Source organism: Pseudomonas palleroniana (assembly GCF_003031675.1).
Lineage (GTDB): Bacteria > Pseudomonadota > Gammaproteobacteria > Pseudomonadales > Pseudomonadaceae > Aquipseudomonas > Aquipseudomonas palleroniana.
In genome coordinates this window covers 113504-228846 of the sequence record NZ_PYWX01000011.1, presented here as the reverse complement: position 1 = coordinate 228846, position 115343 = coordinate 113504, and the positions used below count along the sequence as shown (strand labels likewise).

Genomic DNA, 115343 nt, shown 5'->3' with positions numbered 1-115343 from the left:
GTGCCGTTTGGGGGGAATCGATCCTCGGGGGTAGGCCGCGAGTTTGGCAGTGCATTTATCGAGGATTACACCGAGCTCAAGTCGGTGATGATTCGGTATTGAGCGAACTGAAGGTCAGCAATAGCACCGTTCCCAAACATATCCAGTGACCAAGTGGTGCAGGCTCGAGTAAACCACAAGCTAGCGTTAATGCTCTGAAGGACTCTCTCAGGAGCAACGGATTGCGCCCCACACCCCAAACCCACCGCCTGCGTCACGGTCGCTACTCGGAACATGGGCGTAGCTACCTCATCACCATCGTCGTTCACCAACGCCAGCAGTTTTTTACCGACCTGTTTCTGGGTCGCCTGCTGGTTGCCGAGCTCCGGCAGGTTCATGAACTTGGTTTGGTCGACTCCATGGCCTGGGTCATCATGCCTGACCATATCCATTGGCTGTTTGAGTTGAAACAGCAAACGCTGGCCGACGTCGTTCGTCGTATCAAGTCACGCAGTACGCTGACGATCAACAGGTATCGCCAAAGCAAAGAACGCGTCTGGCAACCAGGCTATTACGATAGGGCTGTGCGTGTAGAGGACGATGTACGCACGATGGCGCGCTATATCGTTGCCAACCCGCTGCGCGCGGGTTTGGTAGAGCGGGTCGGGGACTATTCATTATGGGATGCCGCCTGGCTCTGAAACCGACCCGTAGTGAGCGGGCTTGTCCCGCGCCGGGCTGCGCAGCGGCCCCAAACCCAAGCGCCTCGATCTCTCGGAAACAACGCAGCGGACTTATTGGGGCGGCTGCGCCACCCAGCGCGGGGCGAGCCCGCTCACTACAAGCGTTCGGCGCTCGGGTGATGGGTTGCGTACCCGCTTCTGAAACCGGCCCGTAGTGAGCGGGCTTGTCCCGCGCCGGGCTGCGAAGCGGCCCCAAACCCAAGCGCCTCGGTCTCACTGAAACAACGCAGCGGACTTATTGGGGCGGCTGCGCCACCCAGCGCGGGGCAAGCCCGCTCACTACAAGGGCCCGCTATGCCAGCGCAGGGCCAGTGCCGCCGGGCGACGTATCACCTGTTCCACCGTCACCGTCCATAACCGTTGTGCGCCTTCGAAGCGGGCCACTTCGGGCCCCTCCAGAATCAGCGAGGTGCGCCCGGCCAGATGCAGCACCTCTCCCGACTCGAAGTCGATGAACAACAGGCCCGCCACCGGGTTGACCTGTAGGTTGCCCAGGGTGTTGAAGAACAGGTTGCCGGCAAAGTCAGGGATAGTCAGCACGTTGCCATCGACCCGCACAAAACTGCTGTTACCGCCCCGATGCGAAACGTCCACCGAACGCTGGCCGTCCACTTCGACGTAGCTGGCGACGAAGAAGGTGTCGGCGTTGCGGATCATCATTTGTGCCGCGTCATCCAGGCCGTCAAGACGCTCAACCTGCGTGCCGGGTTTACGTGCAATCGCGTCGACCGGGCGCAACTGGATGTACTTGGGGCAGTTGCCATAGGTGTGCACGACGTCGACCGAGAAGCCATCGTGATCAAGCGCCTCGATTCGGCCGTTCATGCGGTTGCGGCGGCGGGTATTGAGGTCGATACCCAGCAGACCGACCGAGGCGCCGACGTGCAGTGCCGTGCGGGCCGGGTCGCCTGTGGATGGCAGGCTGTCGATCTGCAAGGTCTGCGGGTCCGGCGAGTGGGCAAAGCCGGGGGCGCCTTCCAGCATCGTCGCCCAGGGAATGCCCTGCTCGTCCACCACGCCCAGTACCAGGTACGGCAACAAGGGATAGAAGTCCCGGTGTTGTTCCGGCAGGTGATCGCGAATCACCTTGGGCCCGACCACGGCCATGCGGTCGGCCACGCCAACCGCTGCTTGCAGGTAACGTTCGCCGGCATGCCAGGGGGATGTTTGCGGGAGGGATGGTTCGATGGGGTTCATGCTGAGCACCTCATGCTGGAGAGCCCTATGCTGCGCCCTGACAGCCCGTGTGCGAATAACCACGTCAGGCAATCCACTATTACACTCACTGAAATGCCGGATGCTCACGCAGCTGCGCCACACAGTGCTCGACAAAACTGCGCACGCGCATCGGTGCGTTGCGGCCTTCGCGATACACCACCTGCACGGGCAGTGGCGGCTGTTCGTAACCGGCCAATACCCGACGCAGCTGCCCACTGCGCAAATGCTCGTGCGCCGGGTAACTCAGGCAGCGGATCAGCCCCGCCCCATGCACGGCGGCATTGATCGCGCCCTGCACCGTGGTACAACCCAGGCGGGCACGGGCCTTGAGCTGGTAGCCGTGGAAATCCCAAGCCACCCGGTCGCCTCCGGCTATCAGCCGATGCTGCTTGAGATCGTCCGGGTGCTGGGGTTCGCCGTGGGTTGCAAGGTAGTCGGGGCTGGCGCACAGGATATGCCGCACCTGCCCCACCGACCGTGCGATCAGCGACGAGTTGGGCAAGTGGCCGACAAGGATCGCTACATCCAGACCTTCTTCATGCAGGTTCGGGTAGTAATCGTGATAGCAGGCTTTCAGGCGCACGTCGGGATAACGCTCCATGTAAGCGGCCAATACCGGCGCCATCACGTAGCGACTGAACAGAAACGGCAGAAACACCCGCAGGTTGCCTTGAGCCTCAGTCTGCAAGCCCTTGGCCGAAGCTTCAGCAGCATCCACGGCCGCCAGCAAGCGCACACAATCGGCCAGGTACGCCTGGCCCGCGTCGGTCAAGCGCACACCCTGGGTACTGCGCAGCAGCAACGGCACGCGCAACCGTGCCTCCAGCCGCGCCACCGCACGTACCAGTGTCGGCGCGGAGACACAGGTTGCACGTGCCGCCGCGGCCAGGCTCGTGTGCCCGGCCAACGCGGCAAACAGCTGCATATCGCGATAACGCTCCATCAGCCGCGCCGCGTCATCGCCGGGTTCAGCGCGGCGTCCTGGCCCAGCCGCCGGCTGAGGAAATCCACGAAGGTGCTGACTTTGGCCGGTACGCGGGCACTCTGCTGAAACACTACCTGGATCGGCAGCGGTGCCGGTTCGAAAGCCTCCAGCACAATCTCCAGCTCGCCCGCCGCCACCTGCGCCGCGATTTGATAGGACAACACCTGGGTCGCGCCCCAGCCCAGGCACGCCAGGTTGATCGCCGCGTTATTCGCCGTGACCACCAGGCGCGGTTCGATAGGCACCGTCACCGGCTGGCCCTGGTCGAAAAACGCCCACTCGTGCACCCGTTGGCTGGCGGACGAGGTGACGATCTTGAAGTCACGCAATTGGGCGGGATGCCGAGGCCGCCCGTGTTGATCGAGAAAGGCCGGCGCCGCACAGACCACCCGGCGTACCTCGCCGACTTTGATTGCCTGTTGCCCCGGCTCGTACAGATGACCGATGCGTACGGCCACATCAACACCTTCATCGGCCAGGTTCACCACACGGTCGACCAGCAACGCGTTGAGCGTCACCAGCGGAAAACGATCCAGGTAATCCCCCAGCACCGGCGCCACATACCGCTCGCCGAACAGTACCGGCGCGGTCACCGTCAAATGCCCGCAAGGGCTGGAGTAACTGCCTGCCGCCGCCTCTTCGGCCTCATCCAGTTCGGCCAGGATGCGTCGGCAGTCTTCCAGGTAACGCTGGCCGGCCTCCGTCAAATGCAGGCTGCGTGTGGTACGCGCCAGCAATTGGGTACCGATGCGCGCCTCCATGGCGGCGATGGCCCGGGTCACGCTGGGCGGTGAGGTATTCAGGCGGCGTGCGGCGGCGGCGAAGCCCTCCTCCTCGGCCACCGCCAGGAACACCTGCATCTCATGAAATCGGTCCATCGGCGCCCCTTGTGGACGTTACGGTGTTTGCAGGCCCGCTACCGTGCGAGGCATGCCGACAAAGCCCGGCAACGCCTCGATGCCGGCGAGCCAGGCCCGCACTTTAGGGTAGTCGGCCAGCGACACATTGCCTTCCGGCGCGTGAGCCACGTAGGAGTAAAACGCGATATCGGCGATGGTCGGTTGCTCACCGACAAGAAACCGCGTCTGGCTGAGTTGCTGTTCCACCAGTTTGAGCAAGGCGTGGGAGCGCGCGATGGCATTGGCGGTGTCGATCTCGGCACCAAACACCACGGCCAGGCGCGCCGACGCCGGCCCTACATGCAAGGGGCCGGCCGCGGCCGAGAGCCAGCGTTGTACGCGAGCCTGCCCCACCGGATCGCTCGGCAGCCATTGGCCTTTGCCGTAGGTGGCGGCCAGGTAGACCAGGATGGCGTTGGAGTCCGCCAGCACCATGCCGTTGTCATCAATCGCCGGGACCTGTCCGAAGCTGTTGACCTCAGTCAGAAATTCCGCGGTTTTGTGCGCGCCGTGCTTGAGGTCCACCAGGATGAATTCCATGGGCAGCCCCAGCAGGGACAGCATCAACTCGACCCGATGCGAGTGGCCGGACAACGGGAAACCATACAGTTTGATCGCAGGCTGGGACATTGAGACGCTCCAAAGGTGGGGGTTTCGACGCCGGTCATGTTCCACCGCAGTGCAAATCGTTGGAATCACCAGGATTTACAATCCAGCATTTCACAGCATGAAACAATACCGCGAGGGTGCTCAGCGCTCCTCCAGCCGGTCACGCAGAAACCGGTGGCTGGCGGAAAACAACCGCTGGTAGGTGAGCAGCACTGCACCGACCGTGCCCAGCGCCGATGATGCGGCGATCAGGAACATGATCACGATCTGGTAGCGCACCGCGTCCAGCGGGCTCTCCCCCGCCAACACCTGGCCGGTCATCATGCCCGGCAGGCTGACGATACCGACCACGGTCATCTGGTTCAGCGTGGGGATCATCCCCGCCCGCACGGCCTGGCGGATCGCCTCCTGGGCGGCTTCCCAGCGTGAGCCGCCCAGGGCCAGGATCATCTCGATGGTATTGCGCCCCGAGGTCAGCTCCTGGGTCATGCGCTCAATGCCCAACGACACGCCGGTCAGCGTATTGCCCAGGATCATGCCGAGGATCGGGATCGCATATTGCGGTTCATACCAGGGGTGGATACGGATCACCGCGAACAGGCCCACCGCCGTCACCAGCCACGAACTGCCCCAGACCGACACGATGCTGTCGACCCGCTGCCCGCGATAAGTGCGTCGCCCACGTCCCGCCGCCGAGATGCCGGCGATCAAGGTCATCGCACACATCAACGGCAGTACCACGTACCAGTAGGCAAACTCGAATACCCAGCCCAGCAGGTACCCGATGGCCATCAACTGCACCACCGTGCGCACGGCGGCCCACAGCAACTGGCGCTCCAGGCCCAGGCGCAACAACAGCGACAAGGCGCCGTTGATCAGGATCAGCGAGGCGGCGATGCCCATGTCCAGTGCGGTCAGGTTTTGATAATTCATGGCTGGGCGACTCCGCTCAGAACACCGGCACTCATCTGCAAATGCAGGTCGCTCATGCGCCGGGCCTGCTCCAGGTCGTGGGAGACCCAGAGGTAGGCGCGGGCCTTATCGGCGGCGTACCAGGCATCGATCAGCGCTTCGACATCCCGGGAGGACGTGGGGTCGAGGGCGGCGGTGGGTTCATCCAGCAACAGCACTTCGGGGTTCAATTGCAGGGTGCGGATCAACGACACCACCTGGGCTTCGCCCCCCGACAGATCGCCGGCGTTTTTAGTCAGGAAGTCCGGTTGCTTACCGGCATGCTCCAGCAACGTGATCACGGCTTGCCGATCGAAGCTGCGCTTGCGCAGGGTCTTGAGGCTGAACGGGAAGCGCAGGTTGTCCTCCACAGTCCCCTCGATCAACGCCGGGCGCTGGGACAGGTAGCTGATATGGCTGCGGTAATGGGGAATCTCTGAGTTAGCAATCGGTTGACCGTTCCACAGGATCTGCCCGGAGCTGGGCGCGTCCAGCAGGGCCAGTGCGCGCAGGAATACGCTTTTGCCGGAGCCTGAGGAACCGGTGATCGACACGCGGTCGGCGCGGTTCAAGCTGAAGTCGGTGGGTTGCAGCAAAATCGCCTGGCGACGCTCGTCCTGGCGCGTGAGGGCGCGGGTTTCTATCAGTGCGCTCATGGACAGGGTGTTCCTCTTGATCCGGTTGGCGGACATGGTGCGGCAGCCGCACAAAGTTTTCATGAAAAAATTCAAACTATCGCCCCTCACGTCGTTCACACCTTCACGTGCAACGTTAGGTAGGAGGCGACATGCAATACCGACAACTGGGCCATAGCGGCCTGCTGGTATCTGAAATCATCCTCGGCACCGTGCCGTTCGGCGGTCGCGCCGAGTTTGCAAAATGCGGCGCGGTGGATGTGCCCCAGGCCAGGCGCATGTTCGACATCGCGTTCGAGGCCGGGGTCAACATGGTCGACACCGCTGACCTCTACTCCCACGGCCTGGCCGAGGAAGTGGTGGGCAAAGCCTTGGGTGACAAGCGCAACGATATCCTGCTGGCCACCAAGGGCCGCAGCCCCGTGGACAATAATCCGAACAACTCCGGCGCCTCGCGCTACCATCTGATCCGCGCGTGTGAGGCCAGTTTGAAGCGCCTGGGCACCGATCACATCGACCTCTACCAATTGCACAATTGGGATGGCCTGACGCCCATCGAAGAGACCCTTGAAGCGCTGCGGCTGTTAGTCGGTTCGGGGAAGATCCGCTACTTCGGCACCAGCAACTTCACCGCCTGGCAGATGATGAAAACCCTGGGCAAAGCCGAGCTGCACGGCATGCTCAAGCCCCTCACCCAACAGATCTACTACACCCCGGAATCCCGTGAGGCCGAGTACGAGTTGCTGCCCCTGGCGCTTGACCAGTCCGTCGGCACCCTGGTGTGGGGCCCGATGGGCGAAGGTCTGCTGACCGGCTCGACCCGACGCGGGCAAAACCCGCCAGCCAATACACGCCAAGGCAGCGACTGGCCGGAACCCTATGTGCATGACCGCGAGCGCGCCCTGGATATCATCGAAACCCTCGCGGCCGTCGGCGATGAGCTGGGTGTGTCGGTGGCGCGCACCTGCCTGGCCTGGCTCAAGGACCGCCCCGGCATCACCGCGCTGATCGTCGGCGCCCGCACCGAAGAGCACCTGCGCGACAACCTCGCCGCCACTGAATTGAAACTCACCGAGGCGCAGTCTTCGCGCATCGAAGCCGTCACCCGGCGCCAGCCGTTGTATCCGTACTGGCACCGCTTCACCGCCGGGATCGACCGCTTCGACCCGGCAGAGCAGCCGTTTTTGGCCGAGCACCAAAAGACCATGGATGCCCGCAAGGACAAGTGATGGAGGGGGCGACCCTCCCGCCGAGGGTCGCCTTGCGCAGTCTATTTCCCGTCAGGCGCCCTCTACGCGATCTTCCGCAAAAAGGGTGGCCCCCCTTACCGCTTGGGCGTCAACCCCACCGCACACGCCACCACCGCCGAATCGCCGTGGTCATGGGGGCGCAGTCTTATCGGCGATTGCGGGTTTCGCGTGTCTACCGCTCGCAACGTGGGGCGTTCAACCACGGGAGGGCTGTGGGCGGGGTCGACGATTTCCATGCAGCGGCGCAGCGAGTTGAAGTCGGGCGACTGCGACAGGGACAGGTGCAGGGTCTGGCTGACCGACACCGACACCACCGAGCTCAATGCGCATTGCCCGTCATAGATCAGGGTGTGGCGGATCAGCGGGTTGTCGTGGCAGTACTTGAGCAGGTTGACTTCTCGCGAATGCACCAGCGCGGTGTTGATGATCAACAGGTCGAACGCTACCCCCACCGAACGTGTCAGCCCCTGCAGTTCGTCGAATGAACTGATGGGCGCAATACGGTGATAACCCAACTGGTTAAGCATTTTCTCGATCTTGATCCGTTGCAGCAGGTCGGTATCGGCAATCAGAAGGCGTAGCGCTTTATTAGACATAGGGTAAACCTGACAGTTGGGCATCCACGTCGATCATTCAACGGTGAATACGGTAACGGTCGGCACCCGGCTATGACTTTAAGGCGATTCTGAAACGGCAGACGCAGCGCGAGCGCACTTTTAAGAATCGCCTGAAAGCCCTGCCGCCGCCTTGCCTCTACCATGGTCTGCGTCTGCAAATGCCCCATGGAATTGATTGTGTTGATGCCCCTTTTGCGAATCCTGCTGATCGCCGGTGCGTTGCTGGCCCTGGCGCCACCGGCCCGCGCCGCGCTGAAAATCGAAGGTACACGGCTGATTTACTTCGGCCAGGACAAGGCCGCCGGCATCAACGTGGTCAACCAGGCGTCACAAGACGTGGTGGTGCAAACCTGGATCACCGCCGAAGATGAAACCGCCAACCGCGATGTGCCGTTTGCCGCCACCGAGCCGCTGGTAAAACTGGGGCCAGAGGAGCATCACCGGCTGCGGGTGCTCTACGCAGGCGCCGGACTGCCCAGCGATCGTGAATCGTTGTTCTGGCTCAACCTCATGGAGGTCCCGCTCAAGCCGAAAGAGCCCGGCAGCGTGCAATTTGCGATCCGCCAACGCCTCAAGCTGTTCTACCGGCCGCCCACGCTCGAAGGCGGCTCGACCGAAGCGCTGCAGCAGTTGGTGTGGAGCCGCCACGACGCGCAGAGCATCACCGTGAGTAATCCCAGCGCGTTTCACCTGTCGCTGGTGAACGTGCACACCGATACCCACGCGCTCAGCGACTACCTGCTGCTCAAGCCCCACGAAAGCATCACCCTGACCACGCCGGGCGTTTTGCCCAAAGGCACCACCCTTCACTTCACCGAAATCAACGACATCGGTTTGCAGGCCCGCCATCGCGCGGTGCTCAACTGATCCATCGCGGGGTATTGGCACCTATGTCACTCATCAAACGTGTTCTCCCATTCTTACTGTGGGGCTGCGCCGCGCTGCCCGCCACCAGCCATGCCCTGGCCTGCGTGGAAGATGGCAGCGGCGCGTACGTGGATATCAACCCCCTGGGTACTTCGCTGGCAGTGGCGGCCGACGCGCCGGACGGTACGATCATCTGGGAGTCGGGCCCACGCTCCACCAACGTGCTGTGCAAGGACGACCAGAACCACGGCCGTGAAGAGGTGTATTTCTACGTCAACCCGGCCAATGTCAGCATCGGCCAGGGTATCCGTGTAGGTATTCGCTACAACAATGCGCCAATCACCCAAAGCACCGGCAAGGTCGGTACCGGCTTCTTCTCGGACCGCGGCTGCACCTGGTCCAACTGCACCGGTTGGGACAAGGCACGCTTCACCTTGAACTTCAGTGTGTTCATTGAAAAATATGGCAAGACGCCGCCCAATGGCCAAGCCAGCACCCTGACCCAATACCGTGTCTTTCAACTGGACGGCGTACGCGGGCTTAACAGCAAGCCCAACAGCAACCTCAATTACATCGTCACCGGTATGAACGATATCCGTTTCGTCCCCTGCGCGCCCGAGCTGACTATCACCCCCAGCGTGGTCAACTTCCCCACGCCTTCGCGCACGGCGCAGATCGGCGCGGTGGCCAGCACCGCGAATTTCAACCTGAGCCTGCGCAAAGCCTGCGACACCCCCTACACCGTCAACGCACGTTTCGCCACCACCCCGGGCGGCGGCAGTGTGATCAACGGATTGCTGGTGCCGGCCAACAACAGCTCGGTCGGCATCTCGTTGTCGCGTGCCGAAAGCGATCAGCGTTTGCCGTTCAATGACTGGTTCACCTTGCAGACGCTGATGGGTTCCGGCCAGGCGCGCAATGATTTCCGTGCGGACTTGAGCTGGCGCACCCTGCCGATTCCCGGGGCTTTCGAGGCGGCTGTGGTGGTCGACATGTTCTACAAGTAGCCGGCGACTTTAAGGATCGTCTTATGCCACTGGCAGCGATCTGCCACTACTCTCTGCCGATGCGATTGAAAAGTTATCTGCTCCAGATCAACCCCGTCCTCTCCCGACCCGAAGCAGCCAGAAGGCTGCTTCGTACGTTTGCCACCGTGTTACTGATTGGTATCTTGAGCGGCGTCTATACCTTCCTGTTGTCCACCTTCAACAACGATATCTCCCAACGACGCGGCTACATGAGCAGTGCCATCGCCGAGGCACATACTTTTTTCACCAATCGCGAGGCCCTGCTGGAAAGCCTCAGCCTGTCGGCGGTACGCAAACAGTCACGGATCTATCCGCCGTCCCCGGAAGAAGAACATCTGCAACTGGGCGATATCCCCGGCAACCAATGGAGCATCTGGCTGACCGCACGCATGCGCGACTACCTGAAGGCGCGGCAACTCAACCTGCTCTACGTGAACGCCGGCCCCAGCCCGCAGGTGACCCGCCTCTACAACTCGACCGCACAGGTGCTGCCGACGTCCAAGTGCATGCTCAACCGCCTCAAGGCCCTGCAATATCGTGACCCGAGCACCCTCGGCGAGCTATGGCTCAGTGACAGGACCGAGCACCACTCGCACCTGTACGTGTTCATCCGCCTGGACGAGCGCGATGTCAACTCAGGTTGGCTGGGCCTGGAGATGGAGAGCCGCGAGGTCTCCTCGACGCTCAGCGATCAGAGTGCCGGCGAGTTCATGATGCTCAACTCCCAAGGCATGCTGGTCTTCACCAACAGTGCCGATACGCGGCTGAGCCAACAGCGCCTCAAGCCGGGCGAAGACAGTTTTTTCGGATTTGTCGGCAATGGCTGGCTACCCGACCACTTGGTGATCCGCAAGCATTTGAAATCCTCCGACTGGCAACTGATGTATTCCATTGATCTGCACGCGGTGGTCACCGGTCTGTGGAAACAACTGCTCGGTTCATTGTTGTTCTGCCTGTTCAGCCTCACGCTGATCTGGCTGGTGATGCGCCGGGTTGACCAGCGCTTCATCATCCCGTCGATCCATCGCATCCAGGCCCTGATCGAGAGCGAAGCCTTTGGCCGCGACGTCATCCAGACCGCGCCCGTCGCCTTGTGTGTACTGCGCCGTACCGACGGCCAGGTGGTGCTGGAAAACACCCTGGCCCAGCAGTGGCTCGGCAACGGCCCGGAGCGCGAAGCCCTGCGCGACAGCTGGATCGAGCAAGCCTTTGCCGGCGAGCCTTGCGAACGCAGCGACTACTTTGAAACCGTCGACGGCCGCCACCTGTACTTGAGCAGCGCGCCGACCCGCTACAAGGGCGAAGACGTGCTGTTTTGTGCCTTCAGCGACCTCAGCGCGCGCAAGCAGGTCGAGGCTGCACTGGAAGAGGCCAGGCAATCGGCGGACGCCGCCAACGCCGCGAAAACCCTGTTCCTGGCGACCATGAGTCATGAGATCCGCACGCCCCTGTACGGTGTGCTGGGCACCTTGGAGCTGTTGGCCCGAACCCAACTGGATGCCCAGCAAAAAGACTACCTGCAGGCCATCGAAGGCTCGTCCGCCACGTTGCTGCAACTGATCTGCGACGTGCTTGACGTGTCCAAGATCGAAGCCGGGCAGTTGGCACTGGAGATGAGCGAGTTCTCGCCATTGGACCTGGTGCACGAAATCATCCAGGGCTATGCCGCAGCCGCCCAAGGCAAGGGTTTGCAGTTGTACGCCTGCTTGGACCCCAAGTTGCCCGAACGGTTGATCGGCGATGTGACGCGTATCCGCCAGATCCTCAATAACCTGCTCAATAACGCGGTGAAGTTCACCGATTACGGGCGCGTGGTGCTGCGAGTCAAGGTGCTCGGCCGCGACGGCGAGCGGTCCAGTGTGTTGTGGCAAGTCTCGGACACCGGCAAAGGCATCGCCCAGGAAGACCAGGCGATGATTTTCGAGCCGTTTTACCAGAGCGAAGGCAACACCAATGTGGTGGCCGGCACCGGGTTGGGCCTGCCGATTTGCCAACGCCTGACCGAGTTGATGAACGGCTCGCTGCGCATGGTCAGCGAACTGGGCCTGGGAAGCAGCTTCAGCCTCACGCTGCCGCTGGAAGAAGCGCCTACCCTGCCGATGAGCGCCTTGCTGGCCGACACCGTCTACGTCGCCTCGCCCATTCCGGAACTTGCCCACGCGATCAGCGGCTGGCTGCGTCGCTGGGGCGCACGGGCCCAGCCCGGCCTGCCGAACCTGCCCGACCACAACCTGCTGCTGCAATTGCACCCTGGCAGCGTCGATCCCCTGTTGGCACCCGACTGGCCGGGGCCGGTGATCCATGTCAGCAGTCACGCCAGCACCACCGTAGAAGCTGACAGCGGCGCGTGGCACGTCAACCTCAACCACCTCGGTGCCATCCATCAGGCTGTCAGCCAGGCCCAGGGGCTGTGGGTGGCCCGCAGCGATGAGCCCACACGCCAGAGCGACGTGGACGCCCTCAACCTGCACCTGTTGGTGGCCGAGGACAACATCATCAACCAACTGATATTGCGCGACCAACTCGAAGAACTCGGCTGCACGGTGGAACTGGCGGCCGACGGCCAGGAGGCGCTGCAGTTGTACAGCGCCGGGCATTTCGACGTGGTGCTGAGCGACGTCAACATGCCCCACATCAACGGCTATGAGCTGGCGCGCGAATTGCGGCGCCAGGGCTGCACGCTACCGATTATCGGGGCCACTGCCAACGCCATGCGCGGCGAAGCCGACCTGTGCCTGGCCGCCGGCATGAACCATTGCCTGGTCAAACCCTTTGCGTTGCGGGCGCTGTTGAACGCCCTGGCACCTTATGCACGGACCACCCATGAAGCCCCTTAGTATTTTGATCGTCGAGGACCACCCCCTGCAGCACATCTACCTGCAGCACCTGCTCAGTGAGTTGGGGGATTTCAGCCTCGAAGCCGCCGAAGATGGCAAACAAGCGCTGGAGCGTCTGCGCCAGCGGGATTTTGATCTGGTACTGACCGACCTGCTGATGCCCGGCATGGACGGTGTGCAATTCATCCAGTGCCTGGCCAACCTGCGCTGCAAGCCGGCGCTGGCGATCATGAGCGCGGCTTCGCGGCGCATGCTGATGGCGGCCAGCCTGGTGGCGAAAAACCTCGATGTCGAGGTGATCGGACTGATCTCCAAACCGGTCGCCGTCGACGCCCTGCGCAGCCTGGTGGAGCAACTCAAGACCAAGGTACACCGGCCCTCTCCCGCCCTGACCGAGTACCTGGATATCGACCGCCACACGCTGGTCCAGGCCATGGGCAACGGCCAGCTCCAGGCCTGGTTCCAACCGAAAAAGTCCCTGGCCAACGGCCGTATCGTCGCCGCCGAGGCCCTGGTGCGCTGGATGCACCCTGAGCAAGGCGTGCTATTGCCAGCCGCGTTCCTGCCGGCGATCAAGGCATTCGAGCTGGAGGAACGCCTGTTGTGGGTGGTCCTCAAGCAAGCCATCCATGCCCAGGAGCGTTGGCGCCAGCGCGGTTATGAAATACCCGTGTCGATCAATTTGCCCACCCACCTGCTCAACAGCCATGACCTGGCCGACCGCCTGCTGGAGTTCGTGCTGCACTACAACGGGATCCCGGGAATGATTTGCTTCGAACTGATGGAGTGCTCGGTACCGCAGGACATCAGTAACTTCTATGCCGGAGCGTGCCGCCTGCGTATCAAGGGCTTCGGGCTGTCCCAGGACGATTTCGGCAAAGGCTACAGCTCGTACCTGAACCTAGTATCCACGCCCTTCACCGAACTGAAGATCGACCAGGCCCTGGTGCAAGGCAGCCACGACAACGAAGGCATCGCCCAGGCCTTGGCGAGCATCATCGCACTGGGCCGCAAGCTCGGCCTGACGGTGGTCGCCGAAGGCGTGGAAACACCCCAGCAACTGGCCCTGTTACGCAAGATCGACTGCAATCAGGTGCAAGGTTTCCTGATTTCCCACGCAGTGTCTTCAGACCAATTTCAGCAACTACTGAACAATGATGGCCCCGCGACATCTCACTAGCTGGCGGCCCCGGATCATTTGCGCTTTATTAAAGAGCAAGCGCCCTCCAGTGCCGATCTATCCTGCGCCTGTGGACCCTCCTGATGAAGCACAACAACGCGATCCTCGAAGCCTTTACCCGTAGCTCTGCGCGCCTGAACAAAGGCCTGATGGTACTGATTGGAATCGCGTTGCTGCTGGTCCTCACCAATTACTGGTCACTGCAACGAGGCATCGAAACCCGCTACGGCGCGACGCGCTTTCACTTCACGCGCCTGATGGAGAACCTCGCGGAGCAGCAAACCTACCTCAAGAGCCTGACCCATCCGGGCATCCAGGCCGAACTGCTACGCGCCACCCACGTCCAGGTCAGTCTGAAAAGCCGTATGGTCGACAATCGCCGCACGCTGTACGAAGGCCAGAAGTATTCGTTTTCGGTGCCGTTCAGCGTCAAGTTCGATGAGCAGCAGGTGGGTGTCGCCGCCAGGCCGGCGATTTTTGCCTTGGGCGCGCACCTGACCAGCTACTACAGCGCTTTCTGGTCCTCGTCGCCGTACGAGGCGCCGCAAACCTTTCTGTCCAACCGCCAGGCGAACTACACCATCACCATTCCGTCGGTGGGCTACCAGCGAAGGGAAGGCACCGAGGAAACCGGCAATCTGGTGACGTTGGTCAATGCGGTGCAACAGATCCTCACACAAACGCCGCAACCGCTCGAGCAGGATCGCGTGTATTGGCACACCGGACCCGAGCCCGAACACTTGCTGGCCTATATCGGCCTGCCACTCGAAAGCCAGGGCCAGACGGTAGTCGGCACCTTGCTCGATCTGTCGCAGGTCGACGACGTACAGCGTGCCCTCGATCACTCGGCGTTTGATCGCTTCACGCTGATTGCGCCGGACGGCGAGCGGTTGATCGGGCCTCCGACACCGGCGTCACTCAGTGATGGCGTGCATTTCACCGCCAATGGCTTTCAATTCAAGATCACCCACGCAGGCGACCAGCCGTGGAGCGCGGTCTATGGCCTGAACTACTCGCACTTCTTCCACTCCGCCGTATGGCCGCTGAGTACCCTGGCGCTGCTGCTGGCCAGCCTGATCACCCTGGGTTGGGCCGGCAGCCGTTGGTATCGACGCCAGGTCATCGCGCCAGCGCGCCTGGCCCATGAACGCATTGCCGAAAGCATGGCGTTCAGCCGCGTCATCATCGACACCGCCCCCACCGGGCTGTGCGTGGTGCGACGCAGCGACGGCAAGGTACTGATCGAAAACCAGCGCGCCCAGCAATGGCCAGGCACCGCCCGCCTGGTGGAGGCCATGGCCGGTCAACATGACCCTGCCGAGCATGGCGAGACGCATCTGGAGATCGAAGGCCGGCACCTGCAAATCGGCTTCGTGTCGACCCGCTATCAGGCCGAGGACGTGCGTTTGTACGCGTTCAACGACATCACCCGGCACATTGAAGATGCACAATCATTGGAGGAAGCACGTCACGCCGCCGACACCGCCAACGAAGCCAAGACGCTGTTCCTGGCAACCATGAGCCATGAAATCCGCACGCCGTTGTATGGCGTGCTGGGCACCCTTGAGTTACTCGGCCTGACCGACCTGGACCCGCACCAGCAAACCTACCTGCACACCATCCAGCGCTCGTCAGCCACGCTATTCCAACTGATCAGCGATGTGCTGGATGTCTCGAAGATCGAGTCCGGGCAAATGGCGATAGAAGCCATGGACTTCTGCCCCCTGGACATACTCGAAGACACGCTGCACACCTACACCGCGTTCGCCCAGCGCAAGGGCTTGCAGCTCTACAGCTGCATCGACCCGCAGTTGCCTGACTGCGTAATGGGCGACCCGATGCGCATCCGCCAGATCCTCAACAACCTGGTGAGCAACGCCATCAAGTTCACCGACACCGGCCGTGTGGTCATTCGTGCCAGGGTGATCGGGCGCGACAGCGACAGCGTCGATCTGGAATGGCAAGTCACCGACTCCGGCGTCGGCATCCCCGAGGCACAGCAGGCCAAGCTGTTCGACCTGTTCTACCAGGCACCGGATACGGCCAGCGAAGGTGGCGCCGGCCTGGGGCTGCCGATATGCCGGTGGCTGGCGCAGATGATGGGCGGTGAAATCAGGCTGGTCAGCGAGCCGGGCCTGGGTAGCAGTTTTACGCTGAAAATCCGCCTGCCCTTGTGCAGCGGGGCACTGCCCCACCCGCCAGTGATCGAACCGAGCCCCACGCCGGTGTACGTGCAGGCACCGGTGCGCGAACTGGCACAGTCGATGAGTGACTGGCTCAATCGCCTGGGCATTGCGGCCGACCTGGCGGCGGCCATCCAGGAAAAAGACAGCCGCCACGCGGTGCTGGTCGACCTGCTGCCCAGCGAGCCCCCCTGCCCCTGGACCGGCCCACGTGTACTCTGCCTGCCGGGCGCACACAGCCCGCCACTGCATACGGCGCAAGGCTGGGTAGTCGATTTGCATGATGTGCGCACCCTCGCCGCCACCGTGTCACTGGCGCAGCACGGCAAGTATGAGCAACCCGCAGCGGCACAGCCGCGCAGCGCCGGTCATTTGGGGTTGCGCATCCTGGTCGCCGAGGACAACCCGGTCAACCAGGCGATCATCAAGGAACAGCTAGAGGCGCTGGGTTGCTCGGTGACCCTGGCCGTCAACGGTGAGCAGGCGTTGCAACTGTGGCAACCGCAGGTCTTCGACCTGGTACTGACCGATGTGAATATGCCGTTGATGAACGGTTATGAACTGGCCAGGAAGCTGCGCGAGCATGATCCGCAGTTGCCGATCATCGGCGTGACCGCCAACGCAATGCGCGAAGAAGGCGTGCGCTGCCTGGCGGTGGGCATGAACGCCTGGATCGTCAAACCCTTGAGCCTGCAAACCTTGCGTGCGCAGTTGATCAAGTTTTGCCAGGCCAAGCCGCCGCCGGAGCGCGCCGTCGCGGTTTTCGATGACCGCGTGCAACTGTCGGACACGATGCGCCCCCTGTTCATCAGCACGTTGCGCCAAGACCTGCAGCAGATCGGCGCAGCCCTTGAGCAACGTGATGCGCACAGCCTCGGGCAGCGCCTGCATTCAGTCGCCGGTGCCCTGGGCGCGGTGCAGGCACTGGCGCTGTCCCAGGCCTGCATCGAACTGGAAAGTGCACTCAACAGCAGCAGCCTCAATACCGCACTGGTACTCAACGTGAAGGCGGTCATGCAGCGAATGTCGGCCATCCTGGAGACGCTCCAGCCTGGGCACACTTCACTCACTTGAACTGGCACTACGGACGGCCCCTTATGAAAACATTCAACGTGGTTATCGCGGACGATCACCCGATCGTGCTGCTCGGTGTACGCGAACTGGTGGAGCGTGATACGCGCTTTGCGGTCGTGGGCGAGGCTGTCTGTTCGGCGGGCTTGATCGAGTTGCTGCAACGCCAGGTGGTCGACATCGTGATCACCGACTACAACATGCCGGGCGACTCGCCCTACGGTGACGGGCTGAAACTGGTGGAGTACCTGAAACGGCATTTCCCGCAGGTGCAGGTCCTGATCCTGACGATGATTTCCAATCACCTGATCCTCACCCGCCTGCAGGAACTGGGCGTGGTCGGCATCATCCAGAAAAGCCAATTGCACACCGAGATTCAACTGGCGCTCAAAGCCATTGCGCAACAAGGCGCCTATCACAGCCTGGAGCCGCCGAAGACCTCGGTGATCGAGACGCTGACGGCGATCGACGAACGCGTTTCCACGTTGTCACCCAAAGAGTTCGAAATCTTGCGCTTATTTATTGCCGGCATGAGCGTGAGTGATATTGCACGCTGCCAGAACCGAAGTTCCAAAACCATCAGCGCGCAAAAGATTTCAGCCATGCGCAAACTTGAAGTGAGCAGCGACCAAGACTTGTTGGCTTATTGCCTGGCCCGCAACATTTTCAACTAACAAGCACTTGCAAGCCATTCCTGGATAATGGCTTTGCCCTTTATTTACGGGCCTAAAAGCTGTTCAACCCGCGCAAACTTGCCGCCCCTCGTGCCACTTATAAGAATCGTCTTATTTGCCCGCCTGCCACTGCCCCTTACTCTTTGCGGGCAGTTCAACAACAGCATTTCCCAACTAACACTTACGGACATCATCATGAAGAAGTTTTCCCTGGCTGTTATCGCCTCGGCCATTATCGCCGCTTCCGGCAGTGCATTCGCCGCAGACCCGGTAACCCCCACTCCAACCCTGGGTGGCAGCGGCAAAATCACCTTCACCGGCGTGATCAACAACGATGCATGCTCGGTGGACGGCGCCAACTCCGACCGCACCATTTCGGTCGACATGGGCAACGTTTCGATCAAGGACATGGGCACCGCAGAAAACCCGGCTGCCGGTCGCGTGACCGCCAAAGACTTCAACCTGAACGTCAACTGCAACGCAGGCACCAAGGTCGCGATGATCTTTGACGCCAACAACGGCGGTTCGGGCCTGGTCACCGGCAAGAAAGTCCTGGCGCTGAACGCCGGCTCCGCTTCGGCGAAAAACGTCGGTATCGCCCTGCTCGACAGCAACGGCGCGCTGATCGATCTCAGCTCGCCGTCCACGGCGCGCATTGAAAGCACCATTCACGGCCAAGGTTCCGAAGGCGGCGACGCCACCTTGAGCTTCGCAGCCGCCTACGTGACCACCGCAGCCGCCGGCTCGGCCGTTGCCGGTCGTGGTGATGCAACCCTGCCGTTCATCCTGCAATACGAATAATCGGCGCCCCGGCACCCGACGTGCGAGGCCCTGCGGCCTCGCCATTCCTTCTGATCACACTGGATAAACCTCATGCTGCCTCGTTCGATTGCCGCATGCCTGGGGCTGCTGGGCATGCTTATGGCGACCCAGGCCGGCGCCAGCATTTCACTGAACGCCACCCGCATCGTCTTCGATGGCGACCACAAGGAAGCCAACATCACTGTGCGTAACGGTAACCAGGATGTATTGGTGCAATCCTGGGTCGACATGAATGACGCCGGCGCCAGCCGTGCGCCCTTTGCGGTCACGCCGCCCCTGGCCCGCGTGTTTGCCAAGGAACAGCAACTGCTGCGCGTGCTGTATGAAGGCACCGGCATGCCCACGGACCGCGAGTCGGTGGTGTGGCTCAACGTCCAGGAAATCCCCAAGGCCAGTGAGGCCGAGAACACCTTGCAGTTGGCCATCCGCCAACGCATCAAGATTTTCTACCGGCCTGCCGGGTTGCCCGGCAGTGCCTTGCAAGCCCCGGCACAGCTTGAATGGACATTGGTCCGGCAAGGCGCGCAGACGCTGCTGAGCGTGAAAAACCCGACGCTGTATCACGTGTCGATGGCCGACATCAAAGTGCAGGCGCAACTGGCGAGCGACTCCACCATGATCGCGCCCGGCGAGCACAAGCAATTTGCGCTCGGTGCCCTGCCCACCAGCGGCCCGGTGCAATTGTCGTTCTACAGCATCAATGACTACGGCGCGCAGAATCACTACACCACGCCCCTTTCAAGCGGCGTTTCGGCCCCTGCACACGCCACTGAATCACGACTGGCCCCTTAAGCCTGCTCTCTAACCCCCAGGCGAATGCCGGGTGCGTATTTGCGTGCCTGCCTGTTCGCTGCCGGGGGACGTCAAAGGTCTTCGCATGTCTTCTCTTTCCAGCAACAGGCCCGTGCGTTGCGCACTGAAATTCAAGACACTGTCGTTGGCGATCGCCGCCAGCTTGCCGGCCTGGGTGATGGCCGATGAGGCCACCGAAGCCTTCAATACCACGTTTTTACAAGGTGGGCAGGCGGTCGACCTGCAGCAATTGCTCGCGGCCAACAGTGTGCTTCCGGGCAATTACCGGGTGGACCTGTTCAGCAACGAAGTGCTGGTCGGGCGGCGTGACATCGACTTCCTGCGCAACCCGCAAAACGGCCAGGTCGAAGCGTGCCTGACGCTCGACCTGCTCAAGCAACTGGGAATCGACATGGCTCGCCTGCAGGCTCAAGGCAAAATCGACCCTGAACATCCCGCGCCCTGCTACTCACTGGCGCAGTTGATCGAAGACGCCAGCGTGCGGTACGACAGCAGCCGCCTGCGCCTGATGGCAAGCATTCCACAAATAGCTATGCAACGTGGTCTGCGCGGCTATGTCGACCCGCAGTTATGGGATGACGGCGTGCCGGCCGCGTTCATCAACTACCAACTCAACAGCAGCCGCACGGCCGGCGACTATCAAACCCGCGTCAACCATAACCTGGGCTTGCGCAACGGCATCAACCTGGGTGCCTGGCGCCTGCGCAACGAGTCGAATTTCAGTGGTGGCACCGCGCGCTCGAACACCTTCACCAGCAACCGTACCTACGTGCAGCATGACGTGACGGCGATCAAAGGCCAGTTCAGCGCCGGTGAGATTTTCTCCGATACCGATCTGTTCGACAGCGTGCGCTATCGCGGCGTGAAACTGGCCTCGGATGAAGGCATGCGCGCCGACAGCGAGCGCGGCTATGCGCCGGTGATCCGTGGCGTGGCGCAGACCAACGCGACCGTGGAAATCCGCCAGAACGACTACATCCTCTACACCGCCAACGTCGCGCCGGGCCCGTTCGAGATCAACGACATCTACCCCAGCGGCTCCAACGGTGATTTACAAATCACCGTGATCGAAGCCGACGGCAGCCGCCGCGTGACGATGCAGGCGTTTTCCAGCCTGCCGATCATGGTGCGTGAAGGCCAGGTCAAGTACAGCGTCTCGGCGGGCACGTTCAAGAGCAATGCCGAGGGCCTGGCGACTCCCCGATTTGTCAGCAGCACCGTGGCATATGGCTTGACCAGCAGCCTGAGCGGCATCGTCGGTGTACAAGCCAGCGAGGCGTACAACGCGCTGTCTCTGGGAGCCGGCAAAAACACCGCACTGGGCGCGGTATCGCTGGATGTCACACACTCATCGAGCAAGGCCCGGGGGCAAACCACCCAGGGCAACAGCGTGCGCGCCCTGTATGCCAAGACCTTTGCCGGCACCGACACCAACTTCACCTTGGCAGCCTACCGCTACTCCACCGAGGGCTACCGCAGTTTCACCGACCACGTCGAAGACATCAGCGAAGGCGCGCGTGTACGCACCGGCCACTCCAAGACCCGCACCGACCTGACGATCAACCAAAGCCTCGGGCGTCATCGTGAATACGGCAGCCTCTACGTGAACGCCAGCGATCAGCGTTATTGGAACCGTGGCGGCTCCCAGAGTTTTTCTGCCGGCTATACCAGCAACTGGGGCGATGTGACTTACAACCTCGGCGTCACGCGTACCAAGCAAATCGTCACCTGGGGCGAACCCAGCGATGACACCCAAGTGAACCTGTCCATCTCCTTCCCGCTGGGCAGCCAGCCGCGTGCGCCACGAGCGTTCGTCACCACCAGCAGCAACCGCGGCGACACCACCACCCAAGCCGGTATCAACGGCTACGTCGCCGACACCAGCGACACCTTTTATTCGGTGCAAGCCGGCCACAGCGACACCAGCGGCGATTCGGGCTCGGTGAACATCAACAGCCGGACCTCGGTAGCGGACGTCAGCCTGGGTTACAGCCAGGGCCAGGGCTACAACTCGCAGAACCTCAACCTCGCAGGCTCCGTAGTGGCCCACGCGGGCGGGATCAACCTGGGGCAGACCGTCAGTGAAACCTTCGCGCTGGCCGAAGTGCCCGGTATCAGCGGGGCAAAAATCGGCAGCTACAGCGGCGTCGAAACCGGCTACAACGGCTATGCGGTGATCCCCACGGCCCAACCCTACCGGGTGAACTGGGTGAGCCTGGACACCCGAGACCTGGGTGGCGATGTCGAAATCAGCAATGCCACGCAACAATTGGTGCCGCGCCGTGGCGCCATCGTCGTGGCGCACTACAGCGGCACCACCGGACGGCGGGTACTGTTCGAGTTGTTCGATGCCCAGCACCAACCGCTGGCGTTTGGCGCGTCGCTGGAAGATACCCAAGGCAAGCAACTGGCGATCGCCGATCCGAACGGCAACGCCCTGGCATTGGTGGAGCAGGATCACGGCACCTTGATCATCAAGTGGGGTGAAGAGCAATGCACTGCAAGCTACGCGCTGCCACCGCAGAACAAGGCGCTGAACTATGAGCGCCAGGCGCTGGTGTGCAAGCCCCCGGCCGGTTGAGGGGGCCGAGCATCAATGCGTGCGTGCGCTCCTCTGCACCACGCACATGGGTGTACCTGCCACCGGCTCATTGATGATCTGCACATGCACATCGAACACCTGGTGCATCAACTCGGCACTGATCACCGCTGCTGGCGCGCCATCGGCCACCAACCTGCCGCCGTGCATCACCGCCAGATGATCGGCGTAGCGACAGGCCTGGTTGATGTCGTGCAGCACGGTGATGACGGTCTTGCCTTCGGCAGCCAGTTCGCCCATCAAGTCCAGCAGTTCGACTTGATGGCTGATGTCGAGATAGGTGGTGGGTTCGTCGAGCAGCACCACCGGCGCATTCTGTGCCAGCACCATTGCCAGCCAGGCGCGCTGGCGTTGGCCGCCCGACAAGTCGGCCAAGGCACGCTCGGCCAGGGTGTCCAGCTCCAGGCGCTGCAGGGCCTGGGTCACGTGGGACTGGTCATTGCCGCTCAGGCGCCCCCACAGCGAGTTATGCGGGCTGCGACCATAGGCAACCAACTGGCGCACGCTGACCCCCTCCGGCACGGGCAACACCTGTGGCAGGAACGCGATCTGCCGCGCCAGTTGCCGCGCGGACAAGCTGGCATAGGGCTGCCCCTCCAGGGTCAGTTCGCCCTGGGTTGGCTTGAGGATACGCGCGAAGGCCTTGAGCAAGGTGGACTTGCCGCAGCCGTTAGGACCGATCAACGCCGTGACCTTGCCCACTGGCGGCGCGAACGACAAACCTTGCACGATGCGCGTCGCGCCATAACCGATATCGAGCTGGTGTGCCTTCAGAATACTCATGTCATCAGCCCTTGAAGCGTGCCAGTAACCAAAGAAAATAGGGCGCGCCGATCACCGCCGTGAGCACCCCTGCCGGGATCTCGCTGGGAGCGATCAAGGTGCGTCCGAGGGTATCGGCGAGCACCAGCAGCAACGCGCCGATCAACATCGCCGCCGGCATCAGGTAGTGGTGATGCCCGCCCACCAGGCGCCGCGCCATATGCGGCGCCACCAGCCCAATGAAACCGATCGGCCCGATCACGCCGACGCCCAGGCTGGTGAGCATCACTGCGCAGGCCATCGCCCACCCGCGCGTGCGGTTCAACGCGGTGCCCAGGCTATGCGCCGCCTCATCACCGAGCGCGATCAGGTTCAGTGGCTTGGCCAGGCACAACCCCAGTGGGATCAAAACGAGAAATGGCAGCACCAACCCCACATGATGCCAGTTGCGGCTCCACAGGCTGCCGGTGAGCGCGAGCAATGCGGTGTTGATATCCAGCGGGTGGGACAGGATCAGGAACTCGGTGATGCTGGACAAGGTCACCGCAATCGCCACCCCGGACAGCGCAAAGCGCACCCCGGAAAAACTCACCCCGCTGTTGTACAACGCCAGCAGCAAAGCCCCGGCCGCCCCACCCAGGCACGCCACCAGTGGCAGCCAGCCAATCGGCAATTGCGGCCAGGTGATGATCGCCACGGTAAGCGCCAACCCTGCGCCCTGGGTCACCCCGAGAATCTCCGGCGAGGCCAGCGGGTTGCGTATCACACCCTGCACTATCGCGCCTGCCAGGCCGAAAGCGCAGCCGGCAAGGATCGCGATCAGGCTGCGCGGCAGGCGGTGGTTCCACACTTCAAAATCGACGGCGTCGTGGGCCAACAGGCGCTCCACTACCGTTTCGGGCGTGAGCCACAGGGTGCCGGCGCTGAGGCTGACAAACGTCACCAGCAGCAACAGGCCCGCCAGCAGCCAAAGGCGAAAGCGTGGCCGAGTCATAGGGCGCGCCTGGCGAGAAAGAGAAAGAATGGCGCACCGATCAACGCGGTGACGACCCCGGCCGGGGTTTCCACGGGGAACGCCACGGCGCGGCTGAGCAGGTCGGCGCCGAGCACAATCACTGCGCCCAGGGCGGCACTCAGCGGGATCAGCCAGCGATAGTCGTTACCGAGAAACTGCCGCACGATATTGGGCGCAATCAGGCCGACGAACCCGATGGGGCCGACGGCGCAGACACTGGCACCCACTAACAACAGACTGGCGACGAAGACCTGCAGGCGCAGGCTGGCGATGCCCACGCCCAACGAGCGGGCGGCCTCCTCGCCCAGGTTGATCAAGTTCAAGCGCGGCGCGCACCACAACGCCCACAGACCGCCGACCAGGGTGCAGGGCCAGAGCAGTTGCACCTGCGCGGCGCCCACGTTGGCCAGGGAACCGGCCAGCCAGTTGAGGACACTTTGCGCCTGGGCCTCGACCAGAATCACCGTGAGCCGCGTCAACGCCGCGCATAACGCCGCCACGGCCACTCCGGCCAACACCAGGCGCCCTTGGGACGTGGTGGGCGACCAGGCGCCGCCGAGGCTGAACACCGTGACCCAGGCCAGCGCGCCCCCTACGCACGTCATCAACAAAGCGCCACCGGCAAAGGGCGGCGCCACCAGGCCGGTGGAAAACAACGCCAGGCCCAGCGCCGCCCCGGCGGTTACGCCGAACAGAGACGGCGAGGCCAGGCGGTTGCGCGTGATGCCTTGCATCAATGCCCCCGCCAGGCCCAGGCAGGCACCCACCAACGCCGCGCACACCGCACGCGGCACCCGCAGCTGGGCGACGATATAAGCCATGTTGCCGCCCGAGTGACCTTGGTGCACCAGGCCATTCCACGCATCCGCCGGGGTGATCACAAACGGCGACCAGTTGTACAGCGAAAGCCAGAACAACCCGCCTCCCAACAGCACGATGCCGGCGGCGGCTAAACTGCGCTGCACGGTTATTGGCTCAGTACGGCTTTGCCGCCCTTGAGAATCGCCAGGGCGTCTTCGGCGATTTGCTCGGAGGCCAATACCCCTCGATTGCGCGCCCAACTGTCACCGTCCACTTCGGCCACATGCTGGTTGCGCACCGCGCCAAGCACCTGCCACAGCGGTTGCTTGCTCCAGGCGTCGACGATGCTCGGGCGGCGGTAATGGCCGACCAGCAACCAGCCCGGATCCAGCGCCAGCAGTTGCTCCAGGCTGACAAACTCCGTCGGCGCCGCCTTGGCACGTACCGACGGGACTTTCAGGCCGATGGCTTGCAATACGCTGCCGGCATAGGAGTCCGGGCCGTGCACGGAAAAACTGTCTTCGCGCGCAACGCCGAACAGCACACTGGCACCTGCGGGGATCTGCTGTGCAATCGCCTTCAGGTGCTCACGGTTCTGCGCGATACGCGCCTGCATCTGCGGGCTCTTGCCCAACGCCTTGCCGATCAGTTCGGCGGACTTGAGGCTGCCCTGGTAATCCTCACCGCGCGAGGGCAGCAGCAAGGTCGGTGCGATACTGGAGAGGTCGCTATACAGCGCCTGGTGGCGGTTCAGGTCGGCGACGATCAGGTCAGGCTTGAGCCTGGCGATTTCCTCGATGCTCGGCTGCGAGCGCAAGCCCACGGACGTCCACTGGCCGATCGCCTGGCGCACCTTGGGCAACACGCGGTTGGCGTCGCCATCATCCGCCGCCCCGACAGGCGTGACGTCGACTGCCGCCAGGCTGTCGAGAAAGGAAAACTCCAGTACCACCACGCGCTTGGGCGCATCCGGCAGATGCACGGCGTGCTGGCCGTCATTGAGATCGATGGGAGCGGCGCATAACATGCTTGAAGAGAACGCCAGGAGACAGGCGGCAAGGGTCGCAATGGAGCGCAGTAATCGCATGAAGTACCTCGGCGTTGACACACCCCGCCCAGGCAGGCCGGGGAAAACGGCGGGTACTATTCCACAACGGCGCGGTGCAATCAAAAAACATTCTTATTAACACCACGCCGGCCGACCAGACGGTCAATGGCTTATTGCGGCCATTGCTCAAGCAATATCGACACGAATTTTTCCGCCGCCGGCGACAGCGATGCCCCACGGCGGTAGACCAGACCCAACGAGCGGTTCACCACCGGCTCGATCAACGGGACACTGACCAAGGTGGGATGGTCCTCGGCCGGCATGGCCAGGCTCGGCATCGCCGACACCCCCAACCCAGCCTCCACCAGGCCCAGCGAGGTCGACAGATGCTGGACTTCGTAGAACCACTGCGGCCGCCAGCTCAAGCCAGACAAGGCATGATCGAGCAGCATGCGGTTGCCGCTCAGGCGCCCGACGCCGATCAGACGGTAATCGCTCAATTCAGACCAGGTGACCGCACTGCGCTTGGCCAACTCATGATCACGCCGGCAGGCCAACACAAACGGTTCGCTGACCAGGGGCACGAACTCGATGTCCGGGTGCTGCCCACTCATCATGTTGATACCGAAATCAGCTTCCCCACGCAGGACCGCTTCAAGCCCCTCGTTGGCGCTCAAGTCCAGCAGGCGGATGCGGATTTTGGGGTAGCGTTCGTTGTACAGACGAATCACCGAGGGCAGGAAATAGAAAGCAGCCGTCGGGATGCACGCCAGGGTGACCCGGCCGATCTGGCGTTCGGCGAGTTCACGGATATTGAGAATCGACTCGTCGAAGTCGTCCAGCAGGCGGCGTGCCTTGGGCAGGAAGTCGCGGCCGACGCTGGTGAGGCTGACCTTGCGCGTGGTGCGATCGAGCAACGCGGTGCCCAAGCCCTCTTCGAGCTTTTTGATCCGGCGGCTGAGTGCGGGCTGGGACAGGTGCAGGGCATCGGCAGCTTCGTGAAAACTGCCAAGTTCGGCGATCTTCACGAAAGATCGAATATCGTTAAGCTCATAGTCCACGTTATGCCTCATCCGCTGCAAGGTTCGAAAAGAAAATCCAGCGTAAATTTATCATTCGTAAAACGCAACAATCTAGTCAATTTTTGCATTTGATAGATTTTTTAAAGCTTGAGACTCTTGTTCGCAGAGCATCAATTAACTCGATTGATCAACAAGAGTCAGTATCATGCAAAGAATTCCCTGTGTGCTGATGCGTGGTGGCACCTCCAAAGGCCCGGTATTTCTAGCCTGGGATTTGCCGGCAGCGATTGAGGCCCGTGACGAGCTGCTGCTCAACCTGATGGGTTCCGGCCACGAGCTGGAGATCGATGGCATTGGTGGCGGCAGCCCGCAAACCAGCAAGGTCGCGATTGTCAGCCCCTCACTGCATCCCGATGCGGACGTTGACTACCTGTTCGTTCAAGTGATGGTTTCGCAACGCCGCGTCGACAGCGCGCCCAACTGCGGCAACATGCTGTGCGCCGTCGGCCCTTTCGCCATCGAACAGGGCCTGGTCAAAGGCACGCCGGGGCGCACCCGAGTACGTATTCGCAATGTGAACACCGGGACCCTTATCCATTCGCAGGTGTACACACCGGATGGCAACGTCAGTTACGAGGGCGACACCGCCATCGACGGCGTGCCGGGCACCGCAGCACCGGTGCAACTGACGTTCCTCGATGCGGCCGGCAGCAAGACCGGCAAGCTCTTCCCCACCGGCAACACGCAGGATGTGATCGACGGTATTGCCGTCACCTGCATCGATATGGCGATGCCGATGGTGCTGATCGAGGCTGGCCAACTGGGCAAGCGCGGTGATGAAAGCCCGGCGGAACTGGACGCCGATAAAGACTTCCTGCGGCGGCTTGAGTCATTGCGACTGCAAGCCGGCCAGGCCATGGGCCTGGGCGATGTCAGCCACAAAGTGATTCCCAAGCCGGTACTGGTCTCGCCTGCCAAAGCCGGCGGTACGATCCAGGTTCGCTATTTCATGCCGCACAACTGTCACCGGGCCCTGGCCATTACCGGCTCGATTGGCCTGGCCACCGCCTGCGTGGTAGAAGGCAGCATCGTTGCTCAGATGCTCGGCGGGATCAGTACGCCGCGCCCTCAAGCGGTGCGTATCGAGCACCCCAGCGGCGGGATTGATGTCGTATTGTCCTACACCGGGCTCAACAGTGAGACAATCCAGGCATCCGTCGTTCGTACTGCGCGCAGGCTTTTTTCCGGCTACGTCTACGCCACAGATTCACAGCGCCTCGCCGGATAATTCCGGCGGTCGTTGGCATTTTTTGCATCCGCACAATTCTAAAAAATGGGTGATGCCATGAAAGTTGTTAAATCGCTCTACTTCCAGATTCTCTGCGCCGTGGTACTGGGCATCGTGGTCGGGCATTTCTGGGCCCAGCAAGCCATTGCACTCAAACCGCTGGGTGATGCATTCATCAAGCTGATCAAGATGATGATTGCGCCCGTGGTGTTCTGCACCATCGTCACGGGCATCGCCGGGATGAGCGATAAACGCTCGCTCGGACGCCTGCTCAGCAAGACCCTGCTGTTGTTCCTGGGCTTGACGGTGATCAGCCTGCTGATCGGCCTGGTGGCGGTATTTGTGTTCCAGCCGGGCGCGGGCATGAACATCGATCCCAGCCAGCTGAGCACCAAAGGCTTGACCCAATACACCGAGTCGGCCGCCAAGCTTGGGGTGGTGGAATTTTTCATGCATATCATCCCGGAGACGTTTATCGGCGCCTTCAGCAAGGGTGAAGTGCTACCGGTGCTGTTTATTGCGGTGTTGTCCGGCTTTGCCTTGTCATCACTGGGCGAGCGTGGCAAGCCGGTGCTCGACGTGCTTGAAGCCGCCTCGCAGATGGTGTTCAAGATCTTCGCCTACCTGATGCGTTTCGCTCCGATCGGCGCCTTCGGTGCCTTGGCGTTCACCGTCGGCCAGTACGGCATCACGTCGCTGGGCTCGCTGGCCAAGCTGATCATGACCTTGTACATCGCCTGCGGTTTCTTCGTGTTCGTGGTACTGGGCAGCATTTGCCGCGCCAACGGTTTCAGCCTGTGGAAACTGCTGCGCTACTGCCGCGAAGAGTTCCTGGTGGTACTGGGCACCTCCTCCACCGAGCCGGTCATGCCGCGCATGCTGGAGAAGCTCGAAGCGCTGGGTTGCAAAAAAGGCGTCGTGGGCCTGGTACTGCCCACCGGCTACTCGTTCAACCTGGACGGCACTGCGATCTACTTGTCGCTGGCCGCGATCTTCATTGCCCAGGCCTGCAATATCGACCTGAGCCTGACGCAGATCATCACCATGCTGGCAATCATGCTGCTGTCCTCCAAGGGCGCTGCGGGCGTCACCGGCAGCGGGTTCGTCGCACTGGCCTCGACCCTGACGGTCATTCACGACATCCCATTGGCCGGCCTGGCGTTGCTGATCGGCATCGACCGCTTCATGTCTGAAGCGCGAGCCCTGACCAGCCTGGCCAGCAACGCCGTCGCGACAGTGGTGATGTCGCTGTCGGAAAATGCCTGCGATCGCGAAACGCTGCACCGGATGCTCGACGCCAGACCCTCTGCGGCACCGGTAGAAGCCTGGGAAGACTTGAAAGTCCCCAAACGCGCTTAGTACTCCCCGGGCAACGCCCCTCCTGACTTGACTCCCTCTCCCGCCAGGCGCCTTTGCCCGCCCGGCGGGCCAGGGCTCGTGCGCCTCGGCGTCAGCCATTATTACGATAACAACAAGAGAATCGTCCTATGCTTGCTTTCCTTGGCTTGGCCATGGTGGTCGTATTCACCGTCCTCATCATGACGAAGCGCTTGTCGCCGATCGTCGCGCTCACCGTGGTACCTATCGTCTTCGCGGTGATCGGCGGTTTCGGCGGCACCACCGGCAAGATGATGCTCGATGGCCTGAAAATGGTCGCACCATCTGCCGCCTTGCTACTGTTTGCGATCCTGTTTTTCGGCCTGATGATCGATGCAGGCCTGTTTGACCCGCTGATCCGCAAGATCCTCAAACGGGTCAATGGAGACCCGATGAAGATCGCGGTGGGTACCGCCCTGCTGTCGTTGCTGGTGGCACTCGACGGCGACGGCACCACGACCTACATGATTACCTGCGCGGCCATGCTGCCCCTGTACAAACGCATCGGCATGAATCCGATGATCCTGGCGACCATCTCCATGCTGTCGCTGAGCATCATGAGCGGCATGACACCCTGGGGCGGCCCCGCAACACGGGCGATCGCCGCGCTGGGCCTGGATGCCGGCGAATACTTCGTGCCGCTGCTGCCGACCATGATCGGCGGCGCCCTGTGGGTGGTGTTCACGGCCTTTCTACTCGGGCGAGCCGAGCGCAAGCGCATCGGTAACGTGCAACTGCAAAGCGGCGGCGGCAATTGCTATATCAACGCGATTCTTGAGGACACGCCGCACAAGCGCCCGAAGCTGGCGTACGTCAACCTGGCCTTGGTGATTGCGGTGATGGCGGCCCTGGTGATGGGGCTGATGCACTCTGCGATCCTGTTTCTGATCGGCTTTGTGCTCGCACTGATGATCAACTACCCGCAATTGGACATTCAGAAAGAACGCATCCTGGCGCACTCGGGCAACGCCATGACGGTGGTGCTGCTGGTATTCGCCGCCGGGATTTTTGCCGGGATCTTTTCCGGCACCAAGATGGTCGACGCCCTGGCCCAGACACTGGTCGACTGGATCCCGCCGTCCTGGGGCCACCTGTTCCCACTGGTGGTGGCGATCACCAGCATGCCGCTGACCTTCGTGCTGTCCAATGACGCCTACTATTTTGGCGTGGTGCCGATCCTGGCCAATGCCGCCGCCGCTTATGGCATCGACCCGGTCGAAATCGCACGTGCCTCGATCCTGGGGCAACCCGTGCACCTGATGAGCCCATTGGTGGCCTCGACCCTGCTGCTGGTGGGCATGGTGGATCGCGATATCGGCGACTTCCAGAAAGCCACCGTCAAGTGGGCTGTGCTGACCTCCCTGGTCGTCACCGCGCTGGCCCTGCTGACCGGCGCCATCAGCCTGTTCATCTGATTCCCCAACGCCACTGCTGCCGTCCAACGCGCCTCGCTCAAGGGGCGCGTGCTGCCCTGCCCCCCAATAACAACAATGAGAGAGTTGCCATGAACCCTGTGTATACCCGTCGGGCTCTGTTTTGCGCATTGGGCCTGGTGCCCTTCACCGGTGCCAATGCCGAAGGCTTTATTGATGAAAGCAAACTCAAGCTGCAACTGCGCAATGTGTATTTCAACGAGAACTTTCGTGACGAGCACGGCATGAGCGCACGCGCCGCAAGAACCGCAAAAAGCGAACGCACGGAGTGGGCCCAGGGCTTCCTGCTGGATTATCAGTCCGGGTTTACCGCCGGCACCCTCGGCTTCGGCGTGGATGCCCTGGGGCTGTATGGCGTAAGGCTCGATTCAGGCCGCGGCCGCAGCGGCACCGGGCTGATGCCGGTGCACGATGACGGGCGGGCGGCCGGCGAATTTGCCAGCGCCGGCGCGACCGCAAAAGCCCGGTTCGCCAAAACCACCGTCAAGTACGGCACCTTGCTCCCCAAAACCCCGGTGCTGATCTACAACGATGCACGCTTGCTGCCCCAGACCTACCAGGGCACTCAAGTGAGCAGTAACGACATCGAGAACCTGAGCGTCACCGGCGGGCACCTGGACCGCTTCAAACTACGCGACTCCACCAACAGCGTGCCGATCGTGCCGGATGGCTACAGCGGGGCAAAGTCAGGGGATTTCAACTACGCCGGGGCCGAGTACAAATGGGGTAAAAACATTCGCTTGAGCTATTTCTACGGGGAACTCGAGAACTTCTACCGGCAGAACTTCGCGGGCATCCAGTACGACCTGCCATTGGCCGGTGGCGTGCTGACCAGCGACCTGCGCTACTTCAATAGCGTTGATAGCGGCTCTGCCTACGCCGGCAAAATCGACAATGACATGCTCAGCGGCCAGTTATCCTACGCCATCGCCGGCCATACACTCGGCGGCGGCTACCAGGCCCTACGCGGGGATGCCGGGTTGCCCTACATCAGCGGCGCAACCGTGTACTCGTTCAGCAACGCCGGTATCGGCAAATTCATCGAGGAAGACGAGAAGACCTGGATGCTCAGCTACGGTTACAACTTCGCGGCTGCCGGTGTGCCCGGCCTGACCTTTTCGACACGCTACCTGAGCGGCGACGACGGCAAGTCCGCGACGACGGTCAAGGAGTGGGAGCGTGATACCGAACTGGCCTACGTGGTGCAAGCCGGCACGTTCAAGGGATTGGGGGTGCGCCTGCGCAACTACGTCTATCGCTCTGAATTCTCCCGGGGCCGCGACAGCAACCGCCTCTACCTCACCTATGACATCGCGCTCTGGTAGGTCGATGTTCGCGGCCCTGGTGGGCCGCTTTGCTGCGGCAAATCATGAAAAAGCTCGAGCAATACCTGCTCCAGGATGCCGAAGAAACATCGGATCTGCGCCTGCTTCAACGCTTGGGGCCGGGTGACCAGATAGACCTCCATATCGGGAAGTTCTAGCTCGGGGAACAGCTCGCTCAGGTCTTTGGCCAGGATACGCGGCAGGACAGCCACGCCCATCCCCTGGCGCACCGACTCCAGCTGCACGGCAAACGAGTTCACGCTGATTTGCGCACGGTCCAGGCCCGCCGCCTTTGCGGCACGCATTTGCGGCAACATATCCAGCGGAGGCAGCAAGGCGATATTGACCGCCGTCTCCAGGGTCACCGGTGGCGATCGCTTCAGGTAGCCGGCATCCGCGAAGACGCCGTAGGCAAGCTTGCCGATGGGCCGATAGATCAGCGATGGCTCGCCCAGGTGCACGGTGCGGATCGCGATATCCGCCACGCCACGGACGATCTTGTGAAACTCGGCGGTGACCTGTAACTCCACGGAGCAGCGCGGATGCAGGGCCGTAAAACGCCGTGCGGCCTCCAGCACACCAGCAGAAAACCCTTCACCGGCACTGACCAGGACACTGCCCTGTAGCGCTGTGTGCTCCCCGGACAGGTCCACCGCCGTTTGACGCCGCAAGCCCTCTTCCGCAGCCAGGGCGACTTCCACCAGGGATTGGCCACGCGAAGTCAACCAACACCCTTCAACACCTCGCTCCACCAGTGGCTCACCGAGGGCCGCTTCCAGTTGGGTCAGGCGACGGGACACGGTGGACGCCGCGATACCCAGCAACTGGCCCGCCTGCAGAAAACTGCCACGCCGTGAGACAGCCAACAGCAGACGAAGATCGTCCCAATTTGCCTGCGCCGCCATACCCCTGATCTCCATGGTCTGCAAATATGCAAAGCCATTATGCAGCAGTCGCTGTTTTTCAGGCGTGGCCTCAGCGTTATATCTACCGCCCTTCGAAACGATTGGAATGAAATGTATGACCAAGGGCCTCGACCATGACGCAGAACACGCGGTGATGCGCAACGTATTCGTTACGGGATCAACCGGCTTGCTGGGAAACAACCTGGTGCGGGAACTGGTCGCACGTGGCTACGCCGTCAAAGCGCTTGTCCGCTCAAAAGCCAAAGGTGAGCAGCAGTTCAACGACCTCCCCACGGTGCAACTAGTGGTTGGCGACATGGCCGACATCGACGCGTTCGCCCCCTCGTTGCGCGGCTGCGATACGGTGTTTCATACGGCAGCGTTCTTTCGCGACAACTACAAGGGCGGCAGCCATTGGGAAGCGCTCGAAAAAATCAATGTCGCCGGTACGCGAGACCTGCTTGACCAGGCTTACCGAGCGGGGGTCCGCCGGTTTGTGCATACCTCATCGATTGCCGTGCTCGACGGCGCCCCAGGCTCCGCTATCGATGAGACATGCCTGCGCGCCGAAGCCGATGCGGACGACTACTACCGCAGCAAGATCCTCGCCGACCGTGTGGTTTTGACCTTTCTTGAAACGCATCCCCAGATGTTTGCCTGCATGGTGCTGCCGGGCTGGATGTGGGGCCCGGGTGATATCGGCCCGACGTCCTCGGGACAATTGGTCAAGGATGTCGTCAACGGCAAGTTGCCCGGGCTGATCCCCGGCACCTTCTCCGTGGTCGATGCCCGTGATGTGGCCTGGGCTCTGATTGCCGCGGCGCAAAACGGACGACGGGGCGAGCGCTACCTCGCGGCCGGTCGGAACCTGACCATGCGCCAGTTGGTGCCTGCCCTGGGCCGGATCGCCGAGGTCAAAACCCCTGCCCGGCAACTGCCACTGCCCGTGCTCTACCTGTTGGCGGCGGTGCAGGAAGTGTATGCGCGCCTGACCGGCAAGCCGGTTTTGCTGAGCATGGCGACGGTGCGCCTATTGGTAAGAGAGGAGCACCGCACCGGCTTCAACCCTCGCAAGAGTGAACAAGAGCTGGGCCTGAGGTTTCGAGGGCTGGAGCAGACCCTTTCCGACACCGTGGCCTGGTATCGCAAGCATGGCGGGTTCAACAAAAACCAGGGCGCAACAGACAAGGTCTGATGCGTCACGGCCCTGCACAGAGCCGTGAACAGCGAATGGAATCATGCCGTCCGCGCGGCAATCGCCTCCACTTCTACCAGCGCACCGGGCAACGGCAAGGCCACCACTTGCAACGCGGTGCGCGTTGGTTTGTTGGGCTGCTCCGGCGTGCCGAAAAATTGCGTGTAGCCGCGCTGCAGCCCGGCGAAATCCAACTGCCCGGCGGTTTCCTCGGCGCCCACCAGAAAGACGCGCAGTTGCACGATATCGCCCAGGTCGAGGTCTTGTTGGCGCAAGATCCTGCGGATTTTGTTGAACACCGAGACCGTCTGTATTTCGGTATTGCCGTAGGCGGCCGGGACGTTAGGATCGACCAGGTCCGGTAAGGTACCGCTGACAAACACCAGGCTCGCCGACGCGGGGACGGTGACGGTCTGCGAGATCGGGAAATCGCCGAGACCGGTGCGTTGAATGCTGTCGCTCATGGTGTTGCTCCTTATGAAGCGGCCACTGCCGCCATCTGTCGTTGATGACTCACCCGTTCAGCCAGTTGCCCGACCACATGCCGCGCCGAGTTGGCCGCCGATTCCTGCCAGATACCCACGCCGCTCTGCACCAGGCCGTCACCGGCGAAATACACACGGCCGTGGGGTTGCTCCAGCAAGGCGCTGGCGTCGGCCGGGAAGTGTTCGCGTTGCAGCCAGGGGCCTTCGCTGTAGGGGATCTGCTCCCACGACACCGCCAGCGGGTGGCGCAGGTGCCTGGAGTAACCCGGATGCAGCCACTCCACGGCGTCCCTGGAGGTGGCGTACTGCTGGGCCAACGGCTGTGCGCCAAATACGTCGGCGCCCTCCCCGGTCACGTAACCGGCCACCAACACACCTTCACGGGTGTTGAGGTCGTTGCTCGGATACCACAGCAGGCGTGCCGGGTGTTCGATCCACGAGAGGCCGCCATAGATGCGGTAGTCGGTCTCCCAGAAGCGCGGCGATTGCCACGCCACCTTGGTCGCCTGATCGCTACGCGTGCTGCGCAAGGCGGCCTTGATCGGCGCGCTGAAGTCGGTATCGAGCCTGGCCAGGGGCGGCAGCGGCAAGGTCGAGACCAGATAATCAGCCCGCACCACCTGTTCGCGCCCGCTGCGCGAGTCGTGGTAGGTCACCGCCACACCGTCTTCAAGCTGGCGGATCTGCCGCACCTGGGCGCCCAGCTGCACCTGCCCACTCACGCGCTGGTAGAACGCCTCGGTGATGCGGTCCATGCCGCCCACGGGCTGGAACATGGTGGCCGAGAATTCCGGAAATTCGGTGTGCAACAACGCGCCCCAGAGTTCGGGGTGCAGCAGCCGCTCCAGCGCCAGCGGATTGCGGCTGGCGGGCAGGGCGCCGGGATGGGCCGGTGAGTCCAGGTGGCCTGAGCGAAGCGTGCCTTCGAACGTCAGTTCCTGGGACAAGTCGCCATACACCTGCAAGAACGCCAGCAACCGGGTGCGTTCTTCGCCGCTCAAGACATCATCGAGGGCATCGCGTTGCACCGCCTTGGCCAGCAAACCGGACAGGTGTCCACGCGTGTCGTTGATCGCCTGGCCCACCGTGAACGCCGGCTGTTGCAGGTCCGGCCGCACCTGGGCGCCATGGCTGCTGTTGACCAGCACTTCCAGCGGCACCCCCAGCTCGCTGCAATAGTCGAGTATCGTGCGATGCTGGCTGGGAATCCGCGCCGGCCCCGCATTGAAGTAGTGGCCTTGGTCAAAGGCGGCGGTTTGCGTACGGCCGTCCAGGTAGTCCACGCGGTCGCCGTTACGGATTGTCCATGTGCGCCCGCCGACTCGCTCGCGAGCCTCCAGCACTTGCACGCTGAACCCGGCGCGGCTCAGTTCCAGGGCGCTGACCAGCCCGGCGATACCGGCGCCGAGCACCAGCACGCGGGTGCCCTGCCCCAAGCCTGCGTTGAGTTTCAGGGGTTGCGGCCGGCGGTGCGACGAAGGCCCCAGGCCCAATACCGCCAGGGCATCCTTGACGGCATGCTCACCGCCTATCGCGGCAATCGTCGAGAGTGCTTCACGTCGTGTCAGTCCCATGTCGTTGCTCCTAGTCCGGCAGGCCCGGTGGGTTGATCCGCGACTGGTCGACACGCTCCACATCCAGGCCCCAACGTTGCAGCACCTGTTCGTATTGACCACCGGCAATGGCGCCCTCCAACGCAGTGTGGATCGGCTTGACCAGACCGTTGTCCTTGCGGGTGGTCACGGCGATATCCGCCTGCAGCGGCCAGCCGCCATTCACGGTGCCGACACGCTTGATGCCGCCGGTGATCGCCGCCGAATAGGCATACACCGAATTGGGCCCGAACAACGCATCGCTGCGCCCCGACTGCACCGCCAACTGGGCGGCGGCCTGGTCGTCGAAGTACTGCAACAACGCAGGCTTGATGCCGGCCTTTTCATTGGCTTCGTTCCAGGCCAGCAGGACTTTTTCCTGGTTGGTACCGGAGCCGACAATGATCTTCAGCCCGGCAATGTCCGAGGCCTGCTTGATCTGGCTGATCTGGCTGGTGCTCTTCACATAAAACCCGAGCACATCCTGGCGATATGTAGCGAAGTCAAAACGCTTCTTGCGCGCCTCGGTCACGGTGACGTTGCTGATCACCGCGTCGTATTTGCCCGAGCTGACGCCCAGGGGCCAGTCTTCCCAACTGGTCTGCACCACGTTGAGCTGCAGGCCCAAGCTGTCAGCGACCAGCTGCGCGGTGTCGGCTTCGCTGCCGATGGTGGTCTTGTCATCATTGGCCAGCAGCGCCAGGGGTGGCCCGGCCACGCCGGACACGGCCACCGTGAACTTGCCCGGCTGGGCGAACTTGAAGCCCGGCGGGATCTGCGCGATGGCGGCTTCATTTCGCGGCGCATGAATGCGCACGCGGTCGGGGCTGAGGTCGACCTGTTGCACGGCGTACGCGCTATGCGCGGTGCCGACGGCGAGCGTGAGCAAGACCAGGCGGGCGGTGTGGATGAGCATGGGCAGTCACTCCTTGAACTAAAGCACTTTGCCGAGAAAGGCCACGGTGCGGGGATGTCGGGGTTGGCGGAAGATCTGTTCGGGCGGGCCTTCTTCGATCAGTTGACCGTCGCAGAGAAACACCACGTGGTCGGCCACTTCGCGGGCGAAACCGATCTCGTGGGTGACGATCACCAGGGTCACGCCCAGTTGGGTCAGGCCCTTGATCACGTCGAGTACTTCGCCTACCAACTCCGGGTCGAGCGCCGAAGTCGGCTCATCGAACAGCAGCACCTTGGGGTCCAGCGCCAAGGCTCGCGCAATGGCGACCCGCTGTTGCTGGCCGCCGGAGAGCTGGCGTGGATAGGCATCGGCTTTGTCCGCCAGGCCGACCTTGGCCAGCATCGCGGCCGCCTTGGCCGGCGCCTCCGTCTTGCTCCAGCGCTTGTGGGCCAGAGGCGCTTCGGCGATGTTTTCCCAGGCGGTGAGGTGCGGGAATAGGTTGAAGTTTTGGAACACGAAACCGACGTCGAGACGACGCTTGAGAATCTCGCGTTCCTTGAGCTCAAACAGCAGGTCGCCCTGGCGTCGATAGCCGACGTATTCACCATCGATGGTGATATGCCCGCTGTCGATCTTCTCCAGATGGTTGATGGTGCGCAGCAACGTGGATTTGCCCGAGCCGGAGGGCCCGAGGATCACCGTGACTTTGCCCGGGTCGATGGTCAGGTCGATATCCCGCAAGACCTGCTGGTGGCCAAAGCGCTTGCCCACGCCCTGGATCTGAATGCGCCCGGCGCGTGCCTCAGCCATGGGTTTTCTCCTTGAACCAGCCGCGCACGCGTTGCAGCGGCGTGGGCGGCAATACGCGCGCGGTGCCACGGGCAAAGTGGCGCTCGACGTAGTACTGGGCGCTGGTGAGCACGGTAGTGATGATCAGGTACCACACGGTCGCCACGATCAGCAGCGGGATGACCGCCTGGGTGCGGTTGTAGATGACCTGCACGGTGTAGAACAGCTCGGGCAAGGCCAGCACGTAAACGATGGAAGTACCCTTGACCAGGCCGATGATTTCGTTGAAACCCGACGGCAGGATCGAGCGCAGCGCCTGGGGCAGGATGATGCGAAAGATGCGCCGCGAGGCGGGCAGGCCCAGGGCTGCCGCCGCCTCATGCTGGCCGGCGTCGACACCGATCAGGCCGCCGCGAATGATCTCCGCCGCATAGGCCGCCTGCATCAGGCTCAAGCCCAGCACCGCTACGGTGAATTGGCTGAGCACATCCACCGTCGACCACTCGGCGAACACCACCTCGGTGAACGGCACACCGAGCACGATGTGGTCATACAGATAGGCGAAGTTGTAGAGGATGATCAGCACCAGCAGTGCCGGTATCGAGCGGAAGAACCAGATGTAGCCCCAGGCCAACGCCGCCAGCAGCGGCGACCCCGACAGCCGCGCCAACGCCAGCGCGGTGCCGAGGATGACGCTGAACACAGTACTGAGCAGCGTCAGCAGCAAGGTCTGGCCCAAGCCGCGCAGCACCGACGGCGAGAAGAACCACTGGCCGAACACCCCCCACTCCCAACGCGGGTTGGTGGCCAGGGAATGCACAATGGCGAGTAGCACCAATGCGGCGAATATCGACCCGGCCCAGCGCCAGGGATGCCGGGCGGGCACCACCTGCAGGGCCTTGATCGGCGGGGTGACGCGGGCCTGGCGAACCGGGCCGGCCTGATCAATCAGGTCATAGGATTTGGCGACGATCGGCATGTTCTGTTCCTCGCTCGTGCAGGCGTTAGAAGGCGTAGGTCAAACGGGTGTAGTAGTACCCGCCGGTAAAGCCGTAGGGCGAATAGGTGCCGTAGCTGGCGAGCATGGTGCTGCTCGGCACGCCTTGTTTCTTGGGGTAGAGGTCGAACAGGTTCTTGGCGCCGACGGCGATGTTCAGGGCTTTGGTGAGGTTGTAGCCAAGGTCGAGGTCGGTGATCCAGCGGGCGTTGTAGACTCGGTCGAGGTCACGATTGGCCGAGGAGTTGACCTCCTTGTACGACCCGTAGCGGGTCAACGCCAGGTTGAGGTTGAAACGGTCGATGCTCCAGTCGCCGCCCAGGATCAGCTTGGTATTGGGTTGCACACCGGTGATCAGGTTGCGGGCCTGTCGATCCATCAGATCGTAGGCGGTGCCCAGAATGGTGGTGGATGCCTGGTAATTGAGGATCCGGGTCTGGTTCCAGTTGAACGCCGCCGTCCATTTCAACGCGCCGAATTGGCCGAGGTCCTGGTTGTAGTTACCCACCAGGTCGAGCCCCTTGGTACGGGTGTCGGCACCGTTGATGAAGTACTGGCCGCCGGACGTGGAATTGATGCCGTTGTTCTGCAACACCTGGGTGACTTCGGGGCCGAGCAAGGTGCCGGTGAGGGTGATGCGGTCGCGCAAGTTGATCACGTAGGCATCGGCGGTGAAGTTCAAGCGGTCGGAGGGCGTGAAGGTGAAACCGAGACTGAAGTTGGTCGAGCGCTCGGGCTTGAGGTCCTGCGCACCGAGGGCTTTGGCCGCCGCCGAGCCCACCGGCAATACGCCGTAGTTGATCGATTGGTACACACCATCAACCACGCCGTATGTGGTGGAACGCGCACTGAACAGGCTGTTGGCCAGGGACGGCGCACGAAAACCATTGCTGACCGTGGCCCGCACGGCCAGTTGCGGCGTGAAATCGTAACGGGTGGTCAACTTGCCGCTGCGGGTGGCGCCCACGCCTTCGTTGTAATGCTCATAACGAAAGGCCGTGCCGACGTACCAGTCCGGCAGCGGGTTGAACCCCACATCGACGTAACTGGCCAGGCTGTTGCGCGAGGCGCTGCTTTCTTCCGCCGGCGAAATGCCGTTGGTGACCTGGGCCCCGGACGAGGCGCAATTACCCGGCGCCACGCAGTAGCCGCCGTTGGCATAGGAGGCGTAGTCACCGGCCTGCACCTCATACGTGTCGCGTCGATGCTCGAAGCCGTAGGACAGATCAAGCGGCTTTTGCAGGCCGATATCGAAACCGCGCTTGAAGTCGAGGTTGGTGGTCAGCTCGGTGGAAACCCAGGTGCCGGAGGTGAAGCTGTTCGGCGTGGCTTCACCCAGGGACGGGTTCTGGTTATGCGTGGTGCCCTGCTCCGCTTCGTTGCGCCCGTAGGTGGTGGACAAGTCCCAGTTCCACTCACCGACGCTGCCTTTGCCGCCGAAGGCCGCCTGGAAATCGTCCTCGTCGATGTACCAGGTAGGCGTGTAACCGGCCGGGTAACCATTGGGCCCGGTGGTGATGGTGTTGGTGATGGTCGGCAGGCGAAAGTTCTGGCCCTGCTCGGCCTTGCGCCGCGAATAGGTGGTGAAGGAGTACAGGCTGAGGCTGTCATCGACCGGCAGCTCGGCGTTGTAGCCCAGGGTCAGCAGGTTGGTCTTGGGCGTGCCGTAGCCGCCATAAGTAGCCTTGCCCGCCAGGCCATACGCCTGCTCATAGGTGTAGCCGTTGGCGCTGGCTTTGTTGTCGTCATTCTGGCTGCGCGCATCCAGCGCCAGTTGCAGGATACCGCCGTCACCGATCTCGAAGCCTTTGTTGAGGCTTTGCTGCACGGTCTGCTTCTTGCCGTCGTAACCCTGGCCGATGTTGGTGACCGAGGTGCCGCTGGTGTCGGCCTTGAGAATCACGTTGATCACGCCGGCAATGGCATCGGAACCGTACTGGGCGGCGGCGCCGTCACGCAGGACTTCCACATGGTCGATGGCGCTGATGGGGATCAGGTCCAGATCAGCCGGCGCCGCCCCCGTGTTGATACCGTTGATGTTCAACGTGGCGCTGGTATGGCGGCGCTTGCCATTGACCAGCACCAGCACCTCGGCGGCGCTCAGGCCACGCAGATTGGGCGCACGGGCAATGCCGCTGGCGTCCCAGCCGGTTTTTTCCGGCAGGGTGAGCGACGGAATGACCGCACTCAGGGCTTCCATCAGGCCGGGCTTGCCGGTGCTCTGCAACTGCTGGGCGCTGAGCACATCGATAGGCACCGGGCTGCTGGTGACCGTACGCTGCTCGGCGCCACGGTTGCCGGTGACGACCACCGTGGACAGGGTACTGTCGTCCTGGGCTTGTGCAGCGTTGGCCAGCATGGCCAGTGCCAGCGCGGCGGTGGGTTGCAAGACTTGTTTCATATCCACTCCAGCATTTCCAAATCGCGAAGTCGGGCAGACACGCCGTCGTGGTGACGGCGCGGTGTCAGAAGGTGTTTCGGCGGTTTGGACTAGGTGTGGCGAGGGGGTTGAATCAGCAACATGGGTTGAGCTCCCTTCCAACGATTCGCGGCGGGCTCAGGGGTTGATCACCCTGGCATGGTGCGCGGAATCTGAATCACGCTGGGTACCATCCGGGGTCAGGGGTAGGCTGTTGAGTCCAAACATAACGGAATGGATTTCAAAAATACAATGCTGTTTTGGTATAAGCTAATATTCTCTAATTTTATTATTTATAAAAATCTTTATTCATATTAAGAATGTTTTATGGATGATCTAAGTCCTGGTGATACTCGCGTGCTTTCGCGTTCGATCAAGTGGCACTCCAACCGACTCAATCGTTGCACCTCATGTTCAACCGGCAGTACGCCGAGACTTTCCAGCACGCGGGTCGCAGCCAGAACACCTATCTCCAATGCGGGCGGCTTGATCGTACTCAGGCTGGGCAACAGCATTTCGGCGAACGGGTAATCGCCGAAACCCAGCACCGCGCAGTCCTGGGGGATGTTCACACCGGCGCGCTGACCGGCGAGCAATCCGCCGGCGGCCAGGTTGTCATTGGCAAAGAAGATTGCATCAGGCGGCGTGGCGTGGCGCATGAGCGCGTTCATTGCCTGCTTGCCGGCTTCGAACGGAGCGCTGCCGGCATCGGGGGTAAAGACTCTGGGTTGCACGCCCAGCTCGATCAGCGTCGCGGCAAAACCTTCACCTCGTTCCATCGCACTGAAGTCACCGGTGGCGCTGTTCTGTACAAAAGCAATGCGGCGGTAGCCCTGGCCGTGCAGGTAACGCGCAGCGGTGACGCCCACTTCGTAATGGGAGAAGCCGATCTGTAACGGTTCGCGCTCGGGCACGTAATCCCAGGTTTCCACCACTGGAATATCGACGTCGGCGATCATCTTTTCGGTGCCGGCACTGTGAAAACGGCTCGTCAGCACCAGCGCCGCCGGCGACCAACCGAGGAATGCGCGCACCGCCCGTTCTTCCTGCTCGGCACTGAAGTAACTCGACGCCAACAAGAGCTGATAACCATGCTGAGCGAGGGTGTCGCTGACCCCCTGTAGAGTATTGGCGAAGATCGGCCCGGAAATATTCGGGATCACCATCGCCACGATGCGCCCTCGAGCCGACGCCAGCCCGCCAGCGACCAGGTTGGGCACGTAACCCAACTCGGCCACCACCTCGGCAATGCGTTCGCGGCGCTCCACCGAGACTTGCTCCGGCTGGTTGAAATAGCGTGACACGGTGATCGCCGACACGCCTGCCTGCCGGGCGACGGTGTTGAGGGTAACGCGCCCTGCACCACGACGTTTACGCGGTTTCTCTTCGCTCACAAGGCCATCCTGATAAAAACCAAAAAGAATATAGGGCTAGTTTTTAAATATTTGACGTTCTAAAACGCGCCCAACAATAATGCCGATGTTAGCGCTAACAAAGCGTTATGTCTGCTACTCGCTCGAGCGAATGCCAAAGACGATTTCACAGGCGTTACCGTCGTAGAACGGTAACGGTCCAGGGCATTTTTTGAGCGGGCAAAGCATGTACAACTTTCCAAGACACTCTCAACTGCTGTTTCTCGCCGGCCTCACCATGCTGCCCTTGCCGGGCGCATTTGCGGCCGACGAGCAGGAACCGACGCTCAACGCCGTGACCGTCACTGCCACGCGCCGTGAAGAATCGCTGCAGAAAATCCCAGTGGCCGTCTCCGTGCTGGATGGCGAACAACTGGAGCGTGACAACCGCAACGGTGTGGCCAGTATTGCCCAGCAGGTACCGTCGCTGAACTTCCGCACCGGCGCCTCGAACAAGGACACCTCGCTATTCGTGCGCGGCGTGGGCACCATCTCCACCTCCCCCGGTGTCGAGCCGACGGTGGCTACGGTGATCGACGGCGTGGTCTACGCCCGCCCCGGCCAGGTCACCCTGGACTTGCTGGACCTGGAGCGCGTCGAAGTGCTGCGCGGCCCGCAAGGCACACTGTTCGGTAAAAACGCGTCGGCCGGTGTGCTGAACATCACCAGCAAAGCGCCCAGCGCCGAACCCCACGGCTATATCGACCAGTCCTGGTACAGCGGCAACGAAAGCCGCACCCGTTTCGGCATCGGCGGCAGCCTGGTGCCGGATGTGCTCAAGGGGTCGATCAGCACCTTGTTCGGCAGCTACGACGGTAATGTCGACAACAAGCATAACGGGCAAGAAGTAAACGGTTACAACCACAAGGGCATCCGCGGCAAGTTGGAATTTACCCCCAACGACGACGTGAAATTGACCCTGATCGCCGACTACATGCAGTCCCACGACGACGCGCCAAACGGCGTGGTGAGCAAGTCCCTGACCCCGGCGTTCGCCAACGCGCTGGCGCCGGTGCGCGCTTCCGGCGACAACCGCGACATCAACACCGACACTCGCAGCCATGTGGAAGACACCAACAAGGGGCTTTCGGCCCAATTGGACTGGAACCTTGGCGACTACACCCTGACCTCGATCACCGCGTGGCGCGGCTGGGATAACACTCAGTACCAGGACGGTGACCGCCTGGGCACGGTGACTGCCCCGTTCCCCGGCACCGCCGACAAAGGCGAGCTGGCGTTCGATCAATACTCACAGGAACTGCGCCTGGCCTCACCCAAAGGTGAGTTTCTTGAATACGTCGGTGGCCTGTTCTACATGCACGGCAAGGATGAAGAAACCTATCAGCGTACACTGACGACTCCGTCGCGCACCGACCGTGGCGTCGCCGACTACAGCACCACCAGCGACAGCAGTGCGGTATTCGGCGAGACCACGCTGAACTTCACCTCGCGCTTTCGCGGCATCGCCGGCCTGCGCTACACCCACGACGAGCTGAAATATGCTCACCGTCGTGCCTCCACCTCGGCCACCACGGTCAGCGGGATTCAACCCGCCACGTCCAGTTCGGGCTCGGTGAACGAGGATGGATGGTCCGGCCGCCTCGGCGTGCAGTACGACATCAGCGACAACCTCACCAGTTACCTGACCTACTCGCGTGGCTACAAAGGCCCGGCGTACAACGTGTTTTTCAATATGCAACCGCGTGACACCAGCGCGCTCAAGCCAGAAACCTCCAACACCTGGGAAGCCGGGGTCAAGGCCACGGCCTGGAACAACCGCCTGACGACCAACCTGGCGGTGTTTCACAGCGACTACGACAACTATCAGGCCAACTTCTTTGACACGGTTGCCGGCCAGGTCGTGACACGCTTGATCAACGCCGGCAGCGTCAGCACTGAAGGTGTCGAGCTGGATTACGCCTTGCAGGCCACCCAACAGCTCAAACTCTCCGGCGCCCTGGCGTATACCCGTGCGCGCATCGATGAGTTCGCCTGCCCGGCCGGCGCAGCGGCAACCTGCAACGTCAATGGCAAGCCATTACCCTTCAGCCCGGACTGGAAAAGCTACATACGCGCCGACTACAGCATCCCGTTGGACAACGGCCTGGATATCGAACTGGGTACCGACTACAGCTGGCAGAGCGAAGTGCAGTACGACATCAGCCAGAACGTCGACACCCGACAAGGCGCCTACGGGATCTGGAATGCCAGCATCGCCCTGGCCGACTACAGCCATGGCTGGCGCGTCGCCCTCCTCGCCAAGAACCTTGCCGACAAGTCCTACTCGCCGCTGCTGGCCAGCGGTGGCAACTACATCTACCGCGCCGTGCCCCGTGACGATGAACGTTACTTCGGCGTGCAACTGCGCAAGGACTTCTGAGCATGAGCCGTCAACTGAAGCTCGGCGCCTTTCTCATGGCCACCGGTCACCACGTCGCCGCCTGGCGTCACCCGGATGTACCGGCCAATGCCGGGCTGGATTTCGCCCAATACAAACATTTGGCACGCGTGGCCGAAGCGGCAAAATTCGATGCCTTGTTCGTGGCTGACAGCATTGCAGCGGCCACGGGCGAGATTGCCAGTCATATGGCGCGTTCGGACCATTTTGAGCCGCTGACCTTACTGTCGGCGCTGAGTGCCGTGACCGACCACATCGGCCTGATCGCGACAGCGACCACCACGTACAACGAGCCCTACCATGTAGCGCGTAAATTCGCCTCGTTGGATCACTTGTCCAACGGGCGGGCGGGCTGGAACCTGGTGACCTCCGACGCTGCCGCCGAGGCGCAGAATTTCGGCCGCGACGAACATCTGGGCCATGCTGAACGCTACAGCCGTGCGCGGGAATTTCATCAGGTAGTGACCGGGCTGTGGGACAGTTGGGAAGACGATGCCTTCGTGCGCGACAAGGCCAGCGGCACCTACTACGACCCGGCGAAGCGGCATGTGCTGGATCACGTCGGCGAGCACTTTCGCGTCAAAGGCCCACTGAATGTGGCGCGCTCGCCACAGGGCCAGCCCGTGATTGTGCAGGCGGGCTCATCAGAAACCGGTCGTGAGTTGGCGGCGCAAACCGCCGAGGTGGTGTTTACCGCGCAAACGTCACTGGAACAGGCCCAGGCATTTTACGCCGACCTCAAAGGGCGCCTGGAAAGCTACGGGCGCGCGCAGGATTCGCTGAAAATCATGCCGGGCATGTTTGTCGTGGTCGGGCAGACCGAAGCCCAGGCGCAGGCGAAATTCGAGGCATTCCAGGCGCTGGTCGAGCCGCAAGTCGGCGTGGCATTACTGGGGCGCATGCTGGGCAATTTTGACCTGTCGGGCTACCCCCTCGACGGGCCACTACCCGAGTTGCCCTTGACCGACAGCGGCCAGCGCAGCCGTCAGCAACTGCTCAGCGAGCTAGCCAGTCGCGAGCACCTGACCCTGGCGCAACTGGGCCGGCGCATTGCCGGTGGCCGCGGGCATTACAGCGTGATTGGCACACCTGGGCAGATCGCCGATGAGCTGCAGCACTGGTTCGAAAACAACGCGGCCGATGGTTTCAATATCCTGGTACCGCACCTGCCGGGCGGGCTTGAAGATTTCGCCCGGTGGGTGGTGCCCGAACTGCAACGGCGTGGCCTTTTCCGCACCGAATACACCGGCTCTACCCTGCGTGAAAACCTCGGTTTGGCGCGCCCTGCCAATCGTTTTGAAAGGACCTGACATGGGGATTTGTCTGCCAGAACCGCCTGCAGCCTAAAGCCATTGAAGTCAAAAACGCTGTCGATGGCGGCATTCGTGGATGAGATGGCCTTGCTGAAAAAATGCCGTCACCCAAGGCCGAGCACCTTGATCGCATTCTCTTTCAGAATCAAAGCATGGACTTCCTCTTTAAAACCGGCCTGGGTGAAATCCTTCATCCAGCGATCCGGGGTAATCAACGGATAGTCAGAACCAAACAACATCTTATGTTTCAGCAAGGTATTGGCGTACTGCACCAACTGAGGTGGGAAGTACTTGGGCGACCACCCCGACAGGTCGATGTAGACATTCGGTTTGTGCAGGCACACCGACAGTGCCTCATCCTGCCAAGGCCATGAGGGGTGCGCCAGGATGATTTTCATCTCGGGGAAGTCCGCTGCGACATCGTCCAGGTGCATAGGGTTGGAGTATTTCAAGCGCAACCCTCCTCCCCCCGGCATGCCACTGCCGACACCTGAATGGCCACTGTGGAAAATGGCCGGCAAGCCATATTCCGCAATGACCTCGTACAGTTGATAGACCATGCGATCGTTCGGGAAAAAACCCTGGCAGGTCGGATGAAACTTGAACCCCTTGATGCCGAAGTCCTCGATCAGACGGCGCATTTCCCGAACCCCCATTTTTCCTTTATGGGGATCCACACTGGCGAACGCCATCATCATGTCAGCGTTGTCCTGAGCGGCACGAGCCACCTCTTCGTTGGGCACCCGCCTGCGCCCGATCTCGAACTCCCAGTCCACGGTGAACATCACCAGGCCAAGCTTGCGCTCACGGTAATAAGCAATGGTTTCGTCGATGGGGGGTGGTGAACCGGATTTGAAGTATTTGCGTTTAGCGTCTTCGAACTCGATGCGATAGTCATCATCCGGTTCATGACAGGAGAACTCGGCATGGGTGTGCACATCGATAGCGACCAGATCGGCGATGTTCATTTCAGCTCCTTCAACAGTCAGGCAAACGGCAAGCTAGCGGCGAACATTCGCCAGTTGCCGATCCGGATCGATACCGGCATGCGGCGCCTCGGTTTTTTGGCGCGTCTACCGTTTTGTTGAGGCGAAATTAGCTGTTCAAATTAGTTACGTCAATTAATTATTTTTTGCAGCAGATCAAACCGACTGACTCGCCTTGACTCCGGCGCCCCTCCTCATAAGCTCGCAAACCTTGCAATTTTAGGCGACATCAGATCATTAAAAATCAGGCTGACTCAACATTGACGAGGCCGTTCCCGGCATCTAAAACCGACAGCTAGTTAATTAAATAAACCAAATAGAGGGCCCAGCGTTCATCTCCCGGAACGGCAGCGGCCGCGACGCCTACCGCGAATGGAAAGTTTACGCCTGACCCGACCAAGCTCTCGTGCCAAACTCCAGCGACTCCTAAACCACGAACGGTGTTGAAATGGCGCGTTTGCTCGCTGTCTCGGGAAGTCTGCGTCAGGCCTCTTCCAACTCAATTTTGTTACGAGCAGCGGAGCGTCTCTGCCCCGAAGGGATATTGATCACACATTACGAAGGCATCGGAGAATTGCCACACTTCAACCCGGACCTGTTCGAGGATCCCCCCGAGACCATCATGGCGCTACGCTCGATTATCTGACTGCCGGATAGACGAAAGAATGGGCCTCCCGTTCAGGGGAGGCCCATCTTCTTACCGCTTTTTATCATTCCTTCCGCTTGCTGCCGCTCCGACACCGAAGGATTTCAGTTGCCAGGCTGATTAACGCACTGAGTAACATCAACCACTCTGTGAGATGTGCCATGCATTGCTCCTCTGGGAAAAACTCCCAACAGGTGATGCATAACGTCGGCAAATATCGTCGCCCCCCCCCCACTCCACCGCCCGGGCATGGCCCGGCAAGGACTACCCCATGCCTACAGAAAACAAAATTGAAGCTTTCTTTGCACTGTTGAGTGCGGATGACTGAGGGCCAGGATGAGGCGGTCTAAACGCGGATCAATCGACTTGCCTGGTGATCATCTATGGTAGGTATAAATCCACGACGCTTTTGCTGCTCAAGCCAAGCTCTGACCAACTCCTCATCGAAGCTCCAATCGCGAGACCTCAGCAGACTGAGCGCCGCGCTCGTGATTCGATAGTGCCCGCATTTTTGACAAATTCTTTCTTCGTAATCCTTGCCAACATCGGTTGCGAGCGCTTTTTCGCCGCAAATAAAGCATGTCATAGATCTGTCCTTAGGGATCATCTTCGAACTGTAGCCGACTCTCTAAACCTAACCACCTCCCGGGCATCGCCCGGCAAGCACTTTTCGTGAAGCGGGATTACCTCAGCGGCCCCGTGACCGGCCTGCCTGACGGTTATGAAATCTCGTTATGTGGTCTGTTAAGACTTGTTCGAAATTGCCGCATCCAGAAGAAACTTCACCCACTTGGAGTGAGCAGCATCGTAACGAGCGATCGCTTGAACCCATTCGACGCCTGCCGTCTTTCGGGAGGCAACGAGCTTCATCAATTCGGCTACTGAGGCATCAATTTCGAGCAGATGTTTGTGTGATTCAAATCGAAGATCGTCATTGTTGATCATGGTCTGAGCACCTGTGGTACGAAGTGAATGCTACCAGAAATAGTTGTACAACAACCTAGACCACGTACAACTTTTGAAAATTCCCTCCCCCTTTAAAGTCAGCCGCTATAGCAGCAAAGGAGCAGTCATGTCTGAACCAGCCGGCTGCCGTAGAGCGTGACAAGGGCGGCTAGTGGTATCACCTCGATATTCCAAGCTTCGGCGGTGGCGAAGACCCTGCGCCATACATTCAATGGACGAAAACAAAAGGCCTTGAGTTGAAGGGATGGCATATGGATAGCGATCTGGATGGCCACCCATACGAATACGGAGCACGGTCCGTACGCCCAGTGGGCGCGCCGGGTGACGCCATGATCGCCACCCTCTGGTTCGCCTACGTCTTCATCTACAGGGGCCAAGGCCATGACACAGACAATGCAGGCTCAGTTCGAGCAGGCATTCAGCGACGATAACGGCAAGATGCCGGTGGCATTCATCAAACTGCAGCGCCTGGGCGACAGCTACAGCGTGCCGCGCGTTGCCCGAGCTTGGTACTGGTTCAAGCGCTCGCGGGAAACCCTGGTGGTGCTGAATAGCGTGGCCAGGTCGATCATTGAAAAGCAGCGCGGTATCAGCAAGGAATGGGTTTTCCCATACAACGGAACCGCGACGCACCGTATGAACGACTCGGCCTGGAAGAAGGCACGGGTGAGAGCGGCGAAACTCTGGCAGGAGGAAAACCTTCGCCCCGCTCACCCTGGGTATGCATCCATAAGGACCCATGATCTCAAACACACGTTTGGCCGCCGACTGCGTGCAGCGGGCGTAACCGAGGAAGACCGCAAGGCACTGCTTGGACACAAGAACGGCAGCATCACCAGTCGTTACTCGGGCGCTGAGCTCGGGCATCTGATCGAAGCTGCGAACATGGTATCAGCAACCGATTCGCGAGGACCGGTCCTGACAATTTTGAAGAGGAAGCAGGCGTGAAAATTGGACAAGTCACGCAAATGTCACGCACATGAAAAAGGCCAATGCTGTGAACATTGGCCTAAATCATTGAAATATATGGTCGGGACGGAGTGATTCGAACACTCGACCCCTAGCACCCCATGCTAGTGCGCTACCGGACTGCGCTACGCCCCGACTAGGCGTGTTACTGGGTTCGCTTCGCAACGAAGCGATGAGGAATATACCGCAAGCTTTTGAAATGTGGAAGTATTTTAAAAGCCGGAATTACTTCTTCAAAACCACCAGCACATCTTCGAGTTCGGAGATCATCTGGCGGATCAGTTGCTTGTATTGGGTGGTGTCGTCTTTGGCTTCATCACCGGACATACGCTGACGCGCGCCGCTGATGGTGAACCCCTGGTCGTACAGCAAGGCACGGATCTGTCGGATCATCAGCACGTCCTGGCGCTGATAATACCGACGGTTCCCGGTGCGTTTGACGGGGTTGAGTTGAGGAAACTCCTGCTCCCAATAGCGCAACACGTGCGGTTTTACCGCACAGAGTTCGCTGACTTCACCAATGGTGAAGTAGCGTTTGCCTGGGATGACGGGTAGCTCGTCGTTATGACTTGGTTCCAGCATAAGCCTCAACTCGGGCCTTCAACTTCTGCCCTGGACGAAAGGTGACCACACGGCGAGCCGTGATCGGGATTTCTTCTCCCGTTTTTGGATTGCGGCCAGGCCGCTGGCGTTTGTCCCGCAGGTCAAAATTGCCGAAACCGGACAGCTTGACCTGCTCATTGTCTTCCAGAGCGTGCCTGATTTCTTCAAAAAACAGCTCGACCAATTCCTTGGCCTCGCGCTTGTTCAGACCCAGCTCTTCGTACAGACGTTCCGCCATCTCAGCTTTCGTCAAAGCCCCCATACGTCACTTCCTTAACGTGGCGTTCAACCTTTGTTCGAGCGAGGTGAGGATATTTTGTGTCGTGGTATTCACCTCATCGTCATTAAGAGTGCGCGATGGATGCTGCCAGGTCAAGCCAACTGCAAGGCTTTTTCTATGCGGATCAATACCTTTACCCTGATAGACGTCAAATAGCCTGAGGTCTGTCAGCCATTCCCCTGCATTTTCACGGATTACATCCAGAACGGCAGTGGCGGCGACTTCACGGTCAGCGATCAGGGCCAGGTCGCGACGCACTTCAGGGAAGCGCGACAACTCGCTGAATTTAGGCATTTTGCCCGAAGCCACTTCAGCCAGGACCAGCTCGAACACGAAGACCGGACGATCAAGGCCCAGGGTTTTCGACAGCTCCGGGTGAATGGCCCCCAGGAAGCCCACCAGGCGCCCTTCTCGCTCGATGCGCGCGGTCTGGCCTGGGTGCAACGCCGGGTGGCTGCCTGGCACGAACGTAAAGTCGCCCAGCGCACCGGCGAAGCCCAATACCGCTTCCACATCAGCTTTAACGTCGAAGAAGTCCACGGCATCGCGGCCTTGCGCCCAGCCTTCCGGCAAGCGACTACCGCAGACGACACCGGCCAGCATCGGCTCTTGCTTCAGCCCGTCCAGTTGCCCCACAAACCGCAAGCCGCTTTCAAACATGCGCACGCGATCTTGCTGACGGTTCAGGTTGTGCGAAAGTGCTTTCACCAGACCCGGCCACAGCGACGAACGCATGGCCGCCATGTCGTTGGAGATCGGGTTAGCCAGCAGCAGCGGTTCAACACCTGGGTTGAACAGTTCGAACTGTTTCGGATCGATGAAGCTGTAGGTTACCGCCTCCTGATAGCCACGGGCGACCAGCAGACGACGCAGCTCAGGCAGGTGCGCACGCGCCTCGGCCTTGGGTTGCGGCGCCAGGCGTGCTTGCGGATAACGAACCGGCAAGCGGTTGTAACCGTACAGGCGGGCCAGTTCTTCGATCAGGTCAACTTCCAGGCTGATATCGAAGCGATGGCTCGGCACTTCAACGCGCCACTGGCCTTCCCCACTCGAGGAAATGCCCAGGCCGAGGGCCGACAACAGTTGCTCGATTTCAGCGGGGTCAATGACCAGGCCAAGCATCTGTTCAACGCTTTTGGCACGCAGGGTGATCGGCGCAACAGAAGGTAGGTGCTGCTCACTGACGGTTTCAGTGATCGGACCGGCTTCGCCTCCGGTGATTTCCAGCAGCAGGCCAGTAGCACGCTCCATGGCTTCACGGGCCAGCTTCCAGTCCACGCCACGCTCGTAGCGATGCGAAGCGTCGGTGTGCAGGCCGTAGGAACGCGCCTTGCCAGCGATAGCAATCTGATCGAAGAACGCGCTTTCCAGGAAAACATCGCGAGTGGTCGCAGACACGCCGCTGTGCTCGCCCCCCATCACGCCGGCAATCGCCAGGGCGCGGGAATGGTCAGCGATGACCAGGGTATCGGCACGCAAGGCAACTTCCTGGCCGTCGAGCAGAACCAGCTTTTCGCCTTCCTCAGCCATGCGTACGCGGATACCACCGTTGATTTCGGCGAGATCGAAGGCGTGCAGCGGCTGGCCCAACTCCAGCATCACGTAGTTGGTGATGTCGACGGCAGCATCAATACTGCGCACGTCGGCACGGCGCAGACGCTCAACCATCCACAATGGGGTTGGCTTGGACAGGTCGACGTTACGGACCACACGCCCCAGGTAACGTGGGCAAGCTTTTGGCGCCAGCACTTCAATGGAACGCACTTCGTCGTGCACTGCCGCTACCGGGGTTACAACCGGGCGCGTGACGGGTGCGTTGTACAACGCGCCGACTTCACGCGCCAGGCCCGCCAGGGACAGGCAGTCGCCACGGTTCGGAGTCAGGTCGACCTCGATGCTGGCATCTTCCAGCTCCAGGTAAACGCGGATGTCCTGGCCCACCGGCGCATCAGCCGGCAGTTCCATCAGGCCATCATTGCCTTCGCCCACCTGCAGTTCAGCCTGGGAGCACAGCATGCCGTTGGACTCGACACCGCGCAGTTTGGCCTTCTTGATCTTGAAGTCGCCGGGCAATTGAGCACCGATCATCGCGAACGGAATCTTCAGGCCCGGGCGCACATTCGGTGCCCCGCACACGACCTGGAAGGTTTCGGCGCCATTGCTGACCTGGCACACACGCAATTTGTCGGCATCGGGATGCTGCTCGGTGCTCAACACCTCGCCCACCACCACGCCGCTGAAAACACCGGCGGCCGGCGTCACACTATCGACCTCAAGGCCGGCCATCGACAGACGGGCAACCAGCTCGTCGCGATCTACCTGCGGGCTTACCCAGCCACGCAGCCATTGTTCACTGAATTTCATCCTGCTCTCCTAAAGATTCGTTACGACTAGCGAAATTGCGCGAGGAACCGCAAGTCGTTGTCGAAGAACAGACGCAAGTCGTTCACGCCGTAACGCAGCATGGCCAGACGCTCAACGCCCATGCCGAAGGCAAAGCCCGAGAACTCTTCCGGGTCGATCCCGGACATGCGCAGCACGTTAGGGTGCACCATGCCGCAGCCCATCACTTCCAGCCAGCCGGTCTGCTTGCAGACGCGGCAGCCTTTACCACTGCACATCACGCATTCCATATCAACTTCGGCGGATGGCTCTGTGAACGGGAAGAACGAAGGACGGAAGCGCACCGCCAGCTCTTTCTCGAAGAACACCCGCAGGAACTCTTCGATAGTGCCTTTGAGGTCGGCGAAATTGATGTCGCGATCGACCAGCAGGCCTTCGACCTGGTGGAACATCGGCGAGTGGGTGATATCCGAGTCGCTACGGTACACACGGCCTGGGCAGACGATGCGGATCGGCGGTTTGTTCGCTTCCATGGTGCGGACCTGTACCGGCGAGGTATGGGTGCGCAACAGCATGTTCGCGTTGAAATAGAAGGTGTCGTGCATCGACCGGGCCGGGTGATGGCCTGGGATGTTGAGCGCCTCGAAGTTGTGATAGTCGTCTTCGACCTCAGGGCCTTCGGCAATGCCGTAGCCGATATGGGTGAAGAACTGTTCGATACGTTCCAGAGTCCGGGTGATCGGATGCAGACCGCCCGAGGCCTGGCCACGGCCAGGCAAGGTTACGTCAATGGACTCGGCCGCGAGCTTGGCTGCAAGGTCAGCCTCTTCGAGCGACGCCTTGCGCGCATTGAGAACCTCTGTGACACGCTCCTTGGCGACGTTGATCAGCGCACCGACTTGTGGGCGCTCTTCAGCCGGCAAATTTCCCAGGGTCTTCATCACCTGAGTCAATTCACCCTTTTTGCCAAGGTAGTGAACCCGGATTTGCTCCAGGGCATTGATATCTTCAGCGCTTTGCACAGCCTCAAGAGCTTGAGCGACGAGCGCGTCCAGGTTTTCCATGTACAGACTCCAGATACAAAATAGGGGAAGAGCTTGAAGGCTCTTCCCCTATTTAAGACGTTTACCACCTTGGGCTGCAGGAGCAGCCCAAGGTGACTGTCGGGGGTACTTAAGCCAAGGTGGCTTTAGCTTTCTCGACAATCGCAGCAAACACCGCTTTTTCGTTCACGGCCAGTTCAGCCAGAACCTTACGGTCGATTTCGATGGACGCTTTTTTCAGGCCAGCGATGAAACGGCTGTAGGACAGACCGTTAACACGAGCACCAGCATTGATACGAGCGATCCACAGAGCGCGGAACTGACGTTTTTTCTGACGACGGTCACGGTAGGCGTATTGGCCTGCCTTGATTACCGCTTGCTTGGCAACACGGAATACGCGTGAACGCGCGCCGTAGTAGCCTTTAGCAAGTTTCAGAATTTTTTTGTGACGCTTACGGGCAATGACGCCACGCTTTACACGAGCCATGAGTTACTTCCTCTATTCTTGATCCAAAAATTAACGAAGGCGCAGCATGCGCTCGACTTTTGCCACGTCAGACGGATGCAGCAAGCTGCTACCGCGCAGTTGACGCTTACGCTTGGTCGACATTTTGGTCAGGATGTGGCTCTTGAAAGCGTGCTTGTGCTTGATACCGTTAGCAGTTTTCAGAAACCGCTTAGCAGCACCACTTTTAGTCTTCATCTTTGGCATGTTCGGATACTCCGCATTCAGTTGATAAACATAATCAGAAGGCCTGCCGTGCCCTGTTGATTACTTCTTCTTTTTCGGGGCGATGACCATGATCAGCTGGCGTCCTTCCATCTTAGGATGCTGTTCGACCGAACCGTACTCGAGCAGGTCTTGTTCAACCCGCTTGAGGAGTTCCATCCCCAGCTCCTGGTGGGCCATCTCACGGCCGCGGAATCGCAAGGATACCTTGGCCCTGTCCCCATCACTCAGGAAACGTACCAGGTTGCGCAGTTTTACCTGGTAATCCCCTTCCTCCGTCCCTGGACGAAACTTGATTTCTTTTACTTGAATCTGCTTCTGGTTCTTCTTCGCCGCAGCAATCTGCTTCTTCTTTTCGAAGATCGACTTGCCGTAGTCCATCACCCGGCAAACAGGCGGGACTGCGTCGGCGGAGATTTCCACCAGGTCCAATTTGGACTCTTCAGCGATACGAAGCGCTTCATCAATCGAGACGATGCCAATCTGCTCGCCGTCAGCGCCAATTAACCGAACCTCGCGTGCCGAGATATTCTCGTTGATCGGGGCTTTCGGTGCAGCTCGTTTATCTTGTCTCATTTCACGCTTAATAATAATTACTCCGAATCTGGGCGACCACGCCGGGAAACCGCTTGCGCGAGGAACTCAGCGAACTGGGCGACGGGCATCGAGCCCAGGTCAGCACCTTCACGAGTACGCACAGCGACAGTCTGCATCTCGACTTCCCTGTCTCCAATAACCAAAAGATAGGGAACCTTGAGCAAGGTATGCTCGCGGATTTTAAAGCCGATCTTTTCATTTCTCAAGTCGGACTTGGCACGAAACCCGCTTTCGTTGAGAGTTTTTTCAACTTCAGCGGCAAAATCTGCCTGTTTATCAGTGATATTCATGATCACTGCCTGGGTCGGAGCAAGCCACGCCGGGAACGCACCCTCGTAGTGCTCGATCAGGATCCCGACGAACCGTTCGAACGAACCGAGGATCGCCCGGTGCAACATAACCGGGTGTTTACGGCTGTTGTCTTCGGAGACGTATTCGGCGCCCAGACGGATCGGCAGGTTAAAATCGAGCTGCAGGGTACCACACTGCCAGACGCGACCAAGGCAATCTTTCAGCGAGAACTCGATCTTCGGACCGTAGAACGCGCCCTCACCCGGCTGCAGATCGTACGCAAGCCCCGCACTGTCGAGCGCTGCGGCCAGTGCCGACTCTGCGCGATCCCACAGCTCGTCGGAACCGACGCGTTTTTCCGGACGAGTGGACAGCTTCATCTCGACTTCGGTAAAGCCGAAATCGCGATAAACGTCCATGGTCAGCTTGATGAACGCGGCGGATTCCGCCTGCATCTGCTCTTCGGTGCAGAAGATATGGGCGTCATCCTGAGTGAAGCCGCGCACACGCATGATGCCGTGCAGCGCACCCGAGGGCTCGTTACGGTGGCAGGCACCAAACTCCGCCAGGCGCATCGGCAGCTCGCGGTAGCTCTTCAGGCCCTGGTTGAACACCTGCACGTGGCAAGGGCAGTTCATCGGCTTGATGGCGTAGTCGCGGTTTTCCGACTGGGTGGTGAACATGTTGTCGGCATAGTTGGCCCAGTGCCCGGATTTCTCCCACAGGCTGCGATCAACGACCTGAGGCGTCTTGATCTCCAGGTAGCCGTTTTCGCGCTGGACCTTGCGCATGTACTGTTCAAGCACCTGATACAGAGTCCAGCCGTTCGGGTGCCAGAACACCATGCCCGGCGCTTCTTCCTGGAGGTGGAACAGGTTCAGGCGCTTGCCGATCTTGCGGTGATCGCGTTTTTCGGCTTCTTCGATGCGCTGGATGTAGGCTGCCAGCTGCTTCTTGTCAGCCCACGCAGTGCCGTAGATCCGCTGCAGCTGCTCGTTCTTCGCATCACCACGCCAGTAGGCGCCGGACAACTTGGTCAGCTTGAACGACTTCAGGAAGCGCGTGTTCGGCACATGCGGACCACGGCACATGTCGACGTATTCTTCGTGGTAGTACAGGCCCATGGCCTGCTCGTCCGGCATGTCTTCGACCAGGCGCAGCTTGTAGTCTTCGCCACGGGCAGTGAACACGTCGATCACTTCGGCGCGCGGCGTGACCTTCTTGATCACGTCGTAATCTTTTTCAATCAGCGCATGCATGCGCTGCTCGATGGCCGCGAGGTCGTCCGGAGTAAAAGGACGCTCGTAGGCGATATCGTAATAGAAGCCTTCGTCGATGACCGGGCCGATGACCATCTTCGCGGTCGGATACAGTTGCTTGACCGCATGGCCAATCAAGTGTGCGCAAGAGTGGCGAATGATCTCCAGCCCCTCTTGATCCTTGGGCGTGATGATTTGCAGGCTGGCATCGCGGGTGATCAGGTCGCTGGCGTCAACCAGCTTGCCGTCGACCTTGCCGGCCACGGTGGCCTTGGCAAGGCCCGCACCAATGGATGCGGCGACCTCGGCTACGGAAACCGAATGATCGAATGAACGTTGACTGCCGTCGGGAAGAGTAATAGTTGGCATGGCGCCTCCTCTCCTAGTGGTGACCCCTACCAAAGGTCACGTGGGTTGGGATGAGCCAGTACAAGATCCAACACCAGGCCGTTCAGTGATGAACGCCTGCCTTACAGCGGCAGGAGCCTTTCGGCCAACCGATAATCGAACCAGAGTGACTGGAGTGAGCTAAAAAGACATGGCGAGGCGGCAAATGGCGCGCCTTGGAATAGCCAGGAGGCGGATGCTAGCACAGATGAACGGTCATCGTGCTGGCGCCTCTTCATGCAATAGCAAATTCCAGGCTTTATGGTCGCGAAAGTGAACTTGAGCTGTACGCTACCCCTCAAACCCACTGAGAATTGCCGTTCGTCCTCAAACCCCAGGAGCATTTCATGATGCGTTTTACCTCCAGCCTCGCCCTCGCCGCCTCCCTGACCCTCCTTTCGCTCGGTGCGCAGGCAGCAGCCCCCTCGAACTGGCCAGCGGGCGCACGGGACAGCTTTATTAATGACTGCAGCGCGGCAGCCAGCCAGAACGTGGATGCCAAAACCGCAAAGACTCACTGCGAATGCGGCGCTGACAAGATCAACGCAGAATTGAGCACCGCCGAAATCAAGGAACTCATGACCAACCAGAACGCCAGCCCGGAGCTTAAAAACAAAGCCGTCGCGGCTATTTCGTCCTGCAAAGTCGTGAAGAAAAAGTAAGATTTTCCATTGGCACCACTGTTTTGCGCTGGACAAAACAGCCCAAAAACTGCCATTTCTCACAAAATACGCAGCTTTTACGGCTTTTTTTATCAGTTGATATTTCGAGCTAAAGCCCCGTAGATCGGGGCTTTCAGCCGATTCCAACCCGCAATGCAGCGCTATTGATGATCAAACAGTGCCTTGGGGGGGCTCCCAAGTCGAACATTTCGACTATGATAGCTCGGTGTGCCCAGTTGGCCTGAGCAGCACAGTACTACTGAAAATATATGTTTCTTGGAGATACACCATGTCTAATCGCCAAACCGGCACCGTTAAATGGTTCAACGATGAAAAAGGCTTCGGCTTCATCACTCCTCAAGGTGGCGGTGACGACCTGTTCGTACACTTCAAAGCTATCGAAAGCGACGGTTTCAAAAGCCTGAAAGAAGGCCAAACCGTTTCCTTCGTGGCTGAGAAAGGCCAAAAGGGTATGCAAGCTGCACAAGTTCGCGGCGAGTAATTCCCCGCTGAGCTAAAAAAACCCCGTCCATGTGACGGGGTTTTTTATGGGCGCTACAAAAGAGGCGCTATCAGCCGCAATTGACCCGCGTGATCACCAGGTTGTCGTCGGTGTTCAGGTTCAAGCGGTCGGAGCGATACTCCAGCGTGATCATATCGTTGGGCTTGAGGATACGTGCGTTCTGCGCGCCGGCACGCGTACGCGCCTGTTCCAGCAGTTGCGGCGAGGCTTTCTGGCCGATCGCGAACTCGGCGGCCTTCGACTCACAGCGGCTATGACCGGCATCGGTCACGGTGGCATCTTTGCCTGGCTCAGAGGCACCCGGGGTGCTGCAACCCGCCAACGCGAGTGCTGCCAACAAAGTACCGAATGATGCGAGCTTCCAAGGCATGAAGCCTCCTATGATAAAAAATGAACAGAGATCGTGCGACAGCAGTCAAGGCGATTGGTTTCAAGACGTTAACCGCCTGCGCGCAAGTCTGCCTGACTCACGGCCGGCAGGCGCTCGGTCAATCGTGACTAGATATGAACGTACTCAGTAGATGTCGATGTAGTCAGACGCTGGTTTTGGCCAGTTCTGTTTGAGCGCGTTGAAAATCTGCATGACCCAGACTTCATCGCTGGCCGCCACAATGCCGACATAGCCGGACCCTTTGGCCCAGGTCTCCAGGCGAAACAGCAGGCCATCAACCTCAGCCCCCCCGACCACCCCTGACGAGATGTAGGCGATGCCCGCCTTGCTGACCCGCAACTGGGTATGTTCATCGTCACTGGCGCTGCCAAGCAGTTGGCGCACTGCCTCCAGCGTAAGGTTATCGGGCTTGTTCAAATCGATTTGCACGCGCAGTTTCCCGGCCGTTAAACAGGGCCCCAGTGTCGCACAGCCCCCTCCCTCATGCCTAAGTAGCAGTGCCAAATGCCCCGCAAAATGCTTAACTGCGCCCGCTGGAACCGCTTTTCAGCGCATTGCCCCGTATTTTCAGCCCGTGAGATTTCCATGACCACCGTAACGCTCCAAGCCGATATCAAAGCCAAATGGCCCCAAGGCCAAAGCTCCTACAGCCCTGGAAGCGCTGAAGAACTGGCGATCATTGGTATCGACCTGCTGGTCAAGGAACTGGGCACACAGGCGGCACAAGCGTTCATCGGCCAGGTATTCGAGAAATACCCGGCCGACTACATGGGCGCGCAGACGCGCGATTAAGGACCGGCCGACGAACGTCGACCGGGTCAAGCACCCTACTTCAGACGCGCCAGGCGCTCGGTCAGCAGATCGAAAAAGCCCTGGGCGTCGCCGTTCTCGACCCAGAACACATTCTTCGGCTGCTTGAGGCCGTCGTACCAGTCGACGATGGTCTGGCCGAAGGTGGGGCCCTCACGGCTGTCTACGACCATATTGGCCTCGCGACCGCTGAACAGCGAAGGCTTGAGCAGGTACGCCACCACGGTAGCGTCATGGACCGGACCACCCGGAATCCCGTAGTGCTCCATATCGCCTTTGACATACTCATTCAGAATGGCGCTGACCACCTTGCTCGCGTTGTTATTCAGGTCGGCAATCTTTTTAAGACGGGCGTCGCTGGTGAGGACCTTATGAGTCACGTCAAGCGGCAGGTAAGTCAGCTTCACACCACTTTTGAGCACAATCTCAGCCGCGACCGGATCGGCGAACAGGTTGAACTCGGCCACGGGCGTAATATTACCGCCATTGAAATGCGCGCCGCCCATCACAACGACTTCCTTGATGCCCTGGGTGATTTCCGGCGCCTGGGTCAACGCCAGCGCCAGGTTGGTCTGTGGGCCAAGCATGGCGATGGTGATGCTGTGCGGCGCGGCGGTGCTCAGGGTCTTGATCAGGTAGTCAACGGCGTTACCTTCGGCCAGGCCCTTCTTGGGCTCGTGCACGGTGACGCCGGAAATCCCTTCCTTGCCATGAATATTCTCTGCGTAGATCGGTGTGCGCAGCAGCGGTTTTGGCGCACCTGCGTACACCGGAATATCCTCGCGCCCTGCCCACTCGCGTGCCAGGCGCGCATTGCGAGAGGTCTTGTCCAGGCGCACATTGCCGGCGACGGTGGTCAGCGCACGAATCTTCAACTCCTCCGGCGAGGCCATGGCAAACAGCAACGCCACCACATCATCGGCCCCTGGGTCGGTGTCGATGATCAGGTCGATTTTTTCCGCCGCTTGGGCGCTTGCAGCAGTGAGCGCGGACAAAAGCAGAACACTCCGGAACAGATTTTTCAGGGTAGGTAGACCACGTTGCATAAAACACTCCTTGTCATAGGGGTACGCTAGAAGGTTACGCCGGACACCAGCGCGATATTGCAATAAGGTTGGCACTCGCCCGTGCGCACGACCGCACGGGCATTGCGGCTCAGTTGCTTGAATTGATCATGGCTGAGCAGGCGCCTCTCACCCAGCGCCGCCTGCTCTGCGAGCGCATCAAGCTCGCCCAGTGCAGGCGGTTGTTTAAGCAGGATTTCCTCCGCCAGCACGTGGCTTTCAACCTGCATTTCGCTCAGCACGATGCGCAAGGTGCTGATGAAATCCGGAATACCCTGGGTCAGCGCCAGGTCGATCAGCTCCACGCCGGGAGGCACCGGCAGACCCGCATCACCGATAACCAGGATGTCACCATGGCCCAGCGATGCGATGACCCGCGACAGGGCGATATTCAGCAAAGGTGTCTTTTTCATGAGGGCACAAAACCTTGTACGTCTTGCAGTGTAGGAATGGATGGCTGAGCACCGGCACGGGTCACTGACAACGCCGCCGCCACCTGGCCGAAACGGATCGCCTCGGCCTCGCTCTTGCCTGCGGCCAGCGCGGCGGCAAAGCCACCGACAAAGGTATCGCCGGCGGCCGTGGTATCGACCGCCTTGACCTTCGGTGCCACCCAGTGTTCGAAGCCTTTACCGTCGGCAAACAGTGCTCCCTGGGCGCCAAGGGTGATGATGACCTTGCCCGCTCCCGCCTTGATCAGCGCGGTCGCGGCGACCTTGGCGCTGTCGAGCGAGTCGACCGTCACACCGCTGAGGGCGGTGGCCTCACTTTCATTGGGGATCAGGTAATCGATCGAGTGATACCACTCGGCAGGCAACGGTGCGCTTGCCGGGGCGGGGTTGAGAATGACTGTCTTGCCCAGCTCACGCCCCCGCTTGAGCGCCTGCCCAACGGTATCCATCGGCACCTCAAGCTGACAGATGATCACATCTGCCGCCTGTAACACCGCGTCGCAGCTTTTCAGAGACGCTGGCGTCAACTGGTCGTTGCTGCCCGCCACAATCACAATGGCGTTCTGGCTGCTGTCATCCACCACGATCAACGCCACACCGCTGGAGCCTTCCACGGCACTGACCGCCTGGCAATCGACCCCCTCCACCAGCAGCGCATCACGCAATTGGCTGCCGTAGGCGTCAGTGCCGACACAACCGACCATCGCGACATCCGCCCCCAGACGAGCCGCTGCGACGGCCTGGTTCGCGCCCTTGCCGCCGGGAACGGTGGAAAACGTCTGGCCGATCAGGGTTTCACCGGCACGTGGCAAACGACTGGCGCGAGTCACCAGGTCCATGTTCAAGCTGCCTATTACCACTACTTTTGCTGGCATACATCAGTACTCATCAATTCGGTTCAGCGGTATTGGGCGAACACATCGGCCAATGGCGCGGTCGACTCACGCAAAACAATGCTGGGCGTCACGATGCGTTGATCGATCGGCAGTTGGGGGGTTGCTATTCGTTGCAGTAATAATTCGGCCGCCGTCTCACCCAATTGCAGGATCGACTGCCCGACCGTCGTCAGCGCGGGGTAGACATAGCGCCCCATCTGAATGTCATCGAAACCGATCACCGACAGTTCGCCCGGCACACGCAGATTGCGCTCCGCGGCGGCGCGCAGCACGCCAAAACCAATCATATCGTTGCTGGCGAAAATCGCACTGGGCGGGTTTCCCGACAACAACTGCACGGCTGCGGCATAACCTCCGGTGCTGGTGAAGTCACTTACCAGGATACGGCTGGCCGACACTTCGACGCCCGCCTCGCGCAACGCGCGCTGGTAACCCGCCAGACGCATCTGTGCTACCCGGGTATGCACCGGACCACCGATACAGGCGATGTCCCGATGCCCCAGTTCCAGCAGGTGGCGGGTGGCGAGATAAGCGCCCTCTTCGTGATCGATGCGTACCAGATCGACATCAATGCCATCCAACGCCCGGTCGACAATCACCATGGGCGTGCGCACCGCACTCAAGCCGGCGGCAAGACCACTGTCATCGCCGCCCACGGACGTCACGATCAAGCCGTCGACGCGTTTTTCCAGCAACACGCGCAAATAACTGCGCTGTTTTTCAGCGTCGTCGTCGGAGTTGCAGAGAATCACGCAATAGCCATTGCGCTCGCAGTAATCCTCGATGCCCCGCGCCAGCTCCGCAAAGTACGGGTTGAGGCTATTGGGCACCAGCAAGCCAATGGTGGCCGTGGTCTTGGCCTTGAGCGAGCGCGCAACGGCGCTGGGCACGTAGTCCAACTGCTTGATCGCCGCCTCGACTTTGACGCGTACCGGCTCGCTGACCGGGCGCGTCTTGTTCACCACATGGGACACCGTGGTATAGGAAATACCCGCAAGCGCCGCCACATCCTTGATCGTTGCCATGGTTCAGCCCCGCCGACTGGCGCGCTGGCTGCGATAGGTATCGAGGACCACGGCAATCACAATGACAGCACCGGTAATGATGCGTTTAGTGGGTTCCGTAGCACCGATCTGCGCAAGGCCAGCCGCCAGCACCGAAATAATCAACACCCCGAAAAAGGTACTGATGACCGAACCGCGCCCACCCATAAGGCTGGTACCGCCGATCACCACAGCGGCGATCACTTGCAGCTCCAGGCCGGAACCGGCGTTCGGGTCTGCCGCTTCAAGGCGCGAGATCTGGAACAACGCCGCAACACCGGCCAACAACCCCATCAGGCTGAATACCAGGATTTTGTAGGGCTTGGGATTGATCCCCGCCAGACGCACAGCCTCCTCGTTTGTGCCGATACCAATGAGGTAGCGACCGAATACCGTTCGGGTCAACACCAGTTGCGCCGCGATGATCACCAGCAATGCAATGATGAACGACGGAGAAATACCAAAGGCAATCGGGTTGGATAACCAGGCAAACGAGTCACCGATGTAAGCGGTGCGCGAGCCGGTCATCTGATAGGCCACGCCCCGCGCCATTTCCAGCACACCGAGCGAGACGATGAACGACGGAATCCGCCAGGCCACGGTGATCGAGCCGGTGATAGTGCCGGCCAGCGCCGCGCAACCCATGCCGAGTATGGCGGCCGGCAACACGCTCCAGCCCCAGCCGAGAATCGCCACGCTGACCGCCGATGCGGCCAACGCCAGCACCGAGCCCACCGACAGGTCGATACCGCCGATGATCAGGATGAAGGTCATGCCCACCGCCAGCACCATCAGGTCCGGAATCTGGTTGGCCAGGGTGCTGAAGGTGTCATAGGACAGGAAGTGGTCGCTGAGCACCGAGAACAGCGCAATCATCGCCAGCAAGGCACCGGCCAGGCCCAGGTAGGTACCCAGGCCGTAGAAGTTACCGCCGGTTTTGCCGGGGGAAGTTGTTGTTTTCATGGGGTATCCCTAAGCACTGCATCGTTGAGCAGCGCATCACGTTTTTGATAGCCGGCAAAGGCGGCGGCAAGCAGCTCGTCCTGGGTCCAGCTGTCGCGCTCGAAGGTTTCGATCAGGCGTCCGGCGGAGAGCACGCCGATCCGATCACAGATCAGCATCAGCTCTCGCAGATCGCTGGACACCACCACCAGCGCCTTGCCCTGGCGAGTCAGCTCGCCCAGCAAGGCATAGATGTCAAACTTGGCACCAACGTCGATGCCACGGGTCGGTTCGTCGAACAGCATCACCGCACAATCGCGCTCCAGCCAGCGACCAATCACGACTTTCTGCTGGTTGCCACCCGACAGCTCGCTGACCAATTGCGCCGGGCTGGAGCTGCGGATGCGCATGGCATCTACCTGACGCTTGGCCAAGGCGGTTTCGTCACGGTTGTTCACCACGCCACCACCGGAAATCTTGGGCATGTTGCCCAGCGCGATGTTGGCGCTGATGGATTGGGTCAGCAGCAAACCTTCACCTTTGCGGTCCTCGGTGATCAAGGCAATCCCATGCTCCACCGCGTCCACTGGCGAACGAATGCTCACTACCTGGGCAGGCGAGCCCAGGGCAATGGTGCCGCTGTCGGCCAGGTCGGCACCAAAGATCAGGCGCAACAGCTCAGTGCGGCCGGCGCCGATCAAGCCGGAGATGCCATAGATTTCGCCGGCGCGCACTTCAAAGGACACATCGCGAACCTTGTCCGAACGGGTCAGCCCTTTCACGGTCAAGGCGGGACCACCAATGGTCCGCGGGCCCAGGTCAATCTGCTCACCCAACTCACGGCCCACCATCAGGGTGACCAGTTGCTCGCTGTTGTAGTTGGCCATCGGCTCGACGCAGACCAGCTTGCCATCACGCAGTACCGCAATGCGCTGGGCAACACGGGCCAGTTCCTCGAGCCGGTGCGAAATGTAGATGATCGCCACGCCGCGAGCCTGCAAGCGGGTGATTTGCTCGAACAGCATCTCGACTTCACGCGCGGTGAGCATGGCCGTGGGCTCGTCGAGGATCAGCACATGGCAATCGCCGATCAGGTTGCGCGCAATCTCGACCATTTGTTGATGCCCGATACCCAGGCTGCCGACGAGTGTATCCGGGTCGATGGCGTCCAGGCCAACCTGGGCCATGGCTTCGATTGCGGCCGTGCGCAGTTGCTTGCGGCTGATCCAGCCGCACCGGCTGGGCAGGTTATCCAGGAACAGGTTTTCGGCCACGGTCAGCGTCGGCAGCAAGTTGAGTTCCTGCATGACCATGCGCACGCCCAGCTCTTCGGCCTGGGTACGGCTGGCCGGGCGGTAATCCTGACCGTTGAACTGCATGTGCCCGGTGGTCGGCGTGACCAAGCCGCCGATAATCTTCGACAGCGTGCTTTTACCTGCACCGTTCTCACCGGTCAGCGCCAGCACTTCCCCGCGATTGAGCGTCAGGGTGATGTCGGCCAGAACCGGTTGGGCATAGGTTTTGCCGATACCGCTGACCGAGAGGACAGCGTTCGGGGCGGAAGATGACATAGGAAAATCTCCAGGCGCCCGCTCAGGACGAGCGGACGCTGTTGGGTACTGCCAGGATTACTTCTTGAGGACGAGTTCGACAGGGGTTTCGATCACGCCGTCTTTGGCATCGACTTTCTCACCCTTGACCAGCTTGAGCGCGTTCTGGATACCGAATACGGCTTGCTGGGCAGCAGCCTGGTCGGCGGTCGCTAGTACACGACCGTCTTGCAGCATCGGCTTGATGGCTTCGATGTTGTCATAGCCGACCACCTGCACTTTGCCAGTCTTGCCTGCGGCACGCACGGCAGACACAGCGCCCAGCGCCATGTTGTCATTGCCGGCCAGCAGTGCCTTGAGGTCTGGGTGTTCGCTCAACATGGCGGACGCCACTTTCTGGCCCTGGTCGATTTCCCAGTTGCCGGACTGGGTGGAAACGATCTTCATACCGGCAGCGTCCATCGCATCCTTGAAGCCCGCGGTGCGCTGCTGGGCATTGGTGGTGGTGGGTACGCCTTCGATGATCGCGACTTTGTCACCCGAGGCCAGGTGCTTGGCCAGGTAATCGCCTACCAGCTTGGCGCCTTTGCGGTTGTCCGGGCCTACGAACGGAATGTCGAGGTTTTTGCTTTTCAGGACGTCAGGGTCCAGGCGGTTATCAATATTGACGACCTTGATGCCCGCGTCCGAAGCCTTCTTCAGCACGGTAACCAGCGCCTTGGAGTCAGCAGGAGCAATCACGATGGCGTTAACCTTGGCCAGGATCATCTGGTTGACGATATCGATCTGCGCGCTGGTATCGGTTTCGTTCTTGATGCCGTTGGTGATCATGTCGAAGTCGGCGGCGTGGGCTTTCTGGTAGTCCTTGGCACCGTCTTGCATCGTGACGAAAAATTCATTGGCGAGGGACTTCATGACCAGGCCGACCTTGGGTTTGGCGGCGGCATCATCGGCAAATGCAGAGGAGAGAGGCAGGGCAGCGGATGCGGTGGCAAGCACAGCGACAGCAAGAAGGCGTCCAGCAAATGGCAGCTTCATGGGTTCACTCCGATCTTATGATTATTGTGAGCAACGCTTGCACCGAAACCCTCTTCGGCAGCCGCCCCACCCGGGGGGCTGAAACGAGCGGTCACGACACACCAGAGGCGCTTCGTGAAACATCTCGCAAACGTTTGCGTTATTCAAACTATGAGAACCTTGTCGAGGTTTGTCAACGGGGTAATCCGTCTTTCATCCAAGGTCCTCGGCGCCGCAGTTGCGCACCCTGAGATGTGTTTGAACATCGCCTCACCAGGTCCTGCGACGAAACGACAGGCTGTGACACCGAGGCCATGCGGGAGCCAGGAATATTCCGTCATCTTTTTCGGACAACCGAACGAAATACCCGCGCACTGTTCGGAAAGCCGGACAAACGCCCTTTTCGCAACGTCAAAAATTCAAATTAAGTTGTTTTAAATCAATACGTTAATTTATATCCCTGCGCACAATCGGCCTGGTACAAATCCTGCTCTTTCTCAGCACCCGAGGCGTTCAGAGTCGCCCGGGTGTTCTGGATGAAACTGCCACCGCACTCATCAAAAACCAGAGAGAAAAATAATGAAATCTGCATTGAAGAACTTTGTTCCGGGCGCCCTCGCCCTTCTGCTGCTGTTCCCTGTTGCCGCCCACGCAAAAGAAGTTGAAACCAAGACCAAACTGTCCAACGTGGTGATCCTCGCCACCGGCGGTACCATCGCCGGCGCTGGCGCCAGTGCCGCGAACAGCGCCACCTATCAGGCAGCCAAAGTCGGCATCGAACAATTGATCGCCGGCGTTCCCGAGCTCTCCCAGATCGCCAACGTGCGTGGCGAACAAGTGATGCAGATCGCCTCCGAAAGCATCAACAACGAAAACCTGCTGCAACTGGGCCGCCGCGTGGCCGAACTGGCCGACAGCAAGGACGTTGACGGCATCGTGATCACCCACGGTACCGACACCCTCGAAGAAACCGCCTACTTCCTGAACCTGGTGGAAAAAACCGACAAGCCAATCGTGGTGGTCGGTTCCATGCGCCCAGGCACCGCGATGTCCGCGGACGGCATGCTTAACCTGTACAACGCCGTGGCCGTGGCCGGCAGCAAGGATGCGCGTGGCAAGGGCGTGCTGGTGACCATGAACGACGAGATCCAATCGGGTCGCGACGTCAGCAAAATGATCAACATCAAGACCGAAGCGTTCAAGAGCCCATGGGGCCCGCTGGGCATGGTAGTGGAAGGCAAATCCTACTGGTTCCGCCTGCCAGCCAAGCGCCACACCATGGATTCGGAGTTCGACATCAAGACCATCAAGAGCCTGCCTGACGTTGAAATTGCCTACGGCTACGGCAACGTAAGCGATACCGCCTACAAAGCATTGGCCCAGGCTGGCGCCAAAGCCATCATCCACGCCGGTACGGGTAATGGTTCGGTATCGTCCAAGGTCGTTCCAGCGCTGGTGGAACTGCGCAAGCAAGGCGTGCAGATCATTCGCTCCTCCCACGTCAACGCCGGCGGCATGGTGCTGCGTAACGCCGAACAGCCGGACGACAAATACGACTGGGTCGCCGCCCTTGACCTGAACCCACAGAAAGCCCGCATCCTGGCAATGGTTGCCCTGACCAAGACCCAGGACAGCAAGGAACTGCAACGGATGTTCTGGGAATACTGATTCCTGGTGACAGCGCGGTAGAGACAGATACGTCTGCCTCTACCCACTCGTAGGCCCCGCGATAAAAATCCCCCCGCCCTACCCCGAGAAACCAGCGCCACCGACAGCATCGGAATGACGCTGTCATAACGTCAGTTGCCCGTTGTTTTCTCAGTGTCTAAGTGTTCTTTGAGCATCCATATGTCTTTCCCACAGCTACCAAGAGCGCGGGCTTGAAGCCTGTCGCGGGAGATGCCTTAATAAGCAAGCTAACAGTTTCAATATTATTGAGCCCACAATGACGTACGCAAACAAAAGCCTGGATAACTCGACTTCGCGCTCATCCGAACATCTCTTGAGACACCTTAAAACCCACGGCACATGCAGTACGGTGGATTTGTCAAAGGTGCTGGGGGTGACATCCGAAGCGGTGCGCCAACAAATGGTCAAGTTGGTCGAACAAGGCTTGGTCGATAGCGTGGTCTCACGCTCAGGCGTTGGTCGCCCCAAACAGCTATGGCAGTTGACTGATTCCGGTCATGCGCGATTTCCCGATACGCACGCCCAACTCACCGTGCAAATCATCGAATCGGTGACGCTGTTGTTTGGCCAGGGGGGCATAGATCAAGTCATCGAACTACGCGGCTCGCAACAATTAGCCGAGTATCAAGCGCAACTGGCATCGGCGAGTTCCTTGGCCGAACGCGTCAAGCGACTGGCCAATGCGCGAGATGCGGAAGGCTATATGGCACGGGTTGAGAGCGATGGTGATGATTTTTTATTGATCGAGGACCATTGCCCGATTTGCGCCGCCGCAACCAAATGCCAAGGATTCTGCGCATCAGAACTGTCGCAATTTCAAATGCTGATGCAGGGCTGGGGCCAGGTGACGCGCGAAGAGCATTTACTGCGTGGCGGTCGCCGCTGCGTGTACCGCATCCGTAAATTGGCCGACCGATAGACCACTGGAACCTTGAATACCCCGCCTTCCAGAACCTCTTGAATTTTAAGTAGTTGCGAAAACGCCCACAGTTAAATACTGTATGTGCGTACAGCCTACCAAGGAATTCTCTGTGGCAAAGTCCTCTTCCGCAGCGCCCACACCGCCAGACGCCTACGAACACCTGGCGCTGCGCGTGCAAAAAATCATCAATTCAACCAACGCCCAAAAAGCTAAGGCAGCGTTGATCTTCCGTCTGCCGGATGAGCCTGTGGATGAGTGGGAGCGCCTGCTGGAAGAGATCGCCGAAAACGATAACGTCACCCTCGCCTATCGGGATGACGGTGGCGTGCAGATTTTCTGGGTTGTGCCGAAGGAAGATTGATTGAATGAGTGTCCGTTTTATCGCTGTGTGCTGCCTGTTTTTTGCCCTCACCGCCAACGCCCAAGCCCCTAGAACCTTCAGCGAAGCCAAGAAAATCGCCTGGAAGCTCTACGCTCCGCAATCCACCGAATTTTATTGCGGCTGCAAATACACCGGTAACCGGGTGGACCTGAAAGCCTGTGGTTACATCCCACGCAAAAATGCCAACCGCGCCGCGCGTATTGAGTGGGAACATATTGTACCGGCCTGGCAAATTGGGCATCAGCGCCAATGCTGGCAAAATGGCGGGAGAAAAAACTGCACGCGCCACGATGATGTGTTCAAGCGGGCCGAGGCGGACCTGCACAACCTGGTGCCGAGTATCGGCGAAGTGAATGGCGACCGTAACAACTTCAGCTTCGGCTGGCTGCCAGTGCAAAGCGGGCAATACGGCTCATGCCTGACCCAAGTGGACTTCAAGGCCAAGAAGGTCATGCCACGACCGTCGATTCGCGGAATGATCGCACGCACGTATTTTTATATGAGCAAACAATACGGGTTACGCCTGTCAAAACAGGATCGCCAGCTGTACGAAGCCTGGAACAAGACCTATCCGGTACAGACCTGGGAGCGCCAGCGTAACCAGACAGTTGCCTGCGTGATGGGCCGCGGCAATGAATTTGTCGGCCCGGTGAACTTGAAAGCCTGCAGTTGAACGTGGGCGGTATTCCCGCCCAGCCCGCCTACTATGGCGCGGCCTTGTGCTCGATGACTTGCGACTCGGTGTCGTTCTTCTTGGCGCGGGCCAGCTTTTCAGTCAGCAGTGCCTGCTTGGCTTCGGCCTCAGCTTTGCTGGCGAACGGCCCCAGAAACACCTCGTCCTTACCGTCCACTTTCACAATATAAAAACTGAAGCCGTGTTCCAGCAACCACGCGGTCAGGTCGGTGATCGCCTGCAGTTTGTGATCCGGCGGGCCTACCCACACATCCCATTCCTGAGCGGCAATCGCGCCGGTTTGTGGCTGGCTTTCGGTCACGGCAGGCTTGGCCTTGGGGGCATCGACAGGTTTGCCTTCACCGCAACCGGTCAATGCCAACACCGCAATTGCCATCGCTACTTTACGCACTGCCCTGCTCCTTTGAGGATAAAGAGGCAACTTTACCATTCACTGTCTATTCTGGCCGTCATAAACGTTGGCTTAAACAATGCGAATGATGTACCGCAGACCTGTATGATGCCGCCATGGGAATTAATGTCGCCTCTATGCGTCCTAAAAGAGGCAGTCACAGGGAAGCGCTTAGCAGTAAGCTACACACATCTGACACCTACCCTGTCTGGAACATGTGTCCTTAAAAGTAATCAAGGAGAAGTCCATGCTTATACTCACCCGCAAAGTCGGTGAAAGCATAAACATCGGTGATAACATTACGATCACCATCCTGGGCGTCAGCGGCCAGCAAGTTCGAATCGGCATCAACGCTCCCAAGGACGTCGCCGTGCATCGTGAGGAGATTTATCAGCGCATCCAGGCCGGCCTCACCGCGCCGGACAAAAACCAGACGCCTTGAAGCGCCCCGAGTAGCCAGCCTTTTCGTTCACAGTGACGGCTGGCGAAAACCCATTCAGCCTGCTCGCGTATGCTTACGCGTTCAGCGCGCCTCCTGCATTTCCCTCGCGGTGAGATAAAACTGTCATAAAGCCTGGAACTTGCGGCGTTATTCGTAGCCGAACCTTCTGACAATCACCCTGCCATCTGTCTGTGTGCATTCAGGAGCACGTCGATGAGGCATCGAGCAACGCCGCCGCTTATTTCCAGATCCTGGATGATCACTCTGTTGATAGGGCTGGTTTTTCTGGCTGCCGGATATGGCCTGAGGTTCGAAATTGACCGCGTCAGCGATCCCGGCACTCACTCTTCGCTGGAACTGGCGTTACTGCTCTGTGGCTACTTGCTGGTGTTTTGCATCAGGCCGATCCAAAAGACTGTTTTGCGCAAGTTGTGCCAACGCGCGGCCCATCGTGAGTATCGAAAAACCACACGCTGACGTTGCCACGCTAGCAGATTGCCGGTATTTACAGACCCACAGTAGCACCTATGCTTGGGCTGGCGCGGACAGTGAAAGGTGCTAAAAGCCGATGGACACCCTCAGCAAATCTCAAATCGAACAAGCGCTGGCGGCACGCCTGCCCAGCTACACGGTGACCTGCACGCTGCATGCTGACGGCACCCTTTCAGCCATTCTCAGCGGCCCGGAAACCGACCACTTTGCGATTACCGGAATCGTGCGCGCGCACTATCGCGGCACTGAAGCCATTGCCCGGCTCGCCAACGAGATACTCAGGGAAATGGTGCTCTCCCGCCAGGGAATGAGAAGCAGCCGGTTACAAGCGTCAACCGACCTGTGTGAAGACCACCGAGGCCGATGACCGACTCGGTGTATTCAGATCACCTTGCCAACGGCCTCAAAGACAACCAGCCGTCAGCATCACACCGGGCTTCTAATCCCTCATACCCTGCTATGCAAGCATGCGCTGTCGCCAGGGGCGTGAGGTGCGTTGAGGTGACCACCATCACATCCGCTCCCGCAGCCTCCCCAGCTCGGATCCCTACGGCAGCATCCTCGAACACCAGACAATCCTGTACCGGCACGCCCAAGCGCTGCGCGCCGAGCACATAACAGGCGGGGTCAGGTTTGCCGCGCGCGACATCTTCGGCCGTCACCAATACTACGGGCGCAGCAATGCCCGCCGCCTCCAACCGACGCAATGCCAACGCCTTGGGTGCCGAGGTCACCAGCGCCCATCGATCGCTTGGCAGACTGTTCAGAAACTCGACTGCACCGGGAATTGCCACAACACCCTGCACATCGTCGATTTCAGCCTCGGTGATCCACTGCGCTTCGACCTCCGGATCAATGCCCGGCAACGCCTGGCGGGTGATGGTATCGATGGCCCTGGCACCATGGATCGTGGCGAGGAACGCCTCGACCTCCAAGCCATGCCGCGTCGCCCAGCGGCTCCACACACGTTCGGCAGCGGCAATGGAATTGAGCAGGGTCCCATCCATATCGAACAGAAAGGCACGGTAGCGTTGGGTCAGTAAGGAGGGGCCTGGAGCGGACACTGCTGGTTTTCCTTCTATTGGCGAACATTGGCTGACCCCGATGCAATCTACGGATCACGCGATTGCATCGCAACCTCGAAATAAAGCGGCAGGCCGCCCATCCCCCCCGGCCTGAAACGTTACGCGCCCCAAAAATCACCTCTCTGATCCTCGAAACCTTCGAGCCTCAGGCACTTCATTACAAACTTGTCATGATTCTGTTGGTTGGCTGTTCGGGGTGCCTGGTTACCGTGAACTCACTGCCGGAACCTGGCAGCCATCCCTTGGAAAGAGACACCATCATGAAACTGTTGACCCTCGGCTTTGCCACCTTGCTCGCCACCGGTTCGGCATTCGCCGCCGACACTGCCCCTGCAACAAACGTGATCCACGACAAAACCGGCTTCTTCGTTCACCTGGACATCGACAAAGTGTTATCGAGCACCGACACCTACGGGCAGTGCGGCATTGTCCCCGCTCGTCTCAACTACCTGGACCATCAGGGCCGCGAACACGTACTCGACTACCAGGTGCAAGGCATCGGTTGTGCCAGTGAGAATTGATCGGGCTACACTTGCGCCACACATCGAACCAAGGCACCTGCCATGAATATCCTCGTAGTCGAAGACGAACCCAAGGCCGGCAACTACCTGCTCAACGGACTGCGGGAGTTGGGTTACTCGGTGAGCCTCGCCCGTGACGGTGTCGATGGACTGCATCAAGCGCTGGAAGCGCCATTCGATGTGATCGTGCTGGATGTGATGATGCCGAAAATGGACGGTTGGGAAGTGCTGCGCCGCCTGCGCAAGGAAGCCGATACGCCGGTGCTGTTTCTCACCGCCCGCGATGACATTGCCGACCGCATCAAGGGCCTGGAGCTGGGCGCCGATGACTATCTGATCAAGCCCTTCTCGTTCGCCGAGCTGGTGGCGCGCCTGCGCACCCTGACCCGCCGTGGCCCCAGTCGCGAAGAAGAACAGCTGCAAATCGCCGACCTGCAAATTGACGTCCTGAAACGCCGTGTCACCCGTGCCGGTACGCGCATCACGCTGACCAATAAAGAGTTTGCCCTGCTGCACCTGTTCGCGACTCATCAAGACCAGGTGTTATCACGCTCGATGATTGCCTCGCGGGTGTGGGACATGAACTTCGACAGTGACACCAACGTGGTGGACGTTGCCGTACGGCGCCTGCGCTTGAAAATCGATGATCCGTTCCAGCTCAAACTGATTCACAGCGTGCGGGGCATCGGCTACCGCTTCGATACCCAGCCATGAGCAACCGTCGCCATTATTCACTGACCCTGCGCCTGGCGCTGATCTTCGCCTTGCTCGCCTTCGCCCTGCTCGCCACGTTAGGCGTAGCGCTTTACCGCGAGCTGGAACGTGAACTGATCAAGCGTGACGACGCTTCGCTGATCTATCGCGCCGACCAACTGCGCAAACTACTCAACGACAGCAACACCCTGGACCTGATCAAGACCAAGCCGGAGCTGTTCCAGAACATGCTGGGCAACAGCGAGTCGGTGCTGAGCATCGCAGCACCTGGCCAGAAGCCCTTGCTGCTGGTCAACCCGGGAAACATTGAAATACCGTCCGTGCCCCCGGCGCCCAAAGACCGCGAGCTGGGCTTCGCCGACGTGCACCATCTGCCCGGTGTAAATGGCGTGCCCTTCGCCACCGTCGCTGCGTCGATCGACTCGGGAGACCTTGGCAGCCTGCAGGTCACCACCGGGCGCCTGATGACCGAACGCACCAGCATGCTCGCCAGCTATCGCTTGAACGTGTTTATCCTGGCAAGCATCGCCGCGATCATCCTCGCGGTGGTGGGTTACCTGCTCGTACACCGTGGCCTGCTGCCGTTACGTCGCCTGGCCAGGCACACTCAAGGCATCGGCGTGGGCAACCTGGCCGAACGGCTCGATAGCCACGGCACGCCGAAAGAACTGTTGCCCATGATCGATGCCTTCAACACCATGCTCGAAAGACTGGCCAAAGGCTTTGTGCAGTTGGGCCAGGTGTCTACCGATATGGCGCATGAACTGCGCACACCGATCAACAATTTGCTGGGAGAAACCCAGGTGGCCCTGCAACAAGGCCGCAGTATTGAAAGCTATCAACAACTGCTGGCCTCCAATGTCGAAGAGCTTGAGCGCCTGGCACGGATGCTCGACAACATGCTGTTTCTGGCTCGCACCGACCCCGCCATCGCGCTGCGCCAACGTCAGGAGTTGAGCGCGGCGGATGAAGTGGAACGCATCGCAGATTACTTCGAAGGGCTGGCCGGTGATGTGCACATGCCCATTGTTGCTGCGGGCGAAGGGGTGATCTGGGCTGAACCGATGCTGCTGCGGCGTGCCTTGGCGAACCTGTGCGCCAACGCCATCAAGTACGGCGCGCCGGGCTCGGAACTGAGCATCCAGGCGATCCCTGATGACGCGGGCATCCATCTGAAGGTGAGCAACCACGGCCAGACCATTCCCGCCGAGCATCTGCCTCGCTTGTTCGAACGGTTTTACCGGGTGGATGAATCCCGCGAACGGTCGTCCCAGTCCAACGGACTGGGGCTGTCGATCGTGGCAACCATCATGCACTTGCATAACGGGCGATACCGCGTGAGCAGTGAAGATGGCGTGACGTGCTTTGAGTTGTTTTTCCCTGGCCGTGAGGTCTGAGGGAAAGCCCGTCGTCAGCTTACCTGACCACCGCCCAGCACGATGTCGACGTGGGTTTGCCAGGCTGCCGAAACCGCAACACGCAGCCCCTCCACTACCGTCGATAACGCCATCGACGGCTCGCCCGATTCAGGCAGGCCCGGTACATGAATAAACCCACTGCGCACCGCAGACCCCGCCAGTGCATGCTGCAACCGATAAAACACCTGGTTGCACACAAACGTCCCCGCTGTCTGCGAAACCGAGGCCGCAATACCCGCCTCGCGCACCGCCCTGACCATGCTCTTGATCGGCAATGTCGAGAAGTACGCAGCCGGGCCGCCGTCCAGCACTGGCGTATCAATCGGCTGCGCCCCAAGATTGTCGGGAATGCGCGCATCGTTAACGTTGATCGCAATACGCTCGATGGAAATATCGCTACGCCCAGGGCCCAAGCCCGTGGCGATGACCATGACCGGGTGCAATTCGTGGATCCACCGGAGCAGGCTCTCGGCAGCGGTGGCGAATGCGCAGGGCAAGCAACGCGCAACTATCTGCACATTCTCGCTCAACAGCACGCCATCCAACTGGCGCACGGCCTCCCACGAGGGGTTCACCCGGTCGTTATCAAAAGGCTCGAAGCCCGTCAGCAGCACAATTTGCATAGTGGCCTCACATCAACAGGTAGAGCAGCACGATATTGACCAGAAGCATCATCAATGCAGTCGGTATCTGCGCCTTGATCACCGCATTTTTATCGGGCAACTCCAGTAAAGCCGCCGGAACGATATTGAAGTTGGCCGCCATCGGCGTCATCAGCGTTCCGCAGTAGCCGGAAAACATACCGATGGCGGCCATCACCGCCGGGTTGCCGCCGTAAATTCCCACCAGTACCGGCACGCCGACACCGCCGGTCATGACAGGGAACGCGGCAAACCCATTGCCCATGATCACGGTAAACAAGGCCATGCCCAGCACATAAACCATCACCGCCACCCACTTGTAATCCAGGTTGATATAGGTGGTAGTGACGTGGGCGACCGCAGTGCCTACCCCGGCCTCGTTGAACAGCAACCCGAGCATTGCCAGCATCTGCGGCAATACCATGGCCCAGCCTAGGGCTTCGGTCAGACGGCGCGATTCACGCAAGGCTTGTACCGGCGTATCACGGGTCAGCCAGCAGGCCAGGCCAAGCGCAATCAGGCAGCCGATGCCCAGGGAGACAAAGGTTGTATTCTTCGGGTCCAGCAGCGGTACACCGCCAACTTCGGTGTGCTTGAGCAATACCGAGCCGATCACCGTGGTCAGCGGTATGGCCAACGCCGGGATAAACAGCTTGTGGCCCAGGCGCCCGGCACTGGCGCGGGAAGCCTTGTCGTGCAGCTCGGCGTGCTGGCCACGGCCAACGCCGCCCAGACCCGCGATCAACGCCATCACCACCACTCCGACGCCGATGACCACCGAGGGCAGGCGCTCCCCTGCCAGGAACGGCACGGCAAACAACAGCCAGAACACTGCGCTGGACCAACGCTTGGGGTGGGTACGGTCGAGCAGGATCATGCCCGCGGTGATCAGCAACAGGACACCCGCCAGCCAGTAAAGGTATTGAATGGAAATGATCATTGAGCGGCCTCCACCGGGACACCAGCGGGGCTCATCTCGCGGGTCAGTCGTCGATCGAAGCGATGGAGCCGGATCGCATGAATGATGAAGGCGCAGATCGCCGTCGGGATGCCCCACACCGCAATGTGCAACGGTTCCACATCAATTCCCGAACCCAGCAAAAAGGTGTGCATCAACGCAATCGCACCGAAGGCGACAAAGATGTCCTCACCAAAAAACAACCCGACGTTGTCGGTGGCGGCGCACATGGCCAGAACCTTGTGGCGCAGCTTGTCCGGTAACTTGCCAAAGCGTTTTTCCGCTGCGCCTTCGGCCATCGGCGCCAAGAGTGGCCGTACCATTTGCGGATGGCCACCCAGGCTGGTCAGCCCCATGGCCGCCGTGGACTCACGCACAAACAGATACATGATCAGCAAACGCCCGACCGTGGCACGTTCGAAGCGGGCGATCCAGTTTTGCGCATGCAGGCGCAAGCCATGGCGCTCCAACAAGCCGATCACCGCCAGCGGTAATAACAGAATCAATTGCAGGGCGCGGGTCTGAAGGAAGCCATCCCCCATGGAAGTCAGTATTTTTTCCAGCGGGAATTGGGCGGCGAGCCCGGTGGCGATGGCCGCGGCGGTGACCACCAACAGCGGATTGAAGCGCAATACAAAGCCGACCACGATGACGAGTACGCCGATCAACGGCCATAAGTTCACAACTGTTTGCATGGCGGAGAGGTCCTTTAGTGCGCGCTGCGGCGCCATTACAGCAGGATGTGAGCAAAGGGCTCACAGCATGAAAGTGGCGTGCAGTCGGCTAGGTTTTTTTATTGTTGACCTGGAAGGTCGAGCGACAGTGGCGGCATCTTTGCCGCTTGGGCCGGGGGGTGTCCAACAAGAAAAATTGTTGCTGCAAACCAATAATTTTTGTGGGTGATCGGCGCCGGTTTACCTGGCGTGGTCCAGTCGTTCAGCCCCGGCGACACCTCCATGGCCGAGAGTCGAATTCAGTCGTGAAAATTCTGGATCAGCGCCTACACTCAATAATGCAGTGCTGTATCTGGGCAAAATCCACAGCGCCAGTACCGATCAAGAGGCTAGCCGATATGTATGCCGGGCAAATGAGTAAGGCAACAGCGACGTTGGGCGAGATCCGCTGCCAGGTGGTCGTCCAGATTATCTGCCTGCTTGGGGTGGCGCAGCTTTTCTGCTGACGACCTCGCACATACGGGGCATAGGGATCCGTATAGCGGTTCAGGTTATGCGCGTAATCCGACCGTCGTGCCCAGTATCAAGACCAACCCTGTTGATTCCAAGGGCGTACCCGATAGCGCCTGATTCATATAGGACGCTGTCGAATTCCCCAATCATTGATCGAGTACCTGGAGACGGGCGCGAACTAGCGTCCTGAGGTGGATGTTTGCGAGCGCTGTGCAAATCGCGGACAACAAAAAAAGGGCCCACCTTTCGGTGAGCCCTTCCAGACCGCCCAGCAGAGCGGATTTTGTTTGGTAGGCGCGATTGGACTCGAACCAACGACCCCCACCATGTCAAGGTGGTGCTCTAACCAACTGAGCTACGTGCCTGCTGTGAGGCGGCATTCTACGGAATTCCGGAGGGGTGTCAACATCTTTTTTGCAGCTAACCCTATGAATATGCGAATTTTTTATTTGCGGCGGGTATGCCCATGGTTTTTCGGTGGCTGGCAGGCAATTTTCAACTCAGGTAGGATCGGAGCACTCGTAAAAAATATAAAACAGAGGTTCCAGGATGGCGAACACCCCCTACCCCCAGTCGTATTACGCAGCGTCCGCCAATGCGGTCCCGCCTCGTCCGACGTTGCAAGGCGAAGTCGAAACCGATGTATGCGTGATCGGCGCCGGCTACACCGGTCTTTCCAGCGCGCTGTTCCTGCTGGAAAACGGTTTTCGCGTGACGGTGCTGGAGGCCGCCAAAGTGGGGTTCGGCGCCTCGGGTCGTAATGGCGGGCAAATCGTCAACAGCTATAGCCGTGACATCGATGTGATCGAGCGCAGTGTCGGCCCCAGGCAAGCCCAGTTGCTGGGACAAATGGCATTCGAAGGCGGCAAGATCATTCGCGAGCGCGTGGCCAAGTATCAGATCCAGTGCGACTTGAAGGACGGCGGCGTGTTCGCCGCACTCAACAGCAAGCACATGGCTCATCTGGAGTCGCAGAAGCGCCTGTGGGAACGCTTCGGCCACACTCAGCTGGAATTGCTGGACGAACGCCGCATTCGCGACGTGGTGGCCTGTGACAACTATGTGGGTGGCATGCTGGACATGAGTGGCGGGCATATCCACCCACTCAACCTTGCATTGGGAGAAGCTGCGGCCGTCGAGTCCCTGGGGGGCGTCATTTATGAACAGTCGGCGGCGGTGCGCATCGAGCGCGGCGCCAACCCGGTAGTGCATACCGCCGAGGGCAAGGTCAGGGCCAAATTCATCATTGTCGCGGGTAACGCCTATCTGGGGAACCTGGTGCCGGAGCTGGCGGCCAAGTCGATGCCCTGCGGCACTCAAGTCATCACCACGGCACCACTGGGCGATGAGCTGGCGAAGACACTGCTGCCGCAGGACTACTGCGTAGAAGACTGCAACTACCTGCTCGACTATTACCGTCTCACCCGCGACAAGCGCCTGATCTTCGGCGGCGGCGTGGTGTATGGAGCACGCGATCCGGCGAACATCGAAGCGATCATCCGACCGAAGATGCTCAAGGCCTTTCCGCAGCTCAAGGATGTGAAAATCGACTACGCCTGGACCGGCAATTTCCTGCTGACACTCTCCCGACTGCCGCAGGTCGGGCGCCTGGGCGACAACATCTACTATTCCCAGGGCTGCAGCGGCCATGGGGTGACGTACACGCACCTGGCAGGCAAGGTATTGGCCGAGGCATTGAAAGGCCAGGCAGAGCGTTTTGATGCGTTTGCCGACCTGCCGCACTACCCATTTCCGGGCGGACAACTACTGCGCACGCCGTTTGCGGCACTCGGGGCCTGGTACTACGGGCTGCGGGATAAGCTGGGGTTCTGACAGCACAGTGAGAGCCGGCTCACCGGCTCTTCGGGCAGTTTTCCAAATCGCAGAAACAAAAAACCCCGGTCTTTCGACCAGGGTCTTTGCTATCGGATCAAAGTAGCCAGAGGCTTTCTTTGTGCTTCAAGGCGTTCAGTGGGCCTTGAGGCAGATATGGCGCAGCGGACGGGACTCGAACCCGCGACCCCCGGCGTGACAGGCCGGTATTCTAACCGACTGAACTACCGCTGCGTATCGCTTGACCAGCCAAGGCAAAACCTCAACTGTCTTGGAACATCTGATCAATCAGCCTTGGCTGTTCGATCTCAAGCCCGACACATCGGACCTGGAAAATATGGCGCAGCGGACGGGACTCGAACCCGCGACCCCCGGCGTGACAGGCCGGTATTCTAACCGACTGAACTACCGCTGCGCGTCGGTGCAACCTTTAACGTTGCGTCTTGCCCCAAGGCAAAACTCTCAAGAAGTGGTGGGTGATGACGGGATCGAACCGCCGACCCTCTGCTTGTAAGGCAGATGCTCTCCCAGCTGAGCTAATCACCCTTTGCTTCGTTGAGGCCGCGAAATTTACGCAGGTAACGGACCTAAGTCAATAGCCCGCTTGAAGTTTTTCTGAAAAAGACAAAATTACTTCAAGCCGGCCACCTGCCCTACTCGCTATAAATCATCTTCTTGCTCATACCGCCATCCACCACAAACTCCTGCCCGGTAACGAACCCCGCCTGGCGCGACAGCAGCCACGCGACCATCGCCGCCACATCCTCCACCGTACCGGCCCGGCCCGCCGGATGTTGAGCATGGTCGGCATCGGTCAGGGGCTCGGCACGCCGTGCGGCAGGATCACGCGCATCGATCCAGCCTGGGCTGACGGCATTGACTCGCACTTCCGGCCCCAGGCTCATCGCCAAAGCGTGAGTCAGCGCCAGCAGGCCACCCTTGCTCGCCGCATAGGCCTCGGTGTCCGGTTCGGATTGACGCGCCCGGGTCGATGCCAGGTTGACGATGGCGCCACCATGGGCACGCAGGTACGGCGCGCAATGCTTGGCCAACAACATCGGCCCACTGAGGTTTACCGCCAGCACACGATTCCAATACGCCAGTTCCAGGCTTTCCAGCGTGCTATTGCGCGGGTCGGCGACCGCCGCGTTGCACACCAACGCGTCCAGGCGACCAAACTGCCCCAACACCTCGGCGACACCCTGGGCGACCTGTTTCTCGTCAGCCACGTCCATGCTGATAAACCAGGCATTTTCGCCCAGCACCTTGGACACCTTGGACCCACGCTCGCGGTCCAGATCGGTCAAGACCACCTGCCAGCCCTCGCTGATCAGCCAGGCGGCGATCCCGAGGCCGATCCCCCGCGCCGCGCCGGTGACCAGCGCGACACGCCCATTACTGGCGACCGCGGCTTCCATGGACCACTCGATCACAAGGCTGCCAGCCCGCGAGCCAGGTCCGCCTGCAGGTCGGCCACGTCTTCCAGGCCCACCGCGATGCGAATCAGGCTGTCACGGATGCCCGCCGCCTCACGCTCCTGCGGCGCCAGGCGGCCGTGGGAGGTGGTGCTCGGATGAGTAATAGTCGTTTTGCTGTCACCCAGGTTCGCAGTGATGGAGATCAGGCGCGTGGCATCGATAAAGCGCCAGGCGCCCTCTTTGCCGCCCTTCACTTCGAAGCTCACCACGGCGCCGAAACCACGCTGCTGGCGCTGGGCCAACTCGTGCTGCGGGTGGCTCTTGAGGCCGGCGTAATGCACCTTCTCGATCCCTGCCTGCTGCTCCAGCCACTCGGCCAGGGCCTGGGCGTTGGCACAATGGGCCTTCATGCGCAGGTTGAGGGTTTCCAGGCCCTTGAGGAAGATCCAGGCGTTGAAAGGACTCAGGGTCGGGCCAGCGGTGCGCAAGAAGCCCACCACTTCCTTCATCTGCTCACTGCGCCCCGCTACCACGCCACCCATGCAACGGCCTTGGCCATCGATAAACTTGGTGGCCGAATGTACGACGATGTCCGCGCCCAGTTTCAACGGCTGCTGCAACGCCGGGGTACAGAAGCAGTTGTCGACTACCAGCATCGCGCCCTTGGCATGCGCCACCTCGGACAACGCGGCAATGTCCACCAACTCGGCCAGCGGGTTGGATGGCGACTCGACGAACAGCAGTTTGGTGTTGGGCTTGATCGCCGCATCCCAACCGGACAGGTCCGCCAGAGGCACGTAGTCCACTTCGATACCGAAGCGCTTGAAGTACTTTTCGAACAGGCTGATGGTCGAACCAAACACACTGCGTGATACCAGCACGTGGTCGCCGGCACTGCACAGGCTCATCACCACCGCCAGGATGGCGGCCATGCCAGTCGCCGTGGCCACCGCCTGCTCGGCACCTTCCAGCGCCGCGATACGCTCTTCGAACGCACGGACGGTCGGGTTGGTATAACGCGAATACACGTTGCCCGGCACTTCACCGGCAAAACGCGCTGCCGCGTCGGCAGCCGTGCGGAATACGTAGCTGGAGGTAAAGAACATCGGGTCACCGTGCTCACCTTCCGGGGTGCGGTGCTGACCGGCGCGCACAGCCAGGGTATCGAAAGCTACGCCATCGAGGTCGCTGTCCAACCGACCGGCATCCCATTCCTGACTCATGCTGCGACTCCTTACTCAATGCTTTATTTAAGATACAAAACCGGCCCCTCAGGGCCGGTGTCTACTCAGTTGTTGTACAGATCGATGATCGCACTGACCGCCTGGGTCTTGATCTTCGAGGAGTCGTTACGCGCCTGCTCGATCTTGTTCAGGTAAGCCTCGTCGACATCACCGGTCACGTACTTGCCGTCGAACACGGCACAGTCGAACTGCTCGATCTTGATCTTGCCACCGCCAACCGCTTCGATCAGGTCCGGCAGGTCCTGGTAGATCAGCCAGTCGGCGCCGATCAGGTCAGCCACATCCTGGGTGGTGCGGTTATGGGCGATCAACTCGTGAGCGCTCGGCATGTCGATACCGTACACGTTCGGGTAACGCACGGCTGGCGCAGCGGAACAGAAGTACACGTTCTTAGCACCGGCTTCGCGAGCCATCTGGATGATCTGCTTGCAGGTGGTGCCACGCACGATGGAGTCATCCACCAGCATGACGTTCTTGCCGCGGAATTCCAGCTCGATGGCGTTGAGCTTCTGGCGCACCGACTTCTTGCGCGCCGCCTGCCCCGGCATGATGAAGGTACGGCCGATGTAGCGGTTCTTCACAAAGCCTTCGCGGAACTTGACGCCCAGGTGGTTGGCCAACTCCAGCGCAGCGGTACGGCTGGTATCGGGAATCGGGATGACCACGTCGATGTCGTGCTCAGGACGCTCACGCAGGATCTTCTCGGCCAGCTTCTCGCCCATGCGCAGGCGCGCCTTGTAAACCGAAACGCCATCGATGATCGAATCCGGGCGCGCCAGGTAGACGTGTTCGAAGATGCACGGGGTAAGTTTCGGGGCAACCGCGCACTGGCGGGTGTGCAGCTTGCCATCTTCGGTGATGTACACCGCTTCGCCCGGTGCCAGGTCGCGGATCAGGGTGAAGCCCAGCACGTCCAGGGACACGCTTTCGGAAGCGATCATGTACTCGACGCCTTCGTCGGTATGACGCTGGCCGAATACGATCGGACGGATACCATGGGGGTCGCGGAAACCGACGATGCCATAACCGGTGACCATGGCCACGACCGCATAACCACCGACACAACGGTTGTGCACGTCGGTGACGGCGGCGAACACGTCTTCTTCGGTCGGCTGCAGCTTGCCGCGCTGGGCCAGCTCGTGAGCGAACACGTTGAGCAACACTTCCGAGTCAGAGCTGGTGTTGACGTGGCGCAGGTCAGATTCGTAGATCTCCTTGGCCAGTTGCTCGACGTTGGTCAGGTTACCGTTGTGCGCCAGCGTAATGCCGTATGGCGAGTTGACGTAGAACGGTTGAGCTTCGGCCGAAGTCGAGCTACCGGCCGTCGGGTAACGCACATGGCCAATGCCCATGTGCCCAACGAGGCGCTGCATGTGACGCTGGTGAAACACGTCACGCACCAGGCCATTGTCCTTGCGCAGGAATAACCGGCCGTCATGGCTGGTCACAATACCGGCAGCGTCCTGGCCGCGGTGCTGGAGGACGGTTAGCGCGTCATACAGCGCCTGATTGACGTTCGACTTACCGACGATACCGACGATGCCACACATGCGACGCAACCCCTACTTAATGAATCTTGACTGAACACAACTTACTGAGGCGTTTTGGCCGGTAAGAGGTGCTCCTTGAACGGAAGATCAGCGGGTACGCTGATTCCGCTGGCCAGCCACTGACTGCTCCACCCCAATATGAGGTTCTTGGACCAATCTGCAACCAATAGAAATTTTGGCACGAGTACCGACTCCTGCCACCACGAATCCTGCTGTACCGGCCCCAGGCTCAACAGCCCGACCGCCACGACCACCAGCAACGCGCCACGCGCGGCACCGAAGGCCATGCCGAGAAATCGATCGGTCCCGGAGAGGCCGGTGACACGTATCAACTCGCCAATAAGATAATTGACCATTGCTCCCACCAGCAGCGTGGCGATGAACATGATGGCGCAGCCCGCGATGACGCGAGCCGAAGGTGTCTCGATGTATCCGGCCAGGTAGACCGACAATGAACCGCCGAACATCCAGGCTACGACTCCTGCGATGATCCAGGTCAGCAACGACAATGCTTCTTTTACGAAGCCGCGGCTCAGACTGATCAAAGCGGAGATGGCGACGATTGCAACGATCGCCCAATCAACCCAGGTAAATGCCACAGTGCAGCCTACATACGGATAAGGCGGCGCATTTTAGCAGAGCGTCGGGCTATCGGTAAGCGGTGATTGCGCGTGCTTTGCAAAACAATAGTTGGTGATGCAAAGGCCGCATTTCAACCCCGCCCCAAAAGCACTGTGAGAGGGGGCTTGCTCCCGATGGCGCTGGGTCAGTCAAAAAATCTGAACTGACACACCACTATCGGGAACAAGCCCCCTCCCACACTTGACTGCATTTCCAGCCGTAATCAGCCGCGCTCAGGCTGGAAACGGGTGACGAACCCCTTGAGGTTCTGCTGGCGGTCCAGCAGGTCGCGCAGGCGATCCGCCTCGGCGCGCTCGATCAGCGGGCCGATAAACACGCGATTCTTGCCGTCGGCGCTACGGATATAGGCGTTATAGCCTTGGCTGCGCAGCTTCTTCTGCAAGGCGTCGGCGCCTTCACGATTGCCCAGGCTGGCCACTTGAATCGACCAACTGACCGGCAAGCCATTCGGATCGATACGGCTCTGGCCCACATCCGGTTTGCCGGGTGCGGCAGGCTGCGGCACAACCGGCTTGGGTGCCGGCGCAGGCGCAGCAGGCTTGGCCGCCACCACGGGCGCCGCTGGAGCCGGTGCCGGCTTGGCCACGGGCACGCTTGGCTGTACCGGCATGGTCGGTGCCTGCTGTGTCGGTACCTGCTGTGTCGGTGCCTGCTGCGCCGCCACCTCAGCGTCGCTCGGCACGGGCTCTTCTTCAGGCAACGCCTGCGGCTCCGGCACCACCACCGGTTCGACCTGAACCTGCGGCATCACCGGCGCCTGCGGCGCAGCGGGCGCCTCGACAACCACCTGACGCTCTTCATCCTGACGGGAAAACAGCATCGGCAGGAAAATCACCGCCAACGCTACCAGCACCAGGGCTCCAACCATTCGCTGCTTGTATGCGCTATCCAGTAATGCCATGTGCAGCTTCCTCCGTGGAGCGCCGGGACAACCACTCGAGCGCCTCGGCAACACAATAAAATGATCCGAACAACAGAATCTCGTCCTCGGCCGTAGCCACCGCACATTGCGCTTCGAGCGCGGCAGTGACGCTTGCATACGACGCCACTGGCGCGCCAAGGTTCTGCAACGCGACCGCCAATTCGTTGGCCGGACGGCTGCGCGGGGTATCCAGCGGCGCTACCGCCCAAGCCTGGACGCTGTCCAACAAAGGCGCAACCACACCGTCCAGATCCTTGTCGGCCAACAGCCCGAACACCGCCAGGCGACGACCGGCAGGCAGATCACGCGCCAGACGCTGCGCCAGGTATTGCGCCGCATGCGGGTTATGCCCCACATCCAGCAGCAGGTTAAGGCGCTTACCCTCCCAGTCGAACGCACGACGATCCAGACGCCCGACCACACGGGTCGCCCGCAAGGTCTCGGCGATCTGCCGGGCATCCCAGGGCAGATCCAGCAAGAGATAGGCCTGCAGCGCGAGGGCTGCGTTTTCCATCGGCAAGTTCAGCAGCGGCAGGTCGCGCAGCTCTACGGCTTGACCCCGCGCATCACGCCCGCGCCACTGCCAATGCTCAGCACCTACTTCGAGATTGAATTCACGGCCACGCAGGAAAAACGGACAATCCAGCTCACGCACCTTGTCCAGCAAGGTATGCGGTGGGTCCAGGTCACCGCACAGGGCAGGTTTGCCCTGGCGGAAGATCCCGGCCTTCTCAAAGGCCACGGACTCGCGGGTGTTACCCAGGTAATCGGCGTGATCCACGCCAATGCTGGTCACCAGCGCCAGGTCGGCATCCACCACGTTGACCGTGTCCAGACGCCCACCCAGGCCAACCTCGAGGACCACCACATCCAACTGCGCACGCTCGAACAGCCAGAACGCGGCCAGGGTGCCCATCTCGAAATAGGTCAGGGAAATCTCGCCACGCCCCGCATCCAGCGCAGCGAATGCTTCGCAGAGCTGCTCGTCAGTGGCTTCGACACCCTCGATCTGCACCCGCTCGTTGTAACGCAGCAAGTGTGGCGAGCTGTACACGCCGACCTTCAGCCCTTGAGCTTGCAGCAACGCCGCGACAAAGGCACAGGTAGAGCCTTTGCCGTTGGTGCCGGTCACCGTGATCACACGCGGTGCCGGCCGGCCCAACCCCAGGCGGGCCGCTACCTGTTGCGAGCGCTCCAGGCCCATGTCGATGGCGGACGGATGCAACTGCTCAAGGTAGGCGAGCCATTCGCCCAGGGTACGCTGGGTCATAGGTTTGCCGGCACCGGCGGAACCACGACAGGTTCGACTTTAGGCGCAACGTACACTGGCGTCGGCAGGCCCATCATTTGTGCCAGCAGGTTACCCAGGCGTGGACGCAGTTCACCGCGCGGGATGATCAGGTCGATCGCACCGTGCTCCAGCAGGAACTCACTGCGCTGGAAGCCTTCAGGCAGTTTTTCGCGCACGGTCTGCTCGATAACGCGCGGGCCGGCAAACCCGATCAGGGCCTTGGGTTCTGCGACGATCACATCACCCAGCATTGCCAGGCTGGCGGACACACCGCCGTAGACCGGGTCGGTCAGCACGGAGATGAACGGGATACCTTCTTCACGCAGACGCGCCAGCACCGCCGAGGTCTTGGCCATTTGCATCAGGGAAATCAGGGCTTCCTGCATGCGTGCACCACCCGAGGCGGCGAAGCAGATCATCGGGCAGCGATTTTCCAGGGCATAGTTGGCGGCACGAACGAAGCGCTCGCCAACGATGGCGCCCATGGAGCCGCCCATGAAGGAGAATTCGAAGGCCGAAACGACCACCGGCATGCCCAGCAGCTTACCGCTGACGGAAACCAATGCGTCTTTCTCACCGGTCTGCTTCTGCGCAGCGGTCAGGCGGTCCTTGTACTTCTTGCCGTCGCGGAACTTGAGACGGTCAACCGGCTCCAGGTCTGCACCCAGCTCGGCACGACCATCGGTGTCCAGGAAGATATCGATGCGGGCGCGAGCGCCAATACGCATGTGGTGGTTGCACTTGGGGCAAACGTCCAGGGTCTTTTCCAGCTCGGGACGGTACAACACCGCGTCGCAGGACGGGCATTTGTGCCACAGACCTTCAGGAACCGAGCTTTTCTTCACCTCGGAACGCATGATCGAAGGGATCAGTTTGTCTACTAACCAGTTGCTCATGCTTTCTTTCTCCAGTACCGGTGGCTTGAACACAGCCCCGCGTATGCCCTTGAGCTAAATTCATATGTGGCGATGACACAGACTGGACGGGGTCAGACGTTCGACCTGCCATTTCCGGCCTGTATCCTCAGCCTTCCAGACAACCTGCCAGTGCAGGGTTGCCACTTCATTTCCGGGCCACCCACAGGCGGCGCCGGGCTGTTTTACACAGTGGTAGTTATGGACGGCGGCAGACTGCCAGCCGTCACATCCCGCCACTGCTGTTGCGCACAGCCTGCATGAATGCGCGAATCTTGCTGTGATCCTTGATGCCCTTGCCCTGCTCCACGCCGCCACTGACATCCACGGCATAGGGCCGAACCTGCTCGATTGCCGCCCCGACATTCGCGGGATTGAGCCCTCCGGCCAGGATAATCGGCTTGCCCAGCCCTTCAGGAATCAGCGACCAGTCGAATGCTTCACCGGTACCACCGGGCACGCCTTCAACATAGGTGTCCAGGAGAATCCCGCGCGCGCCGGTATAGGCGGCACACGCAGCTGCGATGTCATCCCCGGCCTTGACGCGCAGCGCCTTGATATAAGGGCGCTGGTAGCTCTCGCATTCGTCCGGGCTTTCGTCACCGTGAAACTGCAGCATGTCCAGCGGCACGGCATCCAGGGTCTCGTTGAGTTCGCAACGGCTGGCGTTGACGAACAACCCCACCGTGGTCACAAATGGCGGCAGCGCAGCGATGATCGCCCGCGCCTGCAGTACATTCACTGCCCTCGGGCTCTTGGCGTAAAACACAAAACCGATGGCATCGGCTCCCGCCTCGACTGCCGCCAGCGCGTCTTCTATGCGGGTAATCCCGCAAATCTTGCTGCGAACGGCTGACATGTCGTGAAAACCTCAGGGTTGGACCGAGAAAGTCCCGGATGTTAACAAAAGCTTTTCCGGGCGTCAGCCGCCAAGTTCGCTGAAGCCTGTGAGGAAGTGCGGCCCGATGAAACGCTCCGGCAGTTCGAACTCGTCACGGTACTCGACCCCCACCAGGTAAAGGCCGAACGGATGCGCGGTTACCCCTCCGGTGCGACGAATACGACTATCCAGCACTTCCTTGGCCCACTCCACCGGGCGCTCACCGGCACCAATGGTCATCAGCACGCCGGCAATGTTGCGCACCATATGGTGCAGAAAGGCGCCGGCACGGATATCCAGCACGATCATCTTGCCGTGGCGCGTCACCCGCAGGTGATGGACTTCCTTGATCGGCGACTTGGCCTGGCACTGCCCCGCCCGGAAAGCGCTGAAATCATGCACACCGACCAGATATTGCGCGGCCTCGGCCATACGCTCGGTATCGAGCGGGCGATGGTTCCAGGTAATTTCTTCGTTGAGGTGCGCCGGGCGGATCTGATCGTTGTAGATCACATAACGGTAGCGCCGAGCGATGGCCTTGAAGCGCGCATGGAAGTGCGCAGGCATGACCTTGGCCCAACTGACGCTGATGTCATGGGGCAAATTGATATTGGCGCCCATTACCCACGCCTTCATCGAGCGCTCGGCCTGGGTGTCGAAGTGCACCACCTGGCCGCAAGCGTGTACACCGGCGTCGGTACGCCCGGCGCACATCAGCGACACCGGCGAGTCGGCGACCTTCGACAAAGCGTTTTCCAAGGTTTCCTGCACGGTCAGCACACCGGAGGCCTGGCGCTGCCAGCCGCGATAACGCGAACCTTTGTATTCCACGCCCAGGGCGATGCGATGAAAGCCTGCGGCCGCCATTTCGGCGGCCGCGTTATCTATATTTGCCAAGAACTGAGAGCCCGATGAGTTGCGCAAAGGCCGCCATTATAAGGAAGCAGGCCCGCGCCAGGCGCTTTTTTTGCGATCAAGGAATGAGTGCCTTCAGCCGCAAAAGCCAGCGATGGGATCAGGCCAGTCGCCCGAGCATTTCCTTGGCTTCACCGCGTTGGGCTTCATCACCTTCGGTGAGCACTTCGGACAGAATGTCCCGTGCGCCGTCCGCATCGCCCATGTCGATATATGCCTGGGCCAAGTCCAGCTTGGTCGCGACCTCGTTGGTGCCGGAGAGGAAGTCATACTCAGGCTCATCACTGCCCAAAGCCGCATCCTGCTCCGTGAAGGAAGGCTCGATCGGCGGATGCTCCAGGGTCTGGGACAGGCGATCAAGCTCGGCGTTGACGTCGCCCAGCTCAGTTGCAAAAGCATCAGGCTTGGTCGCCGCAGCGCCAGCAGGTTCATTCTCCAGGGACAGGTCGAAGTCTTCCGGCAGTTCGAAATCGTCCAATGCGCCGGCCGTGAGGGTCGGCGGCTCGACCGCCGGCACGTCCTTCATGGAGTCTTCAAGGCCGGAAAGGAAATCTTCATCGGCCTGCGAGGCTGGCGGATCAAGCTGCAGATCCAGATCGAAGTCCGACAGATCGTCTGCATTGCTTTTGGCTTCAGTCTGCTGTTGCAGCAGCGCCTCGAACGTCTGTTGATCAGCCTTGACCTCGGCCGGCGATGCCGCTTCCAGGTCGTCCAGGCTCAAGTCAAAATCCGTGTCGAACGGCTCTGGCTCGGGAGCTGGGGTTGGCTTGTCTTCCAGCAGATCCTTGACGTACTGGGCATCCAGGGCCGCCGCCGCGACGGCAGCACTGACGCCCGCCGCCAACACGGCCATGGCCGGGAAGCGGCTCTTGAGCTGCTCGACCTGAGCGTGGTTTTGACCATTGGCCACCAGTTGACGCTCTTGGGTGACGAAACCGTCCTTGTCGCCCTGCAGGCCGTAGACTTCCATCAGTTTCAAACGCAGATCGCTGCGCTTGGGCTCATGCTTGATCGCCTGCTCCAGTATGTCGGCGGCCTGGTTCAGATGGCCGCGATCAATATGGGATTGGGCCTGGGCCAACGCATCGCTGGAGTTTTCCGGGGCCACGGCAACGGCCAGCGGGGCCAGCACGGACGCCACCGTCGGCGCGACAACGGGCTCAACCACGTGGGCTGGGGCTGGGGCTGGGGCTGGGGCTGGAGCCAGCTTGACGTTCGGCGGTGGTACTTCCAGACCTTCGAAGCTGTCAGGCGGCAGGTCCTGGTCGATATTCGAGGCGAACACCGGCTCTTCCGCCAAGGCCCGCGCCATGCGCAGGTGCTTTTCTTCTTCGCGCCGAGCATTGCGATGGCGTGCCCACAGCAACAGGAGCAGCAACACCAGCAAACCTGCCGCACCACCCACTACGCCAAGCACAATCGGGTTGGTCAGCAGTTCGTTGAACGGTCCATCGGCGCTGGCGGGTGCCGTGCCAGGCTTGCTGGCTTCAGGCTTGGCCGCTTCAGGCGCCGGGGTCACGGTGGCCACGGGCGCCACAGGCTGCGCCGCAGCAGCGGCGGGCTCGCCGGGCAACTGTGCCGAGATTGCCGCCGGCGCAGGCGCGGCCGGCTCAGCCTTTTCAGCCTGCAAACGCGCCAATTGATCATTTTTCAGTTGAATCAGCTTTTGCAGCTTGTCCAACTGGCTTTGCAGGTCCGCCGCACGGCTTTTCAGCTCGGCGTTGTCACGGCGGGTGGTATCCAGTTCTTCCTGGGTCATCGCCAGCTTGTCGCTCAGGCCGCGATTGTCACCCGCTTTACCCTTGGCACCTTTTTTCGCGGACTCGGCCGAGACCAGGCTCAAGTTGTCCTTGCCTGTGGTGCTCGATGGCGCGTTGCCCGCCTGGGTGCGCTTGGTGGCGTCCAGCTGGGGCTTGCCGGTGGCTTGACGGCCCGCGGTACGACGTCCCTCCCGCCACGCCGCGTTTTGCGCACGCACTTCTGCGATGGCTTTGGGTTGCGGCAGGCTGGTCGCTTGCACGTGATCGGGCAGGCGCAGGACCTGGCCGGTTTTCAGGCGGTTGATATTGCCATCGATAAAGGCATCGGGGTTGAGCGCCTGGATCGCCAGCATCGTTTGCTGGACCGACGCGCCATTACGGCTCTTTTCGGCAATTTCCCACAAAGTGTCGCGGGACGTGGTCGTGTACTGGGCGGGCTTGCTGGCAGCGGGCGCAGCGCCTGCCGGTGCGCTCAAGCGCGGGGCGGGTGCACTGGCGACAGGCGCCGGCTGATCAAACTTGGCCGGGTCGAGCAGCACACTGTAGTCACGCATCAAGCGGCCGTTAGGCCATTGCACCTGCAACAGGAAACGGATGTAGGAGTCCGGCAGCGGCTTGCTGGACGTGACACGCACGACACTGCGACCGCTAGGGTTGACCACCGGGGTGAACGTCAGGTCATCGAGAAACGCCTGGCGATCCACGCCGGCATCCACAAACGCCTGGGACGATGCCAGGCTCGGCGTGATCTCGGAAGCCGTGAGGCCACCGACATCGAGCAATTCGATTTCCACCGACAACGGCTGGTTCAACTTCGACTTGAGGGTCATCTCCCCAAGCTGCAGCGCCTGCGCCATACCGGAGGACAGCGCCGAGGCGGCCGCTATTGCTAACACCAGTTTGCGAACTTGAACCATAGCCTCATCCTTTGTTTTGAACACTCCCCGGCCTGCGAGAAGGTTGGTAACCGCTGCCATAAGGCATGGCGAGCCGATAGGTCACCGACGCACTTCTATTGCGCTTCGGGCCAAGCATAGCGCTTAGTTAGAATCAATCTACAAATTGCCGCCAAGTATCTTTTACACAAGGCGTTTTATCAACAACTGCGCCAGCTCTACGGCGTTGAGGGCCGAGCCCTTGCGTACGTTATCTGACGTCAGCCACAGATTTAGTTCCGCAGGGTCGTCCACGCCTGCGCGAACCCGTCCTACGTACACCACATCCTGGCCGACGGCATCGCCCACCGCCGTTGGGTAGTCACCCTCCTCCACCAACTCGATTCCAGACGCTGCGTCCAGTACACGGTTGATAGTGGCCAGGTCGACCGGCGCGCCCAGCTGCAACGACACAGTCAGGCTATCGCCAAAAAACACCGGGGCTTGAACGCAGGTTGCGGAAATCTTCAGCAAAGGGGTTTCCAGTACCGCTCGCAGCTCGTGTACGAGGCGTTTCTCCAGAGCGGTATGACCTTGGGTATCCGGGGTGCCGACTTGCGCCAACAGGTTGAAGGCCATTTGCCGATCAAAAAACTGCGGCTCCAGCGGACGCACATTCAGCAGCTCGGCGGTCTGCCGGGCCAGCTCGCTGACGGCCTCGCGCCCCAGGGCAGATACGGCCAGGCTGGCGGTAACGCTGACGCGCTGAATATCCAGCACATCGCGCAACGGTGCGAGCACCACGGCCAGATTCGTCGCCGACGGGCTTGGACTGCCGAGCTGGAAGGGCTTTTTCAAACCCTCCAGGACATGCGCATTCGCTTGCGGCACGACTTGAGGCGCCTGATCGGCCGGCAAGGCCCCGGACAGGTCGATCACCGCGCAGCCTGCCGCCGTGGCGCGCGGAGCGAAACTGAGGGTGACGGCCGGGCCGGCCGCAAAGAACGCCAGCTGCGCCTTGTTGAAGTCGAACTCATCGACCTCCCTGACCCGCACGTTCTTGCCGCGAAACGGTACCGATGCGCCGGCGGAGTTGCTGCCCGCCAGCAGATACAAGGTGCCTACCGGAAAATCCAGCTCCTCGAGAATCTGCACCAAGGCTTCGCCGACGATGCCGGTGGCGCCGATCACGGCAATTTCAAAGGTCTGGGTCATGGGGGCTGCCTCGGGCATTGCGGGGGGGAGCGGCACTTTACCGGGTGGCTTGGGGTGAGGCAATTAAACTGGGGGTTGCGGTGTGGCTGATGGCCCTATCGGGGGCAAGCCCCCTCCCACAGTGAGTGTGTTCACCCATCAAATTGTGGGAGGGGGCTTGCCCCCGATAAGGCCCGCAAGAACCATAAAAAACCCCGCGACTGTCACCAGCGCGGGGTTCTTCAACAGCAGCAAACGATCAACGTTCGAGCAGGATCCGCAGCATGCGACGCAGCGGTTCGGCCGCGCCCCACAGCAGTTGGTCGCCGACGGTGAACGCACCAAGGAACTGGCTGCCCATGTTCAGCTTGCGCAGACGCCCCACCGGTACATTCAGGGTGCCGGTCACCTTGGTCGGGCTCAGCTCCTGCATGCTGATATCGCGGTTGTTCGGCACCAGTTTGACCCAAGGGTTGTGCTGACTGATCAGCGCTTCGATATCGGCGATCGGCACGTCTTTGTTCAGCTTGATGGTCAGCGCCTGGCTGTGGCAACGCATGGCGCCGATGCGCACGCAGATGCCATCCACCGGGATCGGGCTCTTGAAGCGACCCAGGATCTTGTTGGTTTCGGCCTGGGCCTTCCACTCTTCACGGCTCTGGCCGTTCGGCAGCTCCTTGTCGATCCACGGGATCAGGCTACCGGCCAGCGGCACGCCGAAGTTCTCGGTCGGGTAGGCATCGCTGCGCATGGCTTCGGCCACACGGCGGTCAATGTCGAGAATCGCACTGGCAGGGTCTGCCAGTTGATCGGCCACTGCAGCGTGAGTGGCGCCCATCTGCTTGATCAGTTCACGCATGTTCTGCGCGCCGGCACCGGAGGCCGCCTGATAGGTCATGGCGCTCATCCACTCGACCAGGCCCGCTTCGAACAAGCCACCCAGGCCCATCAGCATCAGGCTGACGGTGCAGTTGCCACCGACGTAGTTCTTGGTGCCGGCATCCAGCTGCTGGTCGATGACCTTGCGGTTCACCGGATCCAGGATGATCACGGCGTCGTCCTGCATGCGCAGGCTCGACGCGGCGTCGATCCAGTAACCCTGCCAGCCGGCTTCGCGCAGCTTGGGGAAGACTTCGCTGGTGTAGTCGCCGCCTTGGCAGGTCAAAATCACGTCGAGGGTCTTCAGCTCTTCAATGCTGTAGGCGTCCTTGAGCGGGGCAATATCCTTGCCCACGGACGGCCCTTGGCCACCCACGTTCGACGTGGTGAAAAACACCGGCTCAATAAGATCGAAATCCTGCTCTTCCAGCATCCGCTGCATGAGCACGGAACCGACCATACCGCGCCAACCGATCAGACCTACACGTTTCATCGCAACTACACCTTGTTAAAAAGTGGGCCGCCTTGCAGCAACAACTGCAAGTGGGCCCGAGAGATTACAGATTCCGCAGCGCGGCGACTACTGCGTCGCCCATTTCTTGCGTGCCGACCTTGGTGCAACCCTGCGACCAGATGTCGCCGGTACGCAAGCCCTGATCCAACACCAGGCTCACGGCTTTCTCGATTGCGTCCGCCGCATCAGCCAGGTTGAAGCTGTAACGCAGCATCATCGACACCGACAAAATGGTTGCCAGCGGGTTGGCAATGCCCTGGCCCGCGATGTCCGGCGCCGAACCGTGGCACGGCTCGTACATGCCCTTGTTATGGGTGTCCAGGGATGCCGAGGGCAGCATGCCGATGGAGCCGGTGAGCATCGACGCCTGGTCGGACAGGATGTCGCCGAACAGGTTGTCGGTGACGATCACGTCGAATTGCTTGGGTGCGCGCACCAGCTGCATGGCGGCGTTGTCGACGTACATGTGGCTCAGCTCGACATCCGGGTAGTCCTTGGCCACTTCTTCGACGATCTCACGCCACAGCTGGCTGGATGCCAGGACGTTGGCCTTGTCCACCGAGCAGACCTTCTTGCCGCGCACGCGGGCCATGTCGAAGCCGACGCGGGCGATACGGCGGATTTCGCTCTCGCTGTACGGCAGCGTGTCGTAGGCCTGGCGCTCACCATTGTCCAGTTCGCGCACGCCGCGTGGCGAGCCAAAGTAGATACCGCCAGTCAGCTCACGCACGATCAGGATATCCAGGCCCGATACCACTTCCGGCTTCAGGCTCGACGCATCGGCCAGTTGTGGGTAGAGGATCGCCGGGCGCAGGTTGCCGAACAGGCCCAGTTGCGCGCGGATTTTCAGCAGGCCGCGCTCAGGGCGGATGTCACGCTCGATCTTGTCCCACTTCGGGCCACCGACGGCGCCGAGCAACACGGCGTCGGCAGCGCGGGCACGCTCCAGGGTCTCGTCAGCCAGCGGCACGCCGTGCTTGTCGATGGCGGCACCGCCGATCACGTCGTGGCTCAATTCGAAGCCCAGGCTGTACTTGGTGTTGGCCAATTCCAGAACCTTGACCGCTTCGGCCATGATTTCCGGACCAATACCGTCGCCAGGGAGAATCAGAATCTGCTTGCTCATGGGTTCCTCATTTCATCAAGCGACCCGCCCGCGGGCAGGTCGGGGAAAATTGATCAGCGTTCGGCCCATACCACCAGCACATCGGTGCTGAAGGTGCCGTCGGCTTGAATTTCGAAGTAATCGCGCACTTCCTGGCCCATTGCCTGCTGCAGCTCAAGGATCGCGGCGCGCAAGGCCTGCGGCGTGCGCATGCGCTCGACCCAGGAGGTGTATTCCAGTTGCAGGCGCTGGCGACTGCTGTTGCGTACATGCAAACCGGCTTCGCTGAGCTGGCGCAACCATTCGGCGGCGGAGTAATCGCGCACGTGGCTGGTGTCGCGCAGCACTTCGACGGTTTGCAGGTAAGTGTCCAACAGCGGGCTGCCCGGTGACAAGACGTCGACAAACGCCGCCACGCCGCCCGGCTTGAGCACCCGACGCACTTCACGCAGGGCCAGGCCCAGGTCGCTCCAGTGGTGCGCCGAGTAACGACTGAACACGAAGTCGAACTCGCCGTCGGCAAACGGCAAGCGTTCAGCGGCGCCGTGTACGGTACGGATATTGGCCAGGCCCCGGTCTTTCGCAGCGGCGGCGACCACCTCGAGCATCGGCTGGGACAGGTCGTAGGCCACCACTTCCTGGACCAGCGGCGCCACGTTGAAGCTCACATGACCGGCGCCACACCCCAGGTCCAGCAGGCGTGCACTGCCCTGCCCGGCCAGTTCGGCCTGCAGCAGCGCGAACTCGGTGCCTTGGGCGTGCACGGCACTGCTCAGGTAGGCCGAGGCTTGCTCGCCGAATTGTTTTTGCACGACTTGGGTGTGGGCGGTGGTGGTCATGGGGGGTTCCTCAATGGACCTTGGGGTGTTGGTTCTGGCCTCATCGGGAGCAAGCCCCCTCCCACATTTTGTTTTGTGAACACCTTCAAAATGTGGGAGGGGGCTTGCTCCCGATGCCGGCGGTCCTGCCTACATCCATTTACGCGTCGCGAAACAACCAAGGCTGGCTGGCCCGGTGCTTGGCCTCAAACGCTGCAATCGCGTCGCCGTCCTGCAAGGTCAGGCCTATGTCGTCCAGGCCGTTGAGCAGGCAATGCTTGCGGAAAGCATCGACTTCGAAGTGGTAAACCTTGCCATCCGGACGGGTCACGGTTTGCGCGGCCAGGTCGACGGTCAGCTGGTAGCCCTCTTCGGCCTCCACCTGCTTGAACAGCTCATCCACTTCGGCATCGCTCAAGATGATCGGCAACAGGCCGTTCTTGAAGCTGTTGTTGAAGAAGATGTCGGCATAGCTCGGCGCGATGATGCTGCGAAAGCCGTATTCTTCCAGGGCCCAAGGCGCGTGTTCACGGCTGGAGCCGCAACCGAAGTTTTCCCGGGCCAACAACACGCTGGCGCCTTGGTAGCGCTGGGCGTTGAGCACGAAATCCTTGTTCAGCGGGCGCTTGGAGTTGTCCTGGTAGGCGTAGCCCACGTCCAGGTAGCGCCACTCGTCGAACAGGTTGGGGCCGAAGCCGGTACGCTTGATCGACTTCAGGAACTGCTTGGGGATGATCTGGTCAGTGTCGACGTTGGCACGATCCAAAGGGGCGACAAGGCCGGTGTGTTGGGTAAAAGCACGCATCGGGTATTCCTCAGATCAATTCGCGAACGTCGATGAAACGACCGTTGACGGCGGCCGCAGCAGCCATGGCCGGGCTGACCAGGTGGGTACGCCCACCGGCGCCCTGACGCCCTTCGAAGTTACGGTTGGAGGTCGACGCGCAATGCTCGCCCGACTCCAGACGGTCCGGGTTCATCGCCAGGCACATGGAGCACCCCGGCTCACGCCATTCAAAACCGGCTTCGAGGAAAATCTTGTCCAGGCCTTCCGCCTCGGCTTGCGCTTTGACCAGGCCCGAGCCCGGCACCACGATGGCCTGCTTGATGGTCGAGGCCACTTTTCGGCCCTTGGCGATCACGGCCGCAGCACGCAGGTCTTCGATCCGCGAATTGGTGCAGGAGCCGATGAACACACGGTCCAACTGGATATCGGTGATCGCCTGGTTGGCCTGCAAGCCCATGTACTTCAACGCGCGCTCGATGGAGCCACGCTTGACCAGGTCGGTTTCCTTGGCCGGGTCCGGCACATTCTGGTCGACGGCCAGCACCATTTCCGGCGAGGTACCCCAGCTGACTTGCGGCTTGATCTGGGCCGCGTCGAGCTCAACCACGGTGTCGAACACCGCATCGGCGTCGGAGACCAGGTCTTTCCAGGCTTCGACAGCGGCATCCCAATCGGCACCTTGCGGAGCGAATGGACGGCCTTTTACGTATTCAACGGTCTTTTCGTCCGCTGCCACCATGCCCACGCGGGCACCGGCTTCGATGGACATATTGCAGATAGTCATGCGGCCTTCGATGGACAGATCACGAATGGCGCTGCCGGCGAACTCGATGGCATGGCCGTTACCGCCGGCGGTGCCGATCTTGCCGATCACGGCCAGTACGATGTCCTTGGCGGTCACGCCGAACGGCAGCTTACCTTCGACACGCACCAGCATGTTCTTCATTTTCTTGGCGACCAGGCACTGGGTGGCGAACACATGCTCCACCTCGGAAGTGCCGATGCCGTGGGCCAGAGCGCCGAAGGCACCGTGGGTGGAAGTGTGGGAGTCGCCGCAGACCACGGTCATGCCGGGCAAGGTGGCGCCCTGCTCCGGGCCGATCACATGCACGATGCCTTGACGCACGTCATTCATCTTGAATTCGGTGATGCCATATTCGTCGCAATAGTCGTCGAGGGTCTGCACCTGCAAACGCGAGACCTGGTCGGCAATAGCGTCGATACCGCCCTTGCGCTCAGGGGTGGTCGGCACGTTGTGATCCGGGGTGGCAATGATGGAATCGACGCGCCAAGGCTTGCGCCCGGCCAGTCGCAGGCCTTCGAACGCTTGGGGCGAGGTCACTTCATGGATGATGTGACGGTCGATATAGATCAGCGACGAGCCATCGTCGCGCCGTTTCACTTCATGGGAATCCCAAAGCTTGTCGTAAAGCGTTTTGCCGGCCATCAGTCGGTCCTCATCAGCGGTCTTTCTATGCCCCGGGTCTTGAGACATTCAATAACCCTTTGGCTTGTGAGGCTGATGGTATGGCGCTACATTAAATAACTCAAATTCATATTTTTTATGCTTTGGATTACCAACTGGAATACATAAATGGACTTGGCCAACCTCAATGCCTTTATTGCCATCGCCGAAACCGGCAGTTTCTCCGGCGCCGGTGAACGCCTGCACCTGACCCAACCGGCCATCAGCAAACGTATTGCCGGGCTGGAACAACAATTGAAGGTGCGCCTGTTCGATCGCCTGGGCCGCGAAGTGGGTTTGACCGAAGCCGGGCGGGCCTTGCTGCCGCGCGCTTATCAGATTCTCAACGTGCTGGACGATACGCGTCGCGCCCTCACCAACCTGACCGGCGAGGTGAGCGGACGGCTGACGCTGGCCACCAGCCATCATATCGGCCTGCACCGCTTGCCGCCGATCCTGCGCACGTTCACCCGTGAATATCCCAATGTCGCGCTGGATATCCAGTTTCTCGATTCAGAAGTGGCCTACGAAGAAATCCTGCATGGGCGTGCCGAAGTGGCGGTGATCACCCTGGCGCCCGACCCGCACCACGTGGTGAAGGCCAAGCCGGTGTGGGATGACCCGCTGGATTTTGTGGTGGCGCCGGAGCACAGCCTCATCAGTAACGGCAGCGTCAACCTGGCCGACATCGCCCGCCACCCGGCCGTGTTTCCCGGCGGCAATACCTTTACCCACCATATCGTCAGCCGTCTGTTCGAGGCCCAGGGCCTGACGCCGAACATCGCGATGAGCACTAACTACCTGGAAACTATCAAGATGATGGTCTCCATCGGCCTGGCCTGGAGCGTGCTGCCACGGACTATGCTGGATGATCAGGTGGCAAGTATCGCTTTACCGGGCATACAGCTCAGTCGCCAGCTAGGCTATATCGTGCACACCGAAAGGACGCTGTCGAACGCTGCGCGGGCTTTCATGAGCCTATTGGATGCACAGGTCGATCTGCCAGGGATACCGGCATGAAACCGTGCGGCCTCAAGGCCTGAACCAAACCGCGCCGAACGCCCATTGAGCCAAGGCCCTCGAATAATGCGCAACCCCGTCGATTCCGTGCCACCCCTGCCCCGCATCTACGCCTTGGACCCCAAGGACGCCGAGCAAAGCTGGGACAGCGCGCCCCAACTGCTGGCAGCGCTCAACGCGGCGCGGCTGGGTGCGTGGTGCTGGGAAATCGATACCGGCCGCATCAGTTGGTCACGGGGCACCCAGGCACTGTTCGGCTTTGACCCCAGGCAACCGCTGCCCCAGGACCTGGATTACCTGGACCTGCTTGCACCGTCCGATCGCACCCGGGTGATACGGGCCTTCCATGCCGTGGTGGCGGGCGAGCCATTCGAGCAGGCCATGCATCACCGTATCCAGTGGCCGGACGGCAGCCTGCACTGGCTGGAAATCAGCGGCAGCCTGGCCCCGGACAAAACCGGCCGACGCCGAATGATCGGGGTGATCCGCGAAATCACCCAACAGCGCGAGCGGGAAACCGCCCTGAGCCATTCCGAAAAACGTTTCGCCACGCTGTTTCACCTCTGCCCCAACATGGTCTTGTTGACCCGCCAGGCCGACGGGCTGATCAGCGAGGCCAACCAGTATTTCGAAATGCTGTTCGGCTGGCCGGTAGCCGATGCCATCGGCCGCACCACCCTGGAACTGGGCCTGTGGCGTGATCCCGAACAACGTGAAACGCTGGTCAAGGCTACCCAGCGCAAAGGTGAACAGATCACCATGGAAGTGCAGTTCTGCGCCAGCAACGGGCAGATCCATGACGGCACCCTCAGCGCGCAAAAGGTCGAGCTGGAGGGCGAGGCCTACCTGATCAGCACCTTTCTGGACACCACCGAACGCAAAAACGCCGAACAAGCGCTCAAGGACAGCCAGGAACGCCTTGACCTGGCGCTGGACTCGGCACAACTGGGCACCTGGGACTGGCACATCCCCAGCGGCATGCTCTACGGTTCGGCCCGCGCCGCCCAACTGCACGGCCTGCCGCCCAAGCCTTTTCACGAGTCTTTCGACGCGTTTTTTGAAGGGATGACCGATGAAGACCGCGAGGGCATGCGCAACGCCTACCGCAGCTTGCGCGAAGGTCCGGAAGGCAACTACCAGATGACCTATCGCGTGCTGATGGAGGACGGCAGCCCGCGCTACCTGGAAAGCCGCGCCCGTCTCTATCGCGATGAAGCCGGCAAGCCCCTGCGCATGGCCGGCACCTTGCTCGACATCACCGATCAGGTGGAACGCGAACAACGCCTGACGGCCTCCGAAGAAAAGTTTGCCAGCCTGTTCCAGGCCAGCCCCGACCCGATCTGTGTCACTTATCTGGAAAGCGGCGCCTTTATCGAAATCAACCCGGCCTTTACCCAGACCTTTGGCTGGACCGCTGCCGAGGTGATCGACAGAAGCGCCGAACAGATCGGCCTGTGGGACGACTCCAGCAAGCGCTTGCAACGCATCGAACAGGTGATCCGCGAACAGTCGTTAAACAATGTGGCCATCGTGGTCCATCACAAAGATGGCCAAAGCCTGACCTGCATGATTTCCAGCCGGCTGATCACAGTCGGCGACCAACCCTGCATCGTCACCACCTTGCGCGACATCACCCAGCAGCAACGTTCGGAAGCCGCCCTCAAGGCCAGTGAAGAGAAGTTCGCCAAAGCCTTTCACTCCAGCCCCGACGCCATTTCCATCACCGAGCGCGATACCGGCCGCTACGTCGAGGTCAACGACGGTTTCTGCCGCCTGACCGGCTACCGCGCCGAAGAAGCCATCGGTTTGACGCTGTACCAGATCGGCATCTGGGCCGACGAAAACCAGCGCACGGCGTTGCTGGCCGAGCTGCAGATCAAAGGCCGTATTCATCACCTGGAAATGCTCTGGCACAACAAGCGTGGCGATTTACTGGCCGTGGAAGTCTCGGTCGAGCCCATCACCTTGAATGAAACCCCGTGCCTGCTGTTGACGGCCCGGGACGTGAGCCTGCTGAAAAACGCCCAGGCACAGATTCGTCACCTGGCCTATCACGACCCGCTGACCAACCTGCCCAATCGCGCACTGTTGATGGATCGCCTGAGCCAGCAGATCGCCCTGCTCAAGCGCCATAACCTGCGGGGCGCCTTGCTGTTCCTGGACCTTGATCACTTCAAGCACATCAACGACTCCCTCGGCCACCCTGTGGGCGACACCGTGTTGAAAATCGTCACGGCGCGCTTGGAAGCCAGCGTGCGCATGGAGGATACGGTGGCGCGCCTGGGCGGCGATGAGTTCGTGGTGCTGCTCAGTGGCCTGGACGGCACGCGAATGGAGGTAAGCGCTCAGGTACAGGAGCTGGCCGATACCTTGCGCGAATTGCTTTCGGAGCCGATGTTCCTGGATGGCCACCGCTTGCAGGTCACGCCGAGCATCGGCGTGGCGCTGATTCCCGATCACGGCTCCACGCCGGCCGACCTGCTCAAGCGCGCCGACATTGCCCTGTATAGGGCCAAGGATTCGGGGCGCAATACCACCCAGATGTTCCATAACAGCATGCAAAAAACCGCCAGTGAACGCCAGCGCATGGAGACTGACCTGCGCCTGGCGCTGTCACGCGGCGAGTTCAGCATGCATTACCAACCCCAAGTGGATGCACGGGGCAATGTGCTTGTCGGCGCTGAAGCCCTGGTGCGCTGGCAGCATCCACAACTGGGCGCACAGTCACCCAGCGAATTTATCAAGGTGCTGGAGGACAGCGGCCTGATCCTGGAGGTCGGCACCTGGATTCTCGATGAGGCGTGCGCCGCCTTTGCGCAGTTGATTGCCGAGGGCCTGATCGACCCGCTCAACTTCAGCCTGTGCGTCAACATCAGCCCTCGACAGTTTCGCCAGAACGACTTCGTTGAGCAGGTTGAGTACAGCCTCAGGCAATACCAACTGCCCTACAGCCTGCTGAAGCTGGAAATCACGGAAGGCATCGTGATCCAGAACCTGGACGACACCGTCGCCAAGATGCGCCGCCTGAAAAAACTCGGGATCAGTTTTGCGATGGACGACTTTGGCACCGGCTATTCATCGCTGACTTACCTCAAACGCTTGCCGGTGGATACGCTGAAGATCGATCAATCCTTTGTGCGCGACGCAACCCATGACCCCAACGACGCGGAAATCATCCGCGCCATTGTGGCCATGGCGCGCAGCCTGAACCTGAAGGTGATTGCCGAAGGCGTGGAAACCCCGGAACAGCTGGCATTCCTGCAACTGCTGGGGTGTCACGTGTTCCAAGGGTATCTGCATAGCCGGCCGTTGCCGATCGACGAGTTCCGGCGGTTGCTGGAGTGAGCCCGGCGCCTGTCAAACCAGCTTCAACGCACGGAACCCCGTGTTCATCCATTCGGACGAAGCCAGGTCATGTTTTTGCCCGTAAAAGTCGAGCACACCGTCAATGACGACCACCGAATGGTGACCGTCCGCCAGTGTGCCGATGGCGCCTTTGGCCAATTCACTCACATCACTTTCCCGTAGATAACCAAACAGCCCCAGTCGGCGCAGGGCCTGCCCTGGAAATTCGCCATCGTTGAGCGTCTCCAAGGCGGCTGCATAGCTCTGGCCGGCACGGAAATCGTTGTTCTTCAACTGCGCACGCTTGGCACTTACGGCGTACAGGAAGTTGGCGTCGTCGAGCAGACGCTGGTCACTACCGGCCAGCCCTGAGGCGGCCCTGGCTTGGTTGAGTTCTTCATGGGTGAGCCGCAGGCTGAAGCTATCGCGCATGACCACTTCATACCCCCCAGGAATGGCAGTGACCTGTCGGAAAATAGTTTGGGGGCTTTGTCCGAACCGCATCATTGCAGCCTTGATCGCCGACACCGTCACGCAATTACCCGGCGCCCCCTGGAAGAAGCCGCTCCACACATCTTTCGGTTTCTGGCCCGCCAACACCTTATGCGCTGCTGCACCCGTGCGGGACTTGTCGGCAAACAACCTGTAACCATAACGGTCCCCCACCTGGCACGGGCGACCGTGATCGTACCCCACCCCGCTCACCACCAGCGCACTGCCGAACTGTCGGGTGCCCATCACCGCCACTACCCCCTCGCCCATCATTTCGCTCGGCGGTACAGACTGGGACAGGCCATACACGCCCATGCCCTGCAAGCACCGCAGGGTGGTTTCGCCCTGGAGTGTCTTGGCCAGTGCAACCTCGAAACCGGGGTAATCGCCGACTTGCTGCTTGCGCTTCACAAACACCGCCAATGCAAAGTTGGCCGCCCTGACCGCCTCACTGTCATCGCCGCTGAACCTGGATGCCTGCGCTGCCTGCCTCAGCTCATCCTGCGTGACATGAACCTTGAATTCATCCTTCATCGTGACGTCATAGCCGTTACCCGAAGGCGTCACTTGCTCGAACATATCGGCAGGCGTGGGGCCCAGTATCGCCATCATCAGCTGGATCACGGCGGCGTGGGTGCTGCCGTCGAAGTGCTCACCAAACCGCCGCTCGGCGACTTTGAAGGTATTCACGACAGGCTGCGTCTTCCCGGCAGCCGGCCCAGTGCACGACATCATTTGAGGATGGGCTACAGAAACAGCGGGGTTTAAGCTTGAAGCATTCATGGGCCAGATTCCTGAGGTGTATGCCCCGATGTTCGTGGAGTGACGCGCTGTTCGGTTCCAACAGTTACGTTTCACCATAAAAAAGGGCGCCAATGGCGCCCTTGCTAGAGGTGTCTGTGCGTTACGCGGCCGCGGCAGGATGCGGCATGCCCAACAACCGGCTGATCGCCACCAGCTCCGTCTCGCGACGCATCGCGGTGAATAGTTCCACCGCTTGCGGATAATTGCGCGTCAACATTGCCAGCCACTGCTTCAAACGGCCTGGCGCCTGGCGCTCGGTCAGTTGCGCCACCGATTGGCTCCAGAAGTCCTGAAGCATGGGCTGCATCTGCGCCCAGGTCATTTCCACGACTTCCTCGCCGGCCCGCGCGGCGGCGATCTGCCGTGCCAAGTCTGGGCGTGCTACCAGGCCGCGGCCGAGCATGATGTCCTCGGCGCCACTGACTTCGCGACAACGCCGCCAGTCTTCCACGCTCCAGATATCGCCGTTGGCGAACACCGGCACCTTGACCACGTCCTGTACTCGCGGGATCCATTCCCAGTGGGCCGGTGGCTTGTAACCGTCGGTCTTGGTGCGCGCATGCACCACGATATGCGCCGCGCCCCCTTCGGCCAGGGCCGTGGCGCAGACCAGCGCGCCGTCCGGGCTGTCGAAGCCCAGGCGCATCTTGGCGGTGACCGGGATATGTGCCGGAACCGCACGGCGTACGTGTTCGACGATCTGGTTGAGCAGCTCCGGTTCCTTGAGCAGCACCGCGCCGCCACGGGACTTGTTGACGGTCTTGGCCGGGCAGCCGAAGTTAAGGTCGATCACCTCGGAGCCCAGTTCGCAGGCAAGGGCAGCGTTTTCCGCCAGGCAGACCGGGTCGGAGCCAAGCAATTGCACGCGCAACGGCACACCGGCCGCGGTGTGGGCACCGTGCAGCAGTTCCGGGGCAAGTTTATGGAAATAGGCAGGCGTGAGCAGGCGGTCGTTAACGCGGATGAACTCGGTCACGCACCAATCAATACCGCCCACGCGGGTCAATACGTCCCGCAGGATGTTGTCGACCAACCCCTCCATGGGCGCCAAAGCAATTTGCATGGGAAACACTCAACAAAAATCGTCGCGCAGTTTACTGGGTTTCCTGCGGCAACCGTTAACCCCCTGTCAGGGCGGGGCCATAACCTTCAAGAAACTCGACGGGCATGCGCTTGGGCTTGCCGCTGGACAGCTCGATACAGACAAAGGTGGTTTGCGCACGCAGCAGCGTCACGCCGTCGCGGGGGCGCACCAGTTGGAAACGACGGGTCATTTTCAGGCGCTGGTCCCAATCGACGATCCAGGTGGCCAGTTGAAGCTCGTCACCTTCATAACCCGCCGCCAGGTAATCGATCTCATGGCGGACCACGGCCATGGCACGATCCAGGCGACGGTACTCGGTGAGGTCCAGCCCCAGACGCTGGGAATGACGCCAGGCGCAACGTTCCAACCAGGACACATACACCGCATTGTTGGCGTGCCCCAGGCCATCAATGTCCTCAGGGGCAACCTGCAGATCGATGATAAACGGCGTTGCCAAATCCCAGCCCATGCCTTGCTCCAGTCGATTAATGTCGGCGGGAGCAGTGTATCAGGCGGTTTGCCGTGCCTGTAGATGACAACCGGCGAGCAGACTCAGTACGCCGTCGATCACTCGGGGATCGGCCAGCACTTTCTGGTGCCCCCCACTTTCCAGGCGCAACAGCCGGCTGTCGAACCACGCCTCGTGGATAGCCTGAGAAGCCCTGACCGGCACGAACGTATCGTCTTCGGCATGCACGATCAGACCCGGCATATTCATTTGGTAGTGAGCGACATCCAGATGCTTGAGCGGCATGCCGAAGGCCCATTCGACCTCCTGGATAAAGGCCGAGCGTGCCCGTGGCGGCAAACCGACCATGCCGGCGAACCCGCGCAGCACATCCAGGAAACGCGACGGCGCAGCGATACTGACCAACGCCTCGGTCCGCAGGCCCAATTGAACAGCCAGCATGGCACTGGCACCGCCCATGGAATGGCCGATCACCGCATGCAGCGGTGGCAATTCGGCTGCGGCTTCCAGCATAGCGCGGGCAAACAGCAACACATGCGCCTCACGCCCCGGCGAACGTCCATGGGCAGGCCCTTCCAGCGCGATGACCGAATACCCCTCGCGCACCAACGCCGTGATCAAGCTGGCGAACTGCGTGGGGCGCCCTTCCCAGCCGTGCATCAGCAAAACGGCGGGCCCTTGCCCCCATCGCAGCGCAGACAGGCCGAAACGCAAAGTGATGCGCTCAGATTGGGCCAGCAGCGGCAACTCCCAATCACGCGCAGGCAGGTCACGCGGGGTCATGAAGGTGCGACGCATCTTGCTCGCCACGGTGTGCGGCGCCAAGCGGCCGACAGTGCGGTTGAAGCCACGAACCCAGGTCAGTGCGCCCATGCTGGAACTCCTCTCCTTATTTAGCGCACCGCCGACTTGGCTGCGCGTAACACACGGTCAGACAGCTCGCCCGGGCCCAGGGCACGCGCCAAGGCCAAGCCACCGATCATCAACGCCATGTCAGCAAGGGCTTTGTCGGTGTCTTCAGGACTGGCGGCCAGCTGCGCGGCCATCAGCTCCACGTGCTCATTCAGGGCATGGCGAAATTCGTCCGGCAGGCGGCTCATCTCACCGACGGTCGCCGGTATGGGGCACGCCTGGGCGGTGGAGTCGCGGTGTTTGCGCGACAGATAAAACGCCGCCACCAGACTTCTGCGCTCCTCACCCGTGAGCTGCGCATCCATATCGTCAATGGATGCACGCCGCCTCGCCAATAACTGGGTGAATGCCTCCAGCATCAGCGCGTCCTTGCTTTCAAAGTGCGCATAGAAACCGCCAACCGTAAGCCCGGCGGCGCCCATGACTTCACCCACACTAGGCTCGGCAGGGCCACGCTGGATCAATGCAGCGCTGGCAGCTTGCAGAATGCGTTCGCGGGTTTGCGCTTTTTTATCACTCATCGTTGCCTCCCTCTCTCATGGGTTGAATATTATTACCATAATAATATTGCGCAAGCGACAAGCATGACCGCTGGTCAGAAGAGAAGATTGAAATAAAGGAGAGAGTTGGCTGAACGCCAGACAAACAAAAGGGCCATTCAATAATTGAATGACCCTTTAAAATCCCGCAGAGCGGGTAATCGTGGCGTCCCCTAGGGGACTCGAACCCCTGTTACCGCCGTGAAAGGGCGGTGTCCTAGGCCACTAGACGAAGGGGACACAAACCTTCTGTACATTGATCAGTGCTGAGAGCTGATCGATTCAAGGACGGTGTGGCCAGACCTTGAACCTGTAAATTGGTGGAGCTAAACGGGATCGAACCGTTGACCTCTTGCATGCCATGCAAGCGCTCTCCCAGCTGAGCTATAGCCCCGGATTTTTCGCCTCGCGGCGCAGCAGACCTTTCGAACTGCTTGTTGAAACTGGCGTCCCCTAGGGGACTCGAACCCCTGTTACCGCCGTGAAAGGGCGGTGTCCTAGGCCACTAGACGAAGGGGACAAAACCTTCTGAACAACTGATCAGTGCTGAGAACTGATCGATTCAAGGACGGTGTGGCCAGACCTTGAACCTGTAATTGGTGGAGCTAAACGGGATCGAACCGTTGACCTCTTGCATGCCATGCAAGCGCTCTCCCAGCTGAGCTATAGCCCCTCATCGGTGAGGACGGGGCGAATCTTAATGGTGGTTTGGAAGTGTGTCAAATTTATTTTCAACAATTTCCAAAATTTTTTGCCGGGATAACAACCACTTACCGGCGAAACCCCGGAAAACCTGGGTTTCGCCGTTACCACAGCCTGCTTAAGCAATCGCGCCCAACAGCTTTTCCCATTCTTTGTTTTCTTTCTTCGACACACCACCAAGCAAATCAAGGGCTTGGCGCAGACGGAAACGCGTGAGGTCCGGGCCGAGGATTTCCATCGCATCGAGCACCGACACCGAACTGGCCTGCCCGGTGATCGCGGCAAACATCAGCGGCATGGCATCACGCAATTTCAGTTCAAGGGATTCAACCACCGCCTGGATCGTTGCGGTAATCGCCTCTTTCTCCCACTGACGCAGGCTTTCGAGCTTCCACAGGATCAGTTGCATCAACTGGCGAACCTGATCGCCCGAAAGTTTCTTGGACTCGAACAGCTTGGCATCCGGGTTCACGCCACCGGCAAAGAAGAAGCTGGCCAGCGGTGCGACCTGGCTGAACGTCTCCACCCTGCCCTGCACCAACGGTGCGATCTTCATCATGTACTCGGGGTTCAACGCCCATTGCTGCACACGACTGGCGAACTCTTCCACCGGCAGATCACGCAACCACTGGCCATTGAGCCACGAGAGTTTCTCGATATCGAAGATCGGCCCACCCAGCGACACCCGGGACAGGTCGAAGTTGTCGACCATTTCCTGCAGCGAGAACTTCTCACGCTCGTCCGGCATCGACCAGCCCATGCGGCCCAGGTAGTTGAGCATCGCCTCCGGCATGAAGCCCATACGCTCGTAGAAGGTCACCGAGGTCGGGTTCTTGCGCTTGGACAACTTGCTCTTGTCCGGGTTACGCAGCAGCGGCATGTAGCACAACTGCGGCTGCTCCCAGCCGAAGTACTCATAGAGCAGGATCAGCTTCGGCGCCGACGGCAGCCATTCTTCGCCACGCAGCACATGGGTGATGCCCATCAGGTGGTCGTCGACCACGTTGGCCAGGAAGTACGTCGGCAGGCCGTCGGTCTTCATCAGCACCTGCATGTCCATGCGGTCCCACGGGATCTCGACGTCACCGCGCAGCATGTCCGGCACTACGCACACGCCTTCGCTCGGCACTTTCATGCGGATGACGTGCGGCTCGCCTGCAGCCAGGCGCCGAGCCACTTCTTCTTTCGACAACAACAGCGCACGGCCGTCGTAGCGCGGGGTTTCGCCGCGTGCCATTTGCTCGGCACGCATCTGGTCCAGTTCCTCTGCGGTGCAGAAGCAGGGGAACGCGTGCCCCATGTCGACCAATTGCTGGGTGTACTGCTTGTAGATGTCGCTACGCTCGCTCTGGCGATACGGACCGTGCGGGCCGCCGACGTCCGGGCCTTCCGCCCAGGTAATGCCCAGCCAGCGCAGGGCATCGAAAATCTGCTGTTCCGACTCGCGGGTAGAACGCAGTTGGTCGGTGTCTTCGATCCGCAGGATGAATTCACCACCGTGCTGCTTGGCAAAGCAGTAGTTGAACAAGGCGATGTAAGCAGTGCCGACGTGGGGATCCCCAGTAGGCGATGGCGCAATGCGCGTGCGGACGGTGGTCATGGCAGGTCTCGAATGGGCGATAAAACTGAAAATTCAAACAAGGGGCGAATGGTAACAGCCTGGGTGATTTCTGGAAAACCGAGGGGATGCCATCGGGGGCAAGCCCCCTCCCACCTTGACCGCATTCTCATGTTGGAAATCGGTCGGAGTGGGAGGGGGCTTGCCCCCGATGAGGCCGGCGGACTCAGCGCAAATCAGACAGCGAGCAGCCGCTCACGCAACTTGCCAATCTCATCGCGTGTCTGCGCCGCCGCCTCAAACTCCAGATCCCGCGCCAATTGGTACATCTTCTCTTCCAACTGCCGAATACGCTTGGTGATCTCACTCGGCGAACGCAGTTCGTTTTCGTACTTGGCGCTCTCCTCGGCCGCCTTGGCCATCCCCTTGCGTTTCTTGCTGCGCGAGCCGGGCACAGTGGCGCCTTCCATGATATCGGCGACGTCCTTGAATACGCCCTTGGGCGTAATGCCATTGGCGAGGTTGAAGGCAATCTGCTTATCGCGACGCCGCTCGGTCTCGCCAATCGCCCGCTCCATGGAGCCCGTCATGCGGTCGGCGTAGAGAATCGCACGCCCATTGAGGTTACGCGCAGCTCGGCCAATGGTCTGAATCAACGAGCGCTCCGATCGCAGGAAGCCCTCCTTGTCCGCATCCAGGATCGCCACCAGTGACACTTCCGGCATATCCAGGCCTTCACGCAACAGGTTGATGCCCACCAGCACATCAAAGGTGCCCAGGCGCAGGTCGCGGATGATTTCCACGCGCTCCACGGTGTCGATGTCCGAGTGCAGGTAGCGCACGCGCACGCCGTGGTCGGCCAGGTAGTCGGTGAGGTCTTCGGCCATGCGCTTGGTCAGCGTGGTCACCAGCACCCGCTCCTCCACGGCCACGCGCTTGTTGATTTCCGACAGCAGGTCGTCCACCTGGGTCAACGCCGGGCGGATTTCTACCTGCGGGTCGACCAGGCCCGTCGGCCTGACCACCTGTTCGATCACGCGTCCGGCATGCTCGGCTTCGTAGTTGCCCGGCGTAGCGGAGACGAAAATGGTCTGCGGGCTGATGGCTTCCCACTCATCAAAGCGCATCGGCCGGTTATCCAGCGCCGAAGGCAGGCGGAAGCCGTATTCCACCAGCGTTTCCTTACGCGAACGGTCGCCCTTATACATGGCGCCGACCTGCGGAACGCTGACGTGGGATTCGTCGATCACCAGCAAAGCGTCGGGCGGCAGATAATCGTAGAGGGTCGGCGGCGGCGCACCGGCTTCGCGGCCCGACAAGTAGCGCGAGTAGTTTTCGATACCGTTGCAGTAGCCCAGCTCCAGGATCATCTCCAGGTCAAAGCGGGTGCGCTGCTCCAGGCGCTGGGCCTCTACCAGCTTGTTATTGGCGCGCAAGTATTCCAGACGTTCAGCCAGCTCGACCTTGATCCCCTCAATGGCGCCCATCAGGGTTTCACGGGGCGTCACGTAATGGCTTTTCGGATAGAAGGTAAAGCGCGGCAACTTGCGGATCACCTCGCCGGTCAACGGGTCGAAAGCCGACAGGCTCTCGACTTCATCGTCAAACAGCTCGATGCGGATCGCTTCCAGGTCGGATTCGGCCGGGTAGATGTCGATCACGTCGCCACGCACGCGGAATGTGGCGCGGGCAAAGTCCATGTCGTTACGGGTGTACTGCAAGCTGGCCAGGCGGCGCAGCAGTTCGCGCTGGTCGAGTTTGTCGCCGCGGTCGACGTGCAGCACCATCTTCAAATAGGTTTCCGGGCTGCCCAGGCCATAGATGCACGACACCGTGGTGACGATGATCGCGTCCTTGCGCTCGAGCAACGCCTTGGTCGCCGACAGCCGCATCTGTTCGATGTGGTCGTTGATCGACGCATCCTTTTCGATAAAGGTGTCGGACGACGGTACGTAGGCCTCGGGCTGGTAGTAGTCGTAGTAGGAAACGAAGTACTCCACCGCATTGTTCGGGAAGAATGCCTTGAACTCGCCGTACAACTGCGCGGCCAGGGTCTTGTTCGGTGCCAGCACCAAGGTCGGGCGATTGATCTGGGCGATGACGTTGGCGATGCTGAAGGTCTTGCCCGAACCGGTTACCCCGAGCAACGTCTGGTGCGCCAGGCCGGCCTCGATACCCTCGACCATCTGGCGAATGGCTTCCGGCTGATCGCCGGCGGGTTCAAAGCGGGTGACGAGTTGGAAATCCGACATAACGTACCTCGTGAAGTCACCCCCAGACTGTAAACCCGTCGAGGACGAAATAGACCACCCTCCGCGAAGATTCAGCGCGGGGAGTAGGAAAAGATCATGATAGCCATAGAACTGGTGGCGAATGTGACGGGTTTCAAGGCAATCGTCCTACTTGCCGTTCGGAATCAATGTTGCAATAAGACTAACGGTCAGCAAATAAACCGAAAAACTTGGCCGAAAAGCCGTTTCGGTTGTCGCCTCAAGCGGTGATGGCCTCTATACTAGCTCCCCGTTTGTGCACCGCTCTAGTGCCTTCGGCCGGAGCGCGACACGTCCCTCCTTTCCCCCATAGAGCTGCCGCAAAAATGAGCCTGTTCTCCGCTGTCGAAATGGCACCACGCGATCCTATCCTGGGCCTCAACGAAGCATTCAACGCCGATACACGTACCACCAAGGTCAACCTTGGCGTAGGCGTTTACTGCAACGAGGAGGGGAAGATTCCACTCTTGCGTGCCGTTGCCGAAGCGGAAGCCATTCGCGTGGCGCAACACGCTGCCCGTGGCTATTTGCCGATCGACGGCATCGCCGCCTATGACAAGGCCGTACAAACCTTGCTGTTCGGCGCCGAGTCGCCACTGCTGAGCGCCGGCCGCGTCGTCACCGTCCAGGCCGTGGGCGGTACCGGTGCCCTGAAGATTGGCGCCGACTTCCTCAAGCAACTGCTGCCCAACGCCGTCGTCGCCATCAGCGACCCGAGCTGGGAAAACCACCGCGCGCTGTTCGAAACCGCCGGCTTCCCGGTGCAGAACTACCGCTACTACGACGCCGCCACCCACGATGTGAACCGTGCCGGCCTGCTGGAAGATCTCAACGCCCTGCCGCCACAGTCGATCGTCGTGCTGCACGCCTGCTGCCACAACCCGACCGGCGTCGACCTGAGCCCGGCCGACTGGCAGAACGTGCTGGACGTGGTCAAGGCCAGGAACCTGGTGCCGTTCCTCGACATGGCCTACCAGGGCTTTGGCGACGGCATCCACGAAGACGCCGCAGCGGTGCGCTTGTTTGCTGAATCGGGCCTGACCTTCTTTGTGTCCAGCTCGTTCTCCAAGTCGTTCTCCCTGTACGGCGAACGTGTCGGCGCGTTGTCCATCGTCGGCGAATCCAAAGAAGAAAGCGCGCGCATCCTGTCCCAGGTCAAGCGCGTGATCCGTACCAACTATTCCAACCCGCCAACCCACGGCGCGGCAATCGTGGCAGCCGTGTTGAACAACCCTGAGCTGCGCGCCCAGTGGGAAGCCGAATTGGCCGAAATGCGCCTGCGCATCCGTGGCATGCGTGAGCAGATGGTCGCCGACCTGGCCAAAGCGGCTCCAGGTCATGACTTCAGCTTCGTAGGCCGCCAGCGTGGGATGTTCTCCTACTCGGGCCTGACCGTTGAACAAGTCACCCGCCTGCGCAGCGAGTTTGGTATCTACGCGCTGGACACCGGGCGTATCTGTGTGGCGGCGTTGAACCAATCGAACATTGATGCCGTCACAAAGGCAATCGTTCAGGTGCTGTAAACCTGTAGCCGTTGCACGCGAGGGGGAAGCCGATGGCTTCCCCTTTTTCGTCTGCAGCTCCTAGACTGAACCCCAACTGCCCCTTTGCTGTGAGAGCCTCATGAGAAACGATGACCTGGACCTGCGCGCAGACCGCGATGAACTGGACGACGATTACACCCCGCGCGCACCACGCGCCAAGCGCCAGAAGAGCCTCGTCCTGCAAGTTGCGCTGGGGGTATTTCTGGGTGGGTTGGCCCTGTGGCTGGTGCAACTGGGCGCTACGGCGTTGATGGCAAAGCTAGCCATGGGCACCTTGCAGTTCGGCGGCTGATGAAAACGAAATTCCAGTCAGTCAAGGAGGAGCACAGTCACTGTGGCGAGGGAGCTTGCTCCCGCTGGGTCGCGAAGCGGCCCCAGCTTTGGGCTTGAAAAGGCTGGGCCTGCTACGCAGTCCAACGGGAGCAAGCTCCCTCGCCACAGGTTACTTGTTGTCTGATCTATCGCTTAACTGACTGGCATGAGTGGCTCCCCCATTGATCTACGAAATTTCCAGCCCGCGTTCTTCCAGAAGTCTTACGAAGCTGTTCAAACTCTGCGACACCGTGCCCCGCCGCCAGATCAACCAGGTGTGCAAAATGCGGAAATTGTCCGCCAACGGCCACACACTCACGGCGGCAAATCCCGGCATGCTTTCCAGCATGCTGCGCGGCATCAATGCCAGGCCGGCCCCGGCGCTGACGCAGGCGAGCATGCCGTGGTAAGACTCGATCTCGAAGATCTTGCCTGGCACCGCACCGTCCTGGGAAAACCAGCGCTCCAAGTGGTGCCGGTAAGAGCAGTTCGAGCGAAACGTATAGATGCTCTCCCCGTTCACGTCCTGCCCCCGGTTGATCGGCGCGTGATGCAACGGCGCAATCACCACCATCTCCTCCTCGAATACCGGCACGCCTTCCAGCGTGGCATGCAGCACCGGCCCATCGACAAATGCCGCGGTCAGCCGACCTGACAGCACCCCCTCGATCATCGTGCCCGACGGCCCCGTGCTCAGGTCCAGCTCGACCTTGGTGTACTGCTGGTTATACGCCGCCAGCAACGTCGGGATACGCACCGCGGCTGTACTTTCCAGGGAGCCAAGGGCAAACGTGCCCTGGGGTTCCTCTCCCGCTACCGTCGCCCGGGCCTCCTGGACCAAGTCGAGAATGCGCCGCGCATAGCCG

The 115343-nt window shown here is 60.6% G+C and carries 106 protein-coding genes, 9 tRNA genes and 1 pseudogene (2 of these 116 running past the window's edge); 39 read left to right on the top strand and 77 right to left on the bottom strand.

The window, feature by feature from the left end; genetic code table 11:
* Positions 1-102: the 3' end of an aldehyde dehydrogenase family protein gene (locus C9383_RS04000; RefSeq protein ID WP_090369922.1), read on the top strand. It extends 1386 nt beyond the left edge of the window; only the last 102 of its 1488 coding nucleotides appear in the window; the start codon falls outside the window, past its left edge; its stop codon occupies positions 100-102.
* A 119-nt stretch (positions 103-221) separates the two neighbouring features.
* Positions 222-680 (top strand): REP-associated tyrosine transposase, encoded by a 459-nt coding sequence (locus C9383_RS03995; RefSeq protein ID WP_090369920.1) that lies wholly within the window; start codon positions 222-224, stop codon positions 678-680.
* A gap of 321 nt (positions 681-1001) precedes the next feature.
* Here the strand turns inward: C9383_RS03995 and C9383_RS03990 are convergent, their stop codons facing one another.
* From C9383_RS03990 to C9383_RS03965, 6 genes are all read right to left on the bottom strand, one after another.
* The gene (locus C9383_RS03990; protein ID WP_090369918.1) at positions 1002-1919 is read right to left on the bottom strand and encodes a pyridoxamine 5'-phosphate oxidase family protein; all 918 of its coding nucleotides are present in this window, start codon (positions 1917-1919) and stop codon (positions 1002-1004) included.
* An 85-nt stretch (positions 1920-2004) separates the two neighbouring features.
* Positions 2005-2883 carry a LysR family transcriptional regulator gene (locus C9383_RS03985; RefSeq protein ID WP_090369916.1) on the bottom strand — a complete coding sequence of 293 codons (879 nt, stop codon included), beginning with the start codon at positions 2881-2883 and terminating at the stop codon, positions 2005-2007.
* A complete protein-coding gene (locus C9383_RS03980; RefSeq protein WP_090369914.1) occupies positions 2883-3803 on the bottom strand; it encodes a LysR family transcriptional regulator in 921 nt (306 codons plus the stop codon). Before C9383_RS03980 ends, C9383_RS03985 begins: the two co-directional genes overlap by 1 nt.
* An 18-nt stretch (positions 3804-3821) precedes the next feature.
* Positions 3822-4454, bottom strand: a complete 633-nt coding sequence (locus tag C9383_RS03975; protein ID WP_090369912.1) for a glutathione S-transferase family protein — start codon at positions 4452-4454, stop codon at positions 3822-3824.
* Between the two features lie 120 nt (positions 4455-4574).
* Entirely contained in the window at positions 4575-5366 is a 792-nt protein-coding gene (locus C9383_RS03970) for an ABC transporter permease (RefSeq protein ID WP_090369910.1), read from the bottom strand.
* On the bottom strand, positions 5363-6040 hold the full coding sequence (locus tag C9383_RS03965; RefSeq protein ID WP_090372352.1) for an ABC transporter ATP-binding protein: 678 nt from the start codon (positions 6038-6040) through the stop codon (positions 5363-5365). The genes C9383_RS03970 and C9383_RS03965 overlap by 4 nt, the downstream gene beginning before the upstream one ends.
* Before the next feature lie 131 nt (positions 6041-6171).
* Here C9383_RS03965 and C9383_RS03960 point away from each other — a divergent pair, with 131 nt between their 5' ends.
* Entirely contained in the window at positions 6172-7248 is a 1077-nt protein-coding gene (locus C9383_RS03960) for an aldo/keto reductase (protein WP_090369908.1), read from the top strand.
* A gap of 95 nt (positions 7249-7343) precedes the next feature.
* Here the strand turns inward: C9383_RS03960 and C9383_RS03955 are convergent, their stop codons facing one another.
* Entirely contained in the window at positions 7344-7865 is a 522-nt protein-coding gene (locus C9383_RS03955) for an ANTAR domain-containing protein (RefSeq protein ID WP_090369905.1), read from the bottom strand.
* Positions 7866-8069: 204 nt separating this feature from the next.
* Between C9383_RS03955 and C9383_RS03950 the strand changes: the two genes are divergently transcribed.
* The 9 genes from C9383_RS03950 (at position 8070) to C9383_RS03910 (ending at position 21942) form a co-directional block, all read left to right on the top strand.
* Positions 8070-8753, top strand: coding sequence for a fimbrial biogenesis chaperone (locus tag C9383_RS03950; RefSeq protein WP_235863243.1), 684 nt, complete (start codon positions 8070-8072; stop codon positions 8751-8753).
* Between the two features lie 23 nt (positions 8754-8776).
* Entirely contained in the window at positions 8777-9760 is a 984-nt protein-coding gene (locus C9383_RS03945; protein ID WP_090369903.1) for a fimbrial protein, read from the top strand.
* A gap of 59 nt (positions 9761-9819) precedes the next feature.
* Positions 9820-12618: an ATP-binding protein gene (locus tag C9383_RS03940; RefSeq protein WP_090372348.1), complete on the top strand. Its 2799-nt coding sequence runs from the start codon at positions 9820-9822 to the stop codon at positions 12616-12618.
* A complete protein-coding gene (pvrR, locus tag C9383_RS03935; protein WP_090369900.1) occupies positions 12605-13798 on the top strand; it encodes a response regulator cyclic di-GMP phosphodiesterase PvrR in 1194 nt (397 codons plus the stop codon). Before C9383_RS03940 ends, pvrR begins: the two co-directional genes overlap by 14 nt.
* Positions 13799-13881: 83 nt before the next feature.
* Positions 13882-17055, top strand: coding sequence for a hybrid sensor histidine kinase/response regulator (locus tag C9383_RS03930; protein ID WP_090369898.1), 3174 nt, complete (start codon positions 13882-13884; stop codon positions 17053-17055).
* Positions 17056-17078: 23 nt separating this feature from the next.
* Positions 17079-17726: a response regulator gene (locus C9383_RS03925; RefSeq protein ID WP_090369896.1), complete on the top strand. Its 648-nt coding sequence runs from the start codon at positions 17079-17081 to the stop codon at positions 17724-17726.
* Between the two features lie 195 nt (positions 17727-17921).
* Positions 17922-18527, top strand: coding sequence for a fimbrial protein (locus tag C9383_RS03920; RefSeq protein ID WP_060756870.1), 606 nt, complete (start codon positions 17922-17924; stop codon positions 18525-18527).
* A 72-nt stretch (positions 18528-18599) separates the two neighbouring features.
* Positions 18600-19340 (top strand): fimbrial biogenesis chaperone, encoded by a 741-nt coding sequence (locus tag C9383_RS03915; RefSeq protein WP_090369894.1) that lies wholly within the window; start codon positions 18600-18602, stop codon positions 19338-19340.
* 85 nt (positions 19341-19425) lie between these two features.
* Positions 19426-21942 (top strand): fimbria/pilus outer membrane usher protein, encoded by a 2517-nt coding sequence (locus C9383_RS03910; RefSeq protein WP_090369893.1) that lies wholly within the window; start codon positions 19426-19428, stop codon positions 21940-21942.
* A 12-nt stretch (positions 21943-21954) separates the two neighbouring features.
* Here C9383_RS03910 and fecE read toward each other — a convergent pair whose 3' ends face one another.
* The 5 genes from fecE to C9383_RS03885 all read right to left on the bottom strand — a co-directional run bounded on the left by fecE (position 21955) and on the right by C9383_RS03885 (position 26647).
* Positions 21955-22743 carry a Fe(3+) dicitrate ABC transporter ATP-binding protein FecE gene (gene fecE, locus C9383_RS03905; protein WP_090369890.1) on the bottom strand — a complete coding sequence of 263 codons (789 nt, stop codon included), beginning with the start codon at positions 22741-22743 and terminating at the stop codon, positions 21955-21957.
* A gap of 4 nt (positions 22744-22747) precedes the next feature.
* On the bottom strand, positions 22748-23716 hold the full coding sequence (locus C9383_RS03900) for an iron chelate uptake ABC transporter family permease subunit (protein WP_060756874.1): 969 nt from the start codon (positions 23714-23716) through the stop codon (positions 22748-22750).
* Positions 23713-24702, bottom strand: coding sequence for an iron-dicitrate ABC transporter permease FecC (gene fecC / locus C9383_RS03895; protein ID WP_090369888.1), 990 nt, complete (start codon positions 24700-24702; stop codon positions 23713-23715). The genes C9383_RS03900 and fecC overlap by 4 nt, the downstream gene beginning before the upstream one ends.
* Before the next feature lie 2 nt (positions 24703-24704).
* The gene (locus C9383_RS03890; RefSeq protein ID WP_090369886.1) at positions 24705-25625 is read right to left on the bottom strand and encodes a Fe(3+) dicitrate ABC transporter substrate-binding protein FecB; all 921 of its coding nucleotides are present in this window, start codon (positions 25623-25625) and stop codon (positions 24705-24707) included.
* A gap of 131 nt (positions 25626-25756) precedes the next feature.
* Positions 25757-26647 carry a LysR family transcriptional regulator gene (locus C9383_RS03885; RefSeq protein WP_060756877.1) on the bottom strand — a complete coding sequence of 297 codons (891 nt, stop codon included), beginning with the start codon at positions 26645-26647 and terminating at the stop codon, positions 25757-25759.
* Positions 26648-26813: 166 nt separating this feature from the next.
* Between C9383_RS03885 and C9383_RS03880 the strand changes: the two genes are divergently transcribed.
* The 4 genes from C9383_RS03880 (at position 26814) to C9383_RS03865 (ending at position 32031) form a co-directional block, all read left to right on the top strand.
* Positions 26814-27896, top strand: a complete 1083-nt coding sequence (locus tag C9383_RS03880; RefSeq protein WP_060756878.1) for a 4-oxalomesaconate tautomerase — start codon at positions 26814-26816, stop codon at positions 27894-27896.
* 45 nt (positions 27897-27941) lie between these two features.
* Positions 27942-29255 (top strand): C4-dicarboxylate transporter DctA, encoded by a 1314-nt coding sequence (gene dctA / locus C9383_RS03875; protein WP_090369884.1) that lies wholly within the window; start codon positions 27942-27944, stop codon positions 29253-29255.
* 128 nt (positions 29256-29383) lie between these two features.
* Complete coding sequence (locus tag C9383_RS03870; RefSeq protein WP_060756880.1) at positions 29384-30688, top strand: CitMHS family transporter; 1305 nt, start codon at positions 29384-29386, stop codon at positions 30686-30688.
* A gap of 89 nt (positions 30689-30777) precedes the next feature.
* Complete coding sequence (locus tag C9383_RS03865) at positions 30778-32031, top strand: OprD family porin (RefSeq protein ID WP_090369882.1); 1254 nt, start codon at positions 30778-30780, stop codon at positions 32029-32031.
* On the opposite strand, the gene C9383_RS03860 is transcribed toward C9383_RS03865, so the two are convergent.
* Positions 32010-32936: a LysR family transcriptional regulator gene (locus C9383_RS03860; RefSeq protein ID WP_235863240.1), complete on the bottom strand. Its 927-nt coding sequence runs from the start codon at positions 32934-32936 to the stop codon at positions 32010-32012. The genes C9383_RS03865 and C9383_RS03860 overlap by 22 nt on opposite strands.
* 154 nt (positions 32937-33090) lie before the next feature.
* Between C9383_RS03860 and C9383_RS03855 the strand changes: the two genes are divergently transcribed.
* Positions 33091-34131, top strand: a complete 1041-nt coding sequence (locus tag C9383_RS03855; RefSeq protein ID WP_090372346.1) for an SDR family oxidoreductase — start codon at positions 33091-33093, stop codon at positions 34129-34131.
* Between the two features lie 41 nt (positions 34132-34172).
* Here the strand turns inward: C9383_RS03855 and C9383_RS03850 are convergent, their stop codons facing one another.
* From C9383_RS03850 to C9383_RS03820, 7 genes are all read right to left on the bottom strand, one after another.
* The gene (locus C9383_RS03850) at positions 34173-34595 is read right to left on the bottom strand and encodes a RidA family protein (protein ID WP_060756882.1); all 423 of its coding nucleotides are present in this window, start codon (positions 34593-34595) and stop codon (positions 34173-34175) included.
* A gap of 11 nt (positions 34596-34606) precedes the next feature.
* A complete protein-coding gene (locus C9383_RS03845) occupies positions 34607-36190 on the bottom strand; it encodes a flavin monoamine oxidase family protein (protein WP_090369878.1) in 1584 nt (527 codons plus the stop codon).
* A gap of 10 nt (positions 36191-36200) precedes the next feature.
* Positions 36201-37124 (bottom strand): ABC transporter substrate-binding protein, encoded by a 924-nt coding sequence (locus C9383_RS03840; protein WP_090369875.1) that lies wholly within the window; start codon positions 37122-37124, stop codon positions 36201-36203.
* An 18-nt stretch (positions 37125-37142) separates the two neighbouring features.
* Positions 37143-37916 (bottom strand): amino acid ABC transporter ATP-binding protein, encoded by a 774-nt coding sequence (locus tag C9383_RS03835; RefSeq protein ID WP_060756885.1) that lies wholly within the window; start codon positions 37914-37916, stop codon positions 37143-37145.
* Positions 37909-38874: an amino acid ABC transporter permease gene (locus C9383_RS03830; protein WP_090369874.1), complete on the bottom strand. Its 966-nt coding sequence runs from the start codon at positions 38872-38874 to the stop codon at positions 37909-37911. Before C9383_RS03830 ends, C9383_RS03835 begins: the two co-directional genes overlap by 8 nt.
* A 25-nt stretch (positions 38875-38899) precedes the next feature.
* Positions 38900-41293, bottom strand: a complete 2394-nt coding sequence (locus tag C9383_RS03825) for a TonB-dependent receptor plug domain-containing protein (protein ID WP_090369872.1) — start codon at positions 41291-41293, stop codon at positions 38900-38902.
* A 332-nt stretch (positions 41294-41625) separates the two neighbouring features.
* The gene (locus tag C9383_RS03820) at positions 41626-42705 is read right to left on the bottom strand and encodes a LacI family DNA-binding transcriptional regulator (RefSeq protein ID WP_090369870.1); all 1080 of its coding nucleotides are present in this window, start codon (positions 42703-42705) and stop codon (positions 41626-41628) included.
* Between the two features lie 205 nt (positions 42706-42910).
* On the opposite strand from C9383_RS03820, the gene C9383_RS03815 reads away from it, so the two are divergent.
* Both C9383_RS03815 and C9383_RS03810 read left to right on the top strand, forming a co-directional pair.
* Positions 42911-45103 carry a TonB-dependent receptor gene (locus C9383_RS03815; RefSeq protein ID WP_090369868.1) on the top strand — a complete coding sequence of 731 codons (2193 nt, stop codon included), beginning with the start codon at positions 42911-42913 and terminating at the stop codon, positions 45101-45103.
* A gap of 2 nt (positions 45104-45105) precedes the next feature.
* The gene (locus tag C9383_RS03810; protein WP_090369865.1) at positions 45106-46431 is read left to right on the top strand and encodes an LLM class flavin-dependent oxidoreductase; all 1326 of its coding nucleotides are present in this window, start codon (positions 45106-45108) and stop codon (positions 46429-46431) included.
* 107 nt (positions 46432-46538) lie between these two features.
* On the opposite strand, the gene C9383_RS03805 is transcribed toward C9383_RS03810, so the two are convergent.
* Positions 46539-47402, bottom strand: a complete 864-nt coding sequence (locus tag C9383_RS03805) for an amidohydrolase family protein (protein WP_090369863.1) — start codon at positions 47400-47402, stop codon at positions 46539-46541.
* 466 nt (positions 47403-47868) lie between these two features.
* On the opposite strand from C9383_RS03805, the gene C9383_RS03800 reads away from it, so the two are divergent.
* Positions 47869-48066: an NADPH-dependent FMN reductase gene (locus tag C9383_RS03800; RefSeq protein WP_090369861.1), complete on the top strand. Its 198-nt coding sequence runs from the start codon at positions 47869-47871 to the stop codon at positions 48064-48066.
* A 744-nt stretch (positions 48067-48810) separates the two neighbouring features.
* Here the strand turns inward: C9383_RS03800 and C9383_RS03790 are convergent.
* Complete coding sequence (locus C9383_RS03790; protein WP_090369857.1) at positions 48811-49011, bottom strand: hypothetical protein; 201 nt, start codon at positions 49009-49011, stop codon at positions 48811-48813.
* Positions 49012-49551: 540 nt separating this feature from the next.
* On the opposite strand from C9383_RS03790, the pseudogene C9383_RS03780 reads away from it, so the two are divergent.
* A pseudogene (locus tag C9383_RS03780) lies at positions 49552-49980 on the top strand (tyrosine-type recombinase/integrase); the annotation flags it as partial.
* Positions 49981-50059: 79 nt separating this feature from the next.
* Here the strand turns inward: C9383_RS03780 and C9383_RS03775 are convergent.
* The 9 genes from C9383_RS03775 to thrS form a co-directional block, all read right to left on the bottom strand.
* Positions 50060-50136: transfer RNA gene (locus tag C9383_RS03775), tRNA-Pro, on the bottom strand.
* A gap of 90 nt (positions 50137-50226) precedes the next feature.
* Positions 50227-50583, bottom strand: a complete 357-nt coding sequence (locus C9383_RS03770) for a MerR family transcriptional regulator (RefSeq protein ID WP_003174972.1) — start codon at positions 50581-50583, stop codon at positions 50227-50229.
* Positions 50564-50866 carry an integration host factor subunit alpha gene (ihfA, locus tag C9383_RS03765; protein ID WP_002553164.1) on the bottom strand — a complete coding sequence of 101 codons (303 nt, stop codon included), beginning with the start codon at positions 50864-50866 and terminating at the stop codon, positions 50564-50566. The genes C9383_RS03770 and ihfA overlap by 20 nt, the downstream gene beginning before the upstream one ends.
* A 3-nt stretch (positions 50867-50869) precedes the next feature.
* Positions 50870-53248: a phenylalanine--tRNA ligase subunit beta gene (gene pheT, locus C9383_RS03760; protein ID WP_090369854.1), complete on the bottom strand. Its 2379-nt coding sequence runs from the start codon at positions 53246-53248 to the stop codon at positions 50870-50872.
* Positions 53249-53274: 26 nt separating this feature from the next.
* Positions 53275-54291, bottom strand: a complete 1017-nt coding sequence (pheS, locus tag C9383_RS03755) for a phenylalanine--tRNA ligase subunit alpha (RefSeq protein ID WP_034099107.1) — start codon at positions 54289-54291, stop codon at positions 53275-53277.
* 109 nt (positions 54292-54400) lie between these two features.
* Positions 54401-54757, bottom strand: a complete 357-nt coding sequence (gene rplT, locus C9383_RS03750; RefSeq protein ID WP_003174975.1) for a 50S ribosomal protein L20 — start codon at positions 54755-54757, stop codon at positions 54401-54403.
* A gap of 30 nt (positions 54758-54787) precedes the next feature.
* Entirely contained in the window at positions 54788-54982 is a 195-nt protein-coding gene (rpmI, locus tag C9383_RS03745; RefSeq protein ID WP_002553160.1) for a 50S ribosomal protein L35, read from the bottom strand.
* Between the two features lie 60 nt (positions 54983-55042).
* Complete coding sequence (gene infC, locus C9383_RS03740; protein WP_174554058.1) at positions 55043-55594, bottom strand: translation initiation factor IF-3; 552 nt, start codon at positions 55592-55594, stop codon at positions 55043-55045.
* Positions 55594-57516: a threonine--tRNA ligase gene (gene thrS, locus C9383_RS03735; protein ID WP_060756900.1), complete on the bottom strand. Its 1923-nt coding sequence runs from the start codon at positions 57514-57516 to the stop codon at positions 55594-55596. The genes infC and thrS overlap by 1 nt, the downstream gene beginning before the upstream one ends.
* Positions 57517-57881: 365 nt before the next feature.
* Between thrS and C9383_RS03730 the strand changes: the two genes are divergently transcribed.
* Together C9383_RS03730 and C9383_RS03725 are read left to right on the top strand one after the other, a co-directional pair.
* Positions 57882-58196 (top strand): hypothetical protein, encoded by a 315-nt coding sequence (locus C9383_RS03730; protein WP_081087091.1) that lies wholly within the window; start codon positions 57882-57884, stop codon positions 58194-58196.
* Between the two features lie 289 nt (positions 58197-58485).
* Positions 58486-58698, top strand: coding sequence for a cold-shock protein (locus C9383_RS03725; RefSeq protein ID WP_003234260.1), 213 nt, complete (start codon positions 58486-58488; stop codon positions 58696-58698).
* Positions 58699-58768: 70 nt separating this feature from the next.
* Here C9383_RS03725 and C9383_RS03720 read toward each other — a convergent pair whose 3' ends face one another.
* Together C9383_RS03720 and C9383_RS03715 are read right to left on the bottom strand one after the other, a co-directional pair.
* Positions 58769-59089: an I78 family peptidase inhibitor gene (locus tag C9383_RS03720; RefSeq protein ID WP_090369850.1), complete on the bottom strand. Its 321-nt coding sequence runs from the start codon at positions 59087-59089 to the stop codon at positions 58769-58771.
* Positions 59090-59233: 144 nt separating this feature from the next.
* Positions 59234-59539: a hypothetical protein gene (locus C9383_RS03715; RefSeq protein WP_060756903.1), complete on the bottom strand. Its 306-nt coding sequence runs from the start codon at positions 59537-59539 to the stop codon at positions 59234-59236.
* A 156-nt stretch (positions 59540-59695) separates the two neighbouring features.
* On the opposite strand from C9383_RS03715, the gene C9383_RS03710 reads away from it, so the two are divergent.
* Entirely contained in the window at positions 59696-59902 is a 207-nt protein-coding gene (locus C9383_RS03710; RefSeq protein ID WP_060756904.1) for a hypothetical protein, read from the top strand.
* A gap of 35 nt (positions 59903-59937) precedes the next feature.
* On the opposite strand, the gene C9383_RS03705 is transcribed toward C9383_RS03710, so the two are convergent.
* From C9383_RS03705 to C9383_RS03675, 7 genes are read right to left on the bottom strand one after another with little or no spacing between them, the layout of a single operon-like run.
* Positions 59938-60966, bottom strand: coding sequence for a nucleoside hydrolase (locus C9383_RS03705; protein WP_090369848.1), 1029 nt, complete (start codon positions 60964-60966; stop codon positions 59938-59940).
* 26 nt (positions 60967-60992) lie between these two features.
* Positions 60993-61397 carry a D-ribose pyranase gene (rbsD, locus tag C9383_RS03700; RefSeq protein WP_060756906.1) on the bottom strand — a complete coding sequence of 135 codons (405 nt, stop codon included), beginning with the start codon at positions 61395-61397 and terminating at the stop codon, positions 60993-60995.
* Positions 61394-62311: a ribokinase gene (rbsK, locus tag C9383_RS03695; RefSeq protein ID WP_060756907.1), complete on the bottom strand. Its 918-nt coding sequence runs from the start codon at positions 62309-62311 to the stop codon at positions 61394-61396. Before rbsK ends, rbsD begins: the two co-directional genes overlap by 4 nt.
* A gap of 23 nt (positions 62312-62334) precedes the next feature.
* Complete coding sequence (locus tag C9383_RS03690) at positions 62335-63357, bottom strand: LacI family DNA-binding transcriptional regulator (RefSeq protein ID WP_090369846.1); 1023 nt, start codon at positions 63355-63357, stop codon at positions 62335-62337.
* Between the two features lie 3 nt (positions 63358-63360).
* On the bottom strand, positions 63361-64338 hold the full coding sequence (locus tag C9383_RS03685) for an ABC transporter permease (protein WP_090369844.1): 978 nt from the start codon (positions 64336-64338) through the stop codon (positions 63361-63363).
* Positions 64335-65888 carry a sugar ABC transporter ATP-binding protein gene (locus tag C9383_RS03680; RefSeq protein WP_090369842.1) on the bottom strand — a complete coding sequence of 518 codons (1554 nt, stop codon included), beginning with the start codon at positions 65886-65888 and terminating at the stop codon, positions 64335-64337. The genes C9383_RS03685 and C9383_RS03680 overlap by 4 nt, the downstream gene beginning before the upstream one ends.
* 57 nt (positions 65889-65945) lie before the next feature.
* The gene (locus tag C9383_RS03675) at positions 65946-66905 is read right to left on the bottom strand and encodes a sugar ABC transporter substrate-binding protein (protein WP_090369840.1); all 960 of its coding nucleotides are present in this window, start codon (positions 66903-66905) and stop codon (positions 65946-65948) included.
* A gap of 558 nt (positions 66906-67463) precedes the next feature.
* On the opposite strand from C9383_RS03675, the gene C9383_RS03670 reads away from it, so the two are divergent.
* From C9383_RS03670 to C9383_RS03655, 4 genes are all read left to right on the top strand, one after another.
* Positions 67464-68552 carry an asparaginase gene (locus tag C9383_RS03670; protein WP_090369838.1) on the top strand — a complete coding sequence of 363 codons (1089 nt, stop codon included), beginning with the start codon at positions 67464-67466 and terminating at the stop codon, positions 68550-68552.
* A gap of 277 nt (positions 68553-68829) precedes the next feature.
* Positions 68830-69492, top strand: a complete 663-nt coding sequence (locus C9383_RS03665; protein ID WP_090369836.1) for a helix-turn-helix transcriptional regulator — start codon at positions 68830-68832, stop codon at positions 69490-69492.
* A 112-nt stretch (positions 69493-69604) separates the two neighbouring features.
* Positions 69605-69856, top strand: coding sequence for a DUF1654 domain-containing protein (locus C9383_RS03660; protein WP_174554035.1), 252 nt, complete (start codon positions 69605-69607; stop codon positions 69854-69856).
* Positions 69857-69860: 4 nt separating this feature from the next.
* Complete coding sequence (locus C9383_RS03655; protein WP_090369832.1) at positions 69861-70550, top strand: endonuclease; 690 nt, start codon at positions 69861-69863, stop codon at positions 70548-70550.
* Positions 70551-70581: 31 nt separating this feature from the next.
* On the opposite strand, the gene C9383_RS03650 is transcribed toward C9383_RS03655, so the two are convergent.
* Positions 70582-70947 (bottom strand): SPOR domain-containing protein, encoded by a 366-nt coding sequence (locus C9383_RS03650; protein WP_090369830.1) that lies wholly within the window; start codon positions 70945-70947, stop codon positions 70582-70584.
* A gap of 262 nt (positions 70948-71209) precedes the next feature.
* On the opposite strand from C9383_RS03650, the gene csrA reads away from it, so the two are divergent.
* From csrA to C9383_RS03635, 3 genes are all read left to right on the top strand, one after another.
* The gene (csrA, locus tag C9383_RS03645; protein WP_060755766.1) at positions 71210-71404 is read left to right on the top strand and encodes a carbon storage regulator CsrA; all 195 of its coding nucleotides are present in this window, start codon (positions 71210-71212) and stop codon (positions 71402-71404) included.
* Positions 71405-71617: 213 nt separating this feature from the next.
* Positions 71618-71881 carry a hypothetical protein gene (locus C9383_RS03640; protein WP_090369828.1) on the top strand — a complete coding sequence of 88 codons (264 nt, stop codon included), beginning with the start codon at positions 71618-71620 and terminating at the stop codon, positions 71879-71881.
* Between the two features lie 91 nt (positions 71882-71972).
* Entirely contained in the window at positions 71973-72263 is a 291-nt protein-coding gene (locus tag C9383_RS03635; protein ID WP_090369826.1) for a hypothetical protein, read from the top strand.
* A gap of 19 nt (positions 72264-72282) precedes the next feature.
* Here the strand turns inward: C9383_RS03635 and C9383_RS03630 are convergent, their stop codons facing one another.
* The gene (locus tag C9383_RS03630; protein WP_060755769.1) at positions 72283-72960 is read right to left on the bottom strand and encodes an HAD family hydrolase; all 678 of its coding nucleotides are present in this window, start codon (positions 72958-72960) and stop codon (positions 72283-72285) included.
* Between the two features lie 281 nt (positions 72961-73241).
* Between C9383_RS03630 and C9383_RS03625 the strand changes: the two genes are divergently transcribed.
* The 3 genes from C9383_RS03625 to C9383_RS03615 are packed head-to-tail and all read left to right on the top strand — an operon-like array spanning position 73242 to position 75613.
* A complete protein-coding gene (locus C9383_RS03625) occupies positions 73242-73502 on the top strand; it encodes a DUF2790 domain-containing protein (protein ID WP_090369824.1) in 261 nt (86 codons plus the stop codon).
* Between the two features lie 42 nt (positions 73503-73544).
* Positions 73545-74216: a heavy metal response regulator transcription factor gene (locus C9383_RS03620; protein WP_090369822.1), complete on the top strand. Its 672-nt coding sequence runs from the start codon at positions 73545-73547 to the stop codon at positions 74214-74216.
* Positions 74213-75613 carry a heavy metal sensor histidine kinase gene (locus tag C9383_RS03615; RefSeq protein ID WP_090369820.1) on the top strand — a complete coding sequence of 467 codons (1401 nt, stop codon included), beginning with the start codon at positions 74213-74215 and terminating at the stop codon, positions 75611-75613. The genes C9383_RS03620 and C9383_RS03615 overlap by 4 nt, the downstream gene beginning before the upstream one ends.
* A gap of 14 nt (positions 75614-75627) precedes the next feature.
* On the opposite strand, the gene pcp is transcribed toward C9383_RS03615, so the two are convergent.
* The 4 genes from pcp to C9383_RS03595 all read right to left on the bottom strand — a co-directional run bounded on the left by pcp (position 75628) and on the right by C9383_RS03595 (position 78785).
* A complete protein-coding gene (gene pcp / locus C9383_RS03610; RefSeq protein WP_090369819.1) occupies positions 75628-76257 on the bottom strand; it encodes a pyroglutamyl-peptidase I in 630 nt (209 codons plus the stop codon).
* Positions 76258-76264: 7 nt separating this feature from the next.
* Positions 76265-77215 carry a DUF979 domain-containing protein gene (locus C9383_RS03605; RefSeq protein ID WP_090369817.1) on the bottom strand — a complete coding sequence of 317 codons (951 nt, stop codon included), beginning with the start codon at positions 77213-77215 and terminating at the stop codon, positions 76265-76267.
* A complete protein-coding gene (locus C9383_RS03600; protein ID WP_090369815.1) occupies positions 77212-77928 on the bottom strand; it encodes a DUF969 domain-containing protein in 717 nt (238 codons plus the stop codon). Before C9383_RS03600 ends, C9383_RS03605 begins: the two co-directional genes overlap by 4 nt.
* 780 nt (positions 77929-78708) lie before the next feature.
* Positions 78709-78785, bottom strand: a tRNA-Val gene (locus C9383_RS03595).
* 184 nt (positions 78786-78969) lie between these two features.
* On the opposite strand from C9383_RS03595, the gene C9383_RS03590 reads away from it, so the two are divergent.
* Complete coding sequence (locus C9383_RS03590; protein WP_060755776.1) at positions 78970-80253, top strand: NAD(P)/FAD-dependent oxidoreductase; 1284 nt, start codon at positions 78970-78972, stop codon at positions 80251-80253.
* A gap of 157 nt (positions 80254-80410) precedes the next feature.
* On the opposite strand, the gene C9383_RS03585 is transcribed toward C9383_RS03590, so the two are convergent.
* From C9383_RS03585 to leuC, 19 genes are all read right to left on the bottom strand, one after another.
* A tRNA-Asp gene (locus C9383_RS03585) sits at positions 80411-80487 on the bottom strand.
* Positions 80488-80591: 104 nt separating this feature from the next.
* A tRNA-Asp gene (locus tag C9383_RS03580) sits at positions 80592-80668 on the bottom strand.
* A 55-nt stretch (positions 80669-80723) separates the two neighbouring features.
* A tRNA-Val gene (locus C9383_RS03575) sits at positions 80724-80799 on the bottom strand.
* Positions 80800-80906: 107 nt separating this feature from the next.
* Positions 80907-81671, bottom strand: a complete 765-nt coding sequence (locus tag C9383_RS03570) for an SDR family oxidoreductase (RefSeq protein WP_090369813.1) — start codon at positions 81669-81671, stop codon at positions 80907-80909.
* A gap of 11 nt (positions 81672-81682) precedes the next feature.
* The gene (locus C9383_RS03565) at positions 81683-82894 is read right to left on the bottom strand and encodes an O-succinylhomoserine sulfhydrylase (RefSeq protein ID WP_060755778.1); all 1212 of its coding nucleotides are present in this window, start codon (positions 82892-82894) and stop codon (positions 81683-81685) included.
* A gap of 65 nt (positions 82895-82959) precedes the next feature.
* Positions 82960-84465, bottom strand: coding sequence for an amidophosphoribosyltransferase (gene purF / locus C9383_RS03560; protein WP_017737850.1), 1506 nt, complete (start codon positions 84463-84465; stop codon positions 82960-82962).
* 41 nt (positions 84466-84506) lie between these two features.
* Positions 84507-85064, bottom strand: coding sequence for a CvpA family protein (locus C9383_RS03555; protein WP_060755779.1), 558 nt, complete (start codon positions 85062-85064; stop codon positions 84507-84509).
* A gap of 245 nt (positions 85065-85309) precedes the next feature.
* Positions 85310-86008, bottom strand: a complete 699-nt coding sequence (locus tag C9383_RS03550) for an SPOR domain-containing protein (RefSeq protein WP_090369811.1) — start codon at positions 86006-86008, stop codon at positions 85310-85312.
* Positions 85992-87299 carry a bifunctional tetrahydrofolate synthase/dihydrofolate synthase gene (folC, locus tag C9383_RS03545; RefSeq protein WP_090369808.1) on the bottom strand — a complete coding sequence of 436 codons (1308 nt, stop codon included), beginning with the start codon at positions 87297-87299 and terminating at the stop codon, positions 85992-85994. The genes C9383_RS03550 and folC overlap by 17 nt, the downstream gene beginning before the upstream one ends.
* On the bottom strand, positions 87296-88216 hold the full coding sequence (accD, locus tag C9383_RS03540; RefSeq protein WP_090369806.1) for an acetyl-CoA carboxylase, carboxyltransferase subunit beta: 921 nt from the start codon (positions 88214-88216) through the stop codon (positions 87296-87298). The genes folC and accD overlap by 4 nt, the downstream gene beginning before the upstream one ends.
* Positions 88217-88460: 244 nt before the next feature.
* Positions 88461-89093 carry a phosphoribosylanthranilate isomerase gene (locus C9383_RS03535; RefSeq protein WP_090369804.1) on the bottom strand — a complete coding sequence of 211 codons (633 nt, stop codon included), beginning with the start codon at positions 89091-89093 and terminating at the stop codon, positions 88461-88463.
* A gap of 63 nt (positions 89094-89156) precedes the next feature.
* On the bottom strand, positions 89157-89981 hold the full coding sequence (gene truA / locus C9383_RS03530) for a tRNA pseudouridine(38-40) synthase TruA (protein WP_090369802.1): 825 nt from the start codon (positions 89979-89981) through the stop codon (positions 89157-89159).
* 148 nt (positions 89982-90129) lie between these two features.
* Positions 90130-92706 (bottom strand): motility hub landmark protein FimV, encoded by a 2577-nt coding sequence (locus C9383_RS03525; RefSeq protein WP_090369799.1) that lies wholly within the window; start codon positions 92704-92706, stop codon positions 90130-90132.
* Positions 92707-92868: 162 nt separating this feature from the next.
* On the bottom strand, positions 92869-93879 hold the full coding sequence (locus C9383_RS03520; protein ID WP_090369797.1) for an aspartate-semialdehyde dehydrogenase: 1011 nt from the start codon (positions 93877-93879) through the stop codon (positions 92869-92871).
* A 238-nt stretch (positions 93880-94117) separates the two neighbouring features.
* Entirely contained in the window at positions 94118-95230 is a 1113-nt protein-coding gene (gene asd / locus C9383_RS03515; RefSeq protein WP_025856452.1) for an aspartate-semialdehyde dehydrogenase, read from the bottom strand.
* 64 nt (positions 95231-95294) lie between these two features.
* The gene (gene leuB / locus C9383_RS03510; RefSeq protein WP_060755787.1) at positions 95295-96377 is read right to left on the bottom strand and encodes a 3-isopropylmalate dehydrogenase; all 1083 of its coding nucleotides are present in this window, start codon (positions 96375-96377) and stop codon (positions 95295-95297) included.
* A gap of 53 nt (positions 96378-96430) precedes the next feature.
* Positions 96431-97195 (bottom strand): class I SAM-dependent methyltransferase, encoded by a 765-nt coding sequence (locus C9383_RS03505; protein ID WP_090369794.1) that lies wholly within the window; start codon positions 97193-97195, stop codon positions 96431-96433.
* A gap of 139 nt (positions 97196-97334) precedes the next feature.
* Positions 97335-97979 (bottom strand): 3-isopropylmalate dehydratase small subunit, encoded by a 645-nt coding sequence (leuD, locus tag C9383_RS03500; RefSeq protein WP_090369791.1) that lies wholly within the window; start codon positions 97977-97979, stop codon positions 97335-97337.
* Positions 97980-97989: 10 nt separating this feature from the next.
* Positions 97990-99408, bottom strand: coding sequence for a 3-isopropylmalate dehydratase large subunit (leuC, locus tag C9383_RS03495; protein WP_060755790.1), 1419 nt, complete (start codon positions 99406-99408; stop codon positions 97990-97992).
* A gap of 147 nt (positions 99409-99555) precedes the next feature.
* Between leuC and C9383_RS03490 the strand changes: the two genes are divergently transcribed.
* A complete protein-coding gene (locus C9383_RS03490; protein ID WP_090369789.1) occupies positions 99556-100446 on the top strand; it encodes a LysR family transcriptional regulator in 891 nt (296 codons plus the stop codon).
* Positions 100447-100512: 66 nt separating this feature from the next.
* Positions 100513-103791, top strand: a complete 3279-nt coding sequence (locus C9383_RS03485; protein WP_090369787.1) for an EAL domain-containing protein — start codon at positions 100513-100515, stop codon at positions 103789-103791.
* Between the two features lie 12 nt (positions 103792-103803).
* Here C9383_RS03485 and C9383_RS03480 read toward each other — a convergent pair whose 3' ends face one another.
* From C9383_RS03480 to uvrB, 11 genes are all read right to left on the bottom strand, one after another.
* A complete protein-coding gene (locus tag C9383_RS03480; protein ID WP_235863236.1) occupies positions 103804-104973 on the bottom strand; it encodes a hypothetical protein in 1170 nt (389 codons plus the stop codon).
* Between the two features lie 214 nt (positions 104974-105187).
* Positions 105188-106150 (bottom strand): tRNA dihydrouridine synthase, encoded by a 963-nt coding sequence (locus tag C9383_RS03475; protein WP_060755794.1) that lies wholly within the window; start codon positions 106148-106150, stop codon positions 105188-105190.
* A gap of 55 nt (positions 106151-106205) precedes the next feature.
* Positions 106206-106640, bottom strand: coding sequence for an acyl-CoA thioesterase (locus C9383_RS03470; RefSeq protein WP_060755795.1), 435 nt, complete (start codon positions 106638-106640; stop codon positions 106206-106208).
* Between the two features lie 39 nt (positions 106641-106679).
* Positions 106680-107513, bottom strand: coding sequence for an alpha/beta fold hydrolase (locus tag C9383_RS03465; RefSeq protein WP_060755796.1), 834 nt, complete (start codon positions 107511-107513; stop codon positions 106680-106682).
* Between the two features lie 20 nt (positions 107514-107533).
* On the bottom strand, positions 107534-108073 hold the full coding sequence (locus C9383_RS03460; RefSeq protein WP_060755797.1) for a TetR/AcrR family transcriptional regulator: 540 nt from the start codon (positions 108071-108073) through the stop codon (positions 107534-107536).
* A 182-nt stretch (positions 108074-108255) separates the two neighbouring features.
* A tRNA-Glu gene (locus tag C9383_RS03455) sits at positions 108256-108331 on the bottom strand.
* A 78-nt stretch (positions 108332-108409) separates the two neighbouring features.
* A tRNA-Ala gene (locus C9383_RS03450) sits at positions 108410-108485 on the bottom strand.
* 50 nt (positions 108486-108535) lie between these two features.
* Positions 108536-108611 (bottom strand) — tRNA-Glu (locus C9383_RS03445).
* Between the two features lie 77 nt (positions 108612-108688).
* A tRNA-Ala gene (locus C9383_RS03440) sits at positions 108689-108764 on the bottom strand.
* A 147-nt stretch (positions 108765-108911) separates the two neighbouring features.
* The gene (gene gltX, locus C9383_RS03435; RefSeq protein ID WP_090369783.1) at positions 108912-110393 is read right to left on the bottom strand and encodes a glutamate--tRNA ligase; all 1482 of its coding nucleotides are present in this window, start codon (positions 110391-110393) and stop codon (positions 108912-108914) included.
* Between the two features lie 194 nt (positions 110394-110587).
* Complete coding sequence (gene uvrB, locus C9383_RS03430; RefSeq protein ID WP_060755799.1) at positions 110588-112603, bottom strand: excinuclease ABC subunit UvrB; 2016 nt, start codon at positions 112601-112603, stop codon at positions 110588-110590.
* A 344-nt stretch (positions 112604-112947) separates the two neighbouring features.
* On the opposite strand from uvrB, the gene C9383_RS03425 reads away from it, so the two are divergent.
* Both C9383_RS03425 and C9383_RS03420 read left to right on the top strand, forming a co-directional pair.
* Positions 112948-114144: an amino acid aminotransferase gene (locus C9383_RS03425; RefSeq protein ID WP_060755800.1), complete on the top strand. Its 1197-nt coding sequence runs from the start codon at positions 112948-112950 to the stop codon at positions 114142-114144.
* 100 nt (positions 114145-114244) lie between these two features.
* The gene (locus tag C9383_RS03420) at positions 114245-114457 is read left to right on the top strand and encodes a hypothetical protein (RefSeq protein WP_060755801.1); all 213 of its coding nucleotides are present in this window, start codon (positions 114245-114247) and stop codon (positions 114455-114457) included.
* Positions 114458-114664: 207 nt separating this feature from the next.
* Here C9383_RS03420 and ptrR read toward each other — a convergent pair whose 3' ends face one another.
* Positions 114665-115343, bottom strand: the 3' portion of a protein-coding gene (gene ptrR / locus C9383_RS03415) for a putrescine utilization regulator PtrR (protein WP_090369782.1). Its footprint extends 194 nt past the window's final position; only the last 679 of its 873 coding nucleotides appear in the window; its start codon lies beyond the right edge, outside the window; its stop codon occupies positions 114665-114667.

Coding starts and splice junctions, on each gene's coding strand:
- rbsK (WP_060756907.1), bottom strand. CDS start 62,311: ATGCCAGCAAAAGTAGTGGTAATAGGCAGCTTGAACATGGACCTGGTG.
- pcp (WP_090369819.1), bottom strand. CDS start 76,257: ATGCAAATTGTGCTGCTGACGGGCTTCGAGCCTTTTGATAACGACCGG.
- C9383_RS03620 (WP_090369822.1), top strand. CDS start 73,545: ATGAATATCCTCGTAGTCGAAGACGAACCCAAGGCCGGCAACTACCTG.
- uvrB (WP_060755799.1), bottom strand. CDS start 112,603: ATGTCGGATTTCCAACTCGTCACCCGCTTTGAACCCGCCGGCGATCAG.
- C9383_RS03520 (WP_090369797.1), bottom strand. CDS start 93,879: ATGACCCAGACCTTTGAAATTGCCGTGATCGGCGCCACCGGCATCGTC.
- pheT (WP_090369854.1), bottom strand. CDS start 53,248: ATGAAATTCAGTGAACAATGGCTGCGTGGCTGGGTAAGCCCGCAGGTA.
- C9383_RS03985 (WP_090369916.1), bottom strand. CDS start 2,883: ATGGAGCGTTATCGCGATATGCAGCTGTTTGCCGCGTTGGCCGGGCAC.
- C9383_RS03925 (WP_090369896.1), top strand. CDS start 17,079: ATGAAAACATTCAACGTGGTTATCGCGGACGATCACCCGATCGTGCTG.
- C9383_RS03570 (WP_090369813.1), bottom strand. CDS start 81,671: ATGGAAGCCGCGGTCGCCAGTAATGGGCGTGTCGCGCTGGTCACCGGC.
- C9383_RS03640 (WP_090369828.1), top strand. CDS start 71,618: ATGAGGCATCGAGCAACGCCGCCGCTTATTTCCAGATCCTGGATGATC.
- C9383_RS03850 (WP_060756882.1), bottom strand. CDS start 34,595: ATGAGCGACAGCATTCAACGCACCGGTCTCGGCGATTTCCCGATCTCG.
- C9383_RS03865 (WP_090369882.1), top strand. CDS start 30,778: ATGAACCCTGTGTATACCCGTCGGGCTCTGTTTTGCGCATTGGGCCTG.
- C9383_RS03675 (WP_090369840.1), bottom strand. CDS start 66,905: ATGAAGCTGCCATTTGCTGGACGCCTTCTTGCTGTCGCTGTGCTTGCC.
- C9383_RS03855 (WP_090372346.1), top strand. CDS start 33,091: ATGCGCAACGTATTCGTTACGGGATCAACCGGCTTGCTGGGAAACAAC.
- C9383_RS03680 (WP_090369842.1), bottom strand. CDS start 65,888: ATGTCATCTTCCGCCCCGAACGCTGTCCTCTCGGTCAGCGGTATCGGC.
- C9383_RS03940 (WP_090372348.1), top strand. CDS start 9,820: ATGCGATTGAAAAGTTATCTGCTCCAGATCAACCCCGTCCTCTCCCGA.
- C9383_RS03625 (WP_090369824.1), top strand. CDS start 73,242: ATGAAACTGTTGACCCTCGGCTTTGCCACCTTGCTCGCCACCGGTTCG.
- dctA (WP_090369884.1), top strand. CDS start 27,942: ATGGGTGATGCCATGAAAGTTGTTAAATCGCTCTACTTCCAGATTCTC.
- C9383_RS03550 (WP_090369811.1), bottom strand. CDS start 86,008: ATGGCATTACTGGATAGCGCATACAAGCAGCGAATGGTTGGAGCCCTG.
- C9383_RS03485 (WP_090369787.1), top strand. CDS start 100,513: ATGCGCAACCCCGTCGATTCCGTGCCACCCCTGCCCCGCATCTACGCC.
- C9383_RS03665 (WP_090369836.1), top strand. CDS start 68,830: ATGACGTACGCAAACAAAAGCCTGGATAACTCGACTTCGCGCTCATCC.
- C9383_RS03650 (WP_090369830.1), bottom strand. CDS start 70,947: ATGGCAATTGCGGTGTTGGCATTGACCGGTTGCGGTGAAGGCAAACCT.
- C9383_RS03590 (WP_060755776.1), top strand. CDS start 78,970: ATGGCGAACACCCCCTACCCCCAGTCGTATTACGCAGCGTCCGCCAAT.
- C9383_RS03465 (WP_060755796.1), bottom strand. CDS start 107,513: ATGGGCGCACTGACCTGGGTTCGTGGCTTCAACCGCACTGTCGGCCGC.
- C9383_RS03840 (WP_090369875.1), bottom strand. CDS start 37,124: ATGCTCATCCACACCGCCCGCCTGGTCTTGCTCACGCTCGCCGTCGGC.
- C9383_RS03720 (WP_090369850.1), bottom strand. CDS start 59,089: ATGCCTTGGAAGCTCGCATCATTCGGTACTTTGTTGGCAGCACTCGCG.
- C9383_RS03960 (WP_090369908.1), top strand. CDS start 6,172: ATGCAATACCGACAACTGGGCCATAGCGGCCTGCTGGTATCTGAAATC.
- C9383_RS03970 (WP_090369910.1), bottom strand. CDS start 5,366: ATGAATTATCAAAACCTGACCGCACTGGACATGGGCATCGCCGCCTCG.
- C9383_RS03825 (WP_090369872.1), bottom strand. CDS start 41,293: ATGAAACAAGTCTTGCAACCCACCGCCGCGCTGGCACTGGCCATGCTG.
- leuC (WP_060755790.1), bottom strand. CDS start 99,408: ATGGCCGGCAAAACGCTTTACGACAAGCTTTGGGATTCCCATGAAGTG.
- csrA (WP_060755766.1), top strand. CDS start 71,210: ATGCTTATACTCACCCGCAAAGTCGGTGAAAGCATAAACATCGGTGAT.
- C9383_RS03505 (WP_090369794.1), bottom strand. CDS start 97,195: ATGACCACCACCGCCCACACCCAAGTCGTGCAAAAACAATTCGGCGAG.
- C9383_RS03915 (WP_090369894.1), top strand. CDS start 18,600: ATGCTGCCTCGTTCGATTGCCGCATGCCTGGGGCTGCTGGGCATGCTT.
- C9383_RS03980 (WP_090369914.1), bottom strand. CDS start 3,803: ATGGACCGATTTCATGAGATGCAGGTGTTCCTGGCGGTGGCCGAGGAG.
- C9383_RS03470 (WP_060755795.1), bottom strand. CDS start 106,640: ATGGGCTGGGATTTGGCAACGCCGTTTATCATCGATCTGCAGGTTGCC.
- leuD (WP_090369791.1), bottom strand. CDS start 97,979: ATGCGTGCTTTTACCCAACACACCGGCCTTGTCGCCCCTTTGGATCGT.
- C9383_RS03730 (WP_081087091.1), top strand. CDS start 57,882: ATGATGCGTTTTACCTCCAGCCTCGCCCTCGCCGCCTCCCTGACCCTC.
- C9383_RS03800 (WP_090369861.1), top strand. CDS start 47,869: ATGGCGCGTTTGCTCGCTGTCTCGGGAAGTCTGCGTCAGGCCTCTTCC.
- accD (WP_090369806.1), bottom strand. CDS start 88,216: ATGAGCAACTGGTTAGTAGACAAACTGATCCCTTCGATCATGCGTTCC.
- purF (WP_017737850.1), bottom strand. CDS start 84,465: ATGTGTGGCATCGTCGGTATCGTCGGTAAGTCGAACGTCAATCAGGCG.
- rpmI (WP_002553160.1), bottom strand. CDS start 54,982: ATGCCAAAGATGAAGACTAAAAGTGGTGCTGCTAAGCGGTTTCTGAAA.
- C9383_RS03605 (WP_090369817.1), bottom strand. CDS start 77,215: ATGATCATTTCCATTCAATACCTTTACTGGCTGGCGGGTGTCCTGTTG.
- C9383_RS03975 (WP_090369912.1), bottom strand. CDS start 4,454: ATGTCCCAGCCTGCGATCAAACTGTATGGTTTCCCGTTGTCCGGCCAC.
- C9383_RS03835 (WP_060756885.1), bottom strand. CDS start 37,916: ATGGCTGAGGCACGCGCCGGGCGCATTCAGATCCAGGGCGTGGGCAAG.
- ihfA (WP_002553164.1), bottom strand. CDS start 50,866: ATGGGGGCTTTGACGAAAGCTGAGATGGCGGAACGTCTGTACGAAGAG.
- C9383_RS03830 (WP_090369874.1), bottom strand. CDS start 38,874: ATGCCGATCGTCGCCAAATCCTATGACCTGATTGATCAGGCCGGCCCG.
- C9383_RS03910 (WP_090369893.1), top strand. CDS start 19,426: ATGTCTTCTCTTTCCAGCAACAGGCCCGTGCGTTGCGCACTGAAATTC.
- C9383_RS03685 (WP_090369844.1), bottom strand. CDS start 64,338: ATGAAAACAACAACTTCCCCCGGCAAAACCGGCGGTAACTTCTACGGC.
- pvrR (WP_090369900.1), top strand. CDS start 12,605: ATGAAGCCCCTTAGTATTTTGATCGTCGAGGACCACCCCCTGCAGCAC.
- folC (WP_090369808.1), bottom strand. CDS start 87,299: ATGACCCAGCGTACCCTGGGCGAATGGCTCGCCTACCTTGAGCAGTTG.
- truA (WP_090369802.1), bottom strand. CDS start 89,981: ATGGCGGCCGCAGGCTTTCATCGCATCGCCCTGGGCGTGGAATACAAA.
- C9383_RS03615 (WP_090369820.1), top strand. CDS start 74,213: ATGAGCAACCGTCGCCATTATTCACTGACCCTGCGCCTGGCGCTGATC.
- C9383_RS03425 (WP_060755800.1), top strand. CDS start 112,948: ATGAGCCTGTTCTCCGCTGTCGAAATGGCACCACGCGATCCTATCCTG.
- C9383_RS03945 (WP_090369903.1), top strand. CDS start 8,777: ATGTCACTCATCAAACGTGTTCTCCCATTCTTACTGTGGGGCTGCGCC.
- C9383_RS03705 (WP_090369848.1), bottom strand. CDS start 60,966: ATGCAACGTGGTCTACCTACCCTGAAAAATCTGTTCCGGAGTGTTCTG.
- rplT (WP_003174975.1), bottom strand. CDS start 54,757: ATGGCTCGTGTAAAGCGTGGCGTCATTGCCCGTAAGCGTCACAAAAAA.
- C9383_RS03565 (WP_060755778.1), bottom strand. CDS start 82,894: ATGAGTCAGGAATGGGATGCCGGTCGGTTGGACAGCGACCTCGATGGC.
- C9383_RS03860 (WP_235863240.1), bottom strand. CDS start 32,936: ATGGCGGCGCAGGCAAATTGGGACGATCTTCGTCTGCTGTTGGCTGTC.
- C9383_RS03870 (WP_060756880.1), top strand. CDS start 29,384: ATGCTTGCTTTCCTTGGCTTGGCCATGGTGGTCGTATTCACCGTCCTC.
- C9383_RS03655 (WP_090369832.1), top strand. CDS start 69,861: ATGAGTGTCCGTTTTATCGCTGTGTGCTGCCTGTTTTTTGCCCTCACC.
- C9383_RS03990 (WP_090369918.1), bottom strand. CDS start 1,919: ATGAACCCCATCGAACCATCCCTCCCGCAAACATCCCCCTGGCATGCC.
- C9383_RS03955 (WP_090369905.1), bottom strand. CDS start 7,865: ATGTCTAATAAAGCGCTACGCCTTCTGATTGCCGATACCGACCTGCTG.
- C9383_RS03845 (WP_090369878.1), bottom strand. CDS start 36,190: ATGGGACTGACACGACGTGAAGCACTCTCGACGATTGCCGCGATAGGC.
- C9383_RS03920 (WP_060756870.1), top strand. CDS start 17,922: ATGAAGAAGTTTTCCCTGGCTGTTATCGCCTCGGCCATTATCGCCGCT.
- C9383_RS03890 (WP_090369886.1), bottom strand. CDS start 25,625: ATGCGATTACTGCGCTCCATTGCGACCCTTGCCGCCTGTCTCCTGGCG.
- leuB (WP_060755787.1), bottom strand. CDS start 96,377: ATGAGCAAGCAGATTCTGATTCTCCCTGGCGACGGTATTGGTCCGGAA.
- C9383_RS03725 (WP_003234260.1), top strand. CDS start 58,486: ATGTCTAATCGCCAAACCGGCACCGTTAAATGGTTCAACGATGAAAAA.
- C9383_RS03690 (WP_090369846.1), bottom strand. CDS start 63,357: ATGGCAACGATCAAGGATGTGGCGGCGCTTGCGGGTATTTCCTATACC.
- asd (WP_025856452.1), bottom strand. CDS start 95,230: ATGAAACGTGTAGGTCTGATCGGTTGGCGCGGTATGGTCGGTTCCGTG.
- C9383_RS03930 (WP_090369898.1), top strand. CDS start 13,882: ATGAAGCACAACAACGCGATCCTCGAAGCCTTTACCCGTAGCTCTGCG.
- C9383_RS03965 (WP_090372352.1), bottom strand. CDS start 6,040: ATGAGCGCACTGATAGAAACCCGCGCCCTCACGCGCCAGGACGAGCGT.
- C9383_RS03900 (WP_060756874.1), bottom strand. CDS start 23,716: ATGACTCGGCCACGCTTTCGCCTTTGGCTGCTGGCGGGCCTGTTGCTG.
- pheS (WP_034099107.1), bottom strand. CDS start 54,291: ATGGAAAACCTGGACGCGCTCGTCGCTCAAGCTCTTGAGGCTGTGCAA.
- C9383_RS03950 (WP_235863243.1), top strand. CDS start 8,070: ATGCCCCTTTTGCGAATCCTGCTGATCGCCGGTGCGTTGCTGGCCCTG.
- C9383_RS03670 (WP_090369838.1), top strand. CDS start 67,464: ATGAAATCTGCATTGAAGAACTTTGTTCCGGGCGCCCTCGCCCTTCTG.
- C9383_RS03460 (WP_060755797.1), bottom strand. CDS start 108,073: ATGAGTGATAAAAAAGCGCAAACCCGCGAACGCATTCTGCAAGCTGCC.
- fecE (WP_090369890.1), bottom strand. CDS start 22,743: ATGAGTATTCTGAAGGCACACCAGCTCGATATCGGTTATGGCGCGACG.
- C9383_RS03535 (WP_090369804.1), bottom strand. CDS start 89,093: ATGTCAGCCGTTCGCAGCAAGATTTGCGGGATTACCCGCATAGAAGAC.
- C9383_RS03805 (WP_090369863.1), bottom strand. CDS start 47,402: ATGAACATCGCCGATCTGGTCGCTATCGATGTGCACACCCATGCCGAG.
- rbsD (WP_060756906.1), bottom strand. CDS start 61,397: ATGAAAAAGACACCTTTGCTGAATATCGCCCTGTCGCGGGTCATCGCA.
- C9383_RS03790 (WP_090369857.1), bottom strand. CDS start 49,011: ATGATCAACAATGACGATCTTCGATTTGAATCACACAAACATCTGCTC.
- C9383_RS03815 (WP_090369868.1), top strand. CDS start 42,911: ATGTACAACTTTCCAAGACACTCTCAACTGCTGTTTCTCGCCGGCCTC.
- C9383_RS03880 (WP_060756878.1), top strand. CDS start 26,814: ATGCAAAGAATTCCCTGTGTGCTGATGCGTGGTGGCACCTCCAAAGGC.
- C9383_RS03475 (WP_060755794.1), bottom strand. CDS start 106,150: ATGCAAATTGCTTTGGCGCCCATGGAGGGGTTGGTCGACAACATCCTG.
- C9383_RS03600 (WP_090369815.1), bottom strand. CDS start 77,928: ATGCAAACAGTTGTGAACTTATGGCCGTTGATCGGCGTACTCGTCATC.
- C9383_RS03710 (WP_060756904.1), top strand. CDS start 59,696: ATGACCACCGTAACGCTCCAAGCCGATATCAAAGCCAAATGGCCCCAA.
- C9383_RS03525 (WP_090369799.1), bottom strand. CDS start 92,706: ATGGTTCAAGTTCGCAAACTGGTGTTAGCAATAGCGGCCGCCTCGGCG.
- gltX (WP_090369783.1), bottom strand. CDS start 110,393: ATGACCACCGTCCGCACGCGCATTGCGCCATCGCCTACTGGGGATCCC.
- C9383_RS03420 (WP_060755801.1), top strand. CDS start 114,245: ATGAGAAACGATGACCTGGACCTGCGCGCAGACCGCGATGAACTGGAC.
- C9383_RS03635 (WP_090369826.1), top strand. CDS start 71,973: ATGGACACCCTCAGCAAATCTCAAATCGAACAAGCGCTGGCGGCACGC.
- C9383_RS03810 (WP_090369865.1), top strand. CDS start 45,106: ATGAGCCGTCAACTGAAGCTCGGCGCCTTTCTCATGGCCACCGGTCAC.
- thrS (WP_060756900.1), bottom strand. CDS start 57,516: ATGCCAACTATTACTCTTCCCGACGGCAGTCAACGTTCATTCGATCAT.
- C9383_RS03490 (WP_090369789.1), top strand. CDS start 99,556: ATGGACTTGGCCAACCTCAATGCCTTTATTGCCATCGCCGAAACCGGC.
- C9383_RS03770 (WP_003174972.1), bottom strand. CDS start 50,583: ATGCTGGAACCAAGTCATAACGACGAGCTACCCGTCATCCCAGGCAAA.